General features: G+C 38.7%; 109 protein-coding genes and 2 pseudogenes (1 of these 111 running past the window's edge). 16 read left to right on the top strand and 95 right to left on the bottom strand.

The features are described 5' to 3' along the window. Positions 1 to 128: 128 nt before the first annotated feature. A pseudogene (locus D8Q48_RS06210) lies at positions 129 to 608 on the bottom strand (hypothetical protein); the annotation flags it as partial. Positions 609 to 811: 203 nt separating this feature from the next. Between D8Q48_RS06210 and D8Q48_RS06215 the strand changes: the two are divergent. Further along, positions 812 to 2,113, top strand: a complete 1,302-nt coding sequence (locus tag D8Q48_RS06215) for a transposase (RefSeq protein ID WP_055156278.1) — start codon at positions 812 to 814, stop codon at positions 2,111 to 2,113. Positions 2,114 to 2,321: 208 nt separating this feature from the next. Here the strand turns inward: D8Q48_RS06215 and D8Q48_RS06220 are convergent, their stop codons facing one another. The 24 genes from D8Q48_RS06220 to D8Q48_RS06335 form a co-directional block, all read right to left on the bottom strand. Then, positions 2,322 to 2,639: a glutamyl-tRNA amidotransferase gene (locus D8Q48_RS06220; RefSeq protein ID WP_044927371.1), complete on the bottom strand. Its 318-nt coding sequence runs from the start codon at positions 2,637 to 2,639 to the stop codon at positions 2,322 to 2,324. Between the two features lie 87 nt (positions 2,640 to 2,726). Next, positions 2,727 to 4,451, bottom strand: coding sequence for a VirD4-like conjugal transfer protein, CD1115 family (locus D8Q48_RS06225; RefSeq protein ID WP_154301185.1), 1,725 nt, complete (start codon positions 4,449 to 4,451; stop codon positions 2,727 to 2,729). 23 nt (positions 4,452 to 4,474) lie between these two features. Then, positions 4,475 to 4,753 (bottom strand): DUF4314 domain-containing protein, encoded by a 279-nt coding sequence (locus D8Q48_RS06230; RefSeq protein WP_024852684.1) that lies wholly within the window; start codon positions 4,751 to 4,753, stop codon positions 4,475 to 4,477. 16 nt (positions 4,754 to 4,769) lie between these two features. Further along, positions 4,770 to 5,114, bottom strand: a complete 345-nt coding sequence (locus tag D8Q48_RS06235; protein ID WP_007884627.1) for a hypothetical protein — start codon at positions 5,112 to 5,114, stop codon at positions 4,770 to 4,772. Between the two features lie 49 nt (positions 5,115 to 5,163). Beyond that, the gene (locus D8Q48_RS06240; RefSeq protein WP_007884626.1) at positions 5,164 to 6,144 is read right to left on the bottom strand and encodes an ArdC family protein; all 981 of its coding nucleotides are present in this window, start codon (positions 6,142 to 6,144) and stop codon (positions 5,164 to 5,166) included. After that, complete coding sequence (locus tag D8Q48_RS06245; protein WP_121055906.1) at positions 6,144 to 6,950, bottom strand: PcfB family protein; 807 nt, start codon at positions 6,948 to 6,950, stop codon at positions 6,144 to 6,146. The genes D8Q48_RS06240 and D8Q48_RS06245 overlap by 1 nt, the downstream gene beginning before the upstream one ends. A gap of 2 nt (positions 6,951 to 6,952) precedes the next feature. Next, positions 6,953 to 8,242, bottom strand: coding sequence for a relaxase/mobilization nuclease domain-containing protein (locus D8Q48_RS06250; RefSeq protein ID WP_121055908.1), 1,290 nt, complete (start codon positions 8,240 to 8,242; stop codon positions 6,953 to 6,955). Positions 8,243 to 8,248: 6 nt separating this feature from the next. Continuing rightward, positions 8,249 to 8,557, bottom strand: coding sequence for a plasmid mobilization relaxosome protein MobC (gene mobC, locus D8Q48_RS06255; RefSeq protein WP_024852688.1), 309 nt, complete (start codon positions 8,555 to 8,557; stop codon positions 8,249 to 8,251). Next, positions 8,536 to 8,706, bottom strand: coding sequence for a DUF3789 domain-containing protein (locus D8Q48_RS06260; RefSeq protein ID WP_117482321.1), 171 nt, complete (start codon positions 8,704 to 8,706; stop codon positions 8,536 to 8,538). Before D8Q48_RS06260 ends, mobC begins: the two co-directional genes overlap by 22 nt. 138 nt (positions 8,707 to 8,844) lie before the next feature. Further along, complete coding sequence (locus tag D8Q48_RS06265) at positions 8,845 to 9,168, bottom strand: hypothetical protein (RefSeq protein WP_015513330.1); 324 nt, start codon at positions 9,166 to 9,168, stop codon at positions 8,845 to 8,847. Between the two features lie 81 nt (positions 9,169 to 9,249). After that, positions 9,250 to 10,062, bottom strand: coding sequence for a site-specific DNA-methyltransferase (locus D8Q48_RS06270; RefSeq protein ID WP_101884943.1), 813 nt, complete (start codon positions 10,060 to 10,062; stop codon positions 9,250 to 9,252). Between the two features lie 11 nt (positions 10,063 to 10,073). Then, positions 10,074 to 10,667 carry a hypothetical protein gene (locus D8Q48_RS06275; RefSeq protein WP_110102472.1) on the bottom strand — a complete coding sequence of 198 codons (594 nt, stop codon included), beginning with the start codon at positions 10,665 to 10,667 and terminating at the stop codon, positions 10,074 to 10,076. Positions 10,668 to 10,678: 11 nt separating this feature from the next. After that, complete coding sequence (locus D8Q48_RS06280) at positions 10,679 to 11,425, bottom strand: hypothetical protein (RefSeq protein WP_110102382.1); 747 nt, start codon at positions 11,423 to 11,425, stop codon at positions 10,679 to 10,681. Between the two features lie 6 nt (positions 11,426 to 11,431). Further along, positions 11,432 to 12,409, bottom strand: a complete 978-nt coding sequence (locus D8Q48_RS06285) for a DUF3991 and TOPRIM domain-containing protein (protein WP_110102380.1) — start codon at positions 12,407 to 12,409, stop codon at positions 11,432 to 11,434. Beyond that, positions 12,409 to 13,569: a methionine adenosyltransferase gene (gene metK / locus D8Q48_RS06290; RefSeq protein WP_164979694.1), complete on the bottom strand. Its 1,161-nt coding sequence runs from the start codon at positions 13,567 to 13,569 to the stop codon at positions 12,409 to 12,411. Before metK ends, D8Q48_RS06285 begins: the two co-directional genes overlap by 1 nt. 88 nt (positions 13,570 to 13,657) lie before the next feature. Beyond that, the gene (locus D8Q48_RS06295) at positions 13,658 to 18,022 is read right to left on the bottom strand and encodes a SpaA isopeptide-forming pilin-related protein (protein WP_110102377.1); all 4,365 of its coding nucleotides are present in this window, start codon (positions 18,020 to 18,022) and stop codon (positions 13,658 to 13,660) included. Positions 18,023 to 18,096: 74 nt separating this feature from the next. Next, entirely contained in the window at positions 18,097 to 18,579 is a 483-nt protein-coding gene (locus tag D8Q48_RS06300) for a gamma-glutamylcyclotransferase family protein (RefSeq protein WP_015513326.1), read from the bottom strand. Positions 18,580 to 18,591: 12 nt separating this feature from the next. Further along, positions 18,592 to 19,548 carry an amidoligase family protein gene (locus tag D8Q48_RS06305; protein ID WP_006426990.1) on the bottom strand — a complete coding sequence of 319 codons (957 nt, stop codon included), beginning with the start codon at positions 19,546 to 19,548 and terminating at the stop codon, positions 18,592 to 18,594. A gap of 2 nt (positions 19,549 to 19,550) precedes the next feature. Further along, positions 19,551 to 21,035: a DNA (cytosine-5-)-methyltransferase gene (gene dcm / locus D8Q48_RS06310; RefSeq protein ID WP_330409187.1), complete on the bottom strand. Its 1,485-nt coding sequence runs from the start codon at positions 21,033 to 21,035 to the stop codon at positions 19,551 to 19,553. Further along, a complete protein-coding gene (locus D8Q48_RS06315) occupies positions 20,917 to 21,507 on the bottom strand; it encodes a hypothetical protein (RefSeq protein ID WP_015513324.1) in 591 nt (196 codons plus the stop codon). Before D8Q48_RS06315 ends, dcm begins: the two co-directional genes overlap by 119 nt. Before the next feature lie 154 nt (positions 21,508 to 21,661). Next, positions 21,662 to 21,952, bottom strand: coding sequence for a plasmid segregation centromere-binding protein ParR (locus tag D8Q48_RS06320; RefSeq protein WP_110102373.1), 291 nt, complete (start codon positions 21,950 to 21,952; stop codon positions 21,662 to 21,664). Next, positions 21,949 to 22,866 carry a ParM/StbA family protein gene (locus tag D8Q48_RS06325; RefSeq protein ID WP_330514453.1) on the bottom strand — a complete coding sequence of 306 codons (918 nt, stop codon included), beginning with the start codon at positions 22,864 to 22,866 and terminating at the stop codon, positions 21,949 to 21,951. Before D8Q48_RS06325 ends, D8Q48_RS06320 begins: the two co-directional genes overlap by 4 nt. 178 nt (positions 22,867 to 23,044) lie before the next feature. Further along, positions 23,045 to 23,377 (bottom strand): DUF5720 family protein, encoded by a 333-nt coding sequence (locus tag D8Q48_RS06330; protein WP_005341391.1) that lies wholly within the window; start codon positions 23,375 to 23,377, stop codon positions 23,045 to 23,047. A 40-nt stretch (positions 23,378 to 23,417) separates the two neighbouring features. After that, complete coding sequence (locus D8Q48_RS06335; protein WP_226799356.1) at positions 23,418 to 23,798, bottom strand: hypothetical protein; 381 nt, start codon at positions 23,796 to 23,798, stop codon at positions 23,418 to 23,420. A gap of 141 nt (positions 23,799 to 23,939) precedes the next feature. Here D8Q48_RS06335 and D8Q48_RS06340 point away from each other — a divergent pair, with 141 nt between their 5' ends. Then, positions 23,940 to 24,176, top strand: coding sequence for a helix-turn-helix transcriptional regulator (locus D8Q48_RS06340; RefSeq protein ID WP_005341369.1), 237 nt, complete (start codon positions 23,940 to 23,942; stop codon positions 24,174 to 24,176). Positions 24,177 to 24,483: 307 nt separating this feature from the next. On the opposite strand, the gene D8Q48_RS06345 is transcribed toward D8Q48_RS06340, so the two are convergent. From D8Q48_RS06345 to D8Q48_RS06385, 9 genes are all read right to left on the bottom strand, one after another. Beyond that, positions 24,484 to 24,756, bottom strand: coding sequence for a flavodoxin (locus D8Q48_RS06345; RefSeq protein ID WP_330514454.1), 273 nt, complete (start codon positions 24,754 to 24,756; stop codon positions 24,484 to 24,486). A gap of 130 nt (positions 24,757 to 24,886) precedes the next feature. Beyond that, entirely contained in the window at positions 24,887 to 25,765 is an 879-nt protein-coding gene (locus D8Q48_RS06350; protein ID WP_117989787.1) for a LysR family transcriptional regulator, read from the bottom strand. Positions 25,766 to 25,890: 125 nt separating this feature from the next. Next, positions 25,891 to 27,039 (bottom strand): beta-aspartyl-peptidase, encoded by a 1,149-nt coding sequence (gene iadA, locus D8Q48_RS06355; protein WP_121055912.1) that lies wholly within the window; start codon positions 27,037 to 27,039, stop codon positions 25,891 to 25,893. 32 nt (positions 27,040 to 27,071) lie between these two features. Then, on the bottom strand, positions 27,072 to 28,592 hold the full coding sequence (gene yfcC / locus D8Q48_RS06360) for a putative basic amino acid antiporter YfcC (RefSeq protein ID WP_117989785.1): 1,521 nt from the start codon (positions 28,590 to 28,592) through the stop codon (positions 27,072 to 27,074). Positions 28,593 to 28,765: 173 nt separating this feature from the next. Then, entirely contained in the window at positions 28,766 to 29,683 is a 918-nt protein-coding gene (locus tag D8Q48_RS06365; RefSeq protein WP_117989784.1) for a 5'-nucleotidase, read from the bottom strand. Positions 29,684 to 29,830: 147 nt separating this feature from the next. Further along, positions 29,831 to 30,598: a TIGR03915 family putative DNA repair protein gene (locus D8Q48_RS06370; protein WP_117989783.1), complete on the bottom strand. Its 768-nt coding sequence runs from the start codon at positions 30,596 to 30,598 to the stop codon at positions 29,831 to 29,833. Beyond that, positions 30,598 to 32,127: a putative DNA modification/repair radical SAM protein gene (locus D8Q48_RS06375; RefSeq protein WP_117989912.1), complete on the bottom strand. Its 1,530-nt coding sequence runs from the start codon at positions 32,125 to 32,127 to the stop codon at positions 30,598 to 30,600. Before D8Q48_RS06375 ends, D8Q48_RS06370 begins: the two co-directional genes overlap by 1 nt. Before the next feature lie 249 nt (positions 32,128 to 32,376). After that, positions 32,377 to 32,862 (bottom strand): HD domain-containing protein, encoded by a 486-nt coding sequence (locus D8Q48_RS06380; RefSeq protein ID WP_117989782.1) that lies wholly within the window; start codon positions 32,860 to 32,862, stop codon positions 32,377 to 32,379. A gap of 67 nt (positions 32,863 to 32,929) precedes the next feature. Continuing rightward, positions 32,930 to 33,622 (bottom strand): Crp/Fnr family transcriptional regulator, encoded by a 693-nt coding sequence (locus D8Q48_RS06385; protein WP_117989781.1) that lies wholly within the window; start codon positions 33,620 to 33,622, stop codon positions 32,930 to 32,932. 98 nt (positions 33,623 to 33,720) lie between these two features. Here D8Q48_RS06385 and D8Q48_RS06390 point away from each other — a divergent pair, with 98 nt between their 5' ends. Both D8Q48_RS06390 and D8Q48_RS06395 read left to right on the top strand, forming a co-directional pair. Next, on the top strand, positions 33,721 to 34,440 hold the full coding sequence (locus D8Q48_RS06390; RefSeq protein WP_117989780.1) for a 4Fe-4S binding protein: 720 nt from the start codon (positions 33,721 to 33,723) through the stop codon (positions 34,438 to 34,440). Between the two features lie 166 nt (positions 34,441 to 34,606). After that, positions 34,607 to 34,789, top strand: a pseudogene (locus tag D8Q48_RS06395) (cytosine deaminase); the annotation flags it as partial. A 325-nt stretch (positions 34,790 to 35,114) separates the two neighbouring features. Here D8Q48_RS06395 and D8Q48_RS06400 read toward each other — a convergent pair. From D8Q48_RS06400 to D8Q48_RS06485, 18 genes are all read right to left on the bottom strand, one after another. Then, positions 35,115 to 36,431 (bottom strand): hemolysin family protein, encoded by a 1,317-nt coding sequence (locus D8Q48_RS06400; RefSeq protein WP_055152609.1) that lies wholly within the window; start codon positions 36,429 to 36,431, stop codon positions 35,115 to 35,117. Positions 36,432 to 36,741: 310 nt separating this feature from the next. Next, a complete protein-coding gene (gene crcB, locus D8Q48_RS06405) occupies positions 36,742 to 37,107 on the bottom strand; it encodes a fluoride efflux transporter CrcB (protein WP_117989779.1) in 366 nt (121 codons plus the stop codon). Positions 37,108 to 37,230: 123 nt separating this feature from the next. After that, a complete protein-coding gene (locus D8Q48_RS06410) occupies positions 37,231 to 38,064 on the bottom strand; it encodes an ARMT1-like domain-containing protein (RefSeq protein ID WP_121055914.1) in 834 nt (277 codons plus the stop codon). A 9-nt stretch (positions 38,065 to 38,073) separates the two neighbouring features. Then, positions 38,074 to 38,295 carry an ABC transporter gene (locus D8Q48_RS06415; protein WP_117989777.1) on the bottom strand — a complete coding sequence of 74 codons (222 nt, stop codon included), beginning with the start codon at positions 38,293 to 38,295 and terminating at the stop codon, positions 38,074 to 38,076. A gap of 45 nt (positions 38,296 to 38,340) precedes the next feature. Beyond that, entirely contained in the window at positions 38,341 to 38,805 is a 465-nt protein-coding gene (locus D8Q48_RS06420) for a hypothetical protein (RefSeq protein WP_206027398.1), read from the bottom strand. Beyond that, the gene (locus D8Q48_RS06425) at positions 38,802 to 39,260 is read right to left on the bottom strand and encodes a DUF3990 domain-containing protein (protein ID WP_117989775.1); all 459 of its coding nucleotides are present in this window, start codon (positions 39,258 to 39,260) and stop codon (positions 38,802 to 38,804) included. Before D8Q48_RS06425 ends, D8Q48_RS06420 begins: the two co-directional genes overlap by 4 nt. A 200-nt stretch (positions 39,261 to 39,460) precedes the next feature. Then, the gene (locus tag D8Q48_RS06430; protein ID WP_121055916.1) at positions 39,461 to 40,216 is read right to left on the bottom strand and encodes a DUF364 domain-containing protein; all 756 of its coding nucleotides are present in this window, start codon (positions 40,214 to 40,216) and stop codon (positions 39,461 to 39,463) included. 84 nt (positions 40,217 to 40,300) lie between these two features. Continuing rightward, positions 40,301 to 41,482: a 23S rRNA (uracil(1939)-C(5))-methyltransferase RlmD gene (gene rlmD / locus D8Q48_RS06435; protein WP_121055918.1), complete on the bottom strand. Its 1,182-nt coding sequence runs from the start codon at positions 41,480 to 41,482 to the stop codon at positions 40,301 to 40,303. A gap of 10 nt (positions 41,483 to 41,492) precedes the next feature. Next, positions 41,493 to 42,050, bottom strand: coding sequence for a manganese efflux pump MntP family protein (locus D8Q48_RS06440; protein ID WP_118737877.1), 558 nt, complete (start codon positions 42,048 to 42,050; stop codon positions 41,493 to 41,495). 87 nt (positions 42,051 to 42,137) lie between these two features. Then, positions 42,138 to 43,172 carry an RIP metalloprotease RseP gene (gene rseP / locus D8Q48_RS06445; protein WP_121055920.1) on the bottom strand — a complete coding sequence of 345 codons (1,035 nt, stop codon included), beginning with the start codon at positions 43,170 to 43,172 and terminating at the stop codon, positions 42,138 to 42,140. Further along, a complete protein-coding gene (locus tag D8Q48_RS06450) occupies positions 43,172 to 44,326 on the bottom strand; it encodes a 1-deoxy-D-xylulose-5-phosphate reductoisomerase (protein WP_121055922.1) in 1,155 nt (384 codons plus the stop codon). Before D8Q48_RS06450 ends, rseP begins: the two co-directional genes overlap by 1 nt. A 69-nt stretch (positions 44,327 to 44,395) precedes the next feature. Next, positions 44,396 to 45,208 carry a phosphatidate cytidylyltransferase gene (locus D8Q48_RS06455; RefSeq protein ID WP_022075441.1) on the bottom strand — a complete coding sequence of 271 codons (813 nt, stop codon included), beginning with the start codon at positions 45,206 to 45,208 and terminating at the stop codon, positions 44,396 to 44,398. Then, positions 45,201 to 45,917 (bottom strand): isoprenyl transferase, encoded by a 717-nt coding sequence (locus D8Q48_RS06460; RefSeq protein ID WP_022075442.1) that lies wholly within the window; start codon positions 45,915 to 45,917, stop codon positions 45,201 to 45,203. The genes D8Q48_RS06455 and D8Q48_RS06460 overlap by 8 nt, the downstream gene beginning before the upstream one ends. Before the next feature lie 66 nt (positions 45,918 to 45,983). Continuing rightward, the gene (gene frr / locus D8Q48_RS06465) at positions 45,984 to 46,535 is read right to left on the bottom strand and encodes a ribosome recycling factor (protein ID WP_022075443.1); all 552 of its coding nucleotides are present in this window, start codon (positions 46,533 to 46,535) and stop codon (positions 45,984 to 45,986) included. Positions 46,536 to 46,553: 18 nt separating this feature from the next. After that, positions 46,554 to 47,249 carry a UMP kinase gene (gene pyrH / locus D8Q48_RS06470; protein WP_022075444.1) on the bottom strand — a complete coding sequence of 232 codons (696 nt, stop codon included), beginning with the start codon at positions 47,247 to 47,249 and terminating at the stop codon, positions 46,554 to 46,556. A 131-nt stretch (positions 47,250 to 47,380) separates the two neighbouring features. Then, a complete protein-coding gene (locus D8Q48_RS06475; RefSeq protein WP_118688155.1) occupies positions 47,381 to 48,676 on the bottom strand; it encodes a chloride channel protein in 1,296 nt (431 codons plus the stop codon). Positions 48,677 to 48,706: 30 nt separating this feature from the next. Next, a complete protein-coding gene (locus D8Q48_RS06480; protein WP_121055924.1) occupies positions 48,707 to 49,387 on the bottom strand; it encodes an LrgB family protein in 681 nt (226 codons plus the stop codon). After that, on the bottom strand, positions 49,387 to 49,746 hold the full coding sequence (locus D8Q48_RS06485) for a CidA/LrgA family protein (RefSeq protein WP_121055926.1): 360 nt from the start codon (positions 49,744 to 49,746) through the stop codon (positions 49,387 to 49,389). Before D8Q48_RS06485 ends, D8Q48_RS06480 begins: the two co-directional genes overlap by 1 nt. Positions 49,747 to 49,999: 253 nt before the next feature. Between D8Q48_RS06485 and aroF the strand changes: the two genes are divergently transcribed. After that, on the top strand, positions 50,000 to 51,013 hold the full coding sequence (aroF, locus tag D8Q48_RS06490; RefSeq protein WP_121055928.1) for a 3-deoxy-7-phosphoheptulonate synthase: 1,014 nt from the start codon (positions 50,000 to 50,002) through the stop codon (positions 51,011 to 51,013). A gap of 18 nt (positions 51,014 to 51,031) precedes the next feature. Continuing rightward, complete coding sequence (aroB, locus tag D8Q48_RS06495) at positions 51,032 to 52,087, top strand: 3-dehydroquinate synthase (protein WP_121055930.1); 1,056 nt, start codon at positions 51,032 to 51,034, stop codon at positions 52,085 to 52,087. Between the two features lie 130 nt (positions 52,088 to 52,217). Here aroB and D8Q48_RS06500 read toward each other — a convergent pair whose 3' ends face one another. From D8Q48_RS06500 to D8Q48_RS06525, 6 genes are all read right to left on the bottom strand, one after another. Beyond that, positions 52,218 to 53,492 (bottom strand): O-acetylhomoserine aminocarboxypropyltransferase/cysteine synthase family protein, encoded by a 1,275-nt coding sequence (locus D8Q48_RS06500; RefSeq protein ID WP_121055932.1) that lies wholly within the window; start codon positions 53,490 to 53,492, stop codon positions 52,218 to 52,220. A gap of 50 nt (positions 53,493 to 53,542) precedes the next feature. Beyond that, positions 53,543 to 54,538 carry a Gfo/Idh/MocA family oxidoreductase gene (locus D8Q48_RS06505; RefSeq protein WP_121055935.1) on the bottom strand — a complete coding sequence of 332 codons (996 nt, stop codon included), beginning with the start codon at positions 54,536 to 54,538 and terminating at the stop codon, positions 53,543 to 53,545. Positions 54,539 to 54,550: 12 nt separating this feature from the next. Then, positions 54,551 to 55,573, bottom strand: coding sequence for an asparaginase (locus D8Q48_RS06510; RefSeq protein ID WP_121055937.1), 1,023 nt, complete (start codon positions 55,571 to 55,573; stop codon positions 54,551 to 54,553). 116 nt (positions 55,574 to 55,689) lie between these two features. Then, positions 55,690 to 56,289, bottom strand: a complete 600-nt coding sequence (gene thrH, locus D8Q48_RS06515; protein WP_121055939.1) for a bifunctional phosphoserine phosphatase/homoserine phosphotransferase ThrH — start codon at positions 56,287 to 56,289, stop codon at positions 55,690 to 55,692. Positions 56,290 to 56,383: 94 nt separating this feature from the next. Continuing rightward, positions 56,384 to 56,794 (bottom strand): C-GCAxxG-C-C family protein, encoded by a 411-nt coding sequence (locus D8Q48_RS06520; protein ID WP_117989761.1) that lies wholly within the window; start codon positions 56,792 to 56,794, stop codon positions 56,384 to 56,386. 109 nt (positions 56,795 to 56,903) lie between these two features. After that, positions 56,904 to 57,698 (bottom strand): SDR family NAD(P)-dependent oxidoreductase, encoded by a 795-nt coding sequence (locus tag D8Q48_RS06525; RefSeq protein ID WP_121055941.1) that lies wholly within the window; start codon positions 57,696 to 57,698, stop codon positions 56,904 to 56,906. A gap of 230 nt (positions 57,699 to 57,928) precedes the next feature. On the opposite strand from D8Q48_RS06525, the gene D8Q48_RS06530 reads away from it, so the two are divergent. Then, on the top strand, positions 57,929 to 59,275 hold the full coding sequence (locus tag D8Q48_RS06530) for an MATE family efflux transporter (RefSeq protein WP_330514467.1): 1,347 nt from the start codon (positions 57,929 to 57,931) through the stop codon (positions 59,273 to 59,275). A 74-nt stretch (positions 59,276 to 59,349) separates the two neighbouring features. Here the strand turns inward: D8Q48_RS06530 and D8Q48_RS06535 are convergent, their stop codons facing one another. The 7 genes from D8Q48_RS06535 to D8Q48_RS06570 form a co-directional block, all read right to left on the bottom strand. Beyond that, on the bottom strand, positions 59,350 to 60,441 hold the full coding sequence (locus D8Q48_RS06535; RefSeq protein WP_121055943.1) for an ABC transporter ATP-binding protein: 1,092 nt from the start codon (positions 60,439 to 60,441) through the stop codon (positions 59,350 to 59,352). Positions 60,442 to 60,444: 3 nt separating this feature from the next. After that, entirely contained in the window at positions 60,445 to 61,485 is a 1,041-nt protein-coding gene (locus D8Q48_RS06540) for an iron ABC transporter permease (protein WP_121055945.1), read from the bottom strand. A 37-nt stretch (positions 61,486 to 61,522) separates the two neighbouring features. Further along, positions 61,523 to 62,677 carry an ABC transporter substrate-binding protein gene (locus D8Q48_RS06545; RefSeq protein ID WP_121055947.1) on the bottom strand — a complete coding sequence of 385 codons (1,155 nt, stop codon included), beginning with the start codon at positions 62,675 to 62,677 and terminating at the stop codon, positions 61,523 to 61,525. A 46-nt stretch (positions 62,678 to 62,723) separates the two neighbouring features. Then, entirely contained in the window at positions 62,724 to 64,886 is a 2,163-nt protein-coding gene (locus D8Q48_RS17785) for a hypothetical protein (RefSeq protein WP_147422751.1), read from the bottom strand. Positions 64,887 to 64,981: 95 nt separating this feature from the next. After that, positions 64,982 to 65,719, bottom strand: coding sequence for a peptidylprolyl isomerase (locus D8Q48_RS06560; RefSeq protein ID WP_121055951.1), 738 nt, complete (start codon positions 65,717 to 65,719; stop codon positions 64,982 to 64,984). Positions 65,720 to 65,897: 178 nt separating this feature from the next. Further along, the gene (locus D8Q48_RS06565; protein WP_243116246.1) at positions 65,898 to 66,350 is read right to left on the bottom strand and encodes a hypothetical protein; all 453 of its coding nucleotides are present in this window, start codon (positions 66,348 to 66,350) and stop codon (positions 65,898 to 65,900) included. A 296-nt stretch (positions 66,351 to 66,646) separates the two neighbouring features. Then, positions 66,647 to 67,816, bottom strand: a complete 1,170-nt coding sequence (locus D8Q48_RS06570; protein WP_121055953.1) for a PucR family transcriptional regulator — start codon at positions 67,814 to 67,816, stop codon at positions 66,647 to 66,649. Between the two features lie 512 nt (positions 67,817 to 68,328). Here D8Q48_RS06570 and D8Q48_RS06575 point away from each other — a divergent pair. From D8Q48_RS06575 to D8Q48_RS06585, 3 genes are all read left to right on the top strand, one after another. Next, complete coding sequence (locus tag D8Q48_RS06575; RefSeq protein ID WP_121055955.1) at positions 68,329 to 69,417, top strand: dihydrodipicolinate reductase; 1,089 nt, start codon at positions 68,329 to 68,331, stop codon at positions 69,415 to 69,417. A 161-nt stretch (positions 69,418 to 69,578) separates the two neighbouring features. Next, a complete protein-coding gene (locus D8Q48_RS06580) occupies positions 69,579 to 70,007 on the top strand; it encodes a ribonuclease Z (protein ID WP_121055957.1) in 429 nt (142 codons plus the stop codon). Further along, a complete protein-coding gene (locus D8Q48_RS06585) occupies positions 70,004 to 70,912 on the top strand; it encodes a DNA/RNA non-specific endonuclease (RefSeq protein ID WP_121055959.1) in 909 nt (302 codons plus the stop codon). Before D8Q48_RS06580 ends, D8Q48_RS06585 begins: the two co-directional genes overlap by 4 nt. A gap of 76 nt (positions 70,913 to 70,988) precedes the next feature. Here D8Q48_RS06585 and D8Q48_RS06590 read toward each other — a convergent pair whose 3' ends face one another. Continuing rightward, positions 70,989 to 72,386: a sodium-dependent transporter gene (locus D8Q48_RS06590; RefSeq protein ID WP_121055961.1), complete on the bottom strand. Its 1,398-nt coding sequence runs from the start codon at positions 72,384 to 72,386 to the stop codon at positions 70,989 to 70,991. 334 nt (positions 72,387 to 72,720) lie between these two features. On the opposite strand from D8Q48_RS06590, the gene D8Q48_RS06595 reads away from it, so the two are divergent. Then, positions 72,721 to 74,727 carry an oleate hydratase gene (locus tag D8Q48_RS06595; RefSeq protein WP_121055963.1) on the top strand — a complete coding sequence of 669 codons (2,007 nt, stop codon included), beginning with the start codon at positions 72,721 to 72,723 and terminating at the stop codon, positions 74,725 to 74,727. Between the two features lie 68 nt (positions 74,728 to 74,795). On the opposite strand, the gene D8Q48_RS06600 is transcribed toward D8Q48_RS06595, so the two are convergent. Beyond that, positions 74,796 to 76,136, bottom strand: coding sequence for an MATE family efflux transporter (locus D8Q48_RS06600; protein WP_121055965.1), 1,341 nt, complete (start codon positions 76,134 to 76,136; stop codon positions 74,796 to 74,798). Between the two features lie 326 nt (positions 76,137 to 76,462). Here D8Q48_RS06600 and D8Q48_RS06605 point away from each other — a divergent pair, with 326 nt between their 5' ends. Next, on the top strand, positions 76,463 to 76,996 hold the full coding sequence (locus D8Q48_RS06605; protein ID WP_121055967.1) for a CHASE domain-containing protein: 534 nt from the start codon (positions 76,463 to 76,465) through the stop codon (positions 76,994 to 76,996). 51 nt (positions 76,997 to 77,047) lie between these two features. Next, entirely contained in the window at positions 77,048 to 78,517 is a 1,470-nt protein-coding gene (locus D8Q48_RS06610) for an ATP-binding protein (RefSeq protein ID WP_172696964.1), read from the top strand. Between the two features lie 96 nt (positions 78,518 to 78,613). On the opposite strand, the gene D8Q48_RS06615 is transcribed toward D8Q48_RS06610, so the two are convergent. Further along, the gene (locus tag D8Q48_RS06615) at positions 78,614 to 78,760 is read right to left on the bottom strand and encodes a hypothetical protein (RefSeq protein ID WP_118688174.1); all 147 of its coding nucleotides are present in this window, start codon (positions 78,758 to 78,760) and stop codon (positions 78,614 to 78,616) included. Between the two features lie 210 nt (positions 78,761 to 78,970). On the opposite strand from D8Q48_RS06615, the gene D8Q48_RS06620 reads away from it, so the two are divergent. Next, a complete protein-coding gene (locus tag D8Q48_RS06620) occupies positions 78,971 to 79,612 on the top strand; it encodes a sugar O-acetyltransferase (protein WP_121055971.1) in 642 nt (213 codons plus the stop codon). A gap of 57 nt (positions 79,613 to 79,669) precedes the next feature. Beyond that, a complete protein-coding gene (locus D8Q48_RS06625; protein ID WP_117989742.1) occupies positions 79,670 to 79,945 on the top strand; it encodes a hypothetical protein in 276 nt (91 codons plus the stop codon). 100 nt (positions 79,946 to 80,045) lie between these two features. Here D8Q48_RS06625 and D8Q48_RS06630 read toward each other — a convergent pair whose 3' ends face one another. The 25 genes from D8Q48_RS06630 to D8Q48_RS06750 all read right to left on the bottom strand — a co-directional run bounded on the left by D8Q48_RS06630 (position 80,046) and on the right by D8Q48_RS06750 (position 111,564). Further along, a complete protein-coding gene (locus D8Q48_RS06630) occupies positions 80,046 to 81,440 on the bottom strand; it encodes an MFS transporter (RefSeq protein ID WP_117989741.1) in 1,395 nt (464 codons plus the stop codon). Positions 81,441 to 81,494: 54 nt separating this feature from the next. Then, entirely contained in the window at positions 81,495 to 82,466 is a 972-nt protein-coding gene (locus tag D8Q48_RS06635) for a flavodoxin family protein (protein ID WP_117989740.1), read from the bottom strand. A 234-nt stretch (positions 82,467 to 82,700) separates the two neighbouring features. Then, complete coding sequence (locus tag D8Q48_RS06640) at positions 82,701 to 83,627, bottom strand: flavodoxin family protein (protein ID WP_118737896.1); 927 nt, start codon at positions 83,625 to 83,627, stop codon at positions 82,701 to 82,703. Between the two features lie 195 nt (positions 83,628 to 83,822). Next, positions 83,823 to 86,219, bottom strand: coding sequence for a helix-turn-helix domain-containing protein (locus D8Q48_RS06645; protein WP_121055973.1), 2,397 nt, complete (start codon positions 86,217 to 86,219; stop codon positions 83,823 to 83,825). Positions 86,220 to 86,489: 270 nt separating this feature from the next. After that, positions 86,490 to 87,689, bottom strand: a complete 1,200-nt coding sequence (locus tag D8Q48_RS06650) for an NADH-ubiquinone oxidoreductase-F iron-sulfur binding region domain-containing protein (RefSeq protein ID WP_121055975.1) — start codon at positions 87,687 to 87,689, stop codon at positions 86,490 to 86,492. 1 nt (position 87,690) lies between these two features. Then, the gene (locus D8Q48_RS06655; protein ID WP_121055977.1) at positions 87,691 to 89,808 is read right to left on the bottom strand and encodes an FAD-dependent oxidoreductase; all 2,118 of its coding nucleotides are present in this window, start codon (positions 89,806 to 89,808) and stop codon (positions 87,691 to 87,693) included. A gap of 84 nt (positions 89,809 to 89,892) precedes the next feature. Next, the gene (locus tag D8Q48_RS06660) at positions 89,893 to 90,828 is read right to left on the bottom strand and encodes an ROK family glucokinase (protein WP_121055978.1); all 936 of its coding nucleotides are present in this window, start codon (positions 90,826 to 90,828) and stop codon (positions 89,893 to 89,895) included. 3 nt (positions 90,829 to 90,831) lie between these two features. Next, on the bottom strand, positions 90,832 to 91,992 hold the full coding sequence (locus D8Q48_RS06665; protein WP_121055980.1) for an MFS transporter: 1,161 nt from the start codon (positions 91,990 to 91,992) through the stop codon (positions 90,832 to 90,834). Continuing rightward, complete coding sequence (locus D8Q48_RS06670; RefSeq protein ID WP_121055982.1) at positions 91,986 to 92,327, bottom strand: ester cyclase; 342 nt, start codon at positions 92,325 to 92,327, stop codon at positions 91,986 to 91,988. The genes D8Q48_RS06665 and D8Q48_RS06670 overlap by 7 nt, the downstream gene beginning before the upstream one ends. A 17-nt stretch (positions 92,328 to 92,344) precedes the next feature. Next, positions 92,345 to 92,872: a nitroreductase gene (locus tag D8Q48_RS06675; RefSeq protein ID WP_117989732.1), complete on the bottom strand. Its 528-nt coding sequence runs from the start codon at positions 92,870 to 92,872 to the stop codon at positions 92,345 to 92,347. Positions 92,873 to 92,978: 106 nt separating this feature from the next. Continuing rightward, on the bottom strand, positions 92,979 to 94,430 hold the full coding sequence (locus D8Q48_RS06680) for an FAD-dependent oxidoreductase (RefSeq protein ID WP_121056019.1): 1,452 nt from the start codon (positions 94,428 to 94,430) through the stop codon (positions 92,979 to 92,981). Positions 94,431 to 94,605: 175 nt separating this feature from the next. After that, complete coding sequence (locus tag D8Q48_RS06685; protein WP_118724597.1) at positions 94,606 to 95,661, bottom strand: Gfo/Idh/MocA family oxidoreductase; 1,056 nt, start codon at positions 95,659 to 95,661, stop codon at positions 94,606 to 94,608. Between the two features lie 101 nt (positions 95,662 to 95,762). Continuing rightward, positions 95,763 to 96,818 (bottom strand): TIM barrel protein, encoded by a 1,056-nt coding sequence (locus D8Q48_RS06690; RefSeq protein ID WP_022076242.1) that lies wholly within the window; start codon positions 96,816 to 96,818, stop codon positions 95,763 to 95,765. Positions 96,819 to 96,831: 13 nt separating this feature from the next. Then, entirely contained in the window at positions 96,832 to 97,227 is a 396-nt protein-coding gene (locus D8Q48_RS06695; RefSeq protein WP_117989729.1) for a DUF6379 domain-containing protein, read from the bottom strand. A gap of 79 nt (positions 97,228 to 97,306) precedes the next feature. After that, positions 97,307 to 98,419: a Gfo/Idh/MocA family oxidoreductase gene (locus D8Q48_RS06700; RefSeq protein ID WP_117989728.1), complete on the bottom strand. Its 1,113-nt coding sequence runs from the start codon at positions 98,417 to 98,419 to the stop codon at positions 97,307 to 97,309. A gap of 93 nt (positions 98,420 to 98,512) precedes the next feature. Continuing rightward, positions 98,513 to 99,433, bottom strand: coding sequence for a sugar phosphate isomerase/epimerase (locus D8Q48_RS06705; protein WP_121055984.1), 921 nt, complete (start codon positions 99,431 to 99,433; stop codon positions 98,513 to 98,515). Between the two features lie 183 nt (positions 99,434 to 99,616). Next, positions 99,617 to 100,903 (bottom strand): MFS transporter, encoded by a 1,287-nt coding sequence (locus tag D8Q48_RS06710; RefSeq protein WP_117989726.1) that lies wholly within the window; start codon positions 100,901 to 100,903, stop codon positions 99,617 to 99,619. Positions 100,904 to 101,206: 303 nt separating this feature from the next. Then, positions 101,207 to 102,586: an MATE family efflux transporter gene (locus D8Q48_RS06715; RefSeq protein ID WP_243116247.1), complete on the bottom strand. Its 1,380-nt coding sequence runs from the start codon at positions 102,584 to 102,586 to the stop codon at positions 101,207 to 101,209. Positions 102,587 to 102,644: 58 nt separating this feature from the next. Further along, a complete protein-coding gene (locus D8Q48_RS06720) occupies positions 102,645 to 105,047 on the bottom strand; it encodes a helix-turn-helix domain-containing protein (RefSeq protein ID WP_117989725.1) in 2,403 nt (800 codons plus the stop codon). A gap of 251 nt (positions 105,048 to 105,298) precedes the next feature. After that, positions 105,299 to 106,276: a flavodoxin family protein gene (locus tag D8Q48_RS06725; protein WP_121056023.1), complete on the bottom strand. Its 978-nt coding sequence runs from the start codon at positions 106,274 to 106,276 to the stop codon at positions 105,299 to 105,301. Positions 106,277 to 106,482: 206 nt separating this feature from the next. After that, a complete protein-coding gene (locus tag D8Q48_RS06730) occupies positions 106,483 to 107,043 on the bottom strand; it encodes a chromate transporter (RefSeq protein WP_121055986.1) in 561 nt (186 codons plus the stop codon). Next, positions 107,040 to 107,603, bottom strand: coding sequence for a chromate transporter (locus D8Q48_RS06735; RefSeq protein WP_022076232.1), 564 nt, complete (start codon positions 107,601 to 107,603; stop codon positions 107,040 to 107,042). The genes D8Q48_RS06730 and D8Q48_RS06735 overlap by 4 nt, the downstream gene beginning before the upstream one ends. Positions 107,604 to 107,696: 93 nt before the next feature. After that, positions 107,697 to 109,130: a sulfatase-like hydrolase/transferase gene (locus tag D8Q48_RS06740; protein WP_172696965.1), complete on the bottom strand. Its 1,434-nt coding sequence runs from the start codon at positions 109,128 to 109,130 to the stop codon at positions 107,697 to 107,699. A gap of 17 nt (positions 109,131 to 109,147) precedes the next feature. Continuing rightward, positions 109,148 to 110,575, bottom strand: coding sequence for a sulfatase-like hydrolase/transferase (locus tag D8Q48_RS06745; RefSeq protein ID WP_121055988.1), 1,428 nt, complete (start codon positions 110,573 to 110,575; stop codon positions 109,148 to 109,150). 125 nt (positions 110,576 to 110,700) lie between these two features. After that, positions 110,701 to 111,564, bottom strand: coding sequence for a LysR family transcriptional regulator (locus D8Q48_RS06750; RefSeq protein ID WP_117989721.1), 864 nt, complete (start codon positions 111,562 to 111,564; stop codon positions 110,701 to 110,703). A 238-nt stretch (positions 111,565 to 111,802) separates the two neighbouring features. Between D8Q48_RS06750 and D8Q48_RS06755 the strand changes: the two genes are divergently transcribed. Then, on the top strand, positions 111,803 to 112,939 hold the full coding sequence (locus D8Q48_RS06755; protein ID WP_022076227.1) for an anaerobic sulfatase maturase: 1,137 nt from the start codon (positions 111,803 to 111,805) through the stop codon (positions 112,937 to 112,939). Positions 112,940 to 113,006: 67 nt separating this feature from the next. Here D8Q48_RS06755 and D8Q48_RS06760 read toward each other — a convergent pair whose 3' ends face one another. Further along, positions 113,007 to 114,050 carry an alpha/beta hydrolase gene (locus tag D8Q48_RS06760; RefSeq protein ID WP_121055990.1) on the bottom strand — a complete coding sequence of 348 codons (1,044 nt, stop codon included), beginning with the start codon at positions 114,048 to 114,050 and terminating at the stop codon, positions 113,007 to 113,009. Between the two features lie 89 nt (positions 114,051 to 114,139). Next, positions 114,140 to 115,343, bottom strand: the 3' portion of a protein-coding gene (locus D8Q48_RS06765) for a glycoside hydrolase family 3 N-terminal domain-containing protein (protein WP_121056024.1). 998 nt of this gene lie beyond the right edge of the window; only the last 1,204 of its 2,202 coding nucleotides appear in the window; its start codon lies beyond the right edge, outside the window; it ends in the stop codon at positions 114,140 to 114,142.

Below are 115,343 nucleotides of genomic sequence, written 5' to 3' on the forward strand. Positions count from 1 at the left end.
TAAATCGGATGACGCTAAAGTGACGCTTTTCACGCCTTTGATACTTTTCTTTACCGGCTTGCTAAAGCCGGATTCCCAAAATGTCCGCGCACTGCCTTTGGATGAAAAGCGGCGCTTCTGGACGCGCTATAGATTTTGAACATTCTGCCATACACTGTCAGAATCATCACAAATGACAATACAGTGATCAGCAAACTGCCAAGCAGTGTGACAATCCACAACGGAATGGATTCCAGCATTCCCACGCTCTCAATCTTATCTACAATCTCCGTTGGCAGTTCCGTCACGCTTCCTGCCATACTGGAGCCGCTCATTACGGTTGTCACGATTCCCTGCACGATGGAAAATAGTGCCTGCATAAGTTCCATTCCGTATGTGATTGCTCCCTGAGCAAGAGCAAACCGGATAAATGCTTTTAGCACATGTTCCGGCTTTTTCAGATCTGTAAAACTGCCACACGTTTTTATGATTCCGGCTGCAAAAAATAACACCAGTAATCCATAGGCAATGGCTGTCAGTGTATCATTGATATTGGTCATAATCCGCCAGATGCCGCCACCCTTAAAAGTTGCCGGATTTTCAGTCAGCAGAGTCCACAGTTCTGCCATCTTTTCACTCCATGTGGATAGTGCTGAGTTTAGATTCTGTACAATCCAGTTATCACTCAAAAACTCTCACCTCCTTAAACATATTTTTGTAGCCATGAGCAAAACTCCACACATTCAGTATTTATGCGGGTTTGCGAGGCATGGCAACCTCTTTTATCACTCCAAATTTATAGTAACAATCAACTCCAAATGGTATAATTAAGTTGTCAAAATCAATTCACCGAAAGGAGCTGATTGTTATCTATCGTCAAGAAATTTTGAAAGACATCCGTCTTTTCACTTCACAACCAGTTGCAAAGTTTTATGATTCTCTTTTTCTGAATCTTGATTTATCCTTTGTTCCGGAATTCCCCAAAACAGGAAGAAAAGGGTTTTCAAACCACGCTATGATTTGTTCCTTTATTGTCATGAAATGCGAAGGTTTCTCCATGATTTCCGATCTTGTCGATTATCTTCACAATAATCTTCTGATTGCGCATTTTTGTGGCTTTGATATTTCTCGTCCACTTCCTTCTTATTGGACTTTTGATCGCTTCTTGAAAAATTTTGATAACAAAGTTCTCTCTAAAATCATGAAAACTCAGGTGCTATTCCTTTCTAAAGAAGGTATTGTAGACACTTCTTTTATTGGCTTAGATTCAACTCCTGTCTCTGCAAATACTTCACAGAATAATCCGAAATCTTTTCTCTCAAATAAGTTTAAGCCCGGAAATCAACCAAGGGCGGATTCAGATTGTAGACTCGGCGTCCACACTGCATCCAATCAAACGAATGAGAAAAAATATGAATTTTATTGGGGCTATAAAAACCATGTCCTTGTAGACTGTATTTCAGGTCTTCCTATTTATGAAATGACCACAACCGCGGAAGTTCATGATGCTACCGTCGCTTTAGATATCCTTGCTGCTACCCATTCCTTTCAACCAATAACGGACTGCATATTCCTTGCCGACAAAGGTTACGATGTCAAAAATATCTACAATCAGGTTAAGGAACTTTACAATGGAGAATGTATCATTCCATTAAACAAACGTAATACCAAAAATCCGAAACTTCTTCCTCAAGGGAATCCCATTTGCGAAGCAGGGCTTGCCATGTGGAAGGATGGTAAGTTTTCCGATTGTGGTCGTACCCGTCAAAAGTTTTGTTGTCCTCTAAAATCAAGTAAAGATACCCTTTGCCCATGCCACCACAAAAATTTCTATAATGGTAAAAAGCATCGTGGCTGTACGAGATATCTCACCATTCCTGATGATTTAAGACTTTCCATTGATAGGGACAGCAAATATTTTAAAAGTAATTATTCACTCCGCACAGAATGTGAACGCTATAATTCGCGTTTTAAAAATACTGGTCAAGAGCGGATGTGGGTAAGAAATAAAGCATCTGTTACAAACTTAAACACACTTGCCCATATCAGTTTACTAGCAGTTGCCGTTGCCGCAATCACTAGCCATTCTGGTCAGTCTTATCGCAAACTAAAAACAATAAAACGAATTGCTTGATTAAAAAATTCTCATAGTCTTATGATTTCGTAAGTTTTGGACTTACGTTAGCTTTGCTATGCCATAAAATCGCAACCTCAAACTTTATGGGAGCTAACTGCCAAGTTCTACTTTTGGATCAATATGTTTTGCTCATCTCTAATATTTTTGAATACAGGAGTACCTTCCGGCACTCCTGCTGTTTCCTGATATATTTTTTCAAAGAGGCTTACGCCATAATCAAATCGAGGATTTCTTTGGCGAACGTAATAATTACCCCTCCGGCCAGTGTCAGAAATCCATTTGCCCTCTGGCTTGGATCATGGCTTTTTAAAGACAGACCAACCTGCACAACACCAAATCCAAGCAAAATCAAACCGATCGCACGAATCAGAGAAAAAATAAAGGTAGACAGGTTATTGATAACGGACAACGGATCTCCGGCTGCGAATGCGGTCGTTGCTCCAACCGTTACGGTCAGTACCAGTGCCATATAAAGGCTCATCCACTTTTTCTGTTTTCTCCCCATCGGCATCGGGGTTATCATTTTTTCAGTTGTATTCTTTTTTGTTCTATTTTTTTCTCCTGTGAGAAGTTTCTTCAATACACATCACTCCAATCCATCAAAAAACTGCTATTCACCAAGGATGTCCTCGGTAGACAGCAGTTCGTAATCGTCTAATCTGTTAATGTCAATCTTTAGGTCGTCGTGAGCCAGTGGTGTTTTCGCATAATCATAAGGCGATGCACCACCGTCCTCTGTGTATCTGAAATTCACATGCTTTTTTAAATCATATTTATCGTCCATGATCGGACGCTCCCCACGAATAAACAAAATCGCTTTGCGGTTATCTAAAAGCCGTATTTCATCCGGTGTTAAAAGTTCCCTTCCTGTCTGCTGATAATTCACCGAATAGCTGCCGCTACGCCCTTTTGTCTGTCCGTAGGTATTGGTATCCAATGTCTCTTTTCCCAATAATTCCGAGACATACTTATGTCCTTCTTTTTCATTTCCACCCAGATATAAAAATTCATCGCAGTTGCCGATCAGACTCTCATACGAGTCTTTAAATAAGGCTTTCATCTGTGCAATGTTCTGGATGATGATACTGCAGGAAATCCCTCTGGAACGCATGGTTGCCAGAATCTTGTCAAAATCATCCGGCAAGGCTACGTTTGGCCATTCATCCATAATGCAGTGTACCGGAATCGGAAGCCTTCCTCCGTACTTCCGATCTGCCACATAATACAGTGTCTGAAACAGATTACTGTAAATCATGCCGACCAGATAATTCATGCTGGTGTCTGCATCCGGAATACAGCAAAACAGTGCTACTTTTTTCTCCCCAATACTGTATAAGTCCAGTTCGTCCGTACAGGTCAGGTTGGCGATTTGTTTCAGATTGAACGCTGCCAGACGGACACCAACCGATATCAAAATAGACTTTGCGGTCTTTCCGGCCGCCTGCTTATAAATGGCATACTGCTTGACCGCAATACTCTCTGGGTCCCGCATTTCCAGTCTTTCAAACAAAATGTCCAATGGTGACTGGTAATCCTCATCATCTTCTTTGACCTGTGCGCTTCCAAGCATTTCCATAATCATCGGGAAGTTCTGTTCTTCCGGTGGAGCTTCATGCAGTAAATACAGCATAAGTGCCTGTAAAAGTGCAGTCTCTGACTTTTCCCAGAACGGGTCCGAGCTTTGTGCACCTTTCGGTGTCGTGTTGCGGATCAGGTTGTTAATTAGTTTCAGCACATCCTTGTCATCCCGGACATACGCAAACGGATTATAACACCAGGAAGTCTCCGGATTGATCAAATCAAAAACCCGGACTTCATATCCATTCCGTTCCAGAACACCTCCTGTTTTGCGCAGAAGTTCCGCTTTCGGATCTGTGATCACCATCGAGCAGTTGCACTGCATGATGTTCGGAATCGCATAGGTCCGGCTCTTTCCTGCCCCGGAACCTCCGACTACCAGCACATTTAAATTTCGTTTATGCTTATATCCATCCAGTCCCATGCGGAAATGCTGTGTCAGAAGCAGATTATTCGTGTACTGCTTTTCGCAGTAACGTCTGCAGATTTCGGACACGTTGCCCCATTTTGCGGAACCATGTTCCACGCCTCTTCTATAATTTCTTTTTTGGGATTCATAAATACCAATGCCTAAGAAATAGGCTGCTGTGAATATCAGAATACATTTGAACGTATACGGTGTATACGTGATAAAAAACGGCTGTTCGAGTTTTTCGCTCAGCGTTTCTAAGATTTGAATAAAATTCTTATCCGGTGTAATGGCACAAGCGGTAATCGCTGCCGCCCACCAGACAAATGGCAGAAAGACAAGATACAGAACCCAGTCCTGCTTTTTTGTACTTATCTCTGCAAGTCAGATTCTCTTTTCTTGCGTGGCTTTTCTTCTGGATGTCCCTGTCCTTCTTTCTTATGAAAGGAATCCACTCCCGGTATCAGTGAGAGACTTCTGCCGTTGTCCCACTTAACACCAAGCTGGCCTGCATCATCCACATACTGCACAGTTCCTTCCAGTCCCTGCGGCATACCCGCTTCTCCATCCATCGAATTCAGACAGATTCTTGTTCCTGCCGGATACTGTTCTCTAAGTCTTGCCACTTTTTCTCTTGAATAAATGACCAATCAACCACTCCTTTCTCTACCAGAACATGTGTCTGCTAGTATTCGGTTTTGCAACCTGAATAATAACTTTATCTATTCCATCACTGTATCTTCCGGCTGCAAGATATTTACTTCTGAGTCTGTTCAGTGCCTTACGGATCTGCCTTTGTTCCCCGGCTGTAATCTGCAGTCGTTTCTGAGCGAGGTCGTATTCACTTACTTTTTTCAGAAGAGCTTTCGTTTCTTCCAAACATTCATCCTGCTCACTCTGCGCCTGTAGCTCATCATTCAGTGCCACCACGAACATATTTTTCATAATGTTATCCATCTTCAAATAGTATTTTGTCATCTGGCTGACCTCCTTTTTTGTTACACCAACCATATCACAAGACCTCCGTAATAGCTACTCCAACCGTCCAACTTTTTCACTTTTATCGTTCCGGCTGGTTCTTTGCTTTTTTCTCTTTTCCAGATGCTTTTTCATCCTTGGTTTCCGGTGTTTTTACAGGGTCTCCGATTGCGAACTCATCGGTTACATACTCCTGTTCCTTTGCACCAAAATTCCGTTCGATATGGTTTCGGATACTATAGGAAGCCTGACGGACATCATTTAAAAAGTCTCTCAGTTCCTGTGGATCTTTCTTTCCACATTCATTTCTCTGTGCAATATACTCCAGATTGAATCCGGTAACATCCACACCATAACGTTTCGCAATCACATAGGCTGCACAATAAGCCTGTGCACTGACTTTCTGTCGGCTGTAGGTTCCGGTATGCTGGTCCAGTGCTGCACACGCCAGTTCTCTGTTCAGTGCATGGAATGTCGTTACTTCACTCATTCCGTTGCGGATATAAATGGTACGGTATCTCGGATTGTACTGGGCCTGCACTTTGTCTGGCAGATCATCCTCAATCTGCACACGTACCGACTGGTCTTTTAAGACAGTTCCTATCAGTTCTGTCAGACTTCGCTGAGGGCGTTCTTCCAATGGCTTTCCAGACATCTGACTGATGTCAAATCCTTTTCCAATCGTATACCCTCTCCGCATTTCTCCGTCTTTTTCGTATTCAGTGGAAATCATATAAGTAATGCCATGTTCCCCGACTTTGACCGAACGGTGTTCTTCTCTCCAGCGTTCATAAGACCTTACCACCTTAAAATCTGGATGCTGTCCGTAAATCAAAAGCAGATTCGGTGTTCTCTGGGTATTACACTCTGCCATAAAGTCCAGAAAGCCTTTCAGTTTTTCTCCATCCTGAAAAACTCCCTGTGCCTGTGAATCTACTTCAGCCCATACCTCTTCTCTTTCCTGCTGTTTTTTGGCTGCATATTCTTCTTTCGTCAATTTCTGTTCAGGAACCTGCTGTTCTTCCGTTCCCCCTGAAATCATATCTGTTAAATCCATATACATTACCTGCCTTTCGTTTTCATATTCTTACGTTTCTTCCGGCTCTCTCTGGCATTTTTCCGTCTGTCCGGCCTCTTACGTTTCTCTTCCTGTTCCTTGCGGATATCTCCGAGTTCTTTCCGCACAGATGGTTTTTCATTCTTTTCTTTCCAGCTAATTTCCCGATCGGAAGAAGTATTTCTGTTGCGCGAGAAAGGTTCGGATGGATTCTTTTCTTCCCCCTCCTGCGCCTGTGTAAAATTTCCTTCCGGGAAAGCCTCATCCCCGATCTGGAACATTTCTTCCGCATCGTCCAGTTCAAATTCTATCTTGCCTTCCGGCAGGACAACAGTCTCTGTCCGTACATTCTCCCCGGATGCTTGTTCCATCTGGTTCTCTGCCTTTTCCGGTGCATTCTCTTTTTCCACTGCTTCTGTAACCATAGAGCCTGATTCTGCTTTTACAAAATCCAGATTCATCCGGTCTAATACCCGGTTCATCTTTGCTGCATCATCTGCAAATACCATGACTTCTGTCTGGTCCGGATTCACCTTATCTTTGATAACTACATATAAGATACCTCTCGCCTTGGCTTCTTTTGCAAATTCTTTTAAACGGTCACCCGGAACGGTAAAAAATTTCATCGGGCGCTGTTCCTTTAACATTCTGGTAAGCCTTGTTTTCCCTCTTGTCTTTTTCTGATCCTTTAATGCGGCCGCAATAAAGATTGCCACATGCTTTGCCACATTTCCGGTAATCTTCAAAGAGTATTCCATTCCTTCCAGACTGTACCGCACCACCTGATCCGCCGGTTCTGCTCCATAATTCATACTTATCTCACCTCCTGACTCTTCTGTATTCTTTCTTTATCTTCCACACGTTTTTCATTCTGGCTCTGTTCTTCTGCTTCCTGAAGTCTCGCTTCGATTTCCAAGGAATGCTTTTCAATCTGAACGGTCATACGGACTTCCTTACGGAGTCGCTTCAGTTCCTCATTGATTTCGGACAATCGTTCTTCCCCTGTCTTGCTGCCCCCATTCCGGTACAATCCTCTGCGTTCTTTCATAAGTTCCGCAATCTGCTTTTGCAATGGTTCTCGGTATGCGGCAAGCTGCTCTCTGGTTGTGATGTCATGTTTCATTAGAAATTCAATCTGTTCAATCCTGCGGTCCAGTTTCCGGATATCCTCTCTGACCACGTATGGACTCCGTTTCGGTCTTTTTGGCAGTACCCCCATCTGATATAAATAGGAATAATACAGTGCCTGAATCCCGGTCAGTTTCTTCTTTGGATAAATCTGTACTGCCTTTTGATAGACTCGTTTCACCTTTGGCTGTAGTATCTGCCCACGTATTTCCTCTTCGGAATAGTTTTTTCCAAGAGAACGCAGACGGATATACCGTTCCATCCCCGGAGCTTTTAAAGAGATGTATTTCCTGTTCAGTTTCCATGTATATCCCCGCTTTTCCATCTCTTTTAGGAATTGTGACCAGGAGTAGCTTTCCTGTACAGATTCCCTGATATCCAAACGGATTGCCATTCTCCATGTCGGCTTTCCTTCCTGTTCTGCTTTCCACTGTACATAAGGGATTGATTTTTTCTGATTGGATTCAATGATAGACAGACCATATTTTCTGCACAGGTCATCGGAAATCTTACGGATCTCCGTATAATAACTCTTAGCATTACTATGGTACTTATGTCCGTCCACCATGCTTACAGAATTCCAGACAATATGATTATGATAGTGTCTGGTATTAAGATGTGTTGTTATGACTACTTCAAACTGTCCTTTTAAGAGCCGGTCTGCCAGTTCCTGCCCGATGAGATGTGCCAGTTCCGGTGTCACCTCACCTTCTGCAAAACTCTGTACCAGATGGTATCCTTCCACACCGCCCATCTTATGGAATCTCTTTTTCGTTGTCAGCATATCTTCATACGCATTTTCATTGGTGCATCCGATGGTATCTTCGAAGACCGCTTGTTCCGTCTTTGTCCGGTTCATGGCATAATCAATGGCAGCCTCCAGAGAGTCTGCTTTCTGTGTGGTTTTTTCTTTGTCTTTCACATATTCGATGGAACGGTCCAGGCGGTGGACGGGGATAACACTTGTATAAGCCATCTGTCATTACCACTCTTCCTTTACCAGATGCCATGTCTCTTTGGTAAGCCGGAGCATTTCCTGTACACTCTGCTCACTTGCCATTCCCGAAGCATTCGCAACATGGGCAAGCTGGTTCGCATTATTGCACAGACCCGCTATCTTCCTAAGCAGTTCCGGGTGATGTTCACAAGGTTTTGCGTGTACCTGTGCTCCTAAGATCAGCGAACGCATAAACTCTTCCCGACTCAGTCCGCTTTTTTCCACCTGTTCCTCCAATTCCCTGAGTTCCCTTGCATTTAACCGCACCGGGATCACATGGTTTCGTTTTCGCATTGCATCACCGTCCCTTCTCTTTTCTCTTTCATCATATCGCCAAGCTCCTCATCGGATTTTTTCGCTGCAACCATGCAACAGGTCACTATCACTCCTATAAATCCTCCGCTCATCAATGCGATTACAATCATTACTCCATTTCTTAACATGACTTGATCCTTCCTTTCCATTTCCGTCTGTGTCCGGGGGATTGGGGTTCTCCCCAAAGTGCGTTTGGATATCCAAACGCTATGCTTGCAAAACGAGTACCACCAGTTTCTGTAGTACCGGATTAACTCGATTCCGATTTATTTTGATTCTTTTATCTGTACCAGTCCATCAAGTGTCGTACAAATGATATGGAGTCTGTCTGCCATACTGATTTCGGTATTCATTGTTCCTGTCACTTCTTTCCCACATACGACTACCATCCGGCATCTCCGCAAAAGGATATGGGACATTCTTCCATATCCCTGCATATCTTCTGCATCGGATTCTTCCAAAAATGGTGAGAATACAAATCTCGGACAGATTGGTACATACCCAAGTTCATAGATTTTTCTGCAATATTTCTGCACTTTTACCCGACTTTCTTCTGCTGAACAGCACACATAAGCCAGCGCCTGTTCCATACGCTCCATCTCCTTCCTGCATCCAGTTGGATGCCAAGTATTTTCTCTATAAAAAACAAGATGTCCAATTGGACATCCCGGCTACTTTTCATCCTCTTTCTGCTCTGCTTCTAATGCAATTCTCACTCTGTCACTTCCCAGTTTGTAGTAGGCATCTGTTACCTCAATTCCTACTGCACGATAGCCTGTCATAACCGCTGCAAGGACAGTCGTTCCTGCTCCGGCAAACGGGTCCAGGATCAGACCTCCCGGTTCGCAAATCTGGATGACATCTTTCATAAGCTGCAACGGCTTCTCTGTCACATGAATCCGGTTCTGCGGATTTCCATATCGGAAGACTCCCGGCAGACAAGATACCGGACGGTTGATTGGCATCGGTCCATTACTGCCCCACACAATGTATTCAGCCTGCTGGCGGAAACGGCCTTTCTGTGGACGGGAGTTTCCCTTATCCCACACCGCTGTTCCTCGCCAAATCCATCCTGCCCACTGCAATGCATCGGTAATTGATGGATACTGACGCCAGTCAATGAACAGACAGATCGGAGCTCCTTTCTTGCAGGCTTTCCGCACATCGTAAAGCCACTCAGCCATCCAGTGTGTCCATGATCTCTGATCTTTATTGTCCCCATCAAAATCCGGAAGTGCATTTGCAGCACTCATACTGCTGTATTTCTGGTTTGTAGTACGATTTCTTTCATTCTGCTTTGTTCCACCGGACGCATACGGTGGATCGGTAATGACTGCATCAAAGATTCCCGGCTGGAATGCTTTGACCAGTTTTAATGTATCTCCATGTAATATTTTCCAGTTTTCCCCTTCAGCATATTCCTCTGGGTATGTTCCCTCTTTCATAAGTTCTTCCAAACTCAGGCCATTTGTCATAGGCATCATCCTTTCTTTTCTCAGCGTTCCGGCTGATTTTTCTTCTTTGTTTGTCTTTTCTGGTAGGACTGTGGCGGTTTCAGTTTCTCAGGAACAGAAAAAGCACTCCACTTTCCATTTTCATATAAGAACATATCTTTTGTGTGGTTATTAAATATATCCCAAGGGAAAATATCCCCTTTGATATAGATATTTCCTCTTACTTCTCCATACACATGGCTTTCTCCACCGATAACAGGTGCATTTACTCCTACCGTATCAATAAATGCTTTTCCACTGATTACCGCATTTTCCTTTATCTCACCGCCACAGATATAACAGTCTCTCTTCGCAACTGCTCTGTCATAAAAAGTAGTATCTCCGGTAACAACAGCATAACCTCTGACCAGACTGCCATCATAAAGTGCAGCCTCTTCCTTTACCTCACCGTTTTCACAACAGATTGCATCATCATAAATCCAGCAAGTCCCTTCCTGTGACAGATTGTTTTCATTCTCTATAAAACCGCCCAGTGTTCCTTTTGGTACTTTCTCATTCACATCTGACACCGCCTGTATTCGATGGAGCCATGGATATTTCGGATGTTCAATCTCTGTAATCTTATACTTACTCACGTTCTCTCCTTTCACCGTTCCGGCTGCTGTTTCTTCTTTGCCTTCCTATTTTCTTTTGGTGGTGGACTCAACTCAGTTTCCACATATTCGCTGATAATCAAAAGTGCTTTGTAATAGTCCCCACTTTCCAATACCCTTTTACACATTTCTTTTGCTTCTGCTGTCTGTTTATTCTTTTTCAAAAGAGTTGAGGCATCGCCCATAATGGAAAAAATATTCCCATCATGTCCAAGGAACTGTAACTTGGGACGTTGTTTCTCAGGCTTTGTCGGAATCTGCTCTGTTTTCTTTTCATACATTTTCGGCTGTTCCATATCCGGATGCCAAAAATGCACATTCAGCGTTCCTCCATCTACCTTTATATCCCTCTGCTCAAATCCTTCACCCCAACCGTCACTGTACTGTCCTGTAATGTATTCGGTGAATTCCTGTAGCTCTTCCTGACTTAAAAATTCATTTAATTCCAGTTTGGTACAGCCGTACAGGATTCCGTCTTTGTTTTCTATCGTAACAACTGCACTTTGTATCTTTCCCTGAATGGACTCACTTCCATCAAAATACTGCATGAGATCATCTTCCCCATAACGTTCCAGTTCTTCTCGGATGACTTCTTCATAATCGGCAAGTTCTGTTCCATCTAACGGCATTCCATATTCATCACTCTCCGACCAATCTTCTTCCCATTCGGATTCTTCTGAATAAAGATTTCCAGTCAGCTCCGTCAACAGATGTACGTGCATCGTTCCTTTTTCTTCCATTCTCTATCACCTTCTTTCCAATGGTCTGTCCCTGCATTTATTTGCCTGCTTTTTTTCTTTCGCAAGGTCTGCATAATCTTCCCCTTCTTTTTCCGGCAGATTGCAGATAATCTGATACGTTCCCTCGTAATGTTTTTTCATCTGTTCTTTCGCCCATCTCCCGGCAAAGTCATTATCGGTGCATATTTCAATTTCTTTGATTTCCGGATGGTTCTTCAGAAACTCTTCCAGTGCGTCCGGCGGCTTTTTAAAACGTTCACTCTGTATCAGTGCGTTTTCTTTCGGAGCAGCGATTCCCCCAAGGGAAAGACGATATTTATCCCTCTTTCCTTCTTCCAGTGTCATGTGTGCCAATGCATCAATACACGCTTCATATACGGCAACTCGCTTTGTTTCTCTTTCAGGTGGAATGCAAAAGCTGTACTTTTTTTCACTCCCGGTCTGCTCCATCTTGAATCCCTTCCCGTTTTTTTCATAGATTCCTCGCAGGAATGCATATCTTGCTTTTCTGGATTCATCTTTCCCAACAAAAACTGCGTTATGGTACGGGACACTTTCATAAAGGATTTCATGTGAAATACAATATGTGATCACTTCATCGCTGATTCCTCTGTGGTTTAAATAAGCCCTGATTCGTCTGCAATTACAATATCTCTCCGGCAGTTTAAATAGTGGTTTTTCCTTTTCGGCAGACTGTGTCGGAATAAAAGACGGACTCTCTTCGCACAGCAGTTTTACAGCATCTGTAAATTTCATTCCATCCACTTCAATCAGGAACCGCAGTGCAGACACTCCCCCGATATCTCTGGATTTCCAATGCCATTTACTCGACAATTCATTGATTTTAAAACTGTCATGGTCCGTCAACTGCCATTCATTTCTGGTTCTTGTCTTTTGCAGTCTCTGTGCCTGATGTGTTCGCAAATACTCATACGCAGTCATATTTTTTGCTGCCTGAATCTCTTCTTCTGTTACCCAAGGCATTACAGAATCGTATCCTGAAGAGCCAGTACCTTATCTGTCCGCTCCCAAGGAAACTCCTTTCTTCCAAAATGACCAAAAACTGCCGTCTGCCGGAAAATCGGACGATTCAATCGAAGGGATTCCATGATCTGAACGGGTGTCACTCCAAACACCAGTGGGATTGCTGCCGCCAGACAATCATCTGCACACACTTTTCCTGTACCAAAGGTATCTACCTCAATCATAACCGGTTCTGCTACTCCGATTGCATAAGCCAGAGACACCTGACACTTGCTTGCAAACTCAGCAGCTACTATATTTTTGGCGATATACCTTGCCATATAAGCCGCCGAACGGTCTACTTTCGAACAGTCCTTTCCCGAAAATGCACCGCCGCCATGCGGAATCATACTGCCATAAGTATCCACCATCAGCTTTCTCCCCGTCAGTCCGGTATCTGCATCAAACCCTCCACACACAAATTTTCCTGACGGATTAATCAGAATCTTCGTATCCTCATCCGGCGGCAGTAATCTGAGTGCTGAGCGAAGCACTTTCTCTCTAATCTCGGCATCTAACTTCTTCAGGCTCTTTTCTGCACCATGCTGGCAGGAAACAACAACACTTTCCAGTCTCACTGGTTTTCCATCTTCATATTCTACGGTTACCTGTGCTTTTCCATCAGAAAAGATATCTTTGATATATCCGCTTCTTCTGCAAGCCGAAAGTTCACGTGTGATCCGGTGTGCCAGAACAGTCGGCATTGGCATAAGCTGCGGAGTCTCATCGCACGCATATCCGACCATAACACCCTGATCTCCAGCTCCCCTGCTTCTGTCTCTTATCTTTGCACCAATATTATCCCGAAATTCTTTCGACACACTCACTGCTTTCGCAATATCTGGACTCTGCTGGTGTACAAACGTATCCATTTCTATCCCATCTGTACAATACCCACACTCTTCTAAAACTTTTCGGATCACATCAAACACTGGTGGTTCATATCCGCTGGTGATTTCTCCTGCTACAAACACATTTCCTCTTGTAGCAAGGACTTCACACGCCACTCTCGAAGATGGATCGTAACGCAGACATTCATCTAAGATTGCATCTGCTATCTGATCGCATACTTTGTCTGGGTGTCCTTCTGTTACTGATTCTGCTGTATAAAAACGTCTCATCATTCTTCTCCTTATATACAGACAGGGCAGAAGCTGCTTTATGCACATCTCCTGCCCTGTCAGATTGGTTTATCCTGTAATTTTTATTTTATTTTTCTTCTGTTTCTTTTTTGTTGTCTGTCATTTTTGACTTCTTTCTGCGGTATACAGTCACTCCTGTAGCTGTTCCAGCAGATGCCAGTGCAAGCAGAACAAACGCCCATATTTTCTGGTTATCACCTGTTTTTGGTGCATTTGTTTTTTCTGTTGTTTTCTCCGGTGTTCTGGCATCTTTCATTTCTACTTTCTGGACTTCCATTGTATCTTTCAATGTAAATGTGACATCTTCCGCAATCTCGTAACCATCCGGTGCTGTGATCTCACGCAGAGTAAGTTCTTCATTGACTGGGAGTTTTTCAACGGAATGTGGTTTTCCATCTGTAATCCACTCTTCCAGAACAGTTCCGTCTTTGCGGATAATCTGAAGCTTTGCCCCTTCCAGTTCTTTTCCGGTTGTAAGGTCTGTTTTTGAAATTTCCACTTTGGAATATTCATCTTTCATCTCAACCTTTGTCACACTGCCATCTTCTTTGACTTCAAACATCACATCGCTGGCAGACACATAGCCATCTTCATAAGGAGCCAGTTCCTCATGTAAGGTATAACTTCCTTCCGGCAGTCCGTAAATGACATGTTCTTCCTTACTGCTTACCCATTCTTCCACAACATTTCCGTCTTTATCAATGACCTGCAGTTTGGCTCCTTCCAGCTCATTTCCGGTAGTTGCATCTGTTTTTGTAATGCGTGTTTCTGTCGGCTGATTCTCAACTTCTTTGTTCAGTTCAATCTTTGCAAGATTCTGATTTTCGTAAGTTGCATCTACATTCCATACTTCCTCATTTGGAAGATATCCAGCTTTTCTGACTTCCTCTTTGACATAGTATTTTCCATGTGGAAGATCACTGTCGAAAGTAAGTGTTCCCTTTGCATCCGTTGCTTTCTTTTCCAGCAAGGTATCTTTCTCTACGAGAACCTCTCCCTGATTAGAAAGAATATCTTCTGCAGCATACAGTCCAAAAATAACACCTTCCAGCTTTTCGCCTGTGACAGAATCTTTCTTTTCTACTGATACGAAAACTTTCTGTCTTTCATTTTTATAGGTAACGCCTTCATAAACAACTGCCTGTGTATCATCCTCTGCTGTCAGGGTAAATTCTTTCTGTTCTGTATTTAGGACAAAATTCTCTCCTGCTACAACTTCTTTCAGATAATACGTTCCCAGTGGCAGATTGTTGATAACTGCTGTTCCATTTTCATCTGTAGTCAGTTTGGCTACCAGATCATCTTTCTCATAACGAACAACTGGATTTCCTTCTTCGTCCTTTGCTCCGTCCGGTGAATAGATGGTATCTTTGGCATATACTTCAAATTCAGCACCTTCTACTCCGGTTTCTTCATATTTAAAGCCTTTATAAATACCTGTTTCTTCTTTACCAGATACGGTATTTCTTACTTTAGAAACCAGTGCTTTTACTTTTGCCAGAACAGAATCTCCGGTTACTTCGGTAAGCTGTTCTCCCTTTTTCGTCAGGAGCAGGCTTCCTACCTGTTCGTCATTTTTCTGTTCTACTTCTACAATCGCAGCTCCTGTATCCGGATCAATCTGATGTGCAGTGTTTGAGGATACTGTAATTACAATACCATTCTGTGGATTTTCTTTATATGTTCCTTTTGTAGTCTGCTCTAATGGTGAAATAATCGTTGTTCCATCATACAGGGACTCTTCGCTTCCCTGTCTTACAAATCCTTCCGGTGCTTTTACTTCTTCGATTCGATAGGTAGCGCACTTCAGTTCCTGCGGTGTGATCAGATATCCTTCCTCATTTGTTTTGAATACACTGATCTTTTCTTTCTTCGGATACTGAACAACCTGTTCCACATATTTCTTATTTGTCACATCGTAAATCTTATAAGAGGCTCCGGCCTTTAAAACCGTATTTCCAGTCTGTGCATCCTTCTTTACGATTTTCAACAAAAATTCAAACGGACGGTCATCAAATACTCTCCACTGCATTGGTTCTCTGCTGTCATTTTCCACATTTACAACAAATGGATCAATGGTTTTCAGATTCTCCGGGGTAGTGCTTTCCACTACAACATAACTTCCATACGGCAGTTCCGGGCTGACTGCATATCCTTTGGTATCAGTGATCAGTTCCGGTACTGGTACGGCGGTTCCATTCTCATAAGTAACTGCAACCTGCTCTTTGCTGAAGTCATAATTCTTGAAATCACTTGCTGTATAGCTTTCTCCATTGGACGGTTTCAGTTTCCCATTTTTCACCTGTGTCAGGTCGCTGATCAGATATACCTTAAATCTTGCTCCTGCAACCAGGTCCGTTTCTGTCTGCTCTCCATCTTCACTGATTTTGATTAACTGGAATGCCTGTTTCTTTACCTGCTCTTTTACCGTAAGGTCTCTTGTCACTTCGGCAACATCCTGACCTTCATAAGTTACTGATACCTCATATTTGGTAGTATCCAGTGTATATCCTTCCGGTGGAGTGATTTCTTTTAGATACATTTCTCCAAGGTATAATTCTGAAAATTCCAGTGTTCCGTCATCTCCGATGACTCCCTGTGCAATCAGGCTGTCCTGTTTATACAGAACTCCTGTTGTGCCATCCGGATGCACGATGTCCTCTTTGGCATAAAGACCATACACCGCACCACGAAGAGCACTGTCCCCCTGCGCTTTAAATGCAAGTGTTTCTTTATCGATCTTTGCGATTTTTACTTTTCCGGTGACTCTCTCATCTGTTGCTGTTACATTCAATGTCTTTCCGGCTGCAACATCTACTTTATATACTTCTGTATTCAGTTTATATCCTGTCGGAGCAGTGATCTCTTTTACATACACAGTTTTCAGTGCAGAATCAAAATAATCGCTGACTGCTTTTCCATCTCTTCCGGTTGCTGACATTGTCATCAGCAGGTTTTCACACTTCTTATCAGTATAAATACCATAAACTGCTCCTGACAGTAGATTCTGTGTATTGACATCTTTCTTCATAAGTTCAATGCGTGTCATATTCAGCCACTGTACACTAAAACTTACCGGAGCTGCTGTTTCACTTTCAAATACACCGATATCCTGCTTGGAATTTCCGGTTGTCAGCACCAGTGTTCTCCATGTCTTTCCGACAGAACCATATAAGTTGCCGGAAGCATAACTGCCTGTCAGTAATAAATCCGCAGACAGATAGAATGTATCTCCACCATAAATCTGGATTTTTCCATTTGTAACACTTGTTCCTTTGGAAAGATTATGTGCTGTCACATTTTCCGGTACACTCAATGTCACATAGTTTCTGTGATCTCCAGACAGTGTGATATTTGGTGTTTTCTGGATGTTTCCATCCCGTACTGCATTCAGCTTTGTGCTTGAAAGGCTCAGTTCACCTTTTGGCGGTTCTTCCTGTCCAAACAGATAATTGATATATGCGATAACCCCTGCATTTACAAGGTCATTATAATTACACCCTGTAAATCCGGCTTCTCCTGCATAAGCGTAGCTGGCTGCAATGTGTGTATACACATACTTTTCATCTTCCGTTTTTCCAGACAGATAACTTCCTGTCAGATCTCCTGCCCCGCCATAACCATAATAAAGGACTTTCTGTAGATTTTTATTGCTGTCCAGTACCTGTGCTACATAACTTCCACTCGGTGGGGATGCTTTCTGGGACTGAAGGCAGTATGCAATTTTCCCATTGACTGTAAACAGGCAAGTAAGATAATTTCCAATATAACTTGGATAATAAATAGTTCTCCCCTTTGTCAATGTAACTGTGGAACCGCTGCTTGTAGCTCTTTCAGCCGCAGACAATACCATCACATTTCCCTCTTCGATGTCCTCTTTCAGTTCTTTGACTGCCTGTGCAGATGCATCTTCTTCGGATGTTTCAATTTCTACATCTGTGTAGTTCTGCACAGGCGAATCCGAATCATCTTCAGATTCTGTATCTGACTTCTGTTTCTCTCCACCATTTTCTTCAGAATGTGCCTGACCTTCTGTATCCGTCAGAGTCACTTTCCGGGTGATGGTATAGCTGTCACTCTTATCTTTTGGAACGACCATATAAGTGGCAATATATGTTCCTGCTTTGTCAGAATGATACTCTCCACCATTCTCATCTTTGATACTTACAAGCGTAACATCTTCTTTTTCTGCATCATAATGGATTCCTTCCATACAGGTTTCCACCGCAAATGTTTCATCCGAAACCGCTTTTGTGATATCATCTGCTGTAACCGATGTATCTTTCTGGCTTGTTACCGCCTGTACTTCCGTCTGCTGTTCCGAGCCTGTCTGTTCGACCGCAAACGCATTTACACTGCTCAAGGTACTGATGCCCATCAGGACAGCCAGTCCAAAAGCAGCTATTCTGGTCTTTAATTTTCTAACCTTCATGTGCTTTTCCTTCCTAATTATAAATAGATTTTTTTAATTAAATACCGCAGAAGATGTTTCCTCTGCGGTACGTTTTATCTTGTATATCGATTTTTTTCTTTTTTCACTTCCTGTCTGGTACGCTTCACCGCTTTCATGACAGAATCTGTTGGAATCTGGTTATCCTTATATCCTTCCAGAATTCCATCCAGATAAAACTTCGATGGTCTTGCCGGAACATCTTTGTGCGGAGCGTTCATCATATATACAAACACCTCTTTCTCCACTCCATCCTGATTTTTTACCTGAATCGATTCTTTCCCATAAAAACTTGGGAATCCTTCATAGAAATCCAGACTCTTCTCACACGCTTCTGTGATTTTCCATAAAACTCCTTCGACACAGCTTCCCTTTTCCGGCAGTACCGTTGCTACTCCGTTACCCGGAGCCTTTCCTCGAAATGCCAGCCGATAATCTTCAAGCCGGACATTTTCCACAACTTCCGCAGCCGGACACCTGTACTTCATCTGCTCCAGATTCATGTTGCTGCCATAAGCGAAGTAATATCTATCTTCCATTTTTTCTCACCTCTATCTGACTCCTTCTGTCCTTTGATTTTTCTTCAAACACTCATACGTGCTTTTATCATATCTCCACGCAAGATCACCATCCAGATTTGCCAGCAAATGTTTTCGGACATTTTTATATTCGTCTCCAATTAACCCAAGTCTCAATAAAAATGTACGAAATGTAAATGCTGGATTTTCTGATATCAGTGTCTTTTTCATCTGTGTCGATCTCTGATTGATCGCCTGTGCGGAAATGGCTAATGCCAGAGTAATATTTGCTCTTACCTTTCCTGCATGAAGTGTGCTTTCAAAACAGCGCCATTCCAAAGTTCCTTTTGAAAACACAGCATGAAGATTCAGAGCATAATAACGGGTATGATCATAATGGGTATGACTTCCATCCCTGCCTCCATACCAGACATTTCTTACTCGGTCCATTGTGATTGATTTATTTGGTATTTTTCGGATTTTCTCCAATACCTCCGGTCGCACCCTCTGACAATAACTATTTGCTCTTCTCTCCTGCACTTTCAGTGCTTTGAACAGAATATCTTCCTTTGCATACATAATTGTCAGTGCATTTTTCAGACTCTGCGGTGTATGATTCGATGCATCTACATGAACATGCTGACCACAGGACTCATTTACAAAACCGCCATGCTGTCGCAGACATCGTACTACTTCCTGTAACTTACCCATTTCATCATAGGATAATTTCGGAGATACCATTTCTGTTGAATATTCTCCACCTGCGTCTACAATTCGACCGTATACTTTTCGTTGTGTATAAATGCTCCCATCAGACATAAATTTCCACTTTTTTCCTTCCAAATCTATCACTGACCAGACTCCATAAGTAGTGCCGTCATAATATGCTTCTGTTCCAAACATTTCAGCAACAACTTCTGCAGCACGTTGTCTGGTAATTCCTGTCATCTCGATTTCTGTGCCAAAGTATTGGTCTTTTATACCGATCATGCCTAATGGATTCCTTTCTCAGACACTTCCTGTGTGTTGAGTTCGGAGTCTGCCTTTTGTAACAATCTGCCAATTGCCTCGATAACATTGACAGTTACTCCGTTTCCAGCCTGTTTATAAAGCTGTGCATCAGAAGTGCTGTCTATGATTTTATTTATTTGCCAATCATAATACCCCTGCAGTCGCAGACATTCCCTTGGAACTAATCTTCTTATTCTTCCGTGATACAAGATGCCATGACGATCGGTTGCAGTAATTGTAAACATCGGTTCTTCTGGTTCTTTCATGCGTCTGCCGTTCTGACGGACATTTTCTTTGGCTGGTGTAAGGACTGCTCTTGCCCCTTCTTCACTTAATACGCCGGAACATTCTCCTTTGTATTTATGGATTCCACATTGTCGGGTATTAAGGCTTCTGCATTCTTCAGTTACCAGTGGTGGCGGAGACAAATCTACAAAATGAAGTGTTCCCTGTTGGATACCTGTAGTCAGGGTGTGTGCTATCTGATGTCCGACTCTTCCTCTCCTGCTGTTGAGATTCGCATAGCCTAAATCGATGCTGTCACCCTCTCTTGCAAGTTTGTAGCCGAGCTTTGTATTTTCTTTAATTGGAACACCCACATCATATAATCCTGTCTTTCCACCCATTCCTCCGGCTTGTGATGTCAGGGTACAGCTTAATCCTTTTGGACTGTAGACTCTTTTTCCCTGACTTCCTGCCCGGATTTGAACAAGAGCTGCTCCATTTGTTTCTGGTTCAGGTAATACTTTTCCGGCACATCGGAAATCAAGATATCCGACAATATACACCCGCTTTCTTGCTTGGGGGACTCCGAAATCCTTGCTGTTAAGCACTTTCCATTCGACATGATACCCCAGTTCAGAAAGCGTACTGAGGATGGTGCAAAACGTCCGGCCTTTGTCATGCGATAACAAACCGGGAACATTTTCAAGGATAAAATACGATGGTCTTTTAGCTTCAAGAATCCGGGCAATTTCAAAAAAGAGAGTTCCTCTTGCGTCAGCAAATCCTTCTCGCTTTCCGGCGATAGAGAATGCCTGGCAAGGAAATCCTGCACAGAGTAAATCAAAATCTGGCATTCGTTCTGGTTCAATTGTTCTTGCATCACTACAATACCACTCCCCTTCTGTGTCAAACAGCAATCGGTAGTTCTTATCCGCATAAGTATCCACCTCGCAATGTCCGACACAGACAAAGTTTCCTGCCCGTCTTAAGCCTTCACGGAATCCCCCGATTCCGCTAAAGAGATCAAAAAATTGAATGGTTGCGGCTATCAACCTCCTTTTTGCTGATAAAAACAGGCGGCATGATTTCTCATACCGCCCTTCGTTATTCTGTATCAATTGGTTACCATTCTGTTGGTTCTTCTGTTTTGGTTTCTTCTTCCAGATCAGTTTCTCTTTCTGGTTCAGTTTCCTCTTCCGGTTCGCTGTCCCCTTCTGGTTCGTTTTCCTCTTTCGGTTCACTCTCCCCTTCTGGTTCGTTTTCCTCTTTCGGTTCGCTCTCTCCATCTGGTTCGCTTTCCTCTTCTGGTTCGCTGTCCCTTTCCGGCTCAGTGCTTTCTTCCGGTTGTGTTTCTTCTGTTCCCAATTCTCCAATTGTCTGTTCGGATTCTTCAGGCTGATCTTTGCTTTGCCATTCGGCCTCTGCCTTTTCCAGTGCTTCTTCTATAATCTGAATTAAGAAGTCTTTCTGTTTCATGTGTTTCTTTCCGATGACTACTTTTAATCTCTGGAATAATTCCTCTGATACCTGTACTGCTACTGTTCTTACTGCTCCCATGCTTATTTCTCCTTTTCCTTCCAGTCTGTTGAAATGTTCTTCAATGACCTGTTGTAAAAATTTTTGTGTGCTGCTTTCTGTGAGTTCAATCTCTTCTCTTACTTTCTCATGTAAGTCCATCGGGATCTTTCCGCAGATATTTTTCATTTCTGCCATAACCTTTCTCCTTTCTCTTTCGCTACACACAACATACTCCAAAGCCGCATGGAAAGCTATTCACAATACCCACCAAAGATAACGATGCATTTTATGCCTTACCCCTAGCAGATCCAACAATGTATGTATCGTGCAATCATAGGCCTCACCCCCTTTACAAATTTTCCATTTGAGATAGAAAATCCATCATCTGATCTGGTATTTCTTCCGATGATGGGTTCGTTGTCGATTGTTCCGTAGTGCCACATATTCCTAATTCTCGAACACTTTCTTTTATCGTCTTTTGAATGACTTCTTCCAGCCATTTTCGATCCTCTTTTTCCAGAATTGCCTGAACCAGATACTGGCTTTTCTGCCCTTCTGGAACACTTTGAAATTTCTCCCATGCCCTTTGGTGTTCTGGTTTTTTCAGATTCGGGCGGAACGAATACACAGGGCGTGTCATCTCGCCCACATCTGCTGTACAATCCGTTCATACCCTGTTGCGTTGGCATGGACGTCCTCTATAAAAACGGGGCGGCAAATCGCGTCCTGTGTGGTCACGTGGCGTTTTAAAATTGCAGAGCCTCCCCCCATAAATACGGTGGGTACTGCCCGGAGATCAAACCCGGATTCTGTCACCGCAGACAGTATTCTTTCTATATATTTCCGTCCGTTTTCCTGTATGATCCGTCTGGCCTCTTCTGCCATACTGCAAGATTCTCCCCGAAGCACACGCTCAATTTGAGTTTCTGTCACAGACAGTCCGGTATTTCTACACACTTGTTCTGCTGTCTCATCAATACATCGGATTACTCCAAGTTCCAGACTTCTGCACGTTGCTGCATTCGGAACAGCATTGTCCAGCCTCATAAGGTCAACGGTCCAGCCACCAATATCAACAAGCAGAACAGACGGTTCATTCTTCAGATACTCTGGATGCAGAGCAAGCGCAGAGTATCCCTGTGGGAACAGTTTCACATCTTTTATTGTTATCTCATATAACTCACTTTCATATAAAAATCGCACTGGCTGCTCTTTCCGCAACAGATACTCCCTGAATCCCTGTTTCTCTCTTCCAAAACTTGAAAGCGGAAGTCCAACAGCCAGAATTACCTCTGTCTTTCGTTCCGCTTTCCGATGCTTGATTTCTTCTGCAATGGCTGCCAACGTCAGCAGATAATAATTATCATTTGACGTTTTATTTTTTACCAGCGTCTGTCTTCCCGTACCGCAGACATAATACTTTCCTTGATATTGCAGAACATTCTGCATGGTATACGGCTCGTAATCATACCCAATAATTCCACTTGGGAAAGACACTTGTCTTGTTTTAATGGCATAATAGCCATGATCAATTCCTATGATTATCGCAATCACATCCTTTCATTTTTTCTGTTTAACGTAAGGTCAAAAATGTTGTCACTGCTGCAACGGATCGTTGCAAAAGTGCCATTCGTGAACACTTTTCTATGTTCCAGCGTCCCAAAACCTGCGGAAAATCTGGCTTTTTTATACCACTATCGCCAGAGGAACACTACTGTTCCTTCCCAGCCGGTTATAAAAGATCCCTCTCCCGGCGGCGGTCCAGCCTGTCCGGGGGAGGGATATATCGCAAGTTTCCTTTTTGAACAATTGCCTGTCTTTTTATTTTTATGAGATGTTTTTCCTGCTTTTGTAAAATGGGAAGATACTCCGGTTCTGTCAAAAACTTCCGTATATAATTGCCCTTTTTTCCCAGCTTGTTATCATTTTTCAGCAGTTCTATTTCTACCATGTAATGGGTATCTGGATGAAATCTCTTCTCACACAAAATGCTGTCCCCTTTTATATAATCAGATTTAGCCGATTCTCTTGCTGCCGCCAAGAGTTCATAAATACTTACTTCCACCTCTTATCACCTCCCAAAAGACCAGAAAAAAGCAGACCTCTTAATCGAAGTCTGCTCCTGTCGGATATGGTAATCCTCTTTCTTCATATTTTTTATCGATATAATTTCGAATCCATTCCCTGTATTCTTCCGTTAATGCCAGTTCCTGAAATTCTAACAACCACTTTTCCCCTTTTGCTTCGTCATCAAGCCATCGATCTTCTATGCACTCCGGCTCATCTAACATTTTCATCATCGCTTCAAATGGCTCTTTTACATCATCACCAAATTCTTTCCATAAGGCGATTCCATAGTTCTCCAGTTCAAAAAATTCTGTCAGATATGTCAATCGTTCCATATCCCCCAATGTCATTCTTTTTTCACCTGACAATAATGCTCGATCTCTTTTGCCACATAGATTTAAAAATTTTCTCTTTTCCATCTCCACATCCATTATACTTTTACCTCTTCCTGTTAAAAATAATTCCTTATTACGAAACATTATAAAATTTAAATTCTTTAGAATCAATATATATGTTTCTGTATTACGAAACTTTTTATTTTATAAGGGGAGTTCATCATTATGCAAAAGATTAGACCAGATATGGATATTGGTAAAAATATCCAAGCAATTCGATATAAAAACAATATGACTCAAGACCAAGTAGTTGCAAAATTAAATCTTATGGGTATCTCCATCACCAAAAGTACCTATGCCAAACTGGAAACAAATCGCATGAACATTAAGGCATCTGAATTAGTTGCACTTGCAAAACTCTTTCATACCGATATCAATGCTTTCTTTTCCGGCTTGCTATAGTTCGACATTCCCCGACTCCCTGTGTATATAATAGCATATTAAAAATAAGAACCAGTCTATATTCTTATCGGATATAAACCAGTTCTTTTTTCTTATCAAATAATATAAAAGTGACAGGGAATTCAGATTCTTATCTTCTGTCACTCATGTAATTATTATTCTATTTTAAATTTAATGAATTTACCCATTCTTGAATTTCTTTTTCAATGTTATTTTCTATATAAACGTCATACACATTTTTCCACATTATCTGTGTATACTGTTATTTTCAACCCCATAATTATAACTTGGTACACGCTATACACTACTATAAACTGTACTCCATTTTAGGAAATCCAAGAAGGATCTCATTATAAGAACTCATATCCATTTCTTTTTTCATAATCTCTGGTCTGTATTTCTTATCACTCATTTCCACACTGCTTCTGGATTTTTTATCCATCCAGTCAAGATCAGCCTTTGTATATGGAATCTTCGGCTCAATCTCAAATAAATCTGCTTTTGCTTCCTCTGCGATCATCTCTGCTACTTTTTTTGTTGTTCCACTTGCACTGAAAAATGCGACTAATTTTTTACACATAATACAAAACCTCTTTCCTTACGTATTTTTCACAGAAAAAAAAATAGATGTATAAGATTTACATTCATCTTACACATCTATTTTAAGCTCTATCACTTCATTATGTCTAATGCTTATATTGAATTTTGTTTTATGCCTGAAAAGCATTTATTTCTTCTATCATTTTACGGATTGCCAGCGAATATGGGATATTTCGTCTCCAGGCAATCACAGTGCTTGTCGTGATTTCAGGAGAAATTCTTCGCTGTACAAGAATATCCTCTCGCCAATACTTTGCAGCACCTTCGATCGATACTGGATAGCCTAGTCCATTTGCCGCCATAACTCCGGCATTCGTTCCAAGATTACTCGTAAAAGCAATCTGTAATTTTGAAAAGTCTTTCCCAAACCAGTTGGCAAGTTCACTTTGAACGTTCATTCTTTCTGGCAGGATCAAGGGCTTTCCAATAAGATCTTCTTTTTTTATAAACTCTTTTTCTGCCAGCGGATCATCCGGCCGCATTCCGACACACCAGTGATCGCAATCTGTGATCCTAATATAATCCAGCCCTTCGGTGTCCACCGGCTCCATGAATAATGCAATATCTACAAGTCCTTTGTTCATCATCTCATACACTGCATCTGCTGTTGCAGTATGAAGCGCAATCTGAACCAGTGGGTATTTTTCTTTATATGTTTTGCATATTTTCGCCAATGTTTTTACTGCCGCAAATTCACCACATCCAATGGTTATACTTCCCTCTACAACCTCTTCTTTTCCTTTCAGTTCCTCAAGCGTCCTTTCCTCAAGATTGAGGATCTCCAAGGCACGTCTTTTTAATAGAATTCCCTCATCAGTAAGTGATATTTTCTTCCCGTTTCGAATAAATAATGCTACTCCTAGCTCCTCTTCAAATGCTGCCATTTGTCTGGAAAGCGTTGGCTGGGTAATATGCAATTGTTCTGCTGCTTTTGTAAAGCTCTGTTCTTTTGCTACTGTCAAAAAATAGCGTAATAGTCTTAATTCCATATTTTTATATTCCTACAAAATTTTTCAAGAACCAGTATACCTTCAGAAATATTCATTTATTCCTGAAATTCTTTCAAAAAAGCACCAGTCAACTGAAGGACTGATGCTTCTAACATCCATATACTTTATTTTGTATAAACTGTATTCCCTTTTGCAATTACTTCAACAATCTGAAGTTCCTGGTCAAGAATACAAAGATCAGCATCATAGCCTTCTTCAACCTTCCCTTTTCCTTTAAGGTGAAGAATATCTGCTGGATTAGATGTAATTGTAGAAATAGCTATTTCTAAAGGAATTTCTGTTTTAAATACACATTCCTTTACTTCCTTCAGAAGACAGCTGGACTGTCCAACGCCCATTCCAAGAAATTCGCCATCACTACTATACATCGGAAGGCTTCCCTGTCCATCAGAAGAGATTGTCATGCGGTCAGGATTCACGCCTGCATCTAACATCCGTTTGATACCATTACATACACGCACCTCATCACAGATAGTTTCCCAATAATCAATATCTTCATTTCCGGTAAAGTCTACTGCTCCGCCTTTTAGCGCATACTCAATCGACTTGCCAAAAAGCATCTCATTTCGATTGATGTGTGTTGGCAGTATTTGAGAAGCCGGTATCTCTGTCTCATCTACCACTCGTTCAATAAGATCTAAGCATCTCGGACTGTCGCCAAGATGAACATTTACAATGCCAGCTTTCCCGGATAGAACACCACCAAGTCTTGTATCCGCAATGACACGTGCAAATTCCTCAAAAGTCGGCTGTGAAGAACGATGATCAGAAATCGCGATTTCTCCGGTTCCAACGATTTCCTGAATCATCATAATATCTTTCACTATACTGTCAGTCAACGTGCGAACCGGAATCTGATAACTGCCTGTATAACAGTATGCAGACATTCCCTGCTCATTCAATCCTTTTGTCTTTGCAACCAGTGCACACATATCACGACCGATTCCATCTGTTCCAAGACAGCCCACAACTGTTGTTACTCCAAATTTCGTAAGTCCTTCCATAGTTGCTTCCGGAGTACGATTGGCGAATCCACCTTCGCCACCGCCTCCGAGTACATGAACATGACTATCAATGAATCCTGGAGTTAAAAGTAACCCCTCTCCATTGATTATTTCTGCCTCAGAAAGAAATCCGTCTGTGGATATAGAACCTGCATCTTTAATCTTGACAATCTTATCATTGATTGTAAGTACATCTTTTTTCCCCAGATGCTGTGGGGCATAAACATCAATATTCTGAATTAATTTCATCATAAACCCCTCCCAATTACCAAATGCATGTTTTAGAATCCAATTCCAACTGCAATAAGAATTGTAATGATTGCACCTATCATTAAGACGCCAAGGAATTTCCACATGAATTTAACCCAGTTAGACCACTCAATCTTTGCAATCGCAAGAGATCCAATCAGACATCCGGATGTAGGAACGATCAGGTTTGTAAATGCATCACCAAGCTGGAATGCAACTACAGCTGTCTGACGTGAAACACCTAATAAATCTGACAATGGAGCCATAATCGGCATTGTAATTGCAGCCTGTCCTGTTCCGGATACAACAAAGAAATTGAATATGGACTGGAACAGATACATAAGTACTGCTGCAACTGCTCCGGAAACTCCAGACAGTGCATTTGAAATATTATACATAATTGTATTGATAACGGTAGGTGTTGTCGGATCAGATCCTCCAAGAACCTGCATGATACCCTGAGCCATAGCAACAACAAGTGCTGCACCGATCAGGTCTTTTGCTCCATCTTTGAAAGAAGTTGCAATATCATTCAATCTCATATCGTTCAGCTTAAAGATAACTCCGATCACACCGGAAACAATTCCCATAATGAAGAACTGTGTAGCAATCTCTGGCATGTAGTATCCTTGAGTCATAACTCCCCAAATTACCCATACAACTGTAGCAGCCAGTGTCAGAAGAACTAAAATGTGTCCAAGACCAAATGAATGTCCTTCGTCAATTCCTGTTTTTTCATTCTGCTCACGGAAATATGAATCCGTCTTATATGCGATTGATATCGTCGGAGTCTTTTTAATCTTTGATGCATAGAACATAGTCATTCCACAGCCAAGTGCTGTAAATACTACCCACATTACCATACGGAATCCTGCTCCGGAGAATACATCAATACCTGCAATACCCTGCGCAATACCTACAGAGAATGGATTCATCCAAGATGAACCGAAACCAATCTGTGTTGCAACATAAGTAACAAGAACTGCAATAACTGAATCATATCCAACCGCTACAAACAACGGACAAAGAATCATAGTAAACGGAAGTGCTTCTTCTCCCATACCGAAAACTGCTCCCCCAAGAGAAAACAGTACGAAAAGTACCGGAATCAGTAGTTTTTCTGCTCCCTTTGCTTTACGGATCAATCCGATCAATCCAGATTCAATCGCACCTGTACGTATCATGATACCAAATGCACCACCTACTACCATAAGGAATGCGATAATCTCGATTGCAGAACTACTTACGATTCCGTTATACATATAATTAAAGAATCCTGTTCCGCCATCTCCGCTAAAGAGTGCTACTCCTTCCGTTACTACGTTCCCCGCATCATCTGTCAGATACTGGAAACTTCCGTCTTTGATTACTGTACGGGTTTTCTCAACCCCATTGATCATATACGAAATATCCTGTGTTTCGTAAAATCCCTTTGGTACAAGGAAAGTCAGAAGTGCTGCGACAACAACTACCAGAAAGATAATAATGTAAGTGTCAGGCACTTGAAATCCCTTGTTAAAAGACTTTAACCCTTTTCCTTCTTTTTTGCTCATTTTTGAGTCTCCCTCCCATTTTTGATATACTATATCAGTGTACCATAGAATACTTAAAATCCAACTAAAAATTTACATATTTTATCAATTTTATGTTGTTTTTCTGTATTTTTATACACCAAAAGATGGGGTTTGGCTCTACTAATGCCAACATTCAAATAATATAAAGCGTTTTACTCTTTCGGATTATCTCCATCCCGATAAGGCACTGTGGCCGCCGGAACAACCGCCGAAGCTGCTTCTGTATGTATATCCTGATCATCAAAAAAGATATGTGCACCAAATGCCGCAAGTATTTCTGTCTTGCTGACTCCACCAAGGAAAAATGCTTCATTAATGGATACACCCCAATTGCGGAGTGTTTTCACTGCACGTTCATGCGCAGGAGCATTTCTTGATGTGACAAGTGCTGTTCGGATCGGCTGAATATCTTTTTCTTTAAACATCTGCTGCACATAAGACAATTTTGTCAGGAAATTAGCAAAAGGACCTTTCGCCATCGGCGTATTCGCATTTGCTTTCTCATGCTCTTCAAATGCCTGTATTCCATTCTTCTGGAAAATCTTTTCAGATTCAGCAGAAAATAATACTGCATCTCCGTCAAAAGCAATACGGATCTGATCAATCTTTTGCTTCGGATCAGCATGTGCTTCACCCGTAAGAATACGACCTGCAGCAATCCCATAATTGATTGCCGACTGTACATCATCTGAATTCGCTGACAAAAACAAATCTGTCTTAAAAGCCTTTAAATAAGGAGCTATTTCTGCACCGCTTGTCAACGTAGCTCTCGTAATATCCAAGCCATAATACTGTATAGAATTAAAAATACGAAGACATGTATTGGCATTATTTCGAGACATAATAATCACTTCCACCAATCTTCCAAATTCTGTATTATTCAGCTCTAAAAATGCTTTGATCAATTGAAATGCTGCACCCTTTTGAAGAATCTCATTCTCATGTGCTACCTGATAAGCTTCATACGCTTCAACACCTTGTTCTTCGAATATTTTATTCTCCTGCTCAAGATTAAATAAAGCTCTTGAACTAATCCCTATTACAAGAGGTTTTGATAAATCATACGGCATTTTATAACCTCCGTTCATGAAAAGAATCGTATATCACTCACAACTTTCTTACATTATACGTTTCGGCCTTACGAGTTACAAGTAAAAATGTATAAGAACAGATTATGTTTTTATACATTCTTACTGTAATATCAACAAATTTCCAATCTATTTTTTGAATTCCACTGCATGTTTTCTTTTCCACAACGGAAATAAATTACGCTGACATACATAATTCTTTCGTTCATCTATCGCAATCGCGTGAAAGAAGGTCTTCCACATATCTGTATACTCATCCTCATAATCTTCTGTCTTTCTCAATGTTTGAAATTCTTCATCTGTCAGATATCGCAGGTAGTTCTCTCCGTCTTTTGAGTGAACACAGGCCGTTTTGCGATTATCATCTATAATCATCCAATGCTCTGAAGGCATACGATCTGCAAAATGTCTGCCTACCAGCATAATGACATCACTTTTCGGCTCTAGATGGCTGACATAAACATTGCCTGAGTTCAACCGCTCAAATCGTGCAAACTCTCTAAAATGATGGCTCTCATTGGACACTTTACGCCGCAATTCCAGTATCCGCATCACATACGGATTCGCATATTGCCGTAATACACTCTCTCCAATCTTGAATCCGACACGAAGGAAATTATAAATTGTCTGCAGTGCATCTTCCTCATCGGACAAAGTCGCCAGATAGATATTCAGATATGCTTCATCCGAAATATCTCTCCGAATCGAGCGAATTACTTTTTCTGCTTTGGAAAGATCTTGGTCTACATGAACATATTCATCCAATATCGTTTGTTGAAATACTGGTTCTTTCATTAATTGTATTTGGTTGTGGCCAATCCGCAAGGCTTCAGCCCAAGCATCATAGATGCAGGTCATGATATCTTCCAAACGGTCTTTACAAGTAAAAATCTTCATTAGCATACTCCAAAATCTGTCAACGTCATCTGAGTAAATGATTCATTTGCATGTTGTGTGTTCCATATATCCTTCGTGTCTACACTAATTAGTTGACGCATAATATAGGATGCCTCAATAGGAGTATGGTACATCTGTTTCCCACCACACGTGATGAAATAATGTGCACGCTTTAATACTACTCCCATCTTCTTTAGACTATCATAATCAAGTCTGCCATAGCGCCTTGCATAGGTGATACGACTCGCTGATTTAGGCCCGATTCCCGGAACACGAAGCAGTGTAGCATAATTTGCTTTTTCTATTTCTACTGGAAACTGATCCAAATGGCGCAATGCCCAATCGCACTTCGGATCAATCATTTCATTGAAATTCGGCTGCTCTAAAGACAATAATTCTCCTGCCTGAAACCCATAAAATCGAAGTAGCCAATCAGCCTGATATAATCTGTGCTCACGTAAAAGCGGTGGTGGCGTTCCTAGCTCCGGCAATAGCTTGTCTTCGTTCAAAGGAATGTATGCTGAATAAAAGACTCGCTTCAAATCAAAGCCCTGATACAATGCCTGAGTTGTCTGCAACAACGTATAGTCACTCTCACCTGTCGCACCAATGATCATCTGTGTGCTCTGTCCGGCCGGAGCAAAACTGCGCTTCAAACATGACATATCACGAGGTGCCAACTGGTTCGCATTCTCCAAAGTCAATGCATGTTCCAGTGAGGTATATCTTTTATAAGATTCTAATCGATTCATCTGAGAATCCCGAAAAATTGCTGTATCATTCTTCTGAACATTCAAGCACTCAGAAAAATGCTTTTTCGAAGCAGCAGAAAAAATACTTGCATTTAAAAACTTATTTCCTCCACTTCGATCCATATATGCTGACTTTCCAATTGCCATTCTGTGAGATGCGATTGTGCTCTGCACCTTCCCCATAGGATTCAGAATGTTCTTCATGGTCTTGTTTGGAGCCAACGTATGCAGTCCTTCCTCCGTTGGTAATTCAAGATTGACACTGATACGATCCGCAAGATAACCTGCTGCCGCAAGTAACTCGTCCGAAGCCCCCGGAATGGTCTTAATATGAATATAACCATTAAAATGATATTTTGTTCGAAGCAGCAATAACGTCTCGCACATCTTCTCCATCGTATAAGTCGGATTCTTTAAGATTCCGGAACTCAAAAACAGACCTTCGATATAATTACGCTTATAAAATTCTACTGTTAAATCGCAGATTTCTTCTGGAGTAAAAGTAGCCCGTTTTACATCATTGCTCTTGCGATTAATACAATACTTGCAATCATAAGCACAATGGTTCGTCATCAAAATCTTAAGCAACGAGATACATCTGCCATCTGCCGCAAAACTATGACAAATGCCGCATGCCTCTGCATTGCCGAGCTCCCCTTTCTTTCCCCGCCGGCTTGATCCGCTTGATGTACACGCCACATCATATTTTGCTGCGTCAGCAAGAATCTGCAGCTTTTCCTGTGTTGTATAATTACTATTCACAATTTCTGTATTCATATTTTTATTATACAAACATTCGTTCGATAATGCAAGTATTTTCCGAACGAATGTTCTTGTGCAATTATTCAAAAATAGCATAATAGTCTTAATTCCATCTTTTTCTATTCCTGCATATTATTTTCTGCCAATATATATTCCATTTGTCTTTCTTTCGCTTTTCTGATAATCATTTTTACCTCCATCCTTTATCATCCTTCTGAAAAACATCTATCTACTGTTTTATTTATTACACTCCATCTTGTCATATCAGATATCAAACATTTCCTTGCAAATCATTTTTCCACATGCTGTTTTGAAAATATTATGATAGGCTTTTAAAGCAGCTTCTTTCGATAAACCATCCTCCATAATATTCACCAGAAAATCAGCCTCTACCAATATCTGATAATCAATTTCATCAATATTATTATACGTATGATGATGTGCAATCAAATACTGAACCCGATCAGATACCTCTTGCTCAAATCCTAATTTTCTAAGCAGCTTTTCTGCTATTGCAGGGCCTTCTTTTTCTTGTAGTTTTCCACTGCAATTTCCATATTTTTCTTCACAGAAATGAATTCCAATATCATGTGTCAAAGCTGCTGCTTCAATGGTAAACAAACATTTCTTATCTACATTTTCCGTTTCTGCTATCAATTTTGCATAACTATGCACTTTACAAAAATGTTGAATTCTCTTTGAATCCCCTCTATATAACTCAATCATTGCCAAATGTAATTTATTTATCATCTAAAACTTCCTCCTCTTGCACTTTTTAACAATTCTCTAATTAATCCAATATTTTCCGTAGTATACATCACATTTTCATAGTTGAATCTGTATCATTAGAAACGGTTAATTCAAAATGATTTCGATTTGTTTTTATAAAACCTTCTTTTTGTAACTTTGATATTTCCGTAGACATTGCTGCACGGTCAATACAAAGATAATCTGCTAACTGCTGCCGGTCAAAAGGAATATCAAAGGATAAAGATGAATGTCTGATGGATTCGGCTGACAGATATGACAATAGTTTATCTCTTGTCGTTCGCTTGCCAACATGTGTGATCTTATCGTTCAAGATCAGTATCTTATTTGCCAGGACACTGACCAGGTTACGGATCAACTTCTGATGATGCTCGCATGCAGTTGGACAAGTAACCAGAAGCTTCTGGACATTTAGGAAAATAATTTCACAGTCCTCATCTGCTACCACACTGATATTCAAAACAGCACCCGGACTTGCCGCATATGGTTCTCCGAAAAAATCACCGGCATGACATTTTGATAAAATATTGCGATGCCCCCAGAGGTCTTCCTGGATAACAAGAACACAGCCTGACACCACAAGTCCCATTACTTCTGTAGAATCTGCTGCTCTGAAAATATAAGAATCTCTCTCTTTTGAAACTGTTGTTGCCTCTACACAGTGCAATATGGATAATATTTCGTCATCAGTAAGACCTTTAAAGAAAGGACTGTTCCTTAAAATAGGTAAAAATTTTTTCAAAATTGTTCCTCCTGTTGGAAATCAAACATACAAGTTGCATTTATTATACTATGATTCTAACAGAAATAAAAATTTTATGCTATAGACGGAGGGTAAAAATGATAAGAAAGATTATTCGAATTGATAAAGAAAAATGTAATGGATGCGGTGCCTGTGCAGATGCCTGTCATGAAGGTGCCATTGATATCATTGACGGAAAAGCAGAATTGGTAAGAGAACATTTCTGTGACGGGCTTGGTGATTGTCTCCCGGAATGTCCTACAGGAGCCATTTCTTTTGAAGAAAGAGAGGCTCCTGCATATGATGAAGAAGCCGTAAAAGAAGCGCAGAAAAAAGTATTTGCCAAAAATCAGGCAATGTCTACACACACCGGCTGTCCTGGTTCTAGAAGTATGCAAATTCAGCGATTCGAAACACCTGAAACCATAAAATCAGCTCCAAGCGTAGAGCAGCTATCAAAACTTCAGAACTGGCCAGTACAGATTAAACTGGCACCTGTAAGTGCCCCATATTTTAACGGCGCAAAACTATTGATTGCAGCCGATTGTACTGCTTATGCATATGCAAGCTTTCATCAGGATTTTATTCGGAATAAGGTAACATTAATCGGCTGTCCTAAATTAGATCAGGTAGATTATAGCGAGAAATTGACTGCAATTATTCAAAATAACAACATTCAAAGTGTAACAATTGTAAGAATGGAAGTTCCTTGCTGTGGTGGTCTGGAAATGGCAGCAAAAAAGGCGCTTCAGAATAGTGGAAAATTCTTACCATGGCAGGTTATAACGATAAGTATTGATGGGGAAATCCTGGAGTAAGGACTTCTGCTGAATAAAGTTATCGGTTTATGCCCGATTTGTGTGTAACAGACAAATTGATTTGACTTTTTTAGTTGAAGATGGAATTATCAAGAAAATATCAGCAGACATACCTTATGAAAAAAGTACCATATGCGAGGAAGTTGATTTAAATGGACAACTGGTTATTGATGTGACAGATCCGACATTTATAGGTCTTAAGGCAGCACTTGAGGTAAAAGATATTCTTGATCTGCAAATTGTTGCATTCCCTCAGGAAGGAATGTACGCATACAAAGGCGGGGATGAGCTTGTAGAAGAGAGTCTTAAAATGGGTGCTGACTGTGTTGGTGCGATTCCTCATTTTGAACTGAAATTAACGTTTGCGTAACTGGGAACGCTTGATTTTACTGGATTCTTGGAATATGATGTTGCAAACACGTTACAAACGCAGGACTTCTCATTACGCCTCACCACACCTCTAAATTATCAAAGAGGGAGATGACTCAAAGTAACAAATGTGCATCTTCCTCTTTTTTTCTCGCAATATCATTCAACTTCGACAATTTCTAATCAATTTTGTTTAAATATTATTCGTTGCTTTGTTATCATTGTTGTATTCGAAAATATATATGTACTCTTCTGATATATTTACTTCTTTCTAAAAATAATTTGCAAATGTGATTTCAAACTTTTTATCTAAAAATTTCTATAATTGCATGTTCAACTTGATGTTCTTTTATTTTATCAATGATTATATGCATATTTTCTATTTCTAATTCTATTTTTGTATCCCCATCCTTTGGTACCATACCAAATTTTCGAAATACAAATCCAGTAAATGTATCACAATCTTTTGCTGTAAATGTAACACCTATAGCGTCTTCAATATCACTTAATCGTATATTTCCTTTCACTTCCCACTTGTTATCACTTATTCTTATAATAACAGTTTCTTCTTCCGACGATATTGGTTCAATATCATTTAAATCGCCAACAATTTCTTCTAATAAATCAAAAAGAGTCACTATTCCAACCACTCCACCATATTCATCTAATACAATCGCCATAGATTGCTTCGATTGTTTCATATTTTTAAAAAGCACATCTGCTTTTGTGGTTTCCATAACAAAGTATGGTTCAGAAATTGCAGAATCTATAACCATATCCTTACTTTTTTCTTTTAATCTAAAATAGTCTTTTGCATTTAAAATACCAATAACATGATCTATCGAATCTCCACAGACGGGATAAAGGGTATGTCGTGTATTGTGGATCGTTTCATCCCACTCCTTCACATCATCAGACATCCATAATATTGTCACATCTGTTCGATGTGTAGCAATCGTACCAGCCATAATATCATTAAATTCAAAAACATTTTGAATAAACTCTTTTTCTTGATGATCTATTGTTCCTTTTTCACTTCCCGCATCAACAAGCATACGTATTTCTTCTTCACCTACTTGATCTTCCGCTTCATTTGGATCAATACCACAAATCTTCAAGACAATATTGGTTGATATTGAAAGAAATGAAACGATTGGCTTAAATAAGATAGAGATTCCCGTAACCAATCCTGAAATTCCCATTGCCAGTTCTTCAGATTTTTTCATTGCAATTCTCTTTGGAACTAATTCGCCAAAAACCAACGTGAAATATGATAAAATCAATGTAATCAATATAACAGCTATGGTATCTAAAGTAGAACGTGGAATATTCACACCCATCCCAACAACCCAATCAACTAAAGGTTCTGAGAAATTATCTGCTGCAAAAGCACTTCCTAAAAATCCCGACAATGTGATTGCAACCTGAATTGTCGCAAGAAATCGTGCCGGCTCTTGCGTTAATCGTACTAATCTCTTTGCCCGACCATTACCTTGTTCTGCCATTCGTTCTAGCTTTGTTTCATTCATTGATAAAACAGCGATCTCTGCACTCGCAAAAATCGCGTTTAATATAATTAAAATAATCTGCACTACTAAAAGAATAAAAATTGATGTACTCATAAATAAAACCTTTCTACAATAAAATTATCTAAATATCACACTTACTTAAAAGCAACAAAAGACATGGTCTATGTTCCGAATACATAGTCCATGCCTTGCGATATATAAATAAAAATTCTATTGAATTGGTTCGCTTCAGAATCATTATCACTTTCGTCCATGTTAAATATTTCTCCTCTCAAATAGTATTGTAGTACAGTATAACAAAAAGACCTAACATAATCAATTCGAAAAAGTAAAAGTTGTGTTAAATTTATGTAAAACATAAAATCCGATTATTTTTAATTTCTTTGGGAAATTCTTCAACTCTTCATCTTATCACTACATACTGCGATATATACACTGCTGCCATTGCTCCGATTACACTCAATACGACATAGATTATTGCCCACCAAACTGCGCCTCGTTCCAATAGTTGATTCGTTTCCAATGCAAAAGAAGAAAATGTTGTAAACCCTCCACAAATGCCAACTTTTAAAAATAAAATCCATTGCGGGTTCCAGTCTTTCTTTACTCCAATAGCTACTACAAACCCTATTAAGAATGCTCCTACAATATTAATCATTAATGTTTTTATAGGAAATCCGCTTTGCGGATTTATTGGAATCAGCCCAATTAGATAACGAGCTATCGCTCCAAAAAATCCTCCCATTCCAACTATAATACAATTCACCATTTTACTTCCTCTCCTCTTGGATAAATGCCTCAGCATCTTTGGATTATTCTAATATTACGTATTAAGCAAGTGCTCATCTTTTCAATATTTAAGAACCTACTCTCTTGTCATAATCCCTGTAAACTATTCAACACCGAAACGTCTCATAAACATTTCACATTTGCATAGGAAAAAATAATAAATATTTAATCCACAACCGCTTAATCCTTCAAAATTTCCCTGGCCTTTAGAAATCAACAAATCAGCGTTCTCAACCTCATCCATTGCTTCCTGAGATATTGCTCCGATAACATTACCCGGCATTCCCGTACCATTCCCAATTACCTTTTGTGCAACATCTTCCATATGCACATATTTTGCATCCTCTAACGTAGCATCATTTAGAACCGGCTTTCCTCTTACAATTACGGATATATATAAATCAGGATTGATGTCTCGAAGGGTTGCAATCAATAACCTATCTGTTACAATTTCTCCACAGTTATCTGTAAAATATACCAATCTGTTAGCATTGACTATCTCTTTGTGAAAATCAGTCAATAGATTAGAATCTATTTGTATATTTACTGCTTCATCCAGTTTATCTTTCAATTCAATGTCATTCACATTTTCCAATGCTCCGAAATCAATATAATTTCCAACCATTGCATACTGTATTGCCATTTTTAAATGATTTTCAGATGTATTAACTTTATTTTCCATGTACGGAAAATAATCCAGCATTAATTTATTATAATGCTGTTTGATTTCCGTGTAATCCATTGTGTTACCAAAGAGTTCTTTACGAAGATTATCCATTTGCTCGGCAACCTGTGGTGTAGTTAAACCATCACTATTTTTTACAATTTCATTAACTTTATATTGATATTCTTTTATTTTTTCCTCTGTTGCACCAACCGGATATCTATTATTATTTCGTTTTATCTGACATATTTTACACTTTTCATTTATAACCATAATACGGCACTACATTCCTCTCTCTGAAACTTCAGACTCACGAACATGCTTAAACAATGTAACTTCACCTCTATATACTGCTTCTATATCGTATGAAGGTTCTTCATTTTGCTCAAATGTCCCATTTGCATCAACGATATATATCACTCCATCAATTTTTTGAATTTCTCCCTCGATATTGAAATTAAAAGTTACTAAATCTTCTCTCTTGAACCTAGGTTTTCCTAACATTTGTTTTTTCCTCCATTAACTTTCTTGAAGCTCATCCATTTTTTATCAAAGTATTTTATTTTCCTTATATGACTCATATATATATGACGGATTTTCGTAGTATACACTACTATTATAATCATCGATTTTTTCACTAATAAATGAATTGTAAACCTTTATCAATGCATCTATCACTGTAATCCCTTCGCTTTCCGATACTTTTTTTATTAATCTTTTATATACTTTCCCGATATCCCAATATGTCGGGATTGCATATTTACATTCTCCGACATTATCAAATTTTCCTTCTTGAATATTGCACTTTTCAACAAATTCTCCACTCACATTATCTATATTATCGCAATGATATACATCTGCTAAATCATAAATTTTATCAAGATTTTTCTTCCCAAGGGTATTTACAACATCAACACGTGTATTCTTTGTCTTTCGTGCAATGTAATCAATTAAACTGCACGTATAAAAAAGATCATTATCTTTCTTACTTTCTCTACCTTCACCTATCATCATAGCACCTCGCAATCTCTATATTTCAAGCATTGTAATGCATTATCAGAACAAAAAACTATCTGATGTGTTGGATATCTGAATTTTGCTAATACCCAAAACTGCTCTCTTGTAATCACACCATCCATATAATCGGATATATAATTATATATCTGATCGTCAGCCATAGCACCAATTACTATATCATAAGTATGGCTTTTTCCACTTCGACAATCTATAATGAAATCTAACCATTCTTCGGTCATCTCTTTGAATTCTTTTATATTCAATTTTTCATTCAAACGCACATCATAAATAGAAACTACTTTCGTATCATAGCGCCTTGCCCATCGTTCTGCCTGCTCTTTTATCACGGTACAATAGAAACCTGTTCCGAAATCTTTAGTATTACGACCCTTCCGTATTTCTGGCTTGTCTACTGGTTGATATCCTCCATGATATACTGTCATCATTCCCATCTTGCAACACTCCTTATCCAAAATACTGCTGCATTAAACTATCAAATAATAATTTTGTTTAAATATAATTTAGTTATCTTATTTGAACATTATATTATACAACTAATTATATATTTCTATTGTGTCATCGTCAATTGAAAAAGGACCAGCTCTCACTGATCCAAAAAGCACTCTATGTAAAGTTCTCTACCGCTCCCCTGTTATTCGTATTTATCAGCGAAACAAACCCTCTTTAATCCAAGCAAAGCTGCGGCTCCGGAAGCACTTGTTCCGAAAAATAATACTTCTGTATCAAGATTCAGATAATCTACAATTGACCCATTGCAAAGAGTACTTCCTGTGCATAAAATTAATTCAGCGTAAGAATCCCTGATTTCTTCCTTCATAACATTTCCATCTTCCACGCAAATTCCAAATTTGACTTGACCTATGTTATTCGGATTCAAATCCATTACCCGCACTTCATATTTGCTTTTTGAAAGCATCTCCAACAAAGACGGCTGAAATCCCACTAAAGCAATTTTCTGAACATCCGGATAATTGGTTTCTAAAAACTGTTTCATATCTTGTGCACAAAGCTCCGGTCCTTCCTTGCGACAATGGACTGTTCCCTTACACATTCCCAAAGATACCAAAACTGCATTCATGGTTGCAATAAAAATGCCTCTGTCATGAGGATTATGTTCAATATCCATCTGCAAAATATCTTCCAGCATTCCTTCAAATGTCGATGGAGCATCTGTAAACGCCTGCCCTTTGACACCTTTATATTCTGCCTGGATCATTACATCCTTCCCTGTGAGGATTGGATAATCTGTCCGTTTTGTCTTCCCGATTGCTTCTTCCGGTGTCAATGCATGACAAGAAACAGATAAATGGTCATTTTCAATCTGATGTTCTTTTAAAACCTGTTCAAAACGCTCTTTTAAAATTTCATACAATTCTTTTTTTGTCATGATTCTCTCACTTTCCCCCAAAAACAATTGACGTCTTCGTCCCATTCCGATGTAAATAGTTTATCACTATCTACAATTTCCCACCTATTTTCGTTCTAAAAGCACTACTGTTTCACAATGGTCGCAAAATGGAAACATGTCCACAGGCTGAATACGTTTCACCTGATATCCATGCTTCGTTAAATATTTTAAATCTCGCGCCAACGTATCCGGTCCACATGAAATATATACCACTTTCTTCGGATTCAACTTCACAACAGATGATAAGAATTTCACATCACTTCCGGCTCTAGGAGGATCCATAAAAACTACATCTGCCTTTTGATCATTTTCTGCCATCTTCACCATAAACTCACCTGCATCTCCCTGTCGGAACTCTGCATTTGTGATATGATTTTCTTTCGCATTAATCTTGGCATCTTTTACGGCATCTTTATTTAGCTCTACCCCGATTACTTTCTTTACATGCTTTGCTGCAATCAGACTGATTGTTCCAATACCGCAATAAGCATCAATAATTGTTTCTTTTCCTTTCAATCCTGCATACTCAATTGCTGTGTTATACAAAATTTCTGTCTGCACCGGATTGACCTGATAAAATGATTTTGGTGAAATGCGAAATGTACATCCGCACAGTTCATCTTTAATAAATCCAGGCCCATAAATCGGTTTTTCTTTTTCACCTAAAACCATACTTGTTTTTTTATCATTCACATTTAATACAACCGTTGTAATCTCCGGATGTTCTTTTCGAAGTGCTTTCACAAAATTATTTTTTGATGGAAGAATTGGAGAGCCTAAAACAAGGATTACCATAATTTCCCCGCTTTTAAATCCTCTACGGACCATAACATGACGAAGCAATCCGTACCCTGTATCCTCATCATATGTTTTAATTTTAAAAGATTTCAGTAGGTTTTTAATTGTATGAATGATTTCCTGGCTTTTCTGATCTTCAATAAGACAGTTTTCTACCGGTACAACTCGATGACTTTTCGCTTCATATGTTCCGGAAATGACATTTCCCCTTCTGTCACGATCAAACACTGCATGTACTTTATTTCTATAGTAATATGGATTTTTCATTCCTATGATTGGTTCTACTTTTCCATAACCACCCAACAAAGACTCTTCCTGTCTTTGTTTTTTCTGCAACTGCTTATGACATGACATTCCCTGATACTGACAGCTTCCACATTTTTTCGAGATTGGACAGACTGCCTGTTCTGTTGATTTTTTCTTATTTTTTCCTTGTTCTGATTTCATTTATCTACCTCTATAAAATTCCAATGCCTTCTAACAGAATCTTCAACCCGATTAAAATCAAAATGATTCCACCACATAATTCTGCTTTTGATTTATATTTTGTTCCAAATATACTTCCGATTTTTATTCCTGCCGCTGAACAGACAAATGTTACAACTCCGATAAATACGACTGCCGGTATAATTGCAACCTTCAAAAAAGCAAATGTCACGCCAACTGCCAGTGCATCAATACTCGTCGCAACCGCAAGCAAAAACATTGTTTTTATATCCATTGTATCATTTGACTCTTCCTCTTCCCCCAATGATTCTTTTATCATACTTCCGCCGATAAACAACAATAGTATAAATGCAACCCAGTGATCATACTGTGTCAGTTTTTCAGCAAAAAAACGACCTGCAAAATATCCGATCAATGGCATCAATGCCTGAAAGCCTCCAAACCACGCCCCTGCAATTGCCATATGTTTCTTCTGGATCTTTCCCAGTGATAATCCTTTGCAAATCGATACTGCAAAAGCATCCATAGAAAGGCCAACTGCTAAAATAAAAAGCTCTAAAATGTTCATTGGTTTATTCCTCTTCTTTCGTCTGAACATAAGAAAACTCATAGACAACCTTTTCGTATTGTCCATGAGTCCCATCATTTTCAATTTTTAGAAAATTCTCATAATGTCATTATACATAACAACCACCATTAATATCATTAACAATGCGAATCCTGCAAAATGAACCATTCCTTCTTTTTCCGGCGGAATACGTTTTCCTCGAATGGCTTCGATAAACAAAAATATCAAGCGTCCACCATCTAATGCCGGAAATGGTATGAGATTCATCACACCTAAGTTTGCTGTCAACAAAATCCCGATATTTAAAATATTCAGCCATACCACCTGCATTCCCGCTGGTTTTGCCTGTTGATATGCATTGTCTACTACCGATACGATTCCGACAGGTCCTGACATCTGATTGATTCCAACCTGTCCGCTAAGCAACATTTTTAAGCATTCGAAAGTATAAGATATCCAGTATTTCACTGTATAGGCACCATATTTTAATGTACCGAAAACTCCCGGTTTTGTACGCTCACCAATACTTACGATACCAAGTCTGGCATAGGAATCATTTTCCAATTGTTTTGCCACCAGTTCTGCGGTATGCGTTTTTCCATCACTTTCATATGTGACAGACAATGCATCGCCCTCTTTTGTTGAAAAATTATACAATGTAATTTCTTCCCACAAATGAATACTATGACCATTGATCTTTGTGATAACATCCCCTGCCTGTAATCCTTGTTCCGCAGCGGAATACCCTGTTTCTACTGCACCTATTTCCGGTGAATGATACCCAATCCATCCAACCAGAATAATACAAAGAATCCATGCCAGTATGAAATTAAATATCGGTCCTGCTGCAATAACAGAAATTCTTGCCCATACGGATTTACTATTAAAACTACCTTCCGCTGTATCATCCGCATCATCCTCTCCCATCATACATGCGCCGCCCAGAGGAAGCAATTTCAGAGAAAATTTTGTCTCTCCAATCTGCTTCCCGATCAATGTCGGTCCCATGCCCAATGAGAACTCATCGACTCGGATTTTATTTGCTTTGGCAAGCAAAAAATGACCTAATTCATGAAAAATTACAATTGCACTAAATAATAAAATTGCAATGATTATACCCATTAATTACCACCTTTATATTTTGCTAAAATATATTCATACGTTTCCTGCTCTGTAGCCAGAATTTCCGGTATTGTTGGATTTACAATATTTTTATGATGCTCCATACAATCCTGAATAATTTCTGGAATCTGCAGATATCGAATCTCACGATTTAAAAACATTGCAACCGCTTTTTCATTCGCAGCATTGAGCACTGTCGGAAGCGAACCACCGATTCTTCCTGCTTCATAAGCAAACTTCAATCCATAAAATGTTTCCATATCCGGTTTTTCAAATGTAATCTGAGTCAATGTTTCAAAATCCAATCTTTCCCCCGGTAAATATCTTCTCTCCGGATAATATAATGCATACTGGATTGGAAGCTTCATATCCGGTGTACCTAACTGTGCGATCACCGCTCCATCCTCATATTCTACCATTGAGTGGATAATGCTTTGTGGCTGTACAACCACCTGCACCTGATCTACATTTACATCAAACAGCCATTTTGCTTCTATAACTTCCAGCCCCTTATTGACCATGGTTGAAGAATCAATTGTAATCTTTCTTCCCATTGCCCAGTTCGGATGTTTTAATGCATCTTCGACCTGTATATGCCCCAGTTCCTCACGCTTTCTTCCTCTAAACGGACCTCCGGAAGCAGTCAGTAAGATTTTGTGTAATGCCTTTTCCTGTCCTCCTTGTAGAGACTGGAATATTGCACTATGTTCACTGTCTACAGGTAAAATTGATACCCCATATTCTTTTGCCAGAGGCATGATAATATGTCCTGCTGTAACAAGAGTTTCCTTATTGGCAAGCGCGATATCTTTTCCGGCTTTGATAGCTTCGATCGTTGGAAGGATTCCTATCATCCCCACAATTGCTGTTACAAGAATCTCAGATTCTTCTATTGCCGCTACCTCAAGCAAACCATCCATTCCTGTTACAACCTTAACATTCAAATCCTGAATATTATTCTTTAATTCAGCTGCTTTCTTTTCATTCCATACAGCAGCCAGCTTTGGATGAAATTCTCGAATCTGCTTTTCCAAAAGTTCTATATTATTCCCCGCTGCCAAAGCAACGACATCCAAATCTCCATTTGTTCTTGCCACTTCCAATGTCTGTGTACCTATAGAACCTGTTGAACCTAATATTGCTATTTTTTTCATTATACTCACCTATTATTCTCTTTATATCTAAATTATATCTCGCATATTGCTACATACTTTTTCTTATATTTACAAAATATTAGACAAGAAATATATCAATGGTGCTGTAATAATAACACTGTCAAATCGATCCAGGATACCACCATGCCCCGGTATCAGCTTTCCATAATCTTTAATATTATAATTTCTCTTTATCGCAGAAGCTGCCAGATCACCGATCTGTGAAATCGCACCGCCTGCTGCTCCGATAATTGCAAATTCAGCAACACCGACGCCTGCACCGCCCCATTTATTGATTGCAAGTGCATAGAGAACTCCGATCAACGCTGCTCCGACAATTCCGCCGATTCCGCCTTCTACAGATTTCTTTGGACTTAGTACCGGTGCCATTTTATGTTTTCCGATCAACATACCGACACAATATGCACATGTATCACATCCCCATGCACAGATAAATACAAGCCATACTTTAAATACTCCGCCAACTTCAATTCGGATCTGATAGATATATGAAAGCATAACAGCAACATAGAACAATCCAAAATATGCAGCCATCAACTGATCTGCATGATATGTTGGATATGCGAAAACCATAATTGCCATAAGACAGATTAAATATCCTAAGAACAACATCATAAACCAGTCATGATTACCTTTTGATAGCAAGGAACTCATGTATAACAAAACATAATATCCTATGGTAAATAAATACCCACATATTCCCAATGGTTTTTTTTCAATTTTGAACACCTTGTAAAGTTCACTCAGTCCGATCAGACTGATGACTAAAACAGTTCCAAATAAAATATTTCCACCTGAAATAATTGTGATCAACGCAATGATCACTAATAATATTCCACTCAACAAACGTGTCTTAAACATTCTGATCCTCCTTTATTCCTCCGAAACGACGATCTCTATTATTATATTGTTCGATTGCACGGATCAATTCCTCTTTTGTAAAATCAGGCCAAGGAACATCTGTAAAATAAAACTCTGAATAAGCAAGCTGCCATAACAGATAATTTGACAAACGCTGTTCTCCACTTGTACGGATCAGCAGATCCGGATCTGGAATATCCCAGGTATCTAAATATGAACTATACAATTTTTCATCTATATCTTTCGGATCTACTTTACCATCTACACAATCCTGAGCTACTTTTCGCACAGCGCGGACAATTTCATCACGGCTTCCGTAATTTAATGCAATTGTAAAGTTCAATCCTCCGTTATCTTTACTTGCTTCTTCCAATTCATGGATACGTTTTTTAATATCATCATCTAAAGGGGCGATATCTCCGATCACGCGAATCTTCATATCGTTTTTCTTCGCTGTCTTCAGACATGTTTTCATATAATTACGAAGTAATGTCATCAAAGCATCGACCTCTGATTTTGGGCGATTCCAGTTCTCTGTGGAAAACGCATAAACAGTCAGATATTTAATTCCCATTCTCCATGCTTCTTCACAGATACGCTCTACATTCTTACTTCCCTGTGCATGTCCATAATTTCTAGGCATTCCTTTTGCCTTTGCCCAACGTCCATTTCCATCCAGAATAATGGCTACATGTTGTGGTACATTCATAGTTTTCCTCCTTGCTAAGTACATACAGCATAAGAGGGGCTGCAATAACTGCGCCCCTCCATATAATTAGACAGTCATGACTTCTTTTGTCTTCACATCTACTGCTACATCAATTTCTTTGATGTATTTATCTGTTAATTTCTGAAGCTGTTCTTCCAGATCTTTAATCTCATCCTCTGAAATATCACTTCCTTTTAATTTCTTGAACGCATCGTTTCCATCACGACGAATGTTACGGATTGCAACTTTTGCGCCTTCTCCTTTTTTCTTAACATCTTTTGCAAGCTCTTTTCTTCGCTCTTCTGTAAGCTCTGGGAAGATCAAACGAATGCTTGTTCCGTCATTTGTAGGATTAATGCCGATATCAGATACAAGGATTGCTTTTTCGATTTCCTTAAGCAGGCTCTTCTCCCATGGCTGAATCTGGATCATACGAGCTTCTGGTACAGATACGTTAGCAACCTGCTGGATTGGTGTTGGTGAACCATAATAATCTACTGCAAGCTTATCCAATACATGTGGATTCGCACGTCCTGCACGAATTGTTGCAAGCTCACTGTTCAGGCTGTTAATTGATTTCGTCATCTTGTCGTCGTATACTTTCAATTGTTCGTTCATATCTTATTAATTCCTTTCTTATACAGTTACTTTTGTTCCTGTAAATGTTCCACTCATTGTCTCAACAATACTGTTCTCTTCATTCAGTCCGAAAACAAGCATCGGCATCTTATTCTCCATACAAAGAATGGATGCTGTCATATCAACTGCTGCGAGCTTCTGATCAATAACATCCTGAATTGAAATCTCATCATACTTTTTCGCTTCCGGATTCACCTTCGGATCACTGTCGTAAATTCCATCGATTGCTTTTGCAAGAAGCATTGCATCTGCTTCAATCTCAATTGCACGAAGTACTGCACCTGTATCTGTTGAAAAATATGGATGTCCTGTACCGCCTGCGAAGAAAATTACTTTGCCTTCTTCTAATGAAGCAAGTGCTGCATCTTTTGAGAATAATGATGTAAATGCTCCACATACAAATGGTGTGAAAATCTCTGTCTTCATACCTACATGTCTGAAAATATCTGATACATAAATACAGTTCATAACTGTTGCAAGCATACCAATCTGATCTGCTTTCGTACGGTCAATTGTTTCACTTGTACGACCTCTCCAGAAGTTACCTCCTCCTGTTACAATCGCAATCTGATAACCTTCATCAACTAAAGTTTTGACCTGCTTTGCCACTCCGATACAAGTAGCTTCATCAAACCCTGTTTTTTTATCTCCGGCAAGTGCTTCGCCGCTAAGTTTTAAGAGTACTCTTTTCATAACAATCTGCTCCTTAACGTATTCCGATAGAAAAATAATTTATCATTTTTCTATATTTAGATTTATAAATTGAAGTATACCATATCTTTTCTATTTTGTCATGTATATATCGTTCTTCTTTATATGGTTTTCTATCTGGTTTTTCGATTAATATATCTTGCTTTATATTTTGAATATACAATTGTCTGATCTTTATACAAACTGTAATATCCTGACACTGCATAGCTGATAGAAATTGCGATCAAATAATATGCAGCACCGGAAAATCCAAACAATTCAAACGAAATTAACATTGCTGTAATCGGACAATTTGTCACTCCACAGAATAACGCCACCATACCGGCTGCTGCAGCCACCTCCGGTGACACATCAAGTATATTTCCCATCACACAGCCAAACGTCGCTCCAATCGCAAATGCCGGTACAATTTCTCCTCCTCGATACCCGGCACGCATCGTAATGGCTGTCAATATCATCTTCCATAAGAAATCAAGAGGACGTGCATCTCCTGTTGCAATCGCTCGTGCAATAAGTTCATTTCCTGCTCCCATATAATCTTTCGTCTGTAATAAAACTGTGATTACGATTACAAGACATCCCGCCACAACAACACGGATATATGGATTTTTTAAATATTTACCATAAATTTGTCCTGTCCATTTTAATAACACACAAAATAAAATACTGAGTACTCCACATAGTGTTGCAATAATTCCCATTTTAATGCCGCTCTCAATCGTAAGCACCGGAATTCTGTCTACTGGAAATGTCTCCGGGAAAATTCCCATACCTGTTGCAAACTCTGCTGCTATGATAGATGCCGTCACGCATGGAAGTAAAGCTACATAATACATAACTCCTACACTTACTACTTCCATTGCAAATACTGCCGCTGCCATCGGTGTTCCGAATACTGCCGCAAACGCCGCACTCATTCCACACATGATTATGACATGCTGGTCAAATTCATCCAGGTGTACAAGCTTTCCAAGCCAGCTTCCGATACTTCCTCCAAATTGAATGGAAGCTCCTTCTCGACCTGCCGAACCGCCTGTTAAGTGAGTAAGCAAGGTTGCCACAAAAATTAATGGTGCCGAACGAAACGGAACCTTATCTCTGGAACGGATCGTTGCTAATACCTGATTCGTACCTCCATCATGTCTTCCCATCTTTTCATATAAAAATACAATAATCAATCCCGCTATAGGCAAAAGCAGGAACACCCATAAATGGCTGTTCCTATATTCTGTCGCATATTTTATACAAGCTGCAAAGACACTGCTGGCCCCACCGACCACCAGACCGGTTAACACTGCAAGTGCAAGCCATTTCAAAAAATTATTTACGTCTCGCCGGGTTCTTTCATAATAGTAATAAATTAAAATCTTCCCTTTATCAAATAGCGTTTTTTCATTTTCTTTTCCCACAGCTCACACCTCATTCAACTTATTCTATATTTACAATAATATCATAGATATAAGCACTGTGACAATACCACAGATTCCGATAGCCAATCCACTCATTGCACCTTCAACTTCGCCAATTTCAATTGCTTTTGAAGTACCAACTGCATGACTGCATGAACCAATAGCAAGTCCTGCCGCTATAGAATCATTTACATGGAAAATCTTAATTAAATACGGAGCAAGAATGCTTCCCAATATTCCAGTAAAAATAACGGCCACTACAGTGATTGGTACAACCCCGCCATTTCCTTCTGAAACGCTGACTGCTATCGGAGTTGTCACAGATTTTGGTACCAATGATACTGTAATACTCTGCTCAAGACCAAATAATTTACACATACCATATACACTGAACATAGATGCAGCGGAACCAACAACACATCCTACCAGAATTGGAAACCAGTATTTTTTCAAGATATCAAGTTTTGAATAAATCGCAACTGCCAGGCATGCTGTGGCCGGTGCCAGAAACATATTGATAATTGCTCCTCCCACATCATATGCTTCATACGAAATATGGAATATTTCTAACACACCTACGATCAATACAATCGCAATAATCAATGGGTTGCAGATTGGCGACTTTGTTTTTTTCTGAATCTTCACACCAATCCAAAATGCAATAACACTTATTGCTACACCAAAATATTCTGAGCTACATAATTCACGCATTATTTCTTCCTCCTGTTCATCAGCTTAATCACAAATTGTACGCTGTATGCAGTTGCCGCAAACGTAATAATCGTAGAAACAATACAGATAATAAGAAACGGAACAAGTGTGCTTTTTAAAATATCGAAATAATTCATAACACTTACCCCTGCCGGCACAAAAAAGAATGCCATGTTTTCCATTAAAAAATCTGCTTTTTCCTGAACATGCTCAATTTTCAAAATACCTGTCAGCAGACAGATAAATAACAAAATCATTCCAATCACACTGGATGGAAATGAGAAAGGTAAATACGCTGCCACTATCTGACTAAGCCAACATACAGTAAAAAAGATTCCTATTTGTTTAATAATTTTCATTTTAAATCACCGCAAGCTACATTACACCTTAGGAAAAAAATTGTCAATCAAATTACTATTGATTTTTTTCGTAGTAAAGTTATAATTTTCATAATAGTATATTTGATTTTATTGACATTCTCTCTTATATGTTCTATTATAAGAGTGATTTTCGCACTTTAAAGAATTAAAACATCACAGTGTGCAAATATATATTTTTTAATTAGCTAATGAATAGTAGGATTATTTTTATAATGATTGAGAGGTAAAAATTATGATTATTGTATTAAAACCACACGCTTCTGAAGATCAAATTCTTCGTGTTGAAGAATTAATCAAGAAAAAAGGACTGGAGGCTCACATTGTACGTGGCGAAGAGATGACAATCATCGGTTGTATCGGAGATACTACTGCCGTTGACTCCCGACTCTTTGAAGTTGATTCTGCAGTCGACAAAGTCATGCATGTCCAGGAGCCTTACAAGCTTGCAAACCGTGCTTTCCATCCGGATGATTCTATTATTGATGTGTCCGGTGTTAAAGTCGGCGGAGAGCATCTTGCAGTAATTGCAGGTCCTTGTTCTGTTGAATCTTATGAACAGGTACTGGAAATTGCTAAAGCCGCTAAAGCTTCCGGTGCAAATATGATCCGTGGCGGTGCTTTCAAGCCTAGAACAAGCCCTTATTCTTTCCAGGGATTGGGTCTTGAAGGTCTTGATATTCTCTGTGCAGTACGTGATGAAGTAGGTCTCCCTATTGTAACAGAATTAATGTCACCGGATTATCTGGATGTCTTCAACGAAAAGGTTGACCTAATCCAGATTGGTGCAAGAAACATGCAGAATTTTGATTTATTAAAACAACTGGGTAAGGTTGACCGTCCTATCCTTCTGAAACGTGGTCTTAACGCTACTTATGAAGAATGGATCATGTCAGCAGAATATATTATGGCTTCCGGTAATGAAAATGTAATTCTCTGTGAACGCGGTATCCGTACTTTTGAATCCTTCACAAGAAACACATTGGATCTTCAGAGCATTCCTGTATTAAACAGCAAAACTCATCTTCCTGTTATCATTGACCCAAGTCACGCCGGTGGAAAATGGTGGCTTGTAGAACCTATGGCAAAAGCTGCTATCGCTGCCGGAGCAAACGGATTGATGATTGAAGTACATAATGATCCTGACAGTGCTCTTTGTGATGGTGCACAATCATTAAAACCAGAGAAATTTGACGCACTAATGAAACAGATCCGTCAGATTGCTGCTGTCGTAGATAAAAGATTCTAGTTTCAAGGAGAACAAACTATGGAATTAACAGTAAACTTAGGAGAAAACAGTTATCCTATTTATATTGAAAATGGTATTCTTCCACACGCCGGAGAATATATTTCAAAATTCTATCAAGGGAAAAAAATCATCTTGATTTCCGATGATAATGTATTCCCACTATATGGCGAAACAGTATTGAATTCTCTGCAAAATTATAAATGCCATACACTCGTCTTACCACATGGAGAACCAACAAAAAGTTTTGAATCTTTACCTAAGATCTATTCCGCTATGCTTGACGCGAAAATTTCCAGAAGCGATCTTGTCATCGCTCTTGGTGGCGGCGTAATTGGAGACCTTGCAGGATTTGCAGCTTCCAGTTTCCTGCGAGGCGTAAAACTGGTTCAGATCCCAACTTCTCTTCTGGCTCAGGTTGATTCTTCAGTCGGTGGAAAAGTCGCTGTCGATCTTCCACAAGGGAAAAATCTGGTCGGTGCGTTTTTCCATCCAAAAATGGTTCTTATTGATCCAGATGTATTAAACACATTACCTACGCGATATATCAATGACGGAATGGGTGAAGTGATTAAATATGGCTGCATTAAAGATGCGACGCTTTTTAATACCTTGAAAAACCATATTTCTTTTGAGGATTTAAAACCGGAACTTGCTTCTATCATTGCACGATGCGTAGATATCAAACGTATTGTTGTCGAACATGACCAGTTCGACACCGGAGAACGTATGCTATTAAATTTTGGTCATACACTCGCACACACAATTGAACAATATTATCATTATGAGCGTGAAAGTCATGGCGAAGCCGTAGCAATCGGTATGTATCAGATTAGTAAAATCGCTGAAGAAAAAGGATTAACTAAAGATGGCTGTTCCGATGAAATCAAGCAGCTCCTCCAAACATATGGTCTTCCGTTTTCATGTAATCTTCCAATTGAAGATTTGACCGGTGCAATTAAATTAGATAAAAAGAATTTAAATAATCATTTGAATGTTGTACTGTTACATACAATCGGTGACAGTTATGTATATCCTACTGATGTCACATTTTTTTATAATGCCGGTATCATGTGACTTTCATTTAATATTTTGCATTCACACTCTCATTAAACAGACAAAAAGAACGTTATCGTATACCGTATTTCTAAATACACGACAACGTTCTTTTTATATTCTCATTAAAACAAGCAACTGACGAAGTATCCTAAAACTCCTTCATAACTGCCGCAAATGCTGCTTCTAAGTCTTCAATAATATCATCAATATTTTCAAGACCAACTGAAATTCTGATCATTCCACCATCAATTCCCGCTGCCACAAGCTGTTCATCTGTCAGCTGACGGTGTGTCTCTGATGCAGGATGAAGCACACACGTACGAATATCAGCAACATGTACTTCATTGGATGCCAGATGCAATGAATCCATAAATTTAGCAGCTGCAGGACGGCCACCCTTAATTATAAAGGAAATAACTCCACTGCATCCTTTCAAATATTTTTCTGCAAGTGCATGACATACATCGGATTCTAACCCTGGATAATTTACCTTCTCTACTGCCGGAGATGCTTCCAGATATTTTGCAACCGTCATTGCATTTTCACAATACTGTTTCATACGAACAGGAAGCGTCTCTAATCCCATGTTCAATAAAAATGCGGAATGTGCTGCAGGATACACTCCAAAATCACGCATCAACTGCATTCTGGCTTTGATAATATATGCCATATTTCCATAACTTTCTGTATAAGAGATTCCATGATAAGATTCATCTGGCTCTGTGAGTCCCGGGAAGTTTCCATTTGTCCAATCAAACTTACCACTGTCAACAATTACACCGCCAATCTGAACTGCGTGTCCATCCATATATTTACTTGTCGAATGAACCACGATATCTGCACCAAACTCAAATGGTTTACACAAAATTGGTGTTGCAAATGTATTATCAACAATAAGCGGTACATTCATTTCATGTGCAATATTAGCAAAACGTTCAATGTCAAATACAACTAACGCCGGATTGGCAAGGGTCTCTCCAAAAACAAGTTTTGTATTTGGCTTAAATGCTGCCTTAATCTCTTCATCACTTGAGGCTGCATCTACATAAATGCACTCAATTCCAAGTTTTTTTAATGTAAATGAAAACAGATTGATCGTTCCTCCATAAATCTGTGGAACACTGATAATGCTGTCTCCTGCCTCACAAATATTTAAAATAGAAAGCAAGGTTGCTGCCTGACCGGACGTAGTACACATCGCACCTACTCCGCCTTCTAATGCAGCAATCTTTTCTTCTACTGCCATTACTGTTGGATTTCCGAATCGGGAATAGCAAAGCCCTTTTGTCGGATCATCAAAAATTGCAGCTACTTCTGCTGCTGAATCATATACATATGTAGTACTCTGTACAATTGGAAGCACTCGTGGTTCTCCATTTTTAGGTGTATAGCCTGCATGCAGACATTTTGTTTCATCTCTCATTATCATTTGTCTCCTTTTCTTAAGTCATACATAAATTCTAGCAAATTTCATCAACTTTTCCTAGCAATTTTATCAGATTTATGAATCTGATCTATAATTCGGATTGTATTCAGGGAAATATCCAGATATGGGTGTTCTACATTTTCTTCCTTTATAAGCTCATAAAATTTCTGAATCTCATAAATCATATTATTTTCTACCGGCTTATATGGTAGTTTTTCACACGTTCCATCTTCTAGTCCGTCCCTGTCTCCTTTGCGCAGTCTTATCTCGATTTCTGTCGGACTGCCAATATGATTCAACAAAATAGAACCTTTTTCTCCTTGAATCACACTTGGATTAACCGAAGCTGTAATTTTCGAATATACTGCCTGTGCCAGAAAATCCGGATATTTCATCAAAACAACCCCACTACCCTCAAATCCATTTGAGAGAAATGTAGAATACGCCTCTACCTTTTCCGGTTCTCCAAACAAACGAACAATTGCATGGATACAATATACCCCAATATCACGTGCCGCTGAATTTAACAGCTCCGGATCAAAAGCATTTTCCACAATTCCATTAAGGAAATTATCGTATCTGCTGGAATACTGACAAAATTCAAATTCCACTCTCCGCAATGTTCCAATTCTAGGAAGCTGCTCTTTCACCAACTCAAAAGCAGGATCAAAATCTGACTTCATTGCCTCTAAAAGAATTACATGGTTTTTCTTTGCACACGCGATCATTGCTTCTGCTTCCTGCTCATTAATTGCCATAACTTTCTCGCATAATACATGCTTTCCGGATTCCATTGCCTGTATTGCCTGTTCGCAATGAATATAATTTGGTGATGCAATATAAACCGCATCCAGTCCTGAATCCAAAAAATCTGTATAATCAGTAAATACGTACTTTATATTATACTTTTGAGCAAAGCATTCTCCCGTCTGTTGTGCCCTTGAATATACTGCAAATAACTCCGTTTGAGGATTTTGTATGGCTGCCTCACAAAATTTATGACTGATTTTATTTGTCCCTATAATTCCAATTTTTATCTTCATATACCACTCTTCCTATTTCTCATCCCATTCTCGCTTTGTAAATAAAATGTCATGATTGATCAAACGATAGAAATCGCGTTTCATTTCTTCATATCGCTGATCTCCCAATGCCATTAACCACATCATCTTCGTAATAGTTGCTTCCAACGTCATATCATACGCTTCCAGTAATTTAAAGTCCAGTTTTACACGCTTACCTACTTCATATACAGTCATATTGCTTCCTTCATTTGCAACCTGCGTAGTCATCACAACAATTTTGCCTTTGTCTTTCCATTTATTCATTTCTTCATAAAATTCTTCTAATAGACTCTCCGGAATTCCACCTACTCCAAAACTCTCAATAACAAGACAGTCATAATTTTCAAACAAGTAAGGTAAAATATCTGCCTTCATTCCCGGAATCAATTTCAACACATACACACTATTTTTCATTTCATAATAGAATCTGACTGGACCTGTGTACGGCATTTCTGTAATATAACGTACCAAAACACCATCTTGGATTACTGCAAGATATGGAAAGTTTATACTTGTAAATGCATTATAGCTCTTTGCTCTCTCTTTTCTTGCCCTTGTTCCCACAATAACTTTCCCGTCAAATACTATATTCACATCCTGAGAATCATTATCCGAAGCATATATAAAACTATCCAGCAAATTCGTCTTTGCATCAGTAACATCCATTTCTATCGGTTTCTGTGCGCCTGTAACAACAATCGGTTTTCTGGAATTCTGAATCATATAAGACAGTGCCGCTGCTGTATATGCCAAAGTATCCGTTCCGTGACAAATTACAAATCCATCATACTCATTATAATTTTCTTCTATTGTTTTCACCAATAATTTCCAATGATCCGGTGTTACATTTGTACTATCTAAATTGCAAACTTGAATAGACTCTACTTCACAAATCTTTGCAACTGCAGGTATGTAAGTCAAAATATCCGCTGGCGAAAGTCCCGGTGCAAGTCCGTATTCTGTTTGTTTCGAAGCGATTGTCCCCCCGGTTCCTATCATCAATATCTTTTTCATATCGTTCCCTCTCCATGTTTCTAGTATAAATGAGTATACCACAATTTATATCATATAAAAAGGACGACTCTGTGCAATCATCTCTTTGCATAAAATCATCCTTTATCATTCTATATTTACAATGCTTTTTTTATTGCTGCAAGCAACTCACTATATTCCTCGTATGCCGGAAGTTCCGGATACTCTTTCTTAATAGCATCTGTACTTCTAAAAAGAAAACCAGCCTTACTTGCCTGAATCATCCCCAAATCGTTGTGGCTGTCTCCACTTGCTATCGTATCATACCCGATAGACTGCAGTGCTTTCACTGTTGTAAGCTTTGACTGTTCACATCTCATTTTAAATCCTGTGATTTCTCCAGTTTCTGCAACTTCAAGTGAATTGCAGAAAATAGTCGGCCATCCCAGTTTTTCCATAAGTGGACTTGCAAACTGTGTAAATGTATCACTTATAATAATAACCTGTGTGATAGAACGAAGTTCATCCAGGAACTCTTTTGCTCCCGGCATTGGATCAATCTTTGCAATCGTCTCCTGTATTTCTTTTAATCCAAGTCCATGTTCTTTTAATATCTGAATTCTCCAGTTCATGAGCTTATCATAATCAGGTTCATCTCTTGTAGTTCTTTTGAGCTCCGGAATACCACTTTCTTCTGCAAATGCAATCCAGATTTCCGGTACAAGCACTCCTTCGAGATCTAAACATACAATATTCATCTTTCTTCCTCCATAATTTATCAGTTTAATAGGATAAAGTATACCACACCTTTTTGGTTATGTCATCTATGATTATGTATATGTGATGATATTTTTATCTTTCAGCCAGGTACTTCTCCGTCAATTTCACTGCATCTTCAATACACTGAGAACAACTGCACAATACCTTTCCTGTATCAACACCCTTCAGTTCACGACAGATGCATGATCCATTTTTCCCAACGAATCGTTCTACCTGTTCTCTAATCTTTTTATATGTAGTCCCCTTAGTTTTAGAACCTTCTTTTGTACTTCCCTTGCTATTATCAAGCCCTATGATCATTGCCATCCCTGAAAGTGCACCACACATCTCCATGCATCCCATACCAAGACCAAAGCCTTCTGCTATACGAAACATTTCATCTTCATCAATACCAAATTCTTTACAAAAAGAACAAGCTACTGCCTGTGCACAATTACAGCCTCTGTTATGTAATTCTAATGCATGTTCTACTTTTGTACTCATCTTTCTTTTCTCCTCTTCTTATCTTTTTGTTGTTATAAAAGCACAAACTAGCTGTTTTCCAAATAGGAAAAACAGCTAATCTGATAAATGCCCAACACTTTAAATCTTATTAGTTATTTGAATAAAATGATCCCATATAACGGATATATTCATCATCTGTTTTATTTGCCTGCCAATTATGAACATTTGCTTTATTATGATCGCCTGCAATAACAGAAAGAGATTTTCCGAGATTGTCAAATGCTTCTTCAACGCAAGCCTCCGGTGTCATAGCAGCTTTCATGACAGCTTCTCCTGCCGGTCCACCCGGAAGGTTGCTTAACAGACTTGGTGTTATTGTTGTGCCTAAAGTAATAACCTCCACATCAACATTTGTACTCTCACATTCTGCTGCTACAGCTTCTGTCAACTTTTTAATATAGGATTTACCTGCACCATACTGTGCATTATATGGTGAACTGCTGATTGCTGTTAAAGAAGATACATTGATCACAGCACCACGATCCTGTTTTGCAAAGATTCCCATATAGTGATAGAAGCATTTTAAGAAAGTCATAACGTTAACATTAATCATCTGCTCATGCTTCTCCCATGGAGTATCCTGTAATTTCCCAAATGTATGGAAACAGGCAACATAACTCATGAATCCCATATCAAGATCTTTTGTTGCTTCAAAAATCTTATCTGTACAGTCAGACTGTGCAAAATCCGCACGGATAACCATATGATCTACACCATATGTTTCACTGATATTTTTTCCAAGTTCCTGCAGCATCTCTTCTCTTCTTCCTACAAGAACAACACTCATTCCCTCAGAAGCAATTTTTTCTGCAAAGGCTTTTCCCACTCCTTCAGTTGCTCCCAGAATAATTCCCCATTCACCGTATTTCTCTCTTAAATTCATCGTTTTTTCCTCCAATTTTTTCTAATTTGTAACGAGATATACTATAACATGTCTAGAGAATTTTAACAATGGAGAAAGTCTATTATCTTTGTTTTCAGGAAAATATTAACAATTATTTTCACTTGTCTACTCTGTAATCATTAATCTCTGTTGGACAAAACATAGCTGTGATGATATAATTCTATAGATATTCATCGCTATGAAAATACTTATGATAAGGAAGTGAAATTTTGGAACAAGGGAACTTAACAAAAGGTCCTATTTTAAAAACATTAACTAAGCTTGCCATTCCTATTATGGCATCTTCATTTTTGGGGACATTATACAATCTTACTGACATGGCATGGATCGGATTGCTCGGCTCTAAAGCTGTTGCCGGTGTCGGTGTCGGTGGTATGTTCACCTGGCTCTCACAAGGATTAGCCTCTATGGCCAGAATGGGTGGTCAGGTACAGGTGGCACAGTGTATCGGTCGGGGGGACCGGGAAAAGGCACATGCTTATGCACAGACAGCAATACAATTATCTACTTTTATGGGATTATTATATGCTGCTGTTTCTTTATTGTTTACAAATCAGTTGGTAGGATTCTTCCATTTGACTGATCCGGAAGCATGGACTGCTGCCATCTCTTATACTAAAATCGCCTGTGGACTTATTGTTTTTTCATTTTTAACATTAACCATGACAGGAATTTATACTGCACAAGGTGACTCGAAAACACCTTTTTTAGCCAACCTGGTTGGTCTTGTACTGAATATGATCTTAGATCCTGTTCTCATTCTCGGACCGGGACCATTTCCTAAATTTGGTGTGGCAGGTGCAGCCATCGCAACAGTTACCGCTCAGTTTGTTGTTATGAGCGTTATGATTTTAGGCGTTATAAAGCAGAAGAAAGACAACGTATTGAAAAAGACTCGGTTAATTGCGAAAATGCATTTTGAACATGTTTCAGGTATATGTAAAATCGGAATTCCAACCGCACTTCAAGGAATGGCTTACTGTGCAATTTCCATGGTACTGACCCGTATGGTATCTGCCTTTGGAGCGGAAGCCATTGCTACGCAAAGAGTTGGCGGACAGATTGAATCTGTTTCATGGAATACTGCTGATGGGTTTGCTTCTGCTTTGAATGCATTTATCGGACAAAACTATGGTGCGGGTAAAATGGACAGAGTAAAGAAAGGGTATCGCGCCTCACTATTTACAGTTGGTATCTGGGGCTTATTAATTACAATGTTGTTTGTTTTCGCTCCAAACACAATTGCCTCTCTTTTCTTCCATGAACCAAAAGCCATTGCTACCGCAGTCGGATACCTTGTTATTGTAGGCTTCAGTGAGGCTTTTATGTGTGTCGAGCTTACTACAATCGGTGCATTATCCGGACTTGGAAAAACACACCTTTGCAGTGTTATTTCTATTTTATTTACAAGTGCACGTATTCCTCTTGCGATTGTCCTTGGACAGAGCACACTCGGTCTTGACGGAATCTGGTGGGCAGTCTCGCTTACATCAATTGCAAAAGGTATTATTTTTGTTTGTACATTCTTCTGGATTACAAAAGAAAAACCTGCCTGAGTACTTTACTCAAGCAGGTTTTCTTTGTATTTATTATTATATAAAGCTGTTTTTACTTAGAAAAAGACCGGGCTTCATATTTTTCCCAGTCTTTTAGCTTCTTCAATTATATCTAACAACTTTCGGTTCGCACTGCCAATCTGTACTCCTGCATCGATCACTCTATCGCACATTTGTACTGCCTCGATTGCCTCGTCATATGCCCGTTCGCTTATTTCCTCAAACGGAGTTTCTTCGATTACTTGTGTCGCCAATACCTTTGCCACCTGGTAATCCACATCATTTTGATATAGAATTCCAGCCACAAAAGGTATTTGCTCCTTTCGAAGTTTCCGATAGATTGGTATTCCATTTCCTCCTGAAGATATAACAAGGATCTTTGGATTTCCTTCTATCTTCGGTAATTCCATGCTTCCAAATAATGGATCAAAATATCCATTTTCTATCTCATATAATTCTCGGATAATTGGCTCTGTAAAAACATCCTCCGGTTGTCCATAATGAGTGATCGTCTCACCCTTCACACACATCACTTTATCCGAAACCTTCTGTGCCAGTTCAATTTCATGTAAGGACATAATAACTGTAATATGCTTTTCTCTCACCATACGCTCCAAAATCGAGAGTAGCTCAAGCTTATGTTTCACATCCAAAAAGGAAGTTGGTTCATCCAAAATCATCACTTCCGGCTCCTGGCAAATTGCTCTTGCAAGCAAAATACGTTGTCTTTGTCCGTCGCTGATTTCATTAAAATTACAATTTCCCAACTCTAATGCATGTACCGTCTCCATTGCTTCTTCGACGATTTTCTCATCCTTAGCGGTTAAAATTCCTAACCGCCCGGTATATGGATAACGTCCCATTGCTACTACATCGTGACAGGTCATATATTCCGTTTTGATTCTTTCTGTCAAAACCACCGCCATCTTCGAAGCCATTTCCTTGTAAGACAATTGTAAAAGAGACGTATCATCATAAAACACATTTCCTGCAATCCACTTTAGTTGTCTTGTAATGCTCTTTAAAATCGTGGACTTTCCCGAACCATTCGGCCCGATTAATGTTATAATTTCACCTTTGTTAATCCCTATGTTAATATCATGGATCAACGCTTTTCCCTGATAGCCTACCGCCAGATTATCCAGCCGGATATAATGATCTGTCATCTCTTATCTTCCCTTCTCACGCTTCAGCATCATATAAATTACAATCGGAGCTCCTAATATAGACGTTACTGTGCTGATATTTAACTCTGTCGGTGCCAGTACCATTCTCGCAATCAAATCACACAACATGCAAAATACCGCTCCCGCAAAAAATGTTCCGGGAATAATAATAAGCGGCCTTGCTGTCCCAAATGCTTTTCTTGTGAGAAACGGAACCGCAATTCCTACAAATGAGATTGGTCCGGCAAATGCTGTCACACATGCTGACAGGATACTCGACAATAAAATCAATGCCACACGGAAGAATTTAATGTTTACTCCCATGCTCTGTGCATATCCTTCTCCCAACTGGTATGCCCCAATTGGCTTTGACAGGAAAAATGTAAAAATTACCGTAATTCCCACAATCACTGCAGCCACCCCAATATTACTCCAGCTGGTTCCCGAAAAGCTTCCCTGTGACCAGCCGTGCAGATTTATGATATCCGAATCATCCGCAAAAGTGACTACAAAATCTGTGATTGCAGAACAGATATATCCTATCATAATTCCTCCGACAAGTAATGAAGCCATATGATGTATTTTTTTTGACATCAGCAAAATAAATCCTGTCGAAATCAATGCCCCGATAAATGCAGCCATCACAAGTGTATAAGAAGAAAATGTGCCTATATATTTCAAAAAAACAATCATTGTCAAAGCCACTGCCATCTTTGCACCGGAGGATATTCCTAATACAAAAGGGCCTGCGATTGGATTTGAGAAAAATGTCTGCAGCAAAAAGCCAGACAATGACAATGCCCCGCCAAGCAATGCTGCCATCAATATTCTCGGCAACCGGATCTTCCATATAATATTATATTCTACAGCTTCTCCGTCTCTTAAAAATAAAATTTTCAAGATTTTCGCCACCGAAATATGTACGTTTCCTGTATTGATATTTAACACTACAATTATAAAAAAGAGAATTGCCATCGTGATAAACACCATCGTATATCTGGAACGCCTTTTTAAATTTTCCATTTGAAAACTATGATTTTCCATATTTTCTCACCAATCTTTTATCTCACCATTATCTTAATTATTCCATTTTTTGCAAAAATGTCATATCTTGTGGATTTTCTTCTGTCAGCATTAAATGAATATCTCGGATCAATTCACCGACTGTATCCGTTGACTGATAGAGATTTTTTCCTGTATACCAGACATTTCCGTTTTTCACAGCTTTAAATTCTGAAAACAAATTATTTTTTGCTTCTAATTCTTTAATGCTGCTTACTTGTCCCACAATTGTTCCATTGTAGATCAGATAATCTGCATCTACTGCTGTTGCATAAAATTCTTCCATTGTCAGTTTTACTGATGGGGCATTATTATCTGGATTCTTTAAATCAGAAAATGCATATCTTCCTCCCGCTATCTCGATCATAGCCGGTATATAGTCATCAGATTTTCGGACTACCACGGTTCCATCTGTATTGATATAAAAATATGCTACTGTCTTTTCTGTATTTTCAAAACCTTCCAAATCTTCGATGATTTTTGCCTGCTCAGAGAAAAATTTTTCTGCTTCTGTTTCTTTATTAAATAAAGCTCCGTACAGTTTTACCCACTCTGTTCTTCCAAGCGGATGCGATTCATAGCTTGCATAGTCTATCAGCACCGGAATATCCAGCTCTTCTATCATTTCCTGTACTTTTGGTGTGTGCAGTATCATCGTCGATTCAATTGCCAGATCACAATCTCCGTCTACCAGATTTTCATAATCCGGCTCACTGTATTTCCCGGCATATATCATGCTTCCATCCTGCATGGCCTGTCTGGCAGCATCGACATACCAGTCCGATTCATCCAGCCCGGAAAACTTCACGCAATCCACCGCATCTATAGATGCGATCAATGACATAGAGGCACTGGCAGCCATATAGACATGCTGTAATGGCTGCCGGATTATTTTAATGTCTTCATCCAATCCTTCCGGAGCTTCTTTTCCTTCCGGCACGATTAAATATTTTCCGCTTTCTTGAATATTGATCAGCTTATATCCGTCTTTGTAATAGTATACGTCGAATTCTTCTGCATAGGTCAGATCCATTGTTTTTTCATAAGTAAGCCCGGCAATCTCAGGGGCTGAATCTTGATTCTCTTTCTCTTTCTCCTGCGACGAACCACATCCACTTAAAGCAAATATGCATATAAGCAGAACTGCAATATATTGATACCATTTTCTTTTCATATCATTCACCTGTTCGTTTTGTACACTTCCCGTATCAGAAGAGCCACTATTCCCCGTCCCCAATGGCTTCTTCGCATCCGAATAAGACTTTGTATACTTTTATCCATTCTTTTTTCGCAAGCTCCGTCTTTTCATTTTCTGAACAGTCTACGATAAATGGGATTCCAAGCATTGCGAATTTTTCTGTATATTCGTTAAAACGTTCTGTCTGTTCTTTTACTGTAAGCGTATCTTTGTTTGTATCGCTCTCTTTTTGAGGAAGGATTGATGCCGGGAAGATTGCAAGGTTCACTTTTTGTTTTACTAAGGTTTTATATTTCGGAGCATCATAGCTTCCTCCATATACAACCTCGGCTGATTTACCATCTTTTCCTTTACTCATTTTGTCTGCGATTTTAGAAACTGTACAGTCTTTTTTCTTAGAACCAACTGCAGCTACCAAATCCAGCAAATCTAATTGCTCCATCGTTTTCAAAATTTCTTCTGATGCTACATAAACTCTGTCTGCCGGGATATTTATAAGTATCATGTCCTGGTCAAGTCCGACCGGGATATTTACATTTTCCGGAACAAGTAAATACTTCACAATATTTGCCCGATACAGTTTTGCTGTTGCATCGTCGGATGTTTTCTTATCTTCTTCTTTTTCAGACTCTCTGGCAGTATTTTTTGTCATATCTACTTCTAAGAGAACAATTCCTTTTTCATAATGATAAATCTTGAAACATTCTGCATGCTCTACTTTTGTTTCTGACTGATATTCCAGCCCCATGATTTCCGGAGCTTCTTCATCGAGTGTCTTGCTATCATTGTTGCCACTTCCTATTACCTTGCCTTCATTAGCATTACTTCCGTTAGCGGCTGCCAGATATACATAAATGTGATACTCAATCTCATGTGCCACTGACATCTTATCCGTCATTGCTATAATACGGTTATTCTGATTTAACGCCACCGGAATTACCGCTGTCGCAGTTCCTGCTCCCTTTGTCGTATAATATGTATTTCCGTTTGCTTTTACATATTGATAATGGTCACTGCTAAATACCAATGTTGCAAATGCCTGTCCGTTTTGAATTGTAATCTCATTACATGTAATCTGCACTTTTCCGGTTCCACCTGACCACTTAAATCCATCCGGAGTATATGTTCCATCTGCCAAGGCTGTTGTACTTTCTACTTTTGAGGTAGAACCACTTGTATTAGAATCGTATTTTGAGTCCGTATTTGTGTCTGTATTTCCTGTATTTCCATTATTTCCAGTTCCAGGTGTTGACGTTTCCGGAAGTGACGGCACTGTAGGAACATTTGGTGTTGTTGGCTCCGTCGGTGTTACCGGAGTTATCGGTTGTGAAGGCTGTGGTGGATTTGGTAAAATTCCACCATCACCATTTCCGCCATCTTCCAGTTTCTGTAAAGAGTCTGACTGGAATACCAGTGTTCTATCATACCATTTTTTATTCTTTATAGAATAAGCTGCAACCGGAATTTCTGTATCCAGCCCGCTTATCTGGATTGTATACATGTATCCACCATTATCATTTATTACATATGGTGCCCATTGTGATGCCTCTGCCGCAGCTGCCTGCTTTGCAGTACCTGAATACAGATATCCATATCCTTTTCCACTCAACGTTAATTGTGCACTAATCAATCCCTCTTTTACGGTTAATACACAATCTGTCACTTTAAACATAGCACTGCTTGATGTCACCTGTACTTTATATGTTCCATCTTCGAGAACTTTTGTATCTTCTCCCGGTTCTGGTGTAGGCTCCGGTTTAGGTTCCGGTTCTGGTGCAGGCTCCGGATTTGGTGAAGGTACAGGCTCCGGATTTGGTGAAGGTGCAGGCTCCGGTGTTGGAGTTGTTTCTGGTTTTGAAACAGTTTCTTCTTTCCCTGTCAGTTCATCACTCTTAGTTGTACTCTCATCCTCACCTTTGCCTGCATTCTCACCTGCTTCTTTATCTTCCTCGATTTGTCCGGCATCCTCTGTATCTGTTGTGCCAGTCCCGCTGTTCACATTGTCACCACTTTGTTCCGGCTGTGTTTCTACTTCACCCGTACCCGAAATATTTATCGGCTCCTCGCTTTCTACAATCACATTATTCACACTGTCTTCAGCATAAACCTGCATATAGGTTAATGCCGGGCTTATCATAGATACACTCAATAATAAAGCCAATAATATCGCACTTCGTTTCTTCATATTTTCTCCAATCTAACTAACTATCTTGATTTTTGATTATATTCTCATAATCTTACGGGAATAAGTAGAACTTAAACATACTTATTTATATATTCTTATTGAATATATTTTGCTTTTAATTCATTTACTTTATCTGAATAAGCTTTATCCTGTTTCTGTTTCAAAGCTTCTGCTTTGATCTGTTCTTTGACTTCTTCAAAATCTGCTTCCTTGGCATCATTCTTCTGTTCAACCTTGATCAAATGATATCCGAACTGAGTCTGAACCGGTCCTACAACATGTCCAACCTCTGCTGCAAATGCTGCTTCTTCAAACTCTTTCACCATATTTCCTCTGCCAAACTCTCCAAGGTCTCCTCCCTGTGCTCCTGACGGACATGTAGAAAATTCTTTTGCAGCTTCCTCGAACTCTTTCTCTCCACTTGTAATTTTTTCTAAAATGTCATTACATTTTTCTTCTGAATCTGTCAAAATATGTTTTGCACTTACTGTAGCAGGTTTTGCATAACGCTGCTTATTATTCTCAAAGAATTCTTTTGCTTCTTCATCTGACACTGTCACTGCATCTAATGTATTCTTTAATACAAGCTGTGCTAAGATATCTTTTTTGACATCCTCGATAAGCTTCTGGAACTCTTCTGTCTCCTCCAGTTTTTCATCAATTCCACACTGTGCAAGTACATTCATTGCGATTAACTGCTCTTTGCAGTGCTCTCTAAACTGTGGGTTTGTCGCATACATCTGCTGTTCCTTTGGAAGTCTGTGGATAAATATATTTAAATCCTCTTCTGTAATCTCACGTCCCGCAATAACTGCTAATACATTCTTTTCCATTTTGTATTCTTTCTCCTTTTCTTTGCTTGTTCACAATCTATCTCCGTTGTGACTATCTCTTTTATTATAAAAGAAAACAGATTAACTTTCAATCTCAAATGAAAACTGCACTCACACGCTCTCACAATAAAGAAAAAGCTGCTCACTAATTTCTTAGTTTACAGCTTTTCTGTTTAAACTATTTTTTTGTTTCACCGTCAACTATAAGATTCTGTATAACTGTAACAGATTCTTCTAATTCTTCTGCTATCTCATCTATTGATTTTCCTTTGGAAAGTTTTCTTTGGATTAATTGTTTTAGCAGTTCCATTCGACCTTCCTCGATTCCAGCCTCTCGTCCAGCCTCAAATTCAGCCTTCCTTAGTTTTTTCTCTTCTTCATCCTTGTTATATTCGAATATACTCATGCTAATCACCTCAGCTCGATTTTGGATTAGAAATTCCGCTAATATTCCTTCTTTGATACATTCTTCAACGGCACATTCTACCGCTTCTTCCAATGACAATTCTCCTAAAGAAGTATATTTACGGACTTTCGCTACATACTGAGCATATTCCTTTAATGTTTGACAGTGTTCCATCAGTTCCTGATTATGACCTTCATTAACATTCAGCACCGCTTTTCTGTGCATTCTTTCGTTTTGACATATTCACTTTTCCTCCTTTTTGCAGGAGGTTATCTACTCTTTTTTCAGCCGCCTCCTGCTTTACATAACTATTGGTATCTAAAGCATAGACTTCTGAAATGAAATTAGAAAATAGATGGTGAATCGTCACCTTAGATTCATAAGAAATATGCTTTGTGTTAGTATAACACATGCTATTCATAAAAAACAACTTAAAAAAGCTGCTCACTAATTTCTTAGTTTACAGCTTTTCTACTATGTTCAAAATATCCAGCTATATGAACAGTGTTCATGTTGCTTTGTCAAGAGTTTTTTTCTTCCTGCATACTTCTGATATAAAATGCAATCTGATACGGCAATCTCTCATCCGGTGTTTTAAGCTCATTATTCAAAATTTTCTTAATATTTCCTATTCTATATAATACTGTATTCCGATGTGTATATAGCTCTGCCGCCACCGCCTGTATACTTCCGTTATGTTTCAGATATGACTGCAGCGTTTCCACATACTCTGCATTATGTTTATGATCATATTCTTCTAACTCTTTCAAACATTCCGTTTCGATTTCACTTAAAATACCTTCGTCTTTGACCATATAAAGAAGACGATATAGCCCGCACTCATCAAATTTTACCAGTTGCTTTTTATGTGTCATTGCCATGTGGGTTGCCGCCTTTGCTCTCTGATAACTTACCGAAAGCTGTGATATGTCCATACATTTGCTTCCAATTCCTACACATAACTCCAACCCCGGCATTCTTTTTTTGCCTCTTTTTAATGCTCCTTCTGCAAGCTGGCATAAAAACTCTTCTGTAATTGCATTAGCAACCAGCACAAAATCTGAGTTGTAATAAAAGAAACTGGCATTATGTGTAATATCTTCCAGATACATTTGTATTCTATAAGACAATTTTCTTCGTTCCACTGTATCCATAGCATCCAGTCCTTCACAAGTAAGTAAGAGCACTTGGAAACTTCCATCCACATCAAAATACTGTAATAACTCTTTTCGATATACCTCCTGATTATCCGGAGATTCAATAGCTGCTATTAATGCCGAAGCAATCTGTTCATCTGTACTATCTTGCAAAAATACATGAATACTAAAATCTTTTATCATGTCTGACAAATGTACTTCCCATGGCACAGTTAAGAGTGGCAGATCATTTTCATCACAATACGTTTTTAGTTCTTCCGGTATTTCATGAATATACTGACCTACATTAATAATCAGCCCTGATGCATGATGTCTGTTTAACTGCATCGCTAATTGCATCCAATCTTCTTTTCGGGGAAATCCCAGCCCTGTTGTTACTGCAAGCTCCTTTCCCCAGAAATTCTGTATAATCGTTGTATCTTCCAAAAGATGCACCCAGCTAATAGAATTAGCCCAGCCATTTTGCCCCGCCAGAAACTTCATTGCATACCTATTTTCCGCTGTCAGCATCATATCTTCAATTGTAAAACTCATACACCCTCTCCTTTTATAGTTCTCTTTTTCTAATCTTAATATAGCACATTTCTTGTGCTGACAACACATATTTTACCCATCACTTTTAGAATTGTTTCCCATAGTTTTTCTTTATTTTTGTGCTACAATATAAGTAACTAAAAGAAACGGAAATAAATTAAAAGGGGGCACTGTTATGAGATTCGTAACTTATACAAATTCTTTAGATTCACTTTCTCTTCCAGAATGGATGCGAACAGAACGTTATATGTATTGTGACAATTTTGTAAATGATTATATGAAATCTGAGCATTTTGGTCTTCTTTCATTCGTCAAACATCTATTTTGCAAATAGTTTACACTTTCTTTCTTAAAATGGCTGCTTGGAATTTCCAGGCAGTCATTTTTATTGCTAACATTAATAAACAAACTTTTTTGAAATGATTTCCTGCCTTGACGCTGACTCTTGGAAAGGTATAGAATAATTATATCAAAACAGTTCAAAAAATACGTATTAATCAAGGAGGTATCTTATGGAAAGAAAAATTACATTCGCTCAATACGGTTGTGGTAAAATGGGAAAATACTTGATTCGTTACGGAATTGAAAAAGGAGCAGAATTAGTTGCCGCATTTGATGTGAATCCTGCTATTTTAGGTAAAGATGCAGCAGAGATTGCAGGTGATGGCTATCCGGCTACCGGAATTCAGATTGCAGGTGCAAGCCAGGCAGATGAAATCCTTGGAAATCTGAAACCGGATGTCTGCATCATTGCTACTAGAAGCACCATCGCAGAACTCGAAGACATTTTTACAATTTGTGCAAAGCATGGTATCAATGCGATTACAACCTGTGAAGAAGCACTATATCCATGGAACTCTTCTCCTGCTCTTACACACAAATTGGACAAACTTGCTAAAGAGGGCAACTGTACACTGACTGGTGTTGGCTACTGTGATCTTGTTTGGGGTACTATGGTTACAAATCTTGCCGGTTCTTCATTCAAAATCACAAAAATTCATGGTAGCAGTTGGTATAACGTAGAAGATTATGGTATCGCACTTGCAGAAGGTCATGGTGCAGGATTTACGCCAGAACGTTTCGAAAAAGAAATTGCAAATATTAACACTATGTCACCAGATGAACTTAAAGAACTTATTGAATGTGGTCAGTATGTTCCGGCATATATGTGGAATCAAAATGGTTGGCTTTGCAGCAAAATGAACCTTCATATTATTTCACAGACGCAGAAGTGTTATCCTACTACCCATACCGCAGATCTTTTCTCTACAACTTTAAATGCTACAATCAAAGCTGGTGATCCGACGGGTATGCGTGCTGTTGTTACTACTGAGACAGAAGAAGGCATCACTCTCGAAACCGAATGTGTAGGCAAAGTATTCGCACCAGATGACTTTGACAGAAATAATTGGACCTTTATCGGCGAACCTGAAACAACTGTTTCTGTAAATCGGCCTGCGACTGTAGAAATGACTTGTGCTACCATCGTAAACCGTATTCCACAGTTAATTGATGCTCCGGCTGGATATGTAACAACTGATAAATATCCATATAACGAATATTGTGTTCATGATTTGAACACTTATGTAAAATCAAAATAAGGTTCCTATAAATCTATAAGACATCTATAAAGGGAACAGCTATAGAATTTCGGTATATGAAAAGCTATAGCTGTTCCCTTTTACCATTTTCTTACAATGCATTGATATTTTTATCTAAAACCCTATAATATAATTATCAATAGAAAGAGGTATACACTATTATGATATTAATAACTTGCGTAGATAACAATATGGGCATGCTTTTCAATCATAGAAGGCAGAGTCAGGATCGTACTCTAAAAGAGAGAATCCTTAAATCGGCTTCTGGAAAAATTTTCTGGATGAACCACTATTCAGAAAAGCAATTTAAGGATTCCGAAAATTATATCAACAATTCTCAAAATTATAACATTGATGAGAATTTCCTAAGTAAAGCTGCCTGCAATGATATATGTTTTGTTGAAGACTGTTCTGTTGCTGCGTTTGAGCAAAAAATTAAAAAGATAATCTTATATAAATGGAACCGGGACTATCCTGCTGATTTTTATTTTGATATTCCACTGTCTGAGCATGGATGGAAGCTAATTTCCAGTGAAGATTTCGTCGGTTCCTCACACGATAAAATAACAGAGGAGATTTATGTAAAATGAAAAGATTGAAAAAAGTTATTTTTCGTTCCAAAGGATTATTCTCTCTATTTTTAGTGCTCCTGCTCTCACTTTCTGTTTGTAGCGAGACATTTGCAGCAAAAGCAGCTTCGACTTCTTTTGATCTGACAGGCATTCCGACTTACTCTAAAGACCCTTATGTTGTTCTTAATAACAACACCCCTTATTTCACTGAGAGTGAACTAAATGTATCCACTTCCTTTGAAACGTACAGTGCACTAGACAAGCTTGGCCGATGCAGTGTTGCATATGCAAATGTCGGAAAAGATTTAATGCCAACCGAAAAACGAGGGGCTATCGGCAAAATCAAGCCTTCCGGATGGCATACTGTAAAATATGATTTCGTTGATGGAAAATATCTCTATAATCGTTGTCATTTAATAGGGTATCAGCTTACTGGTGAGAATGACAATGAACGTAACTTGATTACCGGAACACGATATCTAAATGTACAAGGTATGCTTCCTTTTGAAAATATGACAGCTGATTATATAAAAGAAACCGGCAACCACGTATTATATCGGGTAACGCCTGTTTATGACGGAGATAATCTTGTTGCGTCTGGGGTTGTTATGGAAGCGATGTCTGTTGAAGACAATGGGGAGGGTATTCTTTTTTGTATATTTGTATACAATGTTCAGCCTGGCGTATCCATTGATTATGCTACCGGAGAAAGCAAAGCCGACACCTCTTCCGACAGCAGCTCAACAACCAAAAATTCATCTTCTTCCACTACCTACGTGCTAAACACAAACAACCACAAATTCCACTATCCAACTTGCGGAAGTGTAAAACAGATGAAGAAAAAAAATCGCAAAAAATACACCGGAAAAAGAGCTGATGTAATTAAAATGGGGTATGAGCCATGCAAAAAATGTAATCCATAATATAAATTTCCGGAACAAAAAACGAACTATATCATCCATTCAATGATATAGTTCGTTTTAAAAATATATGAAGTTATTATTTAATAATTAAATTCAGTACACCTGTTGACTGTAAGAATAGAATCAACATAATGACCGGCATAATATAACGTATCATGGCATTATATAACTTTTTACGTTTAAATTTGCTTCCATTTAATTCCATCTCTTCTGCAATCCATGATGGTTTCATGATCCATCCAATCAGAATTGCCGACAACAATGAAATAAACGGCATCAAGAAACTGTTACTGATATAGTCCATAATATCCAACAGCTGACCTGTGCTTCCGTTTGGTAATGCCACTTCTACATAGAATATGCTATATCCCAGTGCTATAACTGCTGTTGCTGTCAAATAGATAACAGACAAAACTCCTGTTGTCTTTTTTCTTTCCGTATGGAAAAGCTCCATGCAGTTTGCTGTAATAGACTCTAATACTGAGATACAAGAAGTCAATGCTGCAAATCCCGCCAGTACAAAGAATAAAATTCCGATAAATCTTCCGATTTTTCCCATGCTAAAGAATACATTTGGCAGAGACACGAACATAAGTCCAGGTCCTGCTGACATTCCGTCAAGTCCTGAGAAAACAAATACAGCCGGAATAATCATAACACCTGCTAAAAATGCTACTCCTGTATCCATCAATTCAATCTGGGATACGGCCTTGTTCAGATCAACATCTTTCTTTACATAAGAACCATATGTGATCATAATACCCATTGATACACTCAAAGAGAAAAATAACTGACTCATCGCATCCAGCGTAATCTGAAGAAAACGCCCTACTGTAACGCCAGTCAAATCTGGTTTCAAATAAATCATCATTCCCTGTAAGCCTGTACGGACAGTTCCATCATCTAAAGTTGTTTTGAGTGTCAATGAAAAAATTGCGATCACAATTACCATCACCAAAAGTATTGGCATGATAAATTTTGATACACGTTCAATTCCCTTTTCAACTCCATTATAAACAATCAGTGCTGTTAAAAGCATAAACAGCAAACTGAACCACACAGAAGATGGCGAGGATATAAATCCCGTGAAACATCCATCTGCTACAGCTTCTTTACCTGAACTAAACAAATAAATTGTTATATACTTCAGAATCCATCCTCCGATAACTGCATAGTATGTCATGATCAGTACCGGCACCAGAAATGTCAGAATCCCTAAAAATTTCCACTTCGAACGCATCGATTCATAAGCATAAATTGCACTTTTTCCAGTTTTACGCCCAATGGCAATATCTGTCGTTAATAATGTAAATCCAAAAGTAACTACCAATATCAAATAAATAATCAGGAAAAGTCCTCCCCCATCTTTTGCTGCCAGATATGGGAACCTCCAGAGATTTCCAACTCCTACAGCACTTCCAGCAGCGGCAAACACAAAACCGATCTGCCCGCTAAAACCACTTTTCTGTTTCATAAGTTTAGCCTCCATAAAATTTAGTCGAACCTTAACTGATTTATTATATCAAGAAATGCAGGATGTATACAACACAGAATTCAAAAATTTACATTTTTCGCATTTTTGCACTACTTTAAATACTTCATTTATCAATCTTTTGTATATACCTTATCATATTTTCTAATATTTGATAATAGACCTCCCTATGGAAATCTGTAAATAACTGTTTTTTACAAAAAGGGTGATTTGATAAGTTTTTTATCATTTTGCCCTTTTTGTAAATTGAAAACAAATAAAAATGCTCATACTATAATCATAACAAATGGATAGCTCACAGAAAGGTGGTTATATTATGGCAAATAAAAAATCAAAACTTGGTATGATCTCAGCAGTTGCAGCAGGAACAGGTACTGCAATATACCTCGCACAGAAAGCAAAAAATAAATCTGAAAATGGTGATGCATCTCAATCTATTTCACCTTTGTTCAGTAAAAAGAAAACTGATGACATTTCCATTAAGAACAATTATCGCAATACAGAGCGAGGAAAATATAAGCGAAACAGCAAGGGAATCTACTATTCTAATGGAAACTATGAAGCATTTGCTCATCCTGAAAAGCCGGAAGGTGTAGATGACAAACATGCTTATATTGTAGGCAGCGGACTTGCCTCTCTTGCTGCCGCATGCTTCCTTGTACGTGATGCACAAATGCCTGGTTCTCACATCCATATTCTGGAAGCAATGGATATTGCCGGCGGTGCATGTGATGGAATCTACGATTCTTCCCGCGGTTATGTAATGCGTGGAGGACGTGAAATGGAAAATCATTTTGAATGTCTGTGGGATTTGTTCCGCAGTATTCCTTCTATTGAAACACCTGGTGTTTCTGTACTGGATGAATATTACTGGCTCAACAAACATGATCCAAACTACTCACTTTGTCGTGCTACCATCAATCGTGGTAAAGATGCACATACAGATGGTAAATTCAATTTGAGTCAGAAGGGCTGCATGGAGATCATGAAACTCTTTATGACAAAAGACGAGGATTTGTACGATAAAACAATTGAAGATGTATTTGATGATGAAGTATTCGATTCTACATTCTGGTTATACTGGAGAACAATGTTTGCATTTGAAAACTGGCACAGTGCTCTTGAAATGAAACTCTACTTCCAGAGATTTATCCATCACATTGCCGGACTGCCTGATTTCAGTGCATTGAAATTCACAAAATATAATCAATATGAATCTCTAATCCTTCCTATGCAAAAGTATTTGGAGGCTGCTGGTGTTGACTTCCAGTTCAGTACAGAGGTTACAAACGTTGTATTTAAATTTGAAGGAGATAAGAAGATTGCTTCTGCTATCGAATGTAAGGTGAATGGAAAAGAAAGCGGCATCGTTTTAACGGAAAATGATCTCGTATTCGTTACGAACGGAAGTTGTACAGAGGGAACCATTTATGGAGATCAGAATCATGCCCCGAACGGAGATGCTGAAGTCCGTACAAGCGGTGTATGGAATCTCTGGAAAAATATTGCCAGACAGGATCCATCCTTTGGACATCCGGAAAAATTCTGCTCTGATATCGCAAAAACCAACTGGGAATCTGCAACTGTCACAACTCTCGATGACAAGATCATCCCATATATCACTGATATTTGCAAACGTGACCCTCGCACAGGAAATGTTGTAACAGGAGGTATCGTAAGTTGTCAGGATTCAAGCTGGCTGCTTAGCTGGACAATTAATCGACAGGGACAGTTTAAAGATCAGGATGAAGACCAGGTATGTGTATGGGTATATGGCTTATTTACAGATGTGCCTGGAGACTATATCAAGAAACCGATGAAAGATTGTACAGGTAAAGAAATCACTGCTGAATGGCTGTATCATCTCGGAGTACCCGAAGACCAGATTATGGATCTTACAGAAAATAGTGCGATCTGTGTACCGACAATGATGCCTTACATTACTGCTTTCTTTATGCCTCGTACAAAAGGTGACCGCCCGGATGTCATTCCTGACGGATGTGTCAACTTTGCATTTCTTGGACAGTTTGCAGAAACACCAAGAGATACTGTGTTTACAACAGAGTACTCTGTACGTACTGCTATGGAAGCCGTTTACGGACTTCTCAAAGTCGACAGAGGTGTCCCGGAAGTATGGGGAAGTGTTTATGATATCCGTGAACTTCTCGACAGCAGTGTAAAGCTTATGGATGGAAAATCTCCGCTGGAAATTCCGCTTCCTGGTCCGCTTAATGCACTCAAAAAACCTTTATTGAAACTTGTAAAGGGAAATGTAATTGAAAAAGTACTTCGAGATCATGATATTTTGAAAGATGGAATGTAAAATCGTCTGAAACTTTTTCTGATTCAGCTCCTCGGCACAAACACCGGGGAGCTGATTTTCTTTTTATATTAAATAACCCTATGCTCCAGCCATCTCCGGCTATGGAATCTCCATGTAAATATAATTCCACGAACAGTCCAGTCCGCAAACATACCGATCCAGACTCCCATTGGTCCAAATCCCATGACACGAATCAAAAATACACAAAGACAGAAACGGCATGCCCACATCGTAATGCAGGATGTGATCATTGAAAACTTCACATCTCCTGCTGCACGCAAGCCATATGCCGGAATAAATGACAGAACCCAGACAAATGGTTTTACAATTGTGATCCACATCACCATATGGAAGCACATATCTGCACTTACTCTTTCCATTCCACCTAACATTGTAACCGGTTTCGTCAACGCAAATACTGTCAGACAACTTACAATAATAATAACTTCCGCGATCACACACAATTTCTTTATGTAATAAACCGCTTCGTCTTTTCTTCCTGCTCCCATACATTGACCCACGATTGTCATAAGTCCAATACCAACTCCGATTGCTGCAATACCATTGAGATTTTCCAAAATATTAGTCATAGCCTGTGCTGCTATTGCCGCTGTACCGAGAGTTGATACCGTTGACTGGATTGCCAGTTTTCCTAATTGGAACATACTGTTTTCCACACCGGATGGAATTCCGATTCCAAGAATCTTTCGTATCATACTCCAGTTTGGACGTATTTTCATATAATCTCTCACTACGATTGGCTGTCTGTCTTTTCTTAACTGAATCAGTACTACAACTGCACAAAAGATACGTGAAACTAACGTAGCAATTGCTGCACCTGCAACCCCCATATGAAAGCCCCATATCATAATTGCATTTCCCACAATATTCATTACATTGGAAATCATCGAAATAATCATCGGTCCTTTGGTATTATCCTGTGCACGGAAGATGGATGCTGCTGCATCATACGCCGCAATAAATGGAAATGATAATGCTGTGTAGAAGAAATATATTTCCGAAGCTCTCATAACCTCTGCTTCAACTGAACCAAAGATTACTCTTAATAACGGCTTCTGGAAAATAAGACAGATTAAACTGACTACAATTGAAATTGCTGTGATGATAAACAAAACCTGGCGTGCTGACTCATTTGCCCGCTCTTTATTCTTCTGTCCAATATACTGTGCACATATAATTGCTCCACCTGCTGCCAGAGCAGAAAATGCCTGTATTACCAGAACATTAATTGAATCAACTAACGACACCGCCGATATTGCTGCCGAACCAACATTACTTACCATCATTGTATCTGCAGTTCCCATAACCGAATTCAACAGCTGCTCCAATATTACCGGAACAAGAATCGCTGCGATCATTTGATTTGAAAACATGTGTTGTTGTTTCATTTGATATCTATCCCTTTCACTTTTTCTCTATTCTTACAATGTCACCTTTGATATTATCTTCCTTTCATATAAATATTGCAAGTTTTTATACAAGAACATGAATGGACTTTCCGATGGACGAAATCATGTCGGACTAAAAAATGTATAATCCCGTCTGAGTTCTATGTGCCATGGCACACTTTCCATTCGAAGTAAAGTTGGAAAGGGAACTACTGTTGTTATTATGATCCCACGCTAATTAAATTTCATATTTTTTTCACTTTACTTCATTAAAATAATACGTATAATTGTAACTACAAACATAATACAAATGAGGTTTTCTACTTATGAAAGATAACGTAAATAAAAGAAATTTAGAAATAAAGACACTGCTTGTTTTTCTCATTACATTTATTCTTGCTGCCGGTTTGACAGATTATCAAAACCAGACACAGGAAAAGGAAGAAAAATCAAAAGCTGCTTACACCGCAGAATCAACGATCACCCATATAGAAGCTCAATTGAATAAATATCTGGCCGAATCCAATCTGATCAAGCAGATTGTAGAATCCGGGCGAGACATTGATACGCAACAATTTGCTACTATTTCTGAACTCATGCAGGACAAACAGCATGTGATCAAGGCCCACGAACTTGCTCCGAATGGTGTCATTTCCTATGTCTATCCATTAGAAAGCAATGAAGCTGCTATTGGTTTGGATATGCTTGAAAACAAAGGACGAAAAAAAGAAGCTAACCTTGCTAAAGAAACCGGAGAATATACCATTGCAGGACCTTATGAACTTGTACAAGGTGGCACCGGTTCACTGCTTTTTGATCCAATCTACACAAATGATACAACCGGAGGAAAAAATTTCTGAGGATTTTCGATTCTTGTCATTGACTGGAATCAGTTCATGGAAGAAATTCAGTTGAACAAATTAGAAAATGCAGGCTATGAATATCAAATCTGGAAGGAAAATACAAATACCGGAGAAAAAATTGTAATCGCACAAAGCCAAAGCTATTTTCCTACGGATACCCTTGAAGTAGCATGTGCTGTTCCAAATGATACCTGGTATTTTGAAATTGTTCCGAAAGAAGGGTGGACAACCGTTCATCAGGTAGTACTCGGTCTTTTCTTTGCCCTGATCATTGCAAGTCTTCTGGCAATTGGTTATTGGCAGGCCAGCATGCGTCGGCTGAAGGATATTCTCCATGCAGAAGAAATGGAAAAAACAGCTCAGAAGGCTGAAGCTGCTAATGAAGCAAAGACACGTTTTTTATTCAATATGAGTCATGATATCCGCACTCCAATGAATGCGATTATTGGATTTTCCGAATTGCTTGAAAAGCACATTGATGAAAAAGACAAAGTAACCTATTATATCGGTAAGATTAAATCTTCCAGTTCTTTACTGCTTTCTTTAATCAATTATGTGCTTGAAATGGCACGAATTGAAAGTGGAAAAGCTGACTTAAGATTAGATACCGGACACTTTCAGGAATTACGTGATTCTCTCCAAACCGTTTTTGAACCGGCTTTAAAAGAAAAAGGACTTACGTATTCTACGCACCTGGATATTCAACACCCATACATTGTATATGATAAAACAAAAACAAGTGAGATTCTGTTAAATATCGTAGGTAATTCAATCAAATATACACCTCGCGGTGGACATATAAGACTGGATATTTCTGAAATTCCATCCGAGCGAAGTGATGTTGCAACTTATCGAATGATTATTGAAGATACCGGTATCGGTATGAGTGAAGAATATCTGCCACATATTTTTGAAGAGTTTACCCGCGAACATACCAGTACAGAAAATAAAATTGCCGGAACCGGACTTGGACTTCCGATTGTAAAATCTCTGGTAGACTTGATGGGTGGAACCATTCAGATTGAAAGTAAAGTAAATGAAGGAACTAAAACAACGATTCAAATTCCATTTTTGATTGCCACCCAGGAACAGATTGAAGAGAGTCAAACATATTCACCGTATCTTGTTACTAACCACGCTCTTGGAAAACGGATTTTAATGGCTGAAGATAACAAATTAAATGCTGAGATTGCTGAGACAATTCTTCAGGAAAACGGATTTGAAGTAGATTGTGTAGAAGATGGATGCCAATGTTTAGCACTCCTCCAGGAAAAACCAGAAGATTATTATGGCTTAATCTTAATGGATATCCAAATGCCTAATTTAAATGGTTATGAAACCACACGCTTAATCCGAAACCTGAAAAATCAACGTGCTACAATTCCTATCATCGCAATGACTGCCAATGCATTTGATGAAGATAAGAAAAAAGCTTTCGCTGCAGGAATGAACGCACATATTGCCAAACCAATCGATGTTGAAGTTTTGCTCCATACACTGGAAAAATTTGTTCAATAACTTTTTCACAAAACCAAATTTCATAGTCTTATTAATCTATAATAGCCGAATCACTTCTGTATTCCAGATTTATTTCGGCTATTGTAATTTTACTTTTTAACTCTGATTCTTTTTCTTATTCTTCACACAATATTTAGAAAGTGCTTTCAGCACCGCCTCTGTTTCAAGCGGTTTTGTCAGATGTTCATTCATTCCAGCATCATACGCCTTTTGACGATCATCAGCAAATGCATTTGCAGTCATAGCAAATATCGGAATCGTAATATAATAAGTCGTCCAAAGATTACAACGCTGTTTTTTTTGCTCCTCTCACTTTATACTTATCCAATTTTTATAAGATTTTATATATAAGACAGCAAGAAAACTACTATATATTTTTTTCATTGACTTGTATAATTCTATTAATAGATATTTCATATTATTTTTAATCAGACTTATAAAGGAGCGTTTATTATGAGAGAAGAAGAAAAAATCAATGCAGGCATTTTATTCTGCCCTGGCGATCCAGAATTAGTAGCTATAAAAAGAAAAACTCACAATCTCAATGTAGATTACAATAATACATATGAAGATGAAATAGAAAAAAGAGCTTCTATTCTTTCCGAGATTATCGGCGAATTTGGTGAAGGAAGCCGAATCCAGGGACCAATTTTCTTTCACTATGGAACACACACGAAAATCGGAAAACATTTTTTTGGAAACTTCAACCTGACAATTCAGGATGATGCAGAAGTGACCATCGGAGATAACTGTAACTTTGGACCGAATGTAACGATCGTCACTCCGATTCATCCGATGCTCGCCAACGAACGAAGAGAATTGTTAACCGCTACTGGCGAAAAGAAGCTTTTATGTTATGCCAAACCGGTTCATATCGGAAACGATTGTTGGTTCGGTGCCTCCGTCACAGTATGCCCAGGCATTACGATCGGAGATAATTGCGTCATCGGCGCCGGAAGCGTTGTAACCCATGACATTCCTGCAAATAGCTTTGCCGCCGGAGTTCCATGCAAAGTAATCCGTAAGCTTACCGAAGCCGACAGCATGAAAAATAAGCCGGAGATACTTGCGGATAATGTAGTAATTGAGCCGTAGATATGGTACTCTACTCTTAACACTTATATCATTTTCTTTCAAAAGGAGGGATTTCTCATGTTCACATTTTTTAATTCAGACACTTTATGGATTGGAACAAACATGCGAATATTTAATCAGATTCGTGATGAATTGGATACCCGGCATATTCCTTATCGTTACAAAGTCAAAAATGAACTCGGACAATGGGCAATACATGGCTCACTTCGAGGTCGTACCGGAAGCATCGGAAATCCTTCTGAACAAATGTATCAATATAAGATATTAGTACTAAAGAAAGATTTGGAGCAAGCAAACTTCATCTTATCCAATATTCAACAACTCGATAACTGAAAATTTTTCCTTCCACTTCCAATACACGGTTCTTGCAAAAAAAGATAGTTGAACTAGAAGTTCAACTATCTTTTTTTCGCAAGGACCGTGTATAGCCACCTTACTTAGCTGCCGCCTCTGCAGCCTTTTTCTCTCTATCACGTTTTGAAAGTCTTTCTCTTACAGCTTCCATATGTCCCGGTTTATCCAGGTCATAGATCAGAAGTGGAATTATTCCTACGAAGAATACAATTCCAGGAAGAAGGTTTGCTGCAATATTGATACCTGTCTGGATATGTGGTGTCATATCAACTCCACCGGCATATCCGAATGCTCCCATAACAACCAGGAACAATGAGTTTGCAATAGCTGTTGCGATTTTAATAGCACATCCCTGGAATGAGAATGCCATACCGTCGTTACGTGCTTCATATTTATCATCAAAATCGTCGATTGCATCAACCATCATACCAGCTCCACATGGACCTGCAACATATCCAAGACCATATACAACCAATACAATAAAGTCAAATACAATATTTTCATAAGGACCTACAAACAATACAATCAATGAAGCTCCCTGAATAACCATTGAAAGGATTGCTGTATTACGTTTTCCAAGTTTGTCAATTACCTTTGGTGTAAATGGCATAATAATTGTTCCGACGATCATCTGCATCATCATAAAAATTGTGATGAATGCGAAGTTCTGTACACAATACAGATAGAAGTAAACTGCTACTGAAATACGTCCTAACATACCAAACATGTTAAAGAAGCAGTATAACATTGCACACATAAGATTTTTGTTTTTGAATACCATTTTCAGACCATCACTTACTTTACCCTGGTCTTCTTTCTTAACAGTGATTCTTTCTTTTGACAGAATTGCTACTGCCCAGAACATTGGAAGTGCAATAACTGCAAGTAAAATTGCTGTTGAATGATATCCTGCAGCCTGATCTCCTTTACCAAACCAAAGAACAAGCTTTAACACAAACAAGTTCAAGATAATCTGTCCGATTGTCATACCCATCATCTGTGCTGCATTTAATTTATTGATTTCTTTAGGGTCACGTGTCATAACTACTGGCAATGCAAGGTATGGTACGTTTGTCATTGTGTAAGACATTCCTAAACCAATATATGTAATGTAAGCATAAATCAGTTTACCTGTGCTTCCGAATCCTGGTACTGTAAATGTCAGGATTGTGAAGATTACAAGGAAAATGGCTCCCACAAAAATGTAAGGTCTGAATCTTCCGTGTTTTGTATGAGTACGCTCCATAAGAGTTCCCATCATTGGATCATTAATTCCATCCCATACTTTTGCAATTAACATCAAAAGTGCTACTGCACCAGTTCCAAGTCCAAATACATCTGTATAGAAAATAGAAAGATATGTACTTACCATTGTCCATGAAAGCTGTGATGCAAAGTTACCAAGTCCGTATACAAAATAATGTTTTCCTGTTAACGGTGTCATACCGTATTCATTTAATTTTTTTTCACCCATTTTGATCTCCTACCCTCTGCCGGTTTTATGGCAGCAATCTATGCAAATTTTTTATTACATAGATTCGATTTCTTTATCAAAGTTTTTGTATTTCTCCATCATCTTTGGAAGTGTATCTTTGTTTGCAACCAGTTTTGGTACACATACCTTGATCATGTTCTGAATTTCATTGTAGTGCTCGTAAATACCAATTGTAGTATTTCTTGCTCTGTTCTTTTCTTCTTCTGAGAATTCTACATTTACCTTGTCTCCATCTACAGACAATGTTCCCCAGATACCGCAAATTGGACACTCAACATGTGTTGTTCCGTTCATGCTAAGCAGTGGATTGTGACATACTGGACATACGCCCTCTTCTCCAACCCATGTATCAACCTCATCATAAGGTTTTCCAAGAGATTCTGCTACAGCTTTACCAAGGTCTGAACATTTCTGCATCAAAGCAGAATCAAATAATGGATGTCCTGTTCTTCCCTGATCATAAGCATCTACATGTCCTACACATTTCATGCAGAATGAGAAGCTGAATAAGTCTAACATTGGAAGTCCCAATGATACCCAGTTATGAGTCTGTGCTCCACCAACTGAGATGTAACCAACATATCTGTCTTTGAAGTATCTTGGGTCAAGTAATTCATCTTCTGATTTACCTTCTGCAATACGTTTCTTGTTTTCTTCAATCAATGCTGCTCTGTCGTGGGATGGTCCAAAACGATCTACAAAGTTTTTGAACTGTCCTACAATACCAACTGCATAAACTGGAGCTCCGATGATGATACCATCTGCTTCCAGACATGCTTCTTCCAGAATATGGTAATCATCTTTCATACAGCAGTGAATCTCTGTAGCACCTTTATCACGGTTTCTGCTACAGTAATCACATGCACGGCAATGTCCGATGTTCAATGTTACTGTGTTGATGAACTGAACTTCTGCACCTGCTGCTTTTGCTGCAAACAGTGCTTCTTTAACCATGACATCACTTCTCTGGTTCTTTCTTCCGAAAGAAATTCCTAATACTTTCATATTTCTCCTCCATCTCTTAATTGATGAATTTATTGTATAATTATTTCACAAACTCTACTTCTCCCAAATCATCCTTTCTCAGTTCATAATTTTGTCATGATTTTTTCTAAAAAAAGAGACAAAACAAAAATTATTAAACAATTTTTGTCTTGCCTCTTTTAATTTAAAATTTCTTTGTATAAAATTGTTACATCTTTTATCAGATAATAATTTTTATAAAAGTATCATCTGGTTTTACATTTCATCCTGCATTGCCTGGAATTTCTTTACATATTCATCAAATCTCGGATATCTGTCCTTTCTTCCCTGCTCAACCTGATGTTCTAATACTCCTGTAAATCTCAAGCGGCTACGTCTCTTTTCTTCTTCCGAAAATTCAACTTTTACATCGTCCCCATCTACCACAAGTTTTCCGTAAATACCACAAATCGGGCAGCTTACTTTTGTTGTTCCTGTCATGGTCATTTCGTTGCAATGACATACCGGACATGTTCCCGGATCTGATGTCCACTCAATCTCACTTGTTTTCTGATCTAACGCTTCTACGATATGTTTTCCCATCTCTGCGGACTTTTCTAATAATCTCTGATGATTGTCCGGAACATATGAACCATATGCATCCAACTGATCTACCACCTTCATATTCAGACTCATACCAAATAAATTCATACCTGGAATTCCGTAAGACACCCAGTTCTGCGTCGTTGCTCCTCCTACAGAAATATAAGATACAAGATGTCTCTTCAGACAATCAGGATTTAATTCCTCGCCGTTCGTATCCTTACGCAGCTCATTTTCAAATAACATATAAGCCTTATCATGAGCAGGCCCAAAGCGGTCTACAAAGTTTTTAAACTGTCCAGTCGGAGCCAATACATATACCGGTGCCGCAACAATAATTGCGTCTGCTGCCAATACCGCATCGGAAATTTCTTCATAGTCATCTTTCTGACAACATTTAATCTGTCCCTTTCCGCTCTGAAGAATTCTGGAACAGGCTCCACATCCAATACATGGTTTGATTTCTTTTTTCATTGTATCAATAATTTCAACTTCTGCTCCCTGCGCCTCTGCATTTTTTATCGCTTCTTTTAAAAATCCTTTACAATTTCCATTTACACGTCCAAAATTCAACCCCAATACTTTTTTTCGTTCACTCATGTTCTTCCTCCATCTTTTGACTTATTTTACAACTCGTTTCAAGTTATTTATTTGATATATTTACTATACATGTTTTTTGTGCTCTTTACTTTTATATTTTTTACCTGAAATATGTAAATATTTGCCTTTATTTCTCATAAAAAAAAGGACGGGTCAATAAAATCAGTTATTTTCCTGCCCTTTCAATATACAATTTTATACATCATATCGATATTGAACATCAATCAGGCGAATTTCCTGCATCTCCAGATTGTTTGTCAGACACAACTCACCATTTTCTACTTCTATCGTTTTCATTTCAATACCTGGAATCGCACTGCTCTTTAGATAATCTACCTCATCACGCATAAGTCCTTTGGAATAATCCAGATTTTTCCAAAGGTCCTGCACACTTCCACATTCTCTGTTCACGCGATATATCTTCACCAGATATTTTCCGTCTTTTACATTCTGAATTGTAAAATTCAACTTAATAGGATCAATATCTTCTACATATTGTTCTATATCTTCCAGTTGAATTTCATCTTCATCTGTAAAAACATAACGGGAAGATAAACTTTTATAATTGTGACATGCAATCACATAACGATTTCTTCCATTTGTTGTAACAATCGCGTGGTCATTCTTCTCCAACACTTTCGGCAATAACCGATTCATAAACTGAAATGCGTAAAAAGATGGCTTACAGATTCCATCCCTTGATATCAGACCTGAATCTCCATTCAATACTGTATCCGTATCATAGTAATCCGAATACAGATCCAACGCATGCCAATATGCCATCATATCTACTGCGCCATTCATTTCAATACAGTTTTTCAAAATGTATGCCCCCTGTTCACAACTGTCATTTAATACATTTCTGTTTGAAATCGTAAAGTTCCACTCATCAATATGAAATTCCGGTATTTGAAATCCAGTTTCTTCCATAACATTTTTCATGATTTCAATCTGATTCAACATATATTCCGAATCGATGGATTTTCTTCCGAGACGTCCTCCATCTTCAACCAACGCTATGTACTGAAATGAACAGACTGACAAAAAATCCGGATGAATTTCACGTGCTTTCCATATAGGAAAAATTTTTTTACATACAAGCGTTTCATATCCTAATATAAATCCGGCTCCGCCAACCGAAATTTCTTCTGAATAATTCTTCATTGTTTGATATAACAGATCAAATCTCTGATAATATTCCCCATCCGGTTCTGTGATGTTTAGAGATGGATCATTCCAATATTCAAAGTACCATGTTTCCAGTTCTTCTACACCATATCGGTTGACGAGATGAACACACAGTTCCCGTGTGATTTCAGAAAAAGTTTTGAAATCATAGGAATCCATCTTTGATTTTTCTGTATTTATGCTACGTTCCGGCGTATACATAAACAGACTGGGTTTGCTTCCCACTTCAAGATATGGTTTCATATGATGATCCAGAAGAAAATCCAATACTTGATCCAGTCTTCGAAAATTGTATCCTTCTTTTTCACTAAAACAATATTCTCTTGATAAAATATTCCAGATTCTGGCATATTTTACCCCTGTCTGTTTTTGAATTTTTTCAACTTGATGTTGTGCTTCTGACTGTAAAAGTAAATAACCATCCCCAATACTGATTGCTTTACTGCAATCTGTCAATGTATCCTTCACATTTCCTGCATTGATGATGTATTCTTTTTTCCTCGTCGATTGCGGATTTTCTTTGTGTGCACGAAATTTTAAGTACTCCAATATACGTTGTTCTTCTTCCTGCTGCAACATCTTTTCTTTTTCATCTTTTTCCTTTTCATCCTGTATTTTCTTCCGATATTCACTAGGGGATTCATTGTAAATCTCGCGGAATGCTTTTGTAAAAGATGCCGATGTCGGAAATCCATTATCATACGCGATATGTGTCAGATTTTTATCTGAATACATCAATTCGTCCACCGCATGAAATAAACGTACGTTATTCAGATACTCCATAAATGTCATACCCAAATTCTTTTTTATATATTTGGACAAATATGCATTTGACAAATACAACCGATCCGCAAGATCATTTAAACTGATCTGACTTTGATAGTTCGCCTGTACATAATTTTGAATCTGACGGATTCTCATACGGTCCTGCGAATCCTCTAAATTTAACCTCACATCATCTGCTTTTACCAGAAAGTTACTGGTCAATACATATAATGTTTCAAAATATAACGCATTCAAATACAATGCACTCTTGTCATCTTTTTCAAAATATCTCGTTAAAATTCGATCTAGCAGTCTTCTAAGATTACTATAAGCATGATTTCGATCCGCCACTGTATTACACCAGAAAAGCAACTGCATAGATCCCATATATTCAGCCAATAAATGAAAATCTATCTCAAATCTCGCCCCTAAAAGTTCTTCATTTCCAATTACTGTATGTCGTTTATTTGCATTGATAAGGACAATATCCCCACTTTGCATTTTGTACATTTTGTCATCAATCTTGATATCCAGATTTCCACGAAGTACATAAAACATTTCCGGATTCTGATGATAATGTGTTGCTGTTTCTGCCTGCGCTATAAAATGAAACTGCATTATTTTTCTTGTCGTATCCATCCTTCATCCCTCCCAGTGATTCTACGTATCATTATATTGTTTTATTCTTTTATCCTCTATGCAAAATTTTGTTTAAAACACCTATATAAACATCCTATTTCATATTTTCTTTGTAGCATTAGAACAATTTTTATATGTTGTTTTTTGTCTTCTTGTATTATGCACAGCAAAAATCATTCAATAATATTAAAAAATGAGACCAGCTACGCAAAATTGCATCTGGTCTCATTTTTATGTTGAATCAAGTAATTGAAGGTTGTCTTTATTATTTTATCTCTTCTTAAATTTACCAACCTTTGTTAATCTGTTTGGAAGTTTTGGTAACTTACCTGTTGTCTGTACGATAGCATCTTCATCACAAACTTCCATACATTTACCACATTTTGTACAATCGAAATCATCGATCATATGAATGTATTTTTCTTTTCCTTCGATACAGTCTTTTGGACATACATCCATACATTCTCCACAACCATTACACAGTGATGGATCAATGTAAATGTTAACGAAAGAAGTACAAGCTCCTGCCGGGCAGTTTTTCTTCTTAATATGTTCTTCATATTCTTTTGTGAACAGCTCTGTTGCACTTAAGGCAGCTTTTGCTGATACCTGTCCCATAGAACATGGTGTAGAGTAGCACATTGCTTCACCGATTTCTTTTGTCAGATCGATAAATTCAACCTTTCCTCTTCCTTCTGTGATTTCTTTCTGCATATGCTCTAACTGAATCAGTCCTTCACGGCAGAATACACATTTCCCACAGCTTGTCTTTCTGGAAGCAAGAAGTTCTTTCTGTGCTCCCTGTACGATACAGTCTTTGCTTGTCAGAACTCGTACAACACCGTTTGTGATTCCAGCTTCACCGACTGTCGTCTCAGCAGCTTCCGGTGTATGATACTCATATCCAAAGTATAACGCTTTTACATCATCTGTATCAATCAGTTCTGCAATTTTTTTATCTTTTGCAACTTTCTGAAGATCTGCTCCGTTTACTGATACATAAACACCATCTTCGTAAGCTCCGTCAAACAGATCGGCAAGATTTTTCACTGTAACGATATGAAGTACAGCGCTTCCTTTTGCTGCACGGACATTCACAATACCACTTACCAGCTCAACGCCATATTTCTCTGCTGTTTCTTTCAAGCTCTCGAAAAGGTCTGTTTCTTCTTCCGGAATCTGTAATGATTTTTTCTCTGTTCCCAGAGCATAAGCAGCAATGGAAATTCCTTCCATCACCTGCTCCGGCTGTTCTTTTAAAACTGCCAGTAATGCATGATCTGTATCTGCATTATTCAGTGCTGCTACAATACCTAATTCTTTCTGTTCCTCTGCACTTTCTTCTTTCGCTGCCATCAGACGGTCGAATAATGGCTGTGCACATAAACCATACTCAGAAAGATTTGCTTCCTGGATTTTATTCAGGACATCCTGACTGCTTCCATTTTTTGCGTTCTCTAATGCACTCATCTTATTCAGCCTCCTTATTTTCTACGAAATCGCCCCAGAGACTTGGTCTGGAAATCTGCAGACGTAAGTCACACTGAAGACATCTTCCAGCTTCTGCACAGATATCTGCGTCACAAATTCCGTGATCAAACAGTTTAAAGTTATCGCTTCTGCTCTCTGCCGGATCAACCTGTGTATGTTTTCTTTCTTCATATCCGAATCCAGGACACTGTCCGATATATGGATCTGCTTTCTGCTCAGGAGCAAGTACTTCAGAAATGTCTCCATCTCCGCCAAGATACTTGTCAATCTGAGAAGCTGCTTCTCTTCCTGACTCGATAGCCATGATTACTGATTTTGTTCCGTAAATAACATCTCCTGCTGCGAAGATACCTTCTACAGAAGTTGTCTTATCATGTTCAATATCTTTTACTGCGATACTGTTTGCTCTTCCAAGTTCAAGACCTGCTTCTTCTGTGATATCAGGTCTCTGACCCACTGCAAAGATAACTGTATCTGCATCGATGTGATGCTCTGAACCTTCTTCTTTTTCAATGATTGCACGGCGGTTTTCATCAAATGTAAATGATTTCACATTCATGAAATCAACACCTGTTACATGATCTGTTCCTGTAATTCTCTCAAATGTCTGTGCAGGATGTACGAAGATTCCCTCTTCTTTTGCCTGTTCGATTTCTTCATCATCGGCTGTCATAACTTCTCTTGCTTCCAGACATGCCAGATGAATTTCTTCTGCTCCAAGACGTTTTGCAGATCTTGCACAGTCAAATGCAACGTTTCCACCACCGAGAACGATAACACGTTTGCCCATGCCTGTTTCTTTACCCATGCTGCAGTTACGTAAGAAGTCAGCATTCAGGATAACTCCGTCAAGTTCGCTTCCTTCCATTGGAAGACGAACACCTTTGTGTCCACCGATTGTCATCAATACTGCATCATATTCATTCAACAAATCTACCGGTTTCTCAACTTTTGCGTTTACTTCAATCTTAACGCCCTGCTCTTCGATTACTTTTGCTTCCTCAGCAATGATTTCTCTTGGAAGACGATATGCAGGAATTCCATAAGCCATCATACCACCAACTGTTGGAAGGGCTTCTTTCAATGTTACATCATGTCCCTGTTTTCTTAAGTAATATGCTGCTGTCAGACCTGCAGGACCTGCTCCTACAACACATACTTTCTTTCCTGTATCTGCAAGCTGTTTTCCTTTGCCTTTCCAGTAAGCACCTGTATCATGCTCTGCTGCATAACGTTTGATGTCACGGATTGCCATTGGATCACTTACTTCTTTTCTCTTACACTGTAATTCACATACATGACTACAAATGTATCCAAGAGCCTTAGGGAATGGAACTTTCTCACGAATAACGGCTGCTGCCTCATCATATTCTCCGTTTTTCACGTGTCTGATGTAACGAGGGATATCTGTATGTGCAGGACATGCATGACGGCATGGCACTACGGCATCCTCTTTCTTCACTTCTGAATTCATCAGTTTATCACGAATCGTACCTGTCGGACAGACTTCTACACAAGCCTGACAGAAACGACAATCTGCATCTTTTAACAGTTTATTATGTACAGTTCCTACATATGTTTCCAGTTCTTTCTTCTGATACTGAAGAACTTTTACTCCACGAAGTTCGTTACATGCACGCACACAACGTCCGCAAAGTACACAACGGTTCATATCATGAATGATCAATGGATTTTCTTCATTCTGTTTGAAACCTTTTGTACGTAATTTCAAACGACCTGTCTTTGGTCCGATATACTGAATTAACATCTGTAATTCACAGTTACCATATTTTGGACATGTTGAACAGTCCTCCGGATGACCTGCTAAAAGAAGCTCTAATGCTAACATACGAAGACGTTCAAGTTTATCACTCTTTGTGGTAATGTTCATTCCGTCTTTTGCTTTTAATGTACAAGAAGTTGTTACACCCTCCTGCCCTTCTACTTCTACTACACACATACGACATGAACCAAGTGGGCTCAAATCTTTATGGTGACACAAATGTGGAATATAAATGCCTGCATCTAACGCACAATCCAGGACATTTTTACCTTCTGGGACTTCTATTTTTTTCCCATCAATTGTAATAACTGCCATAATTTCCTCCTTTTTCATAACCTTATGGTTTTATCGGAATCGCCGAATTCAAATCGAACCCGACAGATTTCTTTCCTGTTTTTATTAAAATAATAATCTTACACAACCATACATTCCTGCATCATTTCCAAGTGTTGCAAGCGAAATGCTTGTTGCACGACATGCATGAAATGCTTTCTCTTTAAATTTATTCTGGATTCCCTGAATCAAGATGTCTCCAGCTCTGGATACTCCGCCGCCGATAACGAAAATCTCAGGATCTGCTACTGCTGCAACATTTGCCAGTGCTGTTCCAAGCATTGTGCAAAGTCCATTAACTAATTCAAGTGCTACTTCATCCCCTTCTTTTGCAACATCAAAAATATCTTTTGCTGTTAAAGGTTCAAATGCTTTCAGCTTTGTATTTCTTGTTTCTTTTGCAAGCTGTTTCTTTGCCATACGGACGATTCCTGTTGCTGATGCATACTGCTCCAGACATCCTTTATTTCCACATCCACAAGCTTCTGTCTCATCATCATTCATGTGAATGTGTCCAAGTTCTCCACCAGCTCCGTGTGAACCTGCGATAATCTTACCATCAACGATGATACCACCGCCAACACCTGTTCCGAGTGTTACCATAATTACATTCTGGTGACCTTTTCCGCCCCCCTGCCACATCTCACCGAGAGCTGCTACATTGGCATCATTTCCTGCTTTTACAAAGAGACCTGTCTTCTCATTTAAAGCTTTTTCTACATTGATAACGTCCCATCCAAGGTTTACGCATTTATGAACAGTTCCTTCACTGTCAACCGGTCCCGGAACACCAAGTCCGATTCCCTGTACATCGTCTTTTACGATGCCTTTCTCTTCCATCTTACCTAACACAGCTGCTGCAACGTCATCTAAGATTGCTGCACCATGATTTTCTGTGTTCGTTTTAATTTCCCATTTTTCTAAAATTGTTCCGCTCATATCAAAGAGACCTATCTTGCAGGTTGTTCCTCCGATATCAACACCAAAACCATATTTTTTCATAGTTTACTTATTCTCCTTCTTTTTCATCATGATCACTGCTGCGATCACTCCAAAGCTCAACATTCCGAAGAATGCGATTACAAACTGATTCACCGCTGTATTTTCACCTAATACGATTCTTGCCGCATTTCCCATAAAGATTGGAGCGATCAGTCCACCGATTCCGCCGATAATGGAAAATAGCCCGCTTGCCTTTGCTACTGCTTCCTGTTCAACAGAAATTGAAAGCAGATAAGATCCGGTTGCCATAAAACAACTTAATGACACTCCGCAAAGCGCACTTACAATCAATACTCCTGCCATGCCATGTACTGTCAATACCAGTCCATATCCGACTGCTGCAGTCAAAATTGAAAATGGTAACGTAAAGTTTTTTAACACTGCAGATATCTTTGAGAAAATCATACCTGTTACCAGTGCAAATGCTGCATTTACTGATGTCACCATACCTGCCAGTCCAGGATTATTTGATATATTCTCTGCGATGTAAATTCCAATGTTCGTGCTGTATGCATTAATAAACAATGTATGTGCAAAAGATGCGAATGAAATCAGATATACCATCTTATTCAGCTTCATATCCGATGCCTTTTCTGTCTTTGTCGGTGGTGTTTCTACCAGAAGTGCCTGAACACCAACCATTGCGATGAATGGAATCAGATAAACGAGATAATAGTTTCGATAACTGAATCCTGCCAGCGTACCACCGAGCATACTTCCTGCCATCGTTCCGATTCCCATGCCGACTACGTGAAGTCCCATATAACCTGCACGTTCTTCTTCCGGAATCAATTCTGCTGCGATTGCTGTATTCATCGGACCTGTAATACCAAATCCAAATCCAATCAATACTCTGGATACAACCAGAACCCAAAAGTTGTCTGAGAAAAATGGCATCAATCCACAGATTCCAATAATAGCCAATCCTGCCAGAACAATCTTCTTTTTACTGATTTTTGTTGTCAGCCATCCAATCATCAGGGAGCCAACCATAATCAGCAGGTACTGGATTGTCTGTAAAAGCTGTATCGCACTTGTTCCATATTGCTGATACTTTTCATTGATAATTCCAAGTACCGGTGAAATTCCTACAATGTTTAATCCAAATGCAAATGCTGTGAAGAAAATGCTGACTGCTATTTTTTTCTTATTTATGTTTAACATGGCTGAAGTACATCCCAATGTTCAGCAAGTTTTCCATCTTCCAGACGATAAATATCTACAACACGGCATTTTGTATTACCTTCTGGATCAACATTTTTCAAATAAACAGCAACCATATCCTTCTCTGCAATCATCATATGAATGTTCAAACGGAAATCTGGATGCTCAACAAATTTGTCAGCAAACGCTGTTTTCAATGCTTCTCTTCCCTGATCAACACCTGGATTATGTTGAATATAATCTTCTCTCACATATTTATCTGCAGATTCTACGATATGATCATTAAAAAATTCCTGATAGAATTTCCGAATTACTTCTTTATTTTTCTGTTCCATGTCTTTGTCCTCCATTTTTATTTTATTATTTTAAAATAATCTGGCTTTCTTTCGATTGGTCCCGGGAATCCCTCTGCAGGATATCCAAGGATACAAGAACCCACTCCAATATATTCACCTTCGTAACCAGCTTCTTTTAACAGTTCTTTTCCAAGATCTGTCTCAAATGTCTCACGGATACGATTGATCCATCTGGATCCGAGGCCGAGTGCATATGCCGCATTGAACATATTTCCAAGGCAAAGGCTTCCATCTTCTACCGGATTGCCGACACCTTTTTCTGCCAGTACAAGAATAATGGTTGGTGCTCCGTAAAATACATCGACACCTTCCGGTGCTCCCGCAATCTCTGCATTTAATTTACAAAGCTTCTTGATCCATTCTTTATTCTGTACTGCAATAAAAATCGGAGACTGTTTATTACCACCAGAAGGAGCATTCATTCCAGCCTTCAATACAGTCATCAGTTCTTCATCTGTAATCTGGTCTGGTTTATAATTTTTTACACTTCTACGATTCAGAATGTCTGTTACTGTTTCTTTCATTTGAATTCCTCCAATATTATCCTTTTATCCCAGATGAGCAGAAGCTATATTACCTGCTTCTGCTCATCTTCTATTCTGTCATTATTTGTTTGCGGTTACTTAGGAATTAGTCTTCATCTTCAACATACTCCGCAGCACTCATACCAGCGATACGTCCTGTATTAACAGCAAATCCCATAGAGTTTCCTGGAAGTAAGAACATATAACTGTCATCGTAAATGTTGCAAGCATCTGCTCCTGCTGCATACAATCCTGGAACTGGCTCGAAGTCTTTATCACAAGCTTCGCAATTCTCATTGATACGGATTCCACCAACTGTTCCATATCCGCCTGGACGGATTCTTGCACCATAGAACGGAGCCTTTGTGATTGGTCTTAAATATCTCTTATCTTTGAAGAATTCTTCATCTACGCTGTCGCAGAAATCATTATATTCTTCTACTGTATCTACAAGATTATCTACATCGATTCCTGCCATTTCTGCAAGTTCTTCGATTGTATCTGCGATAAACAGACCTTCATTTCCGTTCTCCTGTGCCATCTTGATTGCATCTGCGAAATCTGATACATCTGGATCAGGACGAACCATAGATACGTTATCTACACCATTTCTCATGTAATATTTTGCAATTGATGAATCTACAATACTGATGCAGACTCTACCTTTCTGATGTGAACACACATTTGAGAGGAATGTCGTATTCTGCATATGATCTTCGTTCATAACACGTTTACCCTGTAAGTTAACAAGCAAGTTTGGCTGTCCCATGATGTTTCCAACGCTTCCCGGAAGATCATCTACACCCTCGATTGCAGCTGCCTGCTCAATTCTTACCGGAAGGTGATCAGCCCCTGCTTCCCATGCCATGCGAAGTCCGTCTCCCATCATTCCAGGAATAGCAAAGTTGAACATATCTACACCATGTTTGTAACCTGTCTCTTTTTCAATAAATTCTTTGTTGCATCCTGCTCCACCTGTACAAATAATTGCGGCTTTACAAGCAACTTCAATTTCTTTACCATCTTTGTCTGTTGCAAGAACACCTGCAACTTTTCCATCTTTCATAATAATCTTTTTAGCAGGTGTCTCAAGAAGTACCTTTACTCCTAATTCCTGGGCTCTTGCATACAAAGCTTTGTTCATGAATGATGCGGCTCTAGGTCCGATTCCCTGATCTGTTTTAACGATATGCCATGTTGGCTCTGATTTTGGGAAGTAACGATAAGCACCTTCGAATTCAACACCCATATCTTCCAGCCATTCAATTGTCTCTGCTGACTGTTCGAAGTAACGTTTTACAAGTCTTGCATCTACATTGTAATGAGTATATTCCATAAACATGTTAAATGCTTTTTCTACTGTTACATCTTCCATCTGCTGTTTCTGATATTTTGTTCCGATACCAAGTGGTCCCATTCCCATGTTAGCTGCTCCACCAACTGCTGCTGCTTTCTCAAGAACGATAACTTCAGCTCCGTCTTCTGCTGCCTGAACAGCTGCTGATAATCCGGATGGACCTCCTGCAATTACAACTACTTGTGTTTCATAATCTGCCATGTTTTTTCCCTCACTTTTCATGATTTATCTCTTTGATTTATCTTTATTTTAGTTTGTTTTTGTATCATCATATACTGCTTTTTATACCAAAATACATTATTTTTTTGTCTTTACTTCTGTCAAAAAAATTACAGAGAGCAAAAAAGAAGATACTTTTTTTGCTCTCTGTATAGTATTATGCTTCAAATGCGATTGCTTTTCCTGTTTTTGCTGACTCACGTACTGCATCCATCACGCACAGCACACGTCTAACCTGTTCTGGTTTTATAATAACTTCTTCCTCTTTATTAAATGCTTTCACAAAATGTTCAAAGTAATTTCTGTGATTTACATTAACCTCCGGCAATGCTTCTTCTTGAAGCAGTCCAGGTGCTGCCGGGCCAAAGCTTCTTGTAGGACCGGCTGCTGTCATTGTAATTTTGCCAGGTACATTTTCAAGCAAGTGTGCAGTACGAACAATCTTACCTTCTCCATTAAATCCATCGATGATAGCAGATCCTTTATTACCACCGATAAACCATGCACGCTTTGGTGTCAGATAATATGTTCCCAGTTCAATCTCTGCTGTTACACCATTTTTGAATTTCATAATGATATTAAAGTAATCATCTACATTTTCATTGATAACATTTCTTACATCTGCATAAAGGGATACGATTTCAGATTTTACCATATCAAGCATCTGGTCAATCAAATGAACACCCCAATCATAAAGCATTCCTCCACCCATCTCTGGGTATACATGCCAGTCATGCATATTTCCATTAAAACCATAAAGCTGAGATTTAATCACATACATATCTCCTACCATGTTTTTGTCATATACTTCTTTCATGATACGATAATCTTTATCCCATCTTCTCTGCTGATGAACAGTGAATAATACACCGTTGTCTTTGCATGCAGCTACCATTTCATCAAAAAGTGCAACACTCATTGCTGCCGGTTTCTCACAGATTACATTTTTCTTAGCCGCTGCAGCTTTTTTCACCATTTCTGGATGGCTTGGGTTTGGAGTAGATACCATAACTGTATTAATATCTGCCTTTTCAAGCATTTCTTCAATACTGTTATATGTTTCAACACCTTCCGGTGCATCCTTCAGCTGCTCTGGGTTTGTATCTGCTACTGCTACAAGTTTAATCTCACTATCATCAAATGTACTCATCATATCAGCATCGCAATGTCCCATAAATCCAAATCCAACAATACCTAATTTAACTGTTTCCATCATTTATCCCTCCGATTTTTATCTTTTTATTATCAATATCCTTAACGACCAAGATTCAGACAAGGGTTTTCCCTCCTCTGAATCTTAAATCTAGCCTTTTTTTATCCTTCAATTGCTCTTCTCATAGCTTCCTGATGACGACGTACCTGTTCGATACTATCAACACCAACATCTCTCAAATGCTCTCCACCTTCGTACTCTGAACTTAAATATCCTTTATATCCAGCTTTCTTAAACGCCTCGATTACTTCAGGAATTGCAACTGCTGTTTCCACATAATCTTCGTGAACATTATAGAATTTTGCATGTGTATGATAAATGTAATCAATATTATCGATAATATCCTGTGGCTCAGACCAAGAATATGTAAACGATACATTTCCATACCAGCGGTCTGCATCATTTCCACCAGCTGCTTCGATAGCATCCATCATTTCTTTCATTCCGTTTGCCATACGATATTCCATATTTGCTTTTCCAAGGTTCAGATCATATTTAATCTTTGTAAATCCTTTTGCAACACGCTGTGCATAAGCATCATCCACAATCTTAATGCATTCTTCTGATGCACCCATTCTTCTTGCTTTATCTCTTACAACATCTGGGATGTTCTTGCAGAAGATTCCCATATCAGGCATAAATCCGAAGAATTTTGTTCCTGTACGCTTAATCATTTCCATATATCCGTCAGCCCATCCTGAGTTCAAAGAAAATGGTGCATGTACTTCAAGACAGATTTTTACATTTTTTTCTTCTGCATACTCTAAACTTCCTTCGATAACATCCATCGGTGTAGAAACCAATGTACGAAGTGTAGGAAATCCCATCATAGAAGCGAGACGGATATCTCTCTTCATCATATTAATCTGCTCTCCAAGACTTAATGTACGATTGTCATAAATTTTGTTTTCCAAAAATGCATCATAGCATGATGGCTCAAGACCATATTTTTTAAGCCAGCCAAACCACTGTGCTCTGAATTCTTCTGTTTCAATCGGCAATGGGAATCTGCGGATCATCTGTTCAGCAAGAAGCTCTACACCTGTTGCTCCTGTTTTTGCTGTTTCTCTAAGGCACCCCTCAAGATCCAATTTTCCATCATAATATTCATCCTGATAACTATACAGGGAAACACTTCTTTTAATATCATAACTCATCTTCAAGTTCCTCCTACTCAATCACGAAATCTGCGTCACAATCTGCTTCAATCTGAAATGGCATATATGACGGTGCAATAATCTGTCTTGCATGAATGTGATGATTTCCTTTTACAAGTCCACCTTCTTTAATCACAGATACTGTTGCATAGTCGCCAAATTCCCAACGATAATCTGAATCTACAACTGTACGCATTTCTTCCAATGTAAATGTTTCTCCATTTACTGTGAAACGAATGTCTTCTCTTTTAACATCCTCTCCGTCTACATTGATCTGGATATCACGAACGATTGACAATGTAATTCCACGATAATACTGTGCTTTAAACTGGAACTGGTAACCTGTTACCTTTCCGTTTTCTTCTATATTTTTAAATCCAGCCGGATTATAAATCTGTCTGCCAGCCATTTTTAACTCCTCGCTTTCCTAATTTATAGCTGAGAATACCGATACTGCTTAAAAAATACCGGTATTCTCAATATTTATCTTAGTCAAAGAATACTTCTTTTCCTGTTTCTGCTGATTTGTAAATTCCTTCGAGAATCTGTGTTACAACAAATGCCTGCTCTGGTTTTACAAGTGGATCTGTATCATTGATGATTGCATTGAGCCACTGCTCCTGCTCACGAACTGCCTCTGCTGCTGCTCCGCCTTCAAAGAAATCAACAACACCTGCAGGTGAGATTGTTTTTTCCATTAACTGATTATGCTCTACTGTGTTGTAGATCAGTTCATCCTGTGGGTAGCTTCCGCCGTGGTGAATTTCAGCACCTGCTTTTGTTCCGCAAAGAGTTGTAGAAGCTTCCATAGATTTCAGTACATTCAGTGCCCAAGATGCCTCAAGGTAGATTGTTGCACCATTTTTCATTTTTACAAGACCGAATGCTGAGTCTTCTACTTCGAATGTCTTAGGATCCCATGGTCCGAATACATTTCCTGCAGGGCCATCTTCCTGACGTCCAAGCTTGTAGAATACCTGTCCTGATACTGATTCTGGCTCATAGTTATTCATCATCCACAGTGTAATATCAAGTGCATGTGTTCCGATATCGATTAAAGGACCGCCGCCCTGAAGGGCTTTATTAGGGAATACGCCCCAAGTAGGAACAGCTCTTCTTCTAAGTGCATGTGCTTTTGCAAAATAGATTTCTCCAAGTTCTCCAGCCTCGCAAGATGCATGCAATGTCTGAGTGTCATCACGCAGACGGTTCTGATAACCGATTGTGAATTTCTTTCCTGATTTTTTCCATGCATCAATCATTTTACGTGCATCTTCTGTATTGTGAGACATTGGCTTCTCACACATTACATGTTTTCCAGCTTCAAAAGCAGCTACTGTAATCGGACAGTGAGCCACATTTGGTGTACATACATGTACGACATCAAATTCAACGCTTGTATCTGCAAGCATCTCTTTATAATCAGTGTAAACTTTAGCACCTTCTACACCATATTCTTTTGCAGCTTTTTCTGCACGCTCAGGAATGATGTCACAGAAAGCTACCATATCAGCTTTGTCTGCATTTGCTTTGATAGATGGCATATGTTTCTGATTTGCGATTCCTCCACAACCTACGATTGCAATTCTTAATTTTCCCATTTGGTTCCTCCTTTTATTAATTAAATAATTTACTTATCGGGCTCTTTTCACAACAAATGTCTGCTACGCAGTTCTTGTTTTGTTTTCTCGTTGTTAGATGACAAACTGTTTTAAGTATCTCTGGCTTAAAACAAGAGACTGCTCTACTTTTTCTTTACTTCCTTCAAAAGCTTTATCTTCCACTTCAATACATGTATATCCGTCGTATCCAATGTCTGTAAGTGCTGATACATATTTATCCCATCGCACATCTCCCAGTCCCGGAAGCTTTGGTGACATAAAATCAAGTGGATATGCCATAATTCCGCAATCATTCAAACGGTCATTGTAAAGCTTAATATCTTTGTAATGAACATGGAAAATTTTATCTTTGAATTCATAAATCGGTTTAATATAATCGATCATCTGCCATACAAAATGTGATGGATCGTAATTGATTCCCAGATTATCGCTATCAAGAATTGCAAATACTTTTCTCCATATAGCCGGTGTTGTCATTAAATTTTGTCCGCCCGGCCACTGGTCTGGTCCAAACAACATTGGGCAGTTTTCGATTGCTATTTTTACATTTTCTTCCTCTGCAAGTTTGATAATCGGTGGCCAAACTTCTTTTACAAGCTCCAGATTTTCTTCGATATTCTTTGTCTGATCTCTTCCGATAAATGTTGTAACCATACCAATGCCAAGCTTATGGCTTGCACGGATTACATTTTTCAAATGTTCTACTACAGAAGCTCTCTTTTCTAAATCTCCATCCATTGTGTTTGGATAAAATGCAAGAGAAGAAATTTCTACGTTTTTCTCTTTACTGTAGTCAAGAATATGTTTTGCATACTCATCGTCTGCAAGGACTTTATCTACATCTATATGACTTACTCCTGCGTATCTTCTCTCTGCTTTACCTTGTGGCCAGCAGGCAATTTCTACGCATTCAAACCCATGATCTGATGCAAAATCCATCATTTCTTCATAACTCCAAGTATCAAGAATTGCACTTACAAATCCTAATTTCATGCTGTTTCGCTCCTTTTCATTTTTCTCTCTTAACTTGATTCCATTATATAAAATATATTTCCGGCGTGCTTTCACAAAATTAACCTAATTTCATACAGTATTTGGACTCTTTCTTTTTGTACAAAAAAAGAGGACAAAAAAAGATATATCTTTTTTGTCTTCTTTTTCTTTCGTTCGCTTTCTTTAGTCTTCCAGCTTGTACATAGCTACCGGTATCAGTGCTAATACATATACAATTGCCGGCATTAAGTTTACACCAATTTGAATTCCGTTTCTGACTTCATTTGTAATGTCTTTTCCAGCTACATATCCAAACCATCCAATAATAGCAATTCCAAGTGCAGAACCAATTGCTTGCCCAATCTTTCCTGCCAGACTGTTCATTGAAAATAATATACCATCCGGTCTTGCACCTGTTCTATCATGAATATCTGTGACTACATCAACTAACATTGAACTTCCACACGCTCCACCAATATATCCGATTCCATATACAACATGTGCCAGCAGCAAATACGGAATATTTGTATAAGGTCCAAAGAACATCATAAGGCATCCTACTGTTTGAAAAATCAGAGCTACATACAATGTTTTCTTTCTTCCAAGTTTATCAATCACTTTTGGTCCAAAAGGCATTACGATTGCACCTACAAACATTGGCATCATCATAAACACAGTAATTAAAGCAAAGTTTTGAACAACATAAATGTAAAAGTATGTTGCACATCCAATTCTTCCCATCATTCCAATCATATTCAATGTTGTGTATGCAATAACAGACATAGCATTGCGATCTTTCAGCACATATTTTAATGATTCTTTTGTAGAAGTCTGCTCTTCTTTCTTTACTGTAATTCTCTCTTTACAGTTTTTCGCACAGAACCAGAAAAGTGGTAATGCAACAATTGCATATGCTCCTGCTGTAATCTGATATCCTCTTCCCGGCCAGATACCTTCAAAATAATTTACTAATGGTAATGTACATAACTGTAAAGCAATCATACCAATTACCATTCCCATCATTTGTGCTGTGTTTAACTTATTCACTTCTTTCGGATCATTTGACATAACTGCTGGCAATGCAAGATATGGCACATTCGTCATTGTATAAACCATTCCCAGTCCGATATATGTAATGTAAGCATAAATCAGATTTCCCACACTACCAAAACCTGGTACAGTAAATGTTAAAATTGTAAATACAACTAACAACGGAGCACCGATTGCAATATAAGGACGGAATCTTCCGTATTTTGTATGTGTATGCTCCATAATCGCACCCATCATCGGGTCATTAATTCCATCCCATATTCTTGCTACCAAAAACAATATTGCAACAGCTCCTGCCTGCAATCCAAATACATCTGTGTAAAATAATGTCAGATACGAACTTACCATTGTCCATGATAATTGGGATGCCACGTTTCCAATTCCAAATGAGAAATAATCTTTTCCTTTCAGTTTTTCCATTGTTTCCCTTCCTTTCTTCGTTCGAATTTTCAAGAGTCTATTTTTAAATAAAATATGACTGACAGATTATATTCTTTTATCAAAAATAGAACTTTTCATTTCGTCCGACTTTCCCATCTTTAGCAATGTTGCTATTCACTTATTCTTCCTACCCTCCTTTATTATGTTTGATATCCTCATATTATCTTTTTCGCCATTTTTCAGCGTGCATATTTCTGTTCCATTCTTTTCTTTCATAAACCTTCGTTTCAAAAAGCAGATGCAGGTTTCGAATTTGAAACCTGCATCTGCTTTTTTCCTTTTTTATTTAATTGCTTTTGTTTTCCATTTTCCTCTTTTATAGAAGAAAGTAGTAATTAACGCTCCGATCACCCATGAAATAACCAGTGACAGATAAATATATTCTCGTTTTCCCTGTGGGAACGCTGTGCTTCTGGATGCATAGACAAGCAGATACGCAAGTGGTACACGAATCATGATTGTCTGTACAATGGAAATCCACATTGGTGTCATTGTATCGCCGGCGCCTCTCATAATTCCAGACAGCACCTGTGTAACTGACATAACCAGATATCCTACCGCAAGAATCTGCATTAGATGATAACTTAAATCTACCAATTCTGATGTACTTGTAAAGATTCCCATCAACGGCTTACCAAAGATTAAGATCAACCCTGTGATGACCGCCGATGTTCCGACTCCCATAAAGAGTCCCTGTTTTGCTCCCTTAGCAACACGTTCATACTGGTTTGCTCCGACATTTTGTCCTGCATAAGTCGTCATTGCATTACCAAATGACATATTCGGAAGCATCGCAAATCCATCCACACGCATCGTAATTACATTTGCTGCAATAAACTGCTCTCCAAAACTGTTCGTCAATGACTGTACGATCAACATCGCCATTGAGATCATCGCCTGTGTCACTCCTGACGGAACGCCCAGTCGAATGATATTTCCTGCATGATGTTTATTTAACCTGATATATTTCCACTTCAGATCAAAGAGCTCAGTTAATTTTGAAAGTCTTCTCACACACAAAATTGCTGAAATTCCCTGTGCAATTGCAGTTGCAAGTGCAACCCCGTTTACTCCCATGTCAAATTTTACTACAAAGAGTAAATCTAACACAATATTTAACCCACTTGCTACCAGCAGATATAAAAGGGCTGACATCGAGTCTCCCAATCCCCGAAGTACACCACTTAAAATATTATAAAACGCAAGCCCTGCTGCACCTAAAAAGAGAATTCTCAAATAAGATGTACACCAGTCTAAAATTGTCTCCGGTGTATTCAGCAATTCCAGAAGTGGTCTTGCTACCAACGTAGCAACTACCATAATGACCAATGATGCAATTGCCGTTAATACAATACAAGTTCCGATTGTTCCCGATAACGCCTCTCTGTTTCTGGCTCCAAGATATTGGGATACCATAATGCTTGCTCCTACCGAAATTCCGACAAACAATACAATCAGCAGATTTAAAATCGGACCTGCACTTCCAACGGCAGCCAGTGCGTTATCTCCTACAAATCTTCCAACCACGATGCTGTCAACAGTATTATAAAGCTGCTGTGCAATGTTTCCTATCAGCATCGGTATCGTAAAGATCAGAATGTCTTCCCATGGTCTTCCGACCGTCATATCCACTGGTGCGAATAATCGTTTTAACTTATTCACTTTTCTTTCCTCTCATTCCATTTTCCCTTTTGTTTCAGTGTTCCAAAATTATACGTTTCTAATATTGATAGTGAATGTCCAGCACTTTAATCTCATGTGCTTTTAATTTTGTCTCAATACGCAGAACGTTGTCTTGCACTGTAATCCTTCTCATATCTACCTTCGGGTTTGCACTTCGTTTCATATACTCAACCTCTCCCTTGGAAAGATTTCCGATATAATCCATGTCCTTCCATATATTTTGGATACTTCCATTATCCTCATTCACATAAAAAACGCGCATAACATAGTTTCCATTTTCTACATTATTAATCTGAAATTTTAAATGAATCGAATCTGTATCCTCATACAAACTGTCAATATCATCTACCCGAATATCTTTCTCAGCCTTCATTGTATATCGATAATTAAATTTTTTACAGTTATGGCACGCAATAGTATATACACCTCGTCCATCTGTTGTCAACAACGCATTTTCTGTTTTACCAAGTAATCCCTTTTTTAAAAATTTCAGAAAATGAAATGCATAAAAGGATGGCTTTTTGATTCCATCTCTTGTCAGAAGACCATTATCCCCATACAAAACAGCACCGGAATCATAATATTCTGTGTGCAAATCCGAACCATGCCAGTACCCCATCATATCTGCTTCGCCAATTGATTCGATACACGTTTTCACAATGTATGCTCCCTGTGCACAACTATCATTGATGCAATTTCGATTTGATATTGTAAAATTCCACTCTGTAATATGTAGTTCATCCGGCATAAAATCTTCTGCTTTCAAAACATCTTTGAATAATTCCAGTTGATTTTTCACAAAGCTGTTATCAAGCGAACGCTTTCCAAAATAAACCCCGTCCTGCTGCAACAATAAATAAGAATACGAGTACACACTGATAAAATCTGGTCTGACATTTCTTGTTTTCCAATTTTGAATTAAAATACTGTATTGATATCTATCGTATCCAAGTGCAAATCCAGCTCCTCCTACCTTGATTTTTGACGATATCTTCTTTAATGCATGATATCCAATCTCAAAACAGTCAAAATACCACCCTTTCGCATCCAGCATATTGAGACGGTCATCTTTCCAAAGTTCAAAATACCAGCTCTCGATTTCATTTACCCCATATCGGTTTGCAATATGTGATGAAAACGCCTGCATCACCTCTACATAACTTTCTCTGTCATGAAATATGATTTCATTATATCGGTCTCCGACAGCCGAATTGATTGTATAATTTACATCTGTTGGTTTAAATGAGAGTTCTATATATGGTTTCAAATTATGCTCTACCAAGAAATCCAGCCCGCGGTCTATTCTGCTGAAATTATATTTGTTATCTCCGGAAATATTTTCATAATACATATCCTGCATAAATATATTGTAAATCCGGACATAGGAAAATCCGATTTCTTTCTGCATCATAAGCAGCTGACTCTGCACATCATAATTGAGCAGCGAATCAATATTTCCCATATTGATGATTTTATCCCATGGCTTTTTCCACTCTGTAGTATTCTTTGCATCTACGACATACAGATTCATATTTCTTGTCGCTGTATTATCCGCCACCGGCTCTTTGCCTGTCAGATATTCTTTCACCCTTTTATCCAGTTCTTGTTTTGCCTCTTTATTCTCATTCAGATTTTCTTCTTTATGAACAGTCGAACGATATGCCGACGGAGTCATATTATAGATTTCTTTAAAAGCCTTATTGAATGCTGCTGTTGTAGGAAATCCATTGTCCAGTGCAATTCTTGTAATCTTTTTTTCGCTATAGACAAGCTCATCTACTGCATGGAACAGACGAATATTATTGACATATTCCAAAAAACTAAGTCCAAAATGTTTCTTAATATATTTGGATAAATATGCATTCGATAAATACAATTTCTGTGCCAGATCGTTCAGACTCAGTTGTTTTTGATAATTTGCCTGCACGTAATTCTGTATCTCAAATATTCGCGAATTATCTGGGGTAAAATTCTCTTTCATTCTTACATCGTCCGCTTTTATCATAAAGTAAGCTACTAACAAATAAATAGCTTCATAATAAATGCTATTGAGATAAATCGCCCCTTCTTTTTCTTTATCATAAGAACGATTCAGCATCTGATCCAGCACTTGTTTCAACTGTTCATAAGACTCATTTTTATCAACCGTTGTATTACACCAGAATAATAACTGATTTGTTCCCATATATTCTGCCAACATAGTAAAATTAATCTGAAATGATGCAAGGAGGATTTTTTCTTCTGTCGCTCTCCAAGAATGACGCTTGTTCGCATTAATAAGTAAAAAATCACCTTTTTTCAAATTATAAGTTTCTGGTTCAATCTGTACTTCCACACTGCCTTCCAGAACATATACAATCTCCAGATTCTGATGAAAATGTGTATTCTGTACTTCGCTAGTATCAAATTCGAAGTCCATAATTGTTCGCATATTATCCATTCAAGTACTACCTCTCTTTTGTGGTTTCTGCTTTTTAGTCACTATTTTTAATTTTAATAGGTGATAATATTTTCGTCAAGTCTTGCCGAACACAGATATTCTTCGCATTAATCTGCCAAACACGCCACACAAACAAATACATTATTTTTCAACTCTGTAAACAGTAACCCCCACAGAGCGCTGCCTATCGCAACACCCTGCGGGGGAATCCATACTACTATGTATTACAATTTATAACTTTTCATAAAGTCTTATGCGTTAATCATTTCATCAAACTTTTTAACACGCTCCATCTTCTTCTCAAGCAGCTCTTTGTTTGCCATGATCTTTGGTCCACAGATTGCTCCGAATCCCTGGATTTCTGTTGTATGCTCTCTTAATCCGGCAAATGTTCCTCTTGCTCTTGCCTGCTGTGCTTCAGAGAACTCAACATTTAATTTATCTCCATCGATAGAAATCTTTCCTTCGATACCACAGATTGGACACTCTACTGTTGTTGTTCCGTTTACTGTCAACAGGTTCTGGTGACATACAGGACATGTTCCCATTCCTTTTGGTCCGTAGAATTCAACATCTTTATCATCCATCTCTACAGCAGCTGCTGTACGTTTTCCAATCTCGTGCATATGTCCGATCATTTCGTCATTCAGGTATGGATTTCCGATTGTTCCCATGCTGTTTGCATTGTAGTTAGCAACAACTTTCATCATTGCTGGGAATCCGAATAAATGCAGAGTTGCTGTTCCCATAGATACCCAGTTTTCTGTGCTTGCTCCACCTACTGAAATGTAAGAAACTGTACGACGTCTTAATCTCTCGATTGGATAATCGTCTGCGTTACCAGGAGCTTCTCCAGCTCTTCTCTTATCCAGTACCCAGTTAATAGCTGATACATCGTGACGGCATGAGAAACGGTCTACAAAATCTTTGAACTGTCCTACCGGCTGCAATACATATACAGGTGCTCCAAGGATGATTGCATCTGCTTCACGAACAGCCTCTTCTACCATCTGGAAATCATCTTTGATGATACAGTTGTTATCTTTTCCTTTTTCTAAAGCCATTGAACAGGCTCCACATCCGATACAACGACCGATATTCAGTCTCTGTGTATTGATAAAATTAATCTCAGCATCTGGAAATGCTTCTTTTGCTCCATAAAGAGCTTCTTTTACAAGAATGTCTGTGTTTGCATTCTTTTTACCAAATGATAATCCTAATACTTTCATAGTTATTTCCTTTCTTTTTCCTCGATTTTCCAATCTGTTACGATTCATTTCGACCTGATTGATATTACATTCTCATTATACCGATTGATGTATATCCATACCTCATCACATATGCCTTCTTTTCTGGACTCAAAATGACCTGCTTATCTTTCTTTATTTTTTGTCGAAACTTAAAAGGTCATCTTTTTATATTCAATTTTGACCTTTTACAGAAGCATGGAAGTAAAAAGTTTCATTCCACCTGCCAAAATCATCACTAAGATTGGACTTATACAAGTTTTTCTCAATAAGAACAAGGAAATAACAAAAATTACAACCATGCTCCAGTCTGTATTTGAAACAGAAATTTTCCCACCATCTCCCCAGAATGCGGTAATCAAAATGCTAATACCCGCAGATGCAATCATGGCAATTACCGCCGGATGCAACGACTGAAGCACTTCTTGAACTACCTGATTCTCTCGATTTTTCAGATAAACATAGGCAATACTCGTCACAATAATACAAGATGGAAGAATACAGCCTGTTGTAGCAATCAAAGCGCCTCCAACACCTGCAATCTTATTTCCCACAAAAGTTGCAGAATTCACCGCAATCGGTCCCGGTGTCATCTGCGAAATGGAAATTAAATCTGTGAATTCAACCATACTCAACCACGCATGCTTTGTAACAATCTGTTCCTGTATCAATGGCATCGCTGCATACCCTCCGCCAAAGCTAAAAAGGCCAACTTGCAAAAAGCTAAAGAATAATTGTAAGTAAATCATGCCCATTTCCTCCGTCCTATCCATGTTTGCACACATCCAATTCCAATGCAGATTAAAATCACTGCATAAACCGGTACTCCAAAAAAGCAGGTTGCCATAAATGCTACAATCATAATCAGATTCTGTGCTGCCTTCTTTTCTTTTACTACACCGCTTGCCATTCCATATACTACATCCGCAATGATCGCGCCTACCGCCGCCTGCATACCAGTTAATATCTGGCTTACAATCACATTATTGTGGAACTGATTGTAAAACACAGAAATGACAGAAATAATAACAAGCGGAGGTAGTATCGTCGCAATAATCGCAGTCATTGCTCCCAAGATCCCCGCAAGCTTATATCCTACAACAATTGCTCCGTTCACGGCAATCGCGCCCGGCGAAGATTGTGCGATTGCAATCAGATCCAGCATCTCTTTTTCATCAATCCAGTGATATTCATCTACGAATTTTTTCTTCATCAATGTTACGATGACATATCCTCCTCCGAAAGTAAATGTACTTAAATAAAGTGTAGATATAAATAATTTCAGTAAAATTTCTTTTTTACTTTTCATCGATCTCGTCCTATCTTTTTGTGTTTCTTTTTATATTTCTATTCTTATGGAGGAAATCTCCTCCTCTTACTGACATATCTTTCTATAAATATATCATTCCTGCAATCTTGGAACAACATCTGATGTCTGTAAATACCAGTCCAACATTTGATTTTTCATCTCACAGACAATATTTTTATAATTTGGATTATAATATAAATTCTTTTCCTCTTTTGCATCCACCTCCAAATTATATAATTCATTTTCTCCATTTGTTCTCACAATCAGCTTCCAGTTCTTTTTCCGCATCATCGTACCTCGACACACACATTCCTGTCTTTCCTGTTGAATCAACATTTTCGGATAATAAATACACTCTGGTCGCATTAAAAAATTATAGTCCCGCTCCGTTCCTTCAAAACACTGTTGTTCCCGAACATCATATCCCCCTTCACAATAAACAACTGCATCTTCGGTTTCTTTCTCCCCATCAATCAAATTTCTAAGCGATTTGCCAAAATGATCATGCTTTGCTTTTATGCCTGCATAATCTAATAAAGTCGGGAAAATGTCCAGCTCTGACACCAGTTGTTTTACCTTGTGTTCTTTTAACGAATTTGGAACCCTTATCAATAACGGAACTTTTGTCAGATCATCATCAAACGCATTTGGCCATTTTTCAACCAGCCCATAATCTCCTGCCCAGTCTCCATGATCAGAGGAGGTTACGATAATCGTGTCTTCCAATAAACGATTCTGTTTCAATGCTTCAATTAATCTACCCAACATATCGTCACAATACTTTACCATACCCAGATACACTGCTGCACACTTACGAAATGTATCATCATCCACCTTTTCGAAATGACTATATTCTCGAATAATTCGCATAAAAGCAGGCTTATTTTCCAAATCTTTTCTTCGCAATTCTGGCAAATCATCCGGATTGTACATGTCATAGTATTTTTTCGGAATCGTATATGGCGCATGTGGATTATTTAATGATACAAACAGGAAAAATGGATTCTCTCCTTTTTGATAGTGATTCAGAAAATCGACTCCGGCATTTACCATTTTCGTATCTGTCATTTCTTCTAATTCTTCGTCTTCCATTGGCTCCAATAACATGTGGTAACGTCCAGAAAACATCGGTAATTTTTCAGTTTTCACAACCTCATTGTCTTTCCGCCATGCCAGTTTCAATCCCAGACTCTTCGTAAAAGACTGCCTTGAAGCCTCATCGTTCAAACAATGGTTTTTCCCATAAAACTGTACGTTATATCCTGCATCTTTAAAATCTTTCATGAAATTAGGATGATGTTCATCTATAAAGTGTAACAAACTCCGATGACCATTTACATGCGGATACCATCCTGTCAACAGAGAACATCTTGAACCAACACATACTGGATTTGCAACATAAGTATTCTCAAAACAAGTTCCCTCTTTTGCAATCCAGTCATAATTTGGTGTTTTTGACACCTGATTTCCATAGCATCCCAACACATCCGCTCTCATTTCATCTGTAAAAAAGAATAATACATTCATCTTTCGCCCTCCTGTAATCATCTACCTTCTATTGGCACCACGTCCGAAGTATGAATCAACCAATTTAACATTTTTCTTTCTAATTTAATAGAAATGTCTTTATATTCCTCTTGTCCATACAAATTTTCTTCTTCCCATGGATCTATTTGCATATTATATAATTCATTTTCTCCATTTGTCCTCACAATCAGTTTCCATTCTTTATATCTTTGCATCACAACACGGCATACTGTTTCTGGTCTCTCCTGTTGCTGCAGACATTTCGGATAATAATCTGTTCCTGGAATTTGTGGAAAATCCAATGGTGTTCCTTTAAAGCATGTCGGTTCAAAGCAATGCGGTTCACTTATATCATACCCCCCTTCGCAATAAACCGCACGTGACTCATCCCCATTCTCTCCCTCTAATTGTGGACGAAGTGAAACCCCAAATTGTTGATAATGCAACTCTATATTCTCATAATCCAAAATCGTCGGAAAAATATCAAAAGACTGTGTAAGTGTCTTAATTCGCTGTCCACCCTTACATCCCGGTCTTCTTATAATAAGTGGAACTCTCGTTATCATATCCGTCATATCTGAGGGCCACTTTTCAACTTCTCCTGCATCTCCCGCGAAGTCTCCATGGTCAGAGCACAAAATAATTGTTGTCTCCTCATAAATTCCGGCTTCTTTCAACGTCTGTACAACTCTACCTGTCAATTCGTCCACATAAGATATCATTCCAAGATAAACAGCATTGATTTTTCTAAAAAATAATTCTGTCTCTTCTTCCGTATTTCGATACTTCTTTAAAACCTTATATAATTCAGGTTTGTTCTTTTTCACCCATTCCAATTTTCTCGGAAATGGAATCTGTTTGGCATTATACATGTTATAGTATTTTTCCGGAGCCGTATATGGAGGATGCGGATTCATCCATGATAACATCAAAAAGAAGGGTTGCTTTTTCTGAGCTTGTTCTTTTATAAATTCAATTGCGCCTTCTGTATGTTGCTCATCCCCGATTTCTTTCTGATCTATATTTGGAATTGGTGGATATAACATAGAATATGGTGCGTTTTCAATTGCACGATATGATTTTGTAACATCTCTCCTTTTAAATGGGAGTAATTTTTTGAAGACATGTTGCATGGATTGTTTATCAAACATATCATCTTTTCCTGCGTGGCACGTCACAAATCCAGCCTCATTTAAATGCGATATAAAATTAGGATCGTGCTCTGTAATATTATAATACGTTCTTTTTCCATTTACATGCGGATACCAGCCACTGACCAAGTTACATCGGGATGGACCGCAAACCGGATGTGTCGTATAGTTTTGTTCAAATAATGTTCCTTCCTGTGCAAGTCTGTCAATGTACGGGGTCTTTACCAACGGATGTCCATAGCACCCCAGACTTTCTGCTCTCATTTCATCTGGAAACAGCAATACATAATTCAAAATATCATCTCCTAATATAAAAAAGTTATAGTCTCTCGTTCTAAAGAAACTATAACAATTTTGCTTTTACTTGTATAATGCCTGAAACTCATCATGCAATTCTGCATTTGCATCAAACCATGTTTTTATCCAAATACTTCTTTTATTGGAAATTTCTTTTCTCTTTTCCAACTTATCATAATCTTAAAATAGATGCTTTCATCCTCAATCGGTATAAACTGTATCTTCTCAGACTCAAGCAAATCTGGGTTTTTGTAAAAAATGCTATATCCATCCTTTTTATGTAAATGTAAAATCGTATTTATAACATCGCCCGTATATATAACTTGTTCTGATGCAATCTGTAATTTATGCAATATCATTTCCTGATATTTTCCAAACTCAGGATCTAATTCTTTTTCTACACAGATTAATTTTTTATTCTTAAGTTCCTGATACAGGACTTCCTTCTTTTTCTGATTAAATTTCATCTCTTTAGAACATATAATCCCAGCTGAAATTCGTTCCAACGTATAGTGCTCAATCTCGCTTCTTTCTGATAAAAATCCGCCCAGAGATATAACAATATCTATCTTATCTTTTTCAAAAGCTTCCTTTAACTCATCAAATCGATATCTGTATATTTGAATCTTTTCCGGAGAGAAAAATCCGCATAATTTTTCTAATAAATTATCAATCAACTCCGAAGTAATCACTTGCAATACTCCAATTCGAACAAAGTCCTGATGTGCGGTCTTACTTTTCACTTCTTCTAAACTTTCCTCAATCTCATTAACAATCTTTTCAAATCGATTTTGAAACACTTTTCCTGCTTCTGTAAGTACCACTTTCCGATTATTTCGAAATAGTAATTTTACCCCCAATTCTTCTTCCAGCGCCTGAATCTGCCTGCTAAATGCAGGTTGCGATACAAATAGATTCTGTGCTGCATTTGTAAAATTCAATGTTTTGCTTACTTCTAAAAAATATTTTATCTGTAATAAATTCATCCTGCTCACCTCAATAACTTCATGGTAACATAAATCTATCTTTTACTCAAATGCAGATTTTATATCATTCATGCAGTCTTGATATGACACAATCCTCTTTTTGCATTGTACTTTTCTCTGCGTCTCATGTAAACTGAACTTAGACATTTTTATAAAATAAAAGATAATTTGTTATCGTTCACTTTATCTCGAACATACGGTCTGGAATATAAGCAATAATCTAACAGGAGGAATTTATATGCCCGCAATCAGTGTTCTTATGAAACCTTCATCCAGTCTGTGCAACATGTCCTGTGACTACTGTTTTTACTGTGATGAAGCCCAGAAGCGAACGCATAAATCTTATGGATTTATGACGGAAGAAACCTTAAAAAATGTTATTCGAAAGACTCTGCTTCGTGCAGAAGGATATATCAGTTATGCCTATCAGGGCGGTGAACCAACCTTACGTGGTCTGGATTTCTACAAGCAGGCTGTCGCCTTTCAAAAGCAATATAACAAAAACAACATTACCATATCAAATTCGTTCCAAACCAATGGCTATCTGTTAGATAAAGAATGGTGCAAATTCTTTCACGAAAATCATTTTCTAGTAGGACTTTCTATTGATGGCACCAGAGAAATCCACAATATCTACCGACGTACAGCAAATAACGAGGATACTTTTGACAGGGTTGTTGCCTCAGCCAAGTTAATGGATCAATATCAGGTCGATTACAATATTTTAACAGTGGTAACGCCCCAAATTGCCGCTCACATACGTACCATCTATTCCTTTTATCAAAAAAAAGGATGGAATTATCAACAATATATTGCCTGTCTCGATCCTTTAAATGAACCTCACGGAAACAATCCTCATTCGCTTTCACCAGAAGTATATGGACAATTTTTGATTGATCTTTTTGAACTTTGGTACAGCGATCTACAGCAAGGAAAGCAGCCATTTATCCGTCAATTCGAAAACTATGTTGCAATCGCAATGGGTTATTATCCAGAATCCTGTGAGCAGCGTGGATTCTGCGGAATCCAGAATGTTGTTGAAGCAGACGGAAGTGTTTATCCATGTGATTTCTATGTTCTTGACGAATATCTCCTCGGTAATTTTAACACAGATCGGATAGATGTAATCAATCAGCATCGGGTAGATTCGGGATTTATAGAATGCTCTCAAAAACTGGATTCTAATTGTAAATGTTGTAAATATTATCCACTTTGCAAGGGTGGCTGTCAAAGAAACCGCGACTATAATAAAACTTCCAACAGTTATCAAAATTACTACTGTAAAAGTTATCAGATGTTTTTCCAGAAAAATTATACTCGCATTATGGATATTGCAGATAAAATTGCTAAAAACAGGAGGACAGATTTCTTTTGATCCGCTCTCCTGTTTTTTGCTAAAATTCTATATTCGTATCATTTATAAATTTTAAATTCATATTTTATCAGATATTCGGAATCTTTCCCAGCACCTCATTCAACTTCTCTTCGTCCACATCTATAGAACGCTCCTGAAGCAAATCTAGCAATTTCATTTTACTAAGTGTTGTCATCATATCTTCAAATGTCATATCCGGTCTAAATGGAGTTATTTTCTCTTTCATCACTTTGATTGTATCCGCAAGTGCCTCTTTTGCTGCCGGGTTTCCAAAAATTCTTCCAATCGTACAATCCAGAGAAAGCCATGCTGCACCATCATCTGTGATATGTGCTTTACAATTTGGTTTTGTAAGTACTTTATCTTCTGCTGTTCCAACATAAAAATCACCCATCACATCCTTTAAAAATCCAATACTATCTTTTACCCAATTTGGAATTCTTGGACAAAATGCGGATTCTCTTGTCTGGATGGATTCATCACCTGTTGAAAAACCATGCGGTCCATATGCATAAATATGACTCTCAAATGTTACTCCTGCCTTATCTAGTGCATCCATCATCTGAATACTGCTATGAATCGGAACCACATTGTCTGTACGAGCTGCGAAAAGGAAGCATGGGCAAGTATCATAGTTTACTTCTTCTACAATTCTCGGTGCATTGGTTGCGATTTCATCAACCTGTTCATTTAATACTGCATAACCTAAAATTGCTGCTACCGGTTTATGCTTGGCAATCGTTGCAGCTGCACCTGCGAGATGTCCTCCTGCTGAGAATCCGGCTACTGCAATTTTATCTGCCATCAAATTCCATTCATCTGCATGATTGATGATATATTCCATTGCATCTTCATAATCCTGTAATGGGTCCGGCCAGCTTCCGACCTCGTTTATCGTATATCTAAGAATAAACGCATCATATCCTGCATTTAAGTACGCCAACGCTACCGGTTCAGCTTCACGGTCTGAGCAGAACATATAGCCGCCTCCTGGAATTACCAGTACACCTGGTCTCTTGGTAATATTTCGATATTCTTTTCCTACATCCTGAATAAATGCTGTTAAACGGACATTTCGTTTTTCATTCAAAGTAACTTCTATTGTTTTCATTTTCTGTTTCCTCCCATATATTTATATAAAGAACAGCACAAGATTTTCTATCTGTCCGATAGACTTTTCCTGCACTGTTCCTCCTTTAATTAAAATTTAACATTTACTTCTTCACACAGACAATCTCTTGAGTTTCCACCAGCATAGATTCTGAATTTTCCATCTTCTAATACATATTCAGCCTGATTGTTATAGAATCCCATATCCTGTTTTGCCAAATGTAACACAACAATTTCTTCCTGTCCAGGTTTCAGCTCTACTCTTGCAAAACCTTTCAGTTCTTTCACCGGACGCACAAGACTTGCTGTTACATCTTGCATGTACAACTGTACGATTTCTATACCTTCGCGGTCTCCTGTATTTTTCACCTGTACTGTTACTTCCAGTTCCTCTGCTTTTTCTTCCACATGAAGATTCTCGTATTCATATGTTGTATAACTTAATCCATAGCCAAATGGATATAGAGCATCGAACGGAGCATCCAGATAACGTGATGTGAACTTACTCTTGCTTCCCGGTCTTCCTGTACTTGGATGATTATAATAAATCGGGCACTGTCCTGTTACTGACGGGAACGAAGCTGACAATTTTGCTGACGGATTTGTCTCTCCAAAAAGTACGGATGCCAACGCATTTCCTGCCTGGATTCCAAGATGCCATCCTTCTACGATAACCGGTAAATGTTCTGCCTCCCAGCCAAGTGCCAGCGGACGTCCATTCATCAATACTGTTACAAGTGGTTTTCTGAATTCTAATAATTTTTCCAGCAACTGTCTCTGTTCTCCCGGCAATGTTGTATCTGCTTTTGAAGATGCCTCTCCACTCATACTAGCAGTCTCTCCAACTACTGCGATGATCACATCTCCTTCCAGGCAAGCCTGTTCTATCTCTTCTTCATTAATCGCACCTTCCGGTCCGCCACATGGATAATATTTTACATCTGCTCCACTGTTCTGCAGTCCTTCTAACACTGATACACAGTCTGCCTGATTAAATGCCATTGCCCACGCACCGCAAACTTCTGCTTTTTCAGCTGCCAGAGTTCCAACCAGACTAATTTTCAAATTTCTATTTAATGGCAAAATATTTTTTTCATTTTTTAATAATACAATTGATTTCTTCGCTGCTTCTAATGTTATTGCAACATGTTCTTCCGGCAATGCTTTTTCATACTGCTCGATCACTTCATCCGGAACATATGGGTTTTCAAACAATCCAAGCCATACTTTTACTGATAAGATTCTACGCACAGCCTCATCTACTGTATCCATAGATACTTTACCTTCTTTGATC

Origin of the sequence: Ruminococcus sp. B05 (assembly GCF_003628495.1) — a bacterium.
Lineage (GTDB): Bacteria > Bacillota > Clostridia > Lachnospirales > Lachnospiraceae > Schaedlerella > Schaedlerella hominis.

Bases quoted from the DNA above. Each gene is read 5' to 3' on its own strand.
- D8Q48_RS06220 (WP_044927371.1), bottom strand. From the start codon at position 2,639: ATGATAACCCCGATGCCGATGGGGAGAAAACAGAAAAAGTGGATGAGC.
- D8Q48_RS06235 (WP_007884627.1), bottom strand. From the start codon at position 5,114: ATGGTTGGTGTAACAAAAAAGGAGGTCAGCCAGATGACAAAATACTAT.
- D8Q48_RS06240 (WP_007884626.1), bottom strand. From the start codon at position 6,144: ATGTATATGGATTTAACAGATATGATTTCAGGGGGAACGGAAGAACAG.
- D8Q48_RS06245 (WP_121055906.1), bottom strand. From the start codon at position 6,950: ATGAATTATGGAGCAGAACCGGCGGATCAGGTGGTGCGGTACAGTCTG.
- D8Q48_RS06250 (WP_121055908.1), bottom strand. From the start codon at position 8,242: ATGGCTTATACAAGTGTTATCCCCGTCCACCGCCTGGACCGTTCCATC.
- mobC (WP_024852688.1), bottom strand. From the start codon at position 8,557: ATGCGAAAACGAAACCATGTGATCCCGGTGCGGTTAAATGCAAGGGAA.
- D8Q48_RS06260 (WP_117482321.1), bottom strand. From the start codon at position 8,706: ATGTTAAGAAATGGAGTAATGATTGTAATCGCATTGATGAGCGGAGGA.
- D8Q48_RS06265 (WP_015513330.1), bottom strand. From the start codon at position 9,168: ATGGAACAGGCGCTGGCTTATGTGTGCTGTTCAGCAGAAGAAAGTCGG.
- D8Q48_RS06270 (WP_101884943.1), bottom strand. From the start codon at position 10,062: ATGATGCCTATGACAAATGGCCTGAGTTTGGAAGAACTTATGAAAGAG.
- D8Q48_RS06280 (WP_110102382.1), bottom strand. From the start codon at position 11,425: ATGGAAGAAAAAGGAACGATGCACGTACATCTGTTGACGGAGCTGACT.
- D8Q48_RS06285 (WP_110102380.1), bottom strand. From the start codon at position 12,409: ATGCCTTGGGTAACAGAAGAAGAGATTCAGGCAGCAAAAAATATGACT.
- metK (WP_164979694.1), bottom strand. From the start codon at position 13,569: ATGAGACGTTTTTATACAGCAGAATCAGTAACAGAAGGACACCCAGAC.
- D8Q48_RS06295 (WP_110102377.1), bottom strand. From the start codon at position 18,022: ATGAAGGTTAGAAAATTAAAGACCAGAATAGCTGCTTTTGGACTGGCT.
- D8Q48_RS06300 (WP_015513326.1), bottom strand. From the start codon at position 18,579: ATGGAAGATAGATATTACTTCGCTTATGGCAGCAACATGAATCTGGAG.
- D8Q48_RS06305 (WP_006426990.1), bottom strand. From the start codon at position 19,548: ATGATCGGTATAAAAGACCAATACTTTGGCACAGAAATCGAGATGACA.
- D8Q48_RS06315 (WP_015513324.1), bottom strand. From the start codon at position 21,507: ATGGCAGAAATGAAAAATATCTGCGGAAAGATCCCGATGGACTTACAT.
- D8Q48_RS06320 (WP_110102373.1), bottom strand. From the start codon at position 21,952: ATGACACGCCCTGTGTATTCGTTCCGCCCGAATCTGAAAAAACCAGAA.
- D8Q48_RS06335 (WP_226799356.1), bottom strand. From the start codon at position 23,798: ATGGAAAAGAGAAAATTTTTAAATCTATGTGGCAAAAGAGATCGAGCA.
- D8Q48_RS06340 (WP_005341369.1), top strand. From the start codon at position 23,940: ATGCAAAAGATTAGACCAGATATGGATATTGGTAAAAATATCCAAGCA.
- D8Q48_RS06345 (WP_330514454.1), bottom strand. From the start codon at position 24,756: ATGTGTAAAAAATTAGTCGCATTTTTCAGTGCAAGTGGAACAACAAAA.
- D8Q48_RS06350 (WP_117989787.1), bottom strand. From the start codon at position 25,765: ATGGAATTAAGACTATTACGCTATTTTTTGACAGTAGCAAAAGAACAG.
- iadA (WP_121055912.1), bottom strand. From the start codon at position 27,039: ATGAAATTAATTCAGAATATTGATGTTTATGCCCCACAGCATCTGGGG.
- yfcC (WP_117989785.1), bottom strand. From the start codon at position 28,592: ATGAGCAAAAAAGAAGGAAAAGGGTTAAAGTCTTTTAACAAGGGATTT.
- D8Q48_RS06365 (WP_117989784.1), bottom strand. From the start codon at position 29,683: ATGCCGTATGATTTATCAAAACCTCTTGTAATAGGGATTAGTTCAAGA.
- D8Q48_RS06370 (WP_117989783.1), bottom strand. From the start codon at position 30,598: ATGAAGATTTTTACTTGTAAAGACCGTTTGGAAGATATCATGACCTGC.
- D8Q48_RS06375 (WP_117989912.1), bottom strand. From the start codon at position 32,127: ATGAATACAGAAATTGTGAATAGTAATTATACAACACAGGAAAAGCTG.
- D8Q48_RS06380 (WP_117989782.1), bottom strand. From the start codon at position 32,862: ATGATAAATAAATTACATTTGGCAATGATTGAGTTATATAGAGGGGAT.
- D8Q48_RS06390 (WP_117989780.1), top strand. From the start codon at position 33,721: ATGATAAGAAAGATTATTCGAATTGATAAAGAAAAATGTAATGGATGC.
- D8Q48_RS06400 (WP_055152609.1), bottom strand. From the start codon at position 36,431: ATGAGTACATCAATTTTTATTCTTTTAGTAGTGCAGATTATTTTAATT.
- crcB (WP_117989779.1), bottom strand. From the start codon at position 37,107: ATGGTGAATTGTATTATAGTTGGAATGGGAGGATTTTTTGGAGCGATA.
- D8Q48_RS06410 (WP_121055914.1), bottom strand. From the start codon at position 38,064: ATGGTTATAAATGAAAAGTGTAAAATATGTCAGATAAAACGAAATAAT.
- D8Q48_RS06415 (WP_117989777.1), bottom strand. From the start codon at position 38,295: ATGTTAGGAAAACCTAGGTTCAAGAGAGAAGATTTAGTAACTTTTAAT.
- D8Q48_RS06420 (WP_206027398.1), bottom strand. From the start codon at position 38,805: ATGATGATAGGTGAAGGTAGAGAAAGTAAGAAAGATAATGATCTTTTT.
- D8Q48_RS06425 (WP_117989775.1), bottom strand. From the start codon at position 39,260: ATGGGAATGATGACAGTATATCATGGAGGATATCAACCAGTAGACAAG.
- D8Q48_RS06430 (WP_121055916.1), bottom strand. From the start codon at position 40,216: ATGACAAAAAAAGAATTGTATGAAATTTTAAAAGAGCGTTTTGAACAG.
- rlmD (WP_121055918.1), bottom strand. From the start codon at position 41,482: ATGAAATCAGAACAAGGAAAAAATAAGAAAAAATCAACAGAACAGGCA.
- D8Q48_RS06440 (WP_118737877.1), bottom strand. From the start codon at position 42,050: ATGAACATTTTAGAGCTTTTTATTTTAGCAGTTGGCCTTTCTATGGAT.
- rseP (WP_121055920.1), bottom strand. From the start codon at position 43,172: ATGGGTATAATCATTGCAATTTTATTATTTAGTGCAATTGTAATTTTT.
- D8Q48_RS06450 (WP_121055922.1), bottom strand. From the start codon at position 44,326: ATGAAAAAAATAGCAATATTAGGTTCAACAGGTTCTATAGGTACACAG.
- D8Q48_RS06455 (WP_022075441.1), bottom strand. From the start codon at position 45,208: ATGTTTAAGACACGTTTGTTGAGTGGAATATTATTAGTGATCATTGCG.
- D8Q48_RS06460 (WP_022075442.1), bottom strand. From the start codon at position 45,917: ATGAATGTACCACAACATGTAGCCATTATTCTGGATGGAAATGGACGT.
- frr (WP_022075443.1), bottom strand. From the start codon at position 46,535: ATGAACGAACAATTGAAAGTATACGACGACAAGATGACGAAATCAATT.
- pyrH (WP_022075444.1), bottom strand. From the start codon at position 47,249: ATGAAAAGAGTACTCTTAAAACTTAGCGGCGAAGCACTTGCCGGAGAT.
- D8Q48_RS06480 (WP_121055924.1), bottom strand. From the start codon at position 49,387: ATGCGTGAATTATGTAGCTCAGAATATTTTGGTGTAGCAATAAGTGTT.
- D8Q48_RS06485 (WP_121055926.1), bottom strand. From the start codon at position 49,746: ATGAAAATTATTAAACAAATAGGAATCTTTTTTACTGTATGTTGGCTT.
- aroF (WP_121055928.1), top strand. From the start codon at position 50,000: ATGATTATTGTATTAAAACCACACGCTTCTGAAGATCAAATTCTTCGT.
- aroB (WP_121055930.1), top strand. From the start codon at position 51,032: ATGGAATTAACAGTAAACTTAGGAGAAAACAGTTATCCTATTTATATT.
- D8Q48_RS06500 (WP_121055932.1), bottom strand. From the start codon at position 53,492: ATGAGAGATGAAACAAAATGTCTGCATGCAGGCTATACACCTAAAAAT.
- D8Q48_RS06505 (WP_121055935.1), bottom strand. From the start codon at position 54,538: ATGAAGATAAAAATTGGAATTATAGGGACAAATAAAATCAGTCATAAA.
- D8Q48_RS06510 (WP_121055937.1), bottom strand. From the start codon at position 55,573: ATGAAAAAGATATTGATGATAGGAACCGGGGGGACAATCGCTTCGAAA.
- thrH (WP_121055939.1), bottom strand. From the start codon at position 56,289: ATGAATATTGTATGTTTAGATCTCGAAGGAGTGCTTGTACCGGAAATC.
- D8Q48_RS06520 (WP_117989761.1), bottom strand. From the start codon at position 56,794: ATGAGTACAAAAGTAGAACATGCATTAGAATTACATAACAGAGGCTGT.
- D8Q48_RS06525 (WP_121055941.1), bottom strand. From the start codon at position 57,698: ATGAATTTAAGAGAGAAATACGGTGAATGGGGAATTATTCTGGGAGCA.
- D8Q48_RS06535 (WP_121055943.1), bottom strand. From the start codon at position 60,441: ATGACAGATCATTATATCCGGCTGGATAATCTGGCGGTAGGCTATCAG.
- D8Q48_RS06540 (WP_121055945.1), bottom strand. From the start codon at position 61,485: ATGGAAAATCATAGTTTTCAAATGGAAAATTTAAAAAGGCGTTCCAGA.
- D8Q48_RS06545 (WP_121055947.1), bottom strand. From the start codon at position 62,677: ATGAAAAGAAAATGGTATCAATATATTGCAGTTCTGCTTATATGCATA.
- D8Q48_RS17785 (WP_147422751.1), bottom strand. From the start codon at position 64,886: ATGAAGAAACGAAGTGCGATATTATTGGCTTTATTATTGAGTGTATCT.
- D8Q48_RS06560 (WP_121055951.1), bottom strand. From the start codon at position 65,719: ATGGAAAAGAATGTATTAGCAGTTATTGCGGGACGTGAGATTACAGAA.
- D8Q48_RS06565 (WP_243116246.1), bottom strand. From the start codon at position 66,350: ATGCACAGAAAAGCGGTGCTGAATGTTAATGAAGGTCATAATCAGGAA.
- D8Q48_RS06570 (WP_121055953.1), bottom strand. From the start codon at position 67,816: ATGAGTTTTACAATTGAAGATATGATGCTGACAGCGGAAAATAGGTAT.
- D8Q48_RS06575 (WP_121055955.1), top strand. From the start codon at position 68,329: ATGGAAAGAAAAATTACATTCGCTCAATACGGTTGTGGTAAAATGGGA.
- D8Q48_RS06580 (WP_121055957.1), top strand. From the start codon at position 69,579: ATGATATTAATAACTTGCGTAGATAACAATATGGGCATGCTTTTCAAT.
- D8Q48_RS06585 (WP_121055959.1), top strand. From the start codon at position 70,004: ATGAAAAGATTGAAAAAAGTTATTTTTCGTTCCAAAGGATTATTCTCT.
- D8Q48_RS06590 (WP_121055961.1), bottom strand. From the start codon at position 72,386: ATGAAACAGAAAAGTGGTTTTAGCGGGCAGATCGGTTTTGTGTTTGCC.
- D8Q48_RS06595 (WP_121055963.1), top strand. From the start codon at position 72,721: ATGGCAAATAAAAAATCAAAACTTGGTATGATCTCAGCAGTTGCAGCA.
- D8Q48_RS06600 (WP_121055965.1), bottom strand. From the start codon at position 76,136: ATGAAACAACAACACATGTTTTCAAATCAAATGATCGCAGCGATTCTT.
- D8Q48_RS06605 (WP_121055967.1), top strand. From the start codon at position 76,463: ATGAAAGATAACGTAAATAAAAGAAATTTAGAAATAAAGACACTGCTT.
- D8Q48_RS06615 (WP_118688174.1), bottom strand. From the start codon at position 78,760: ATGACTGCAAATGCATTTGCTGATGATCGTCAAAAGGCGTATGATGCT.
- D8Q48_RS06620 (WP_121055971.1), top strand. From the start codon at position 78,971: ATGAGAGAAGAAGAAAAAATCAATGCAGGCATTTTATTCTGCCCTGGC.
- D8Q48_RS06625 (WP_117989742.1), top strand. From the start codon at position 79,670: ATGTTCACATTTTTTAATTCAGACACTTTATGGATTGGAACAAACATG.
- D8Q48_RS06630 (WP_117989741.1), bottom strand. From the start codon at position 81,440: ATGGGTGAAAAAAAATTAAATGAATACGGTATGACACCGTTAACAGGA.
- D8Q48_RS06635 (WP_117989740.1), bottom strand. From the start codon at position 82,466: ATGAAAGTATTAGGAATTTCTTTCGGAAGAAAGAACCAGAGAAGTGAT.
- D8Q48_RS06640 (WP_118737896.1), bottom strand. From the start codon at position 83,627: ATGAGTGAACGAAAAAAAGTATTGGGGTTGAATTTTGGACGTGTAAAT.
- D8Q48_RS06645 (WP_121055973.1), bottom strand. From the start codon at position 86,219: ATGGATACGACAAGAAAAATAATGCAGTTTCATTTTATAGCGCAGGCA.
- D8Q48_RS06650 (WP_121055975.1), bottom strand. From the start codon at position 87,689: ATGAGTGCATTAGAGAACGCAAAAAATGGAAGCAGTCAGGATGTCCTG.
- D8Q48_RS06655 (WP_121055977.1), bottom strand. From the start codon at position 89,808: ATGGCAGTTATTACAATTGATGGGAAAAAAATAGAAGTCCCAGAAGGT.
- D8Q48_RS06660 (WP_121055978.1), bottom strand. From the start codon at position 90,828: ATGAAAAAATATGGTTTTGGTGTTGATATCGGAGGAACAACCTGCAAG.
- D8Q48_RS06665 (WP_121055980.1), bottom strand. From the start codon at position 91,992: ATGTTAAACATAAATAAGAAAAAAATAGCAGTCAGCATTTTCTTCACA.
- D8Q48_RS06670 (WP_121055982.1), bottom strand. From the start codon at position 92,327: ATGGAACAGAAAAATAAAGAAGTAATTCGGAAATTCTATCAGGAATTT.
- D8Q48_RS06675 (WP_117989732.1), bottom strand. From the start codon at position 92,872: ATGAAAGAAACAGTAACAGACATTCTGAATCGTAGAAGTGTAAAAAAT.
- D8Q48_RS06680 (WP_121056019.1), bottom strand. From the start codon at position 94,430: ATGGCAGATTATGAAACACAAGTAGTTGTAATTGCAGGAGGTCCATCC.
- D8Q48_RS06685 (WP_118724597.1), bottom strand. From the start codon at position 95,661: ATGGAAACAGTTAAATTAGGTATTGTTGGATTTGGATTTATGGGACAT.
- D8Q48_RS06690 (WP_022076242.1), bottom strand. From the start codon at position 96,818: ATGAGTTATGATATTAAAAGAAGTGTTTCCCTGTATAGTTATCAGGAT.
- D8Q48_RS06695 (WP_117989729.1), bottom strand. From the start codon at position 97,227: ATGGCTGGCAGACAGATTTATAATCCGGCTGGATTTAAAAATATAGAA.
- D8Q48_RS06700 (WP_117989728.1), bottom strand. From the start codon at position 98,419: ATGGGAAAATTAAGAATTGCAATCGTAGGTTGTGGAGGAATCGCAAAT.
- D8Q48_RS06705 (WP_121055984.1), bottom strand. From the start codon at position 99,433: ATGAAATTAGGATTTGTAAGTGCAATTCTTGATACTTGGAGTTATGAA.
- D8Q48_RS06710 (WP_117989726.1), bottom strand. From the start codon at position 100,903: ATGGAAAAACTGAAAGGAAAAGATTATTTCTCATTTGGAATTGGAAAC.
- D8Q48_RS06720 (WP_117989725.1), bottom strand. From the start codon at position 105,047: ATGGATAATATGCGAACAATTATGGACTTCGAATTTGATACTAGCGAA.
- D8Q48_RS06725 (WP_121056023.1), bottom strand. From the start codon at position 106,276: ATGAAAGTATTAGGATTATCATTTGGTAAAAAGAATGCAAACACAGAC.
- D8Q48_RS06730 (WP_121055986.1), bottom strand. From the start codon at position 107,043: ATGATTTACTTACAATTATTCTTTAGCTTTTTGCAAGTTGGCCTTTTT.
- D8Q48_RS06735 (WP_022076232.1), bottom strand. From the start codon at position 107,603: ATGAAAAGTAAAAAAGAAATTTTACTGAAATTATTTATATCTACACTT.
- D8Q48_RS06740 (WP_172696965.1), bottom strand. From the start codon at position 109,130: ATGAATGTATTATTCTTTTTTACAGATGAAATGAGAGCGGATGTGTTG.
- D8Q48_RS06750 (WP_117989721.1), bottom strand. From the start codon at position 111,564: ATGAATTTATTACAGATAAAATATTTTTTAGAAGTAAGCAAAACATTG.
- D8Q48_RS06755 (WP_022076227.1), top strand. From the start codon at position 111,803: ATGCCCGCAATCAGTGTTCTTATGAAACCTTCATCCAGTCTGTGCAAC.
- D8Q48_RS06760 (WP_121055990.1), bottom strand. From the start codon at position 114,050: ATGAAAACAATAGAAGTTACTTTGAATGAAAAACGAAATGTCCGTTTA.